This window comes from Halomonas sp. McD50-4, from assembly GCF_022348135.1.
Taxonomy (GTDB): Bacteria; Pseudomonadota; Gammaproteobacteria; order Pseudomonadales; family Halomonadaceae; genus Vreelandella; species Vreelandella piezotolerans.
Map to the genome: position 1 here is coordinate 1 of NZ_JAKRFG010000010.1, position 114366 is coordinate 114366.

Genomic DNA, 114366 nt, shown 5'->3' on the forward strand with positions numbered 1-114366 from the left:
GGCGGGAGCAGCTTCTTGAGGATGGCTTCCCGGCGCTCGTCGGAGTACTTCATCGGAACCTCGTCACGCCCCACATCGTTCAGAGTCTAACAGCCGCTGACACTCCAACTAGCTTGACAGTGGGGGATCGCCACCCGCTCGTATTCTCGTCGTGGACGACGACCAACAGCTGGCGGCTTATTACCAGCTCGTGCTAGAAGCCGCGGGGATGGAAGTGCGCATCCTCGACAATCCCCGCCATATCATCGATCAACTCGCCTCGTTTAGACCCGAACTCTTACTGATGGATGTGCACATGCCGGATTACGATGGCCCTGATTTAGCGTCAGTGGTTCGGCAGTATGACGAGTGGAGTAGTCTGCCCATCGTCTTCTTATCGGCAGAGATGGACTTAGGTAAGCAGGTAGATGCGCTCAGCCACGGAGCCGATGACTTCCTCACCAAGCCCATTCTCGCTGCGCAGCTGGTAGCCTCGATTCGTGTGCGCGTGGCCCGCTCACGCACACTGTCGGCGCTGCTCAATAAAGACAGTCTGACCGGGCTGCTCAAGCATGCCAGCATTAAAAGTGCCGCGATCAACGAGATATGTCGTGGCTTCCGACAACACTATTCGGTGGTGGTCGCCATGGTGGACATCGACCATTTCAAATCGGTGAATGATACCTATGGCCATGCCACAGGGGACGTCGTGATTGCGTCGGTGGCGACGCTGCTGCGTCAGCGCCTACGCCAAACCGATATGATTGGCCGGTATGGGGGCGAGGAGTTTTTAGTGGTGCTGCCACACTGCAGCGCAGAGGACGGTCGGAAGCGCTTGGAAGACATTCGCCAGTACTTTTCTCGCCTGCGCTTTAACCAAGGGGAGCAGGAGTTTGCGTGCACGCTCTCGGCAGGTATGGTCTGTAGCACCGACGTATCAGAGGACAACAAAGACCGTCTCTTGGTTTTAGCAGATGAGGCACTTTATCGAGCCAAGCGCGGCGGCCGCAATCAAGTTAGCCAGTAACGCTAGTTGCTGGTGGCGGTTGAGTGATTCGTTATGAAGCAATGCAGCGAAAAATGCGCGCCGCTGGTGCGCTTTTTCATGTAGTAAAGAGATAACTAACGCTTTTGTCACTCATTGATTTAGTAAGATTATGTTTTTTAATATAAATTATTTTTTTGGCACGCAGCTCGCAATATAAAAGGTAACTCGCAAATGAATAGAGTCATTAAGGTCGCGATGCAACCGGCACTCAATGCTCTCCCTTCTTTGCAACGTTGCCGCGGCGCTGCCCGGCAATACACCGAGTGAGCTGGCGTGCTCCACCTGGGTCCCCTTCGGGGGACTTTTTTTATGCTCGTTTGTCAAGCGCGATAGTTAACAAAAGCTATCAGAGCCAGAAAACCTATAATAAAATTTCACATGAAATTTGGAAACGGTGTTCTTATACTATATATTGTATAGGTTAGCTGGCGTTGACCAGCATCAATCCCAAGCAAGATGCAAGAGGATGACCCTGATGAGCAAAATGAAATTGATCACCGCCGCTATCGTGTCTGCCAGTGCCGTCATGGCGAGCCAAGCCGTTATGGCCTACGAAGCAGGCGATGTGTTTGTTCGCGGCGGTGTTGCCCAAACGGATACGGGCTCAGGTAACGGCAATGTTGGCGGTGCGGACCTCAACGTACAAAGCGCACGTGGGTTCACTTATGGTGCGGGCTACCTGTTCAGCGACAAATTTGGCGTCGAACTCAACAGCTCTGAAAAATTCGAACATGACCTGAACACGACGCCGGGCGGCAGCGCAGGTAGCGTCGACCGTCTGCCGGTGAACCTGCTGGTAAACTACTACCCCATGGGTGGTTTGGACTCGAAAGTTCAGCCTTACGTAGGTCTTGGTTTGAACTACACGAGTTTTTCCAGCGAGCCATCTGGCTTGAGCATCGACGAGAGCTACGGCGCCATCGGCCAAGCGGGTGTGGATTTGGCAGTGACGGATAACGTCATGCTGAACGGCTATGTTAGCTACGCGGACGTAAGCGCCGACATCAATGAGGCTGGCGCCACCGTTGGCGAAGTCGATATCGAGCCAGTGACGATCGGCGGCGGTATTACTTACCGTTTCTAAACCCATCCGATACATATACGCCCGGCTTACATGCGTAAGCCGGGCGTTTTTTGTTGGGCGAGGGAGTGGCTATAACGTCAAGTTCTCAGATCCGCCTTCTGTCACTAGGATATTATCCTCGATGCGTATGCCTCCGCACACGGCGAGCCGGTCGACCAGCGTCCAGTCGATGGGGTGGGGCTTTTTACGCAGTGGTGCCAGCAACATGGGAATGAAATAGAGGCCTGGCTCGATGGTGATGACCATACCGGCTTGCAGCGCACGGGTGAGACGCAGGGCTGGATGGGTGTCAGGTGCTGGCGATGGGCTCCCGTCTGGCTGCCTCAATCCGGCCACATCGTGTACCTGAATCCCTAATGAGTGGCCCAGTCCATGCGGGCAAAAGGCGCGCGTAACACCGGTTTCCACGGCGCTCTCTACGCTGCCCTGATACAGTCCGTGCGAGATCAATATGTCGGCTAGGCCTCGGTGCATCTGCTCATGTAGCGTTAGAAACTCGATGCCAGGAACGATGTGGGTGATGAGTTCATCTTTCAGACCGTGCATGGCGCTGATTAACTCGCCAAATTCGCTGGGTGCATCCGGGCCTGCATAGGTACGGGTAATGTCCGCACAGTAGCCGCGAAAACGACGGCCCGCATCGACTAGCAGGCTATAACGTCGTTTGGGGGCTGACAGGTCATAGCGCTGATAGTGTAAGACCCCGGCATGCTCATTTAGACCGATAATGTTTTGATAGGGAACGTCCGACTCTCGCTGTCGGCTGGCCCCTAAATAGGCGAGCTGCACATCCAGTTCGGCCGACGCACCGATAAAAGCAGCATTAGCCGCTTGATGGCCCGCGATTGCTAGTCGATTGGCTTCGCGCAGGCAAGCCACTTCGTAGGCGGACTTGACCATGCGCAACTCATCGAGTTCGCGTACCAAGCCTTCGGGATGAAGTGTGGCAACATTGGCGAGGGGTGTCGTGCTCGCGAGCTCTTTCAGATCGCCGATCACGGCAGCGCGTCCAGTGAGCGGCGGGGTGATTTTATCGCTACATAAATGTACGTCGAACTTCGCCACCCAGGGTTCTTCAGGCAGCTGAGTCGGTAAGTGCCAAAAATCGGCAGGCGCGTACAGATAAAGCTGGGGGCGCTGATGGGGCTGAATCACCAGCCAGCTGTGCTGAACATCGGCCATCCCCACCCAATGAATGAAATGGCCGTAGGACTGAAAGCTGGTGGCATGGTCATCAGCGAAGTGGTTGTTCGCATGGCCGCTGTATATCGCCACACTATCCAGGTTATGCGCCGCCATGCGCGCTTGATAAGCATGATTCAGTGCTTGGATGTGGTCGCGCTGCAGTTGATAGAGGGTTGCTGACATATAAACGTCCTTTCAAAGTCGGGGCGGTGAGAGCTGGCCCCACAAACTATCGAGTTCGGCATGGTGCTGGCTTTGGTGACGATACAACCGCAGCTCCATGGGTACGTCCCAGCGGCTGTCGCCCGCCCTGACCAAGGTGCCGTCAGCCAGCTCTGCGGCCACATTTCGCTCGGGTAGCCAGCTCATGCCATACCCCAGCAGCACCAGTTCTTTGATACCTGCTGCATAGAGGTTTTCGCTCTGTGCCGTTAAGTACGTGCTTTGCGGCAACCGTGCCAGATGTGCTTTGACAGCCGAGCCGAGTAGCCCACGTTTGGGGTAGGCCAGCCAGGGCACTGGCTGCTGGCGAGCGCCAGGCAGTAGTGCACACGCCGACCCGTCGTTTTTACGCCCGGTCACGGGAATTAGCCGTTCATGCCCAATGACTCGATAGGTGCAGGCGCTAGTGTCGATATCCAGATCGCAGCGTCCAACGGGCCAATAGCAAATCGCTAGATCGCACTCTGCTCGAGCCAGCGCCTGAAAGTAGTCGCTGGCCACCCAGCCCGTCGCGCGAAGGTAGGGCTGAATGCGCTCCTGCCAGCCGCTGCTGGCTAACCATTCCGGTAGAAAATGCGCCAGCAGACTTTGCGGTGCGGCTACCATGATTAGCCGCTGCTGACCGGCGCTAATTTCACGAACGCGGTCGCGCGTCAAACGCACCCGGTCGGTGACCTGTTCGCAGAGAGTCAAGAACTCTTCACCCGCAGGCGTCAACGACAGCGGTAACGTTTGTCGGTTGATCAACGTGACGCCCATTTCCTCTTCGAGCAGTTTGATCCGCCTTGAAAAGGTAGGCTGCGTGACGTGTTGTTCATCGGCGGCGCGGGAGAAGTGTCGCGTTCTGGCCAGGGCAATGAAGTCTTCTAGCCAGCGAATTTCCATGCCTTACCTCGCAAAACGACCAAGCGTATGGCGCTTGAAGGGGCCGCGCTCATAGGCGGCCTTCCTCAACAGCGTGACACGCTACGCGGGTGCCGTCATCCTGGGTTATCAAAGCAGGTATTTCTTGCTTACAGCGGGCGTTAGCATGGGGACAACGACCATGGAAAACGCAGCCGCTGGGTAAGTTGACCGGTGTCGGTACTTCACCCGACAGGCGAATATGCTGAGGGCGGTCGTCCTCCAAGCGGGGAATGGCCGACAGCAATGCCTGGGTATAGGGGTGGCGAGGCTTGGCAAACAGCGTGGCGGTCGTGGCGACTTCACATACGGTGCCCAGATACATCACGGCCACCCGTGTCCCAAAGTGCTCGACCACCGCCAGATCGTGGGTAATGAACAGATAGGTCAGGTTGCGATCCCGCTGGGCATCCATCAGCAGGTTGAGCACCTGTGCTTGGATAGAGACGTCTAGCGCTGAAATGGGCTCATCGGCGACGATGAATTCGGGATCGACGGCCAGCGCACGGGCAATGGCAATTCGCTGACGCTGACCGCCAGAAAACTCGTGGCCAAAGCGCTTGCCCCAATCGGGGTCGATACCCACCGAACGCATCACCTCCTCGACTTTATCGAGGATCTGCTGGCGGTTCCAGTCGGGATGGTGCAGCCGCAGTGGCTCTTCCAGCGTCTGCTGAATGGTCATGCGTGGGTTCAGCGACGCGTAAGGGTTCTGGAAGATCATCTGCATGCGCTTGCGGTAGGGCAGGAGCTGCTTCGAGCTGAGATCGTCGATGCGCTGGCCGTCGTAGCGAATTTCGCCCTCTGAGGGAGAAATCAGCCCCATGACCGTGCGCGCCACTGTGGACTTACCGCAGCCAGATTCACCCACCACGCAGAGCGCTTCGCCGCGCTTGATGTCCAGATTGACGCCGTTAATGGCGTGGACATACTCCTGGTGGCGAATCAGCTTGCCGCCTTTGAAGCGTAGCTGCTCCAGAAAATCACCGGAGAGTGAGAAACGCTTTTTAAGACCGCGAATTTGCAGTAGCGAGTCGTTGCTCGCTTCGTTTTGAGTCGGCATGGTCGCGATCGTTTCCGCCTGGGCATTCATAGGCTCTCCTCCTTCAAGCGGCGATCTTCCAACATTTCCGCCACCATGTGGCAGGCCACGCGACAGTTGCCAGACTCGACGAAATCGGGGACTTGCTGGGTGCAGGCCGGCCGGGGGAGCCCGTCGGCTCGGTTGATAAAGTCACAGCGGGTATGGAACGCACAGCCGCTGGGCAAATTAGAGAGTGACGGCATACTGCCACGAATCTGGTTGAGTTTTTCACCCGGCGTCGCCATTTGCGGCAGCGCATTGATCAAGCCTTGGGTGTAAGGATGTTGCGGGTCGTTGATGATTTCCCGCGTAGGGCCCTGCTCGATGACGCGGCCAGCGTACATCACCAGCATACGCTGGGTCACTTGGCTTACCACCCCCAGATCGTGAGTGATCAAAATCAAGCCCACGTTGTGCTGTTCGCATAGCTCCAGCAGCAGCGCCATGATTTCGGCTTGAATCGTCACGTCCAGTGCCGTGGTGGGTTCGTCGGCAATGATGATGTCAGGGTCGAGTAGCAGGGCAATGGCGATGATGATGCGCTGGCGCATCCCGCCGGAAAGCTCGTGGGGGTACTGATCCAAGCGCTTTTCGGGAGAGGGGATCTGCACCTGGCGTAGTTTGTCCAGGGCGATGGCCCGGGCTTCTTTGGTGGAGATGCGGCGGTGGGCCTTCAAGCACTCCACCATCTGTTCGCCGATGGAGAGCACTGGATTCAATGTCATCATCGGGTCTTGGAAGATCATCGAAATGCGGTTGCCGCGCACTTTGCGCAGGCCTCGCTCCGACATGCTGTTGAGCTCTTTGCCTTCGAACGTGATGCTTCCGCCCGCAATGAAACCGGGTTTGGCGATCAAATTCAGCAACGAGAAGGCGGCGACGGATTTACCCGCGCCAGATTCGCCGACGATACCCAGGCGCTCGCCGCGCTCGAGAGTGAAGTTGACGTCGCGCAGGGCGTGTACTTCGCCCTGGCGCAGGGCAAAGCGGACGTCGAGTTGAGAGACTTCAAGAAGTGCCATGGTGTCCTCAGCCTTTGTAGAGTCGTGGGTTCATGACATCGCGCAGCCAGTCGCCCAGAAGATTGATCGACAGCACCAGCACGACCAGCACCGCACCGGGGATCAGCGTGATCCACCAAGAGCCTGACTGAATGTAGTCAAAGCCTGCTTTGATCAGCGACCCAAGTGAAGGGTGAGTTTCCGGCATACCCAGCCCTAAAAACGACAGCGCTGCTTCAGAAATGATGGCGTTAGCAATTTGCACCGTCGAAATGACGAAGATCGGTGACAGCGTATTGGGCAGCACGTGACGGAACATGATGCGCTTGCTGCGCAGGCCCATGACGCGGGCGGCGTCGACGTACTCTTTGTTTTTCTCGGCGAGTACCGAGGCGCGCACCGTGCGCGCGTACTGGGGCCACTCGGCCAAGCCGATGATCAGAATCAGCATCAGCACGGCGTACTGGCTGTAGAAAGCGCTGCCCAAGGTGGCTTTCACCACGGCCCCTACGACGATGGCTACCATCAGTGTCGAGAACGAGAGCTGGATATCCGCCAGACGCATCAGGAAAGCGTCGACGCGGCCGCCCAAATAGCCTGCCATCAGCCCGAAGGTCACCCCCAAAAGCGCTTGCAGCGCCACGGCGCCAAAGCCGATCAGCAGCGATACCCGCGTGCCGTAAAGGATGATCGAAAGAAGGTCCCGGCCCTGAGCATCGGTGCCTAGGGTGTACATCGGGTCGGCGCCATCGATCCAGAAGGGAGGTAGCTCGGAGGCAAGAATGTCTATCTGTGCCAAGTCATAAGGGTCGGTAGGTGCCAGTAACGGTGCCGAAAACGCCGTCACGACCAAGCAAACGAACACCGCAAGGCAGAGCTGTGCCGTGCGGTCGCGCTTGAAGCTGTACCACAAAAAGGAGTCGCGCAGGCGCTCCCAGCGGTTTGGTGCGGGGGTAGAAGTGGACGTTGTCATGCGGGCTTACCAGTCAGTTTTACGGTGGGGTTCACGAAGCCGTAGATCAGGTCCACGATGGTGTTCGTAACCACGAAAATGACGCCGACAATCATCAGGTAGGTCACGATGAGCGGAATGTCGGCACGGTTGATGGCGTCGAGGAACATCAGCCCCATGCCCGGCCATTGGAAAACGGTTTCGGTCAAAATGGTGTAGGCCACCATGGTGCCGATTTGCACGCCGCCCACGGTAATCACCGGCAGCATGGTGTTTTTCAGCGCATGGACGAAATAGACCCGGCGCATGGAAATGCCTTTGGCGCGGGCGTACTTGACGTACTCGGACTGCAGCACTTCCATCATTTCCGCGCGGATCAAACGAATGAACAGCGGCAGCATGATCGAGGCCAGCGAGACAGCGGGTAGTACCAGGTGCTGTAAGCCGTTCCAGGTTGCCAGGTTGGTATCCCAGTGACCCACCACGTGCACCAAGTCATAGCCACGGCCAAACGACGGCATATTGCCTTCGGTCGAAAGCAAGCCATTTAGCCAAGCCCCCCAAGCCGTGCTCTCCGGGAATAGCGAGACGGTAATACCAATCGAGAAAATTTGAATCAACACGATGGCGGTCAAAAAGACCGGAATCGAAATACCGATAATCGACGCGCCCATAAAGAATCGAGAAACGGGCGAGCGCGGTTTGATCGCGCTATAGACGCCAATGGGCACGGACAGCAGCACGATGATCAGCGTGGCGGCAAAGACCAGCTCTAGGGTGGCGGGCAAGTGCCGAGCGATCACTTCCAACGCCGGTTCGCGGTAAAAATAGGAGACGCCAAAGTCGCCTTGAACGGCATTTTTGGCAAAGCGCACGTACTGAACCAGGAAGGGGTCGTTGAGCCCCAACCGTTCACGAATGGCTTCGCGCTCACTTTCGGGGACCGACTGTCCGACCATCTGCTGTACAGGGTCACCCAGGTTATCCTGGATGGCGAAGGCCAGTACACTGATGACAAACATCACCAATATTGCGTGCATCAGCCGCTTGATTAAAAAAGCAATCATGGCGTACGCCACCTATGTAGGTTAATCAGAAACGCGCCGCATGCGGGCCGTGGCGGCCCAACGAAAACGCTTCGCCCTCCAGCATGACTGGAGAGCGAAGCATCCTTGCGCGGGTGTTCGGTTCAGCGTGGGGCTTAGCGTTCGATCACCAAGTCACCCAGGTAGGGGAAGTCCAGTGCGCTAACGACTGGCTCAACGTCGACGCCTTCCGCTGCCGCGTAGGCCAAGTTTTGCCAGTGCAGCATGACGAAACCAACGTCTTCATACAGCATGGCTTCGGCTTCACGCAGCATATCGTTGCGTTTCTCGAGATCGGTTTCGCCGTCGGCTTCCGTCACCAGCGCGTCGATCTCTTCATTGCAGTAGCTGCCATAGTTGTACTGGCCAGCACCGCTCTCTTCATCGATACAGAACGAGAGATACTGGAAGAAGTTAGCAGTATCTTCGGTATCGGCGTGCCAACCGATCATGGCGATGTCGGACTGGCGGGTGTCGTACTCGGGCCAGTACTGGGCCAGCGGCATGGTACGCAGGTTCACCGTAATGTTGATACGTGCCAACATGTTGGCCACCGCCTGAGCGATTTGTGCATCGTTCACGTAGCGGTTGTTGGGCGCGATCATATCGACGCTGAAACCCTCTTCGTAGCCCGCTTCGGCCATCAACGCTTGGGCGCGTTCTAGATCGTAGCGCGGAACGAGATCCGGATTGTGGCCCGAGTAACCTTCAGGAGAGAACTGGCCAGCCGGTGTGGCGAAGCCGCGCATCAGGCGGTCGGCGATACCTTCCTGATTGATGGCGAGGTCGACGGCTTGGCGAACGCGAGCATCCTGAAAGGCCTCGACACGCTCTTCGTTGAGCTGGAAGCCAATGATACGGGTGCCGGGCACTTCGACCAATTCGACACCGTCGGCTTCACGCACACGATCCAAGTCGTTGGGCGGAACGGCATCGATGAAGTCCACGCCACCGGAGAGGAGGGCCGCTACGCGGGAGGCGTTTTCAGCGATCGGCGTCAAAATGATTTCAGAAACGTTGCCTTCGCTTTCGGTATCCCAGTAATCCTCAAAACGTTTGAAGTCGACGCGGACACCCTGGCGGCGGTCGGTGACGATGAACGGGCCGGTGCCTGATACGTTACGTGAAGCGAAGGAGTTCCCCGCTTTGACGATCTCGCCTTTGTCGTTACCCTCTTCGGTTTCGCCCGTGTAGAACTCGCTATCCATCGGGAAAATGTAGGTAGCAAGGTTCAACAGCAGCGGATAGGGCTCAGACGTGGTGATTTCGACGGTGTAGTCGTCGATGGCTTCTGCGCTAGCCACCGGATCAAATATGGCGCGGTAGTCCGGGCTCTCTTTCAGACGCTCAATGGTCCATACGACGTCTTTCGCTGTGAAAGGGTTACCGGAATGGAAAGTAACGCCTTCGCGCAGGGTCATGCGCATGGTGGTGTCGTCTACCTGCTCCCATTCGGTGGCCAGGCGCGGCTCGAATTGGAAGTCTTTGGTCCAGCGTACCAGCGGGTCGAAAGCGAGGTGCGAAAAACGCAATACGCCTCCGGAGAGCTGCTCGTGCAGGTCCAAGGTTTCAGGGTCGGCAGAGTAACCAATACGCAGGGTTTCTGCGCTTGCCGTCATCGGCAAAATGGCGGTTGCTGCTACGGTTGCACCAATCACAGAGGCCAGTAGTGTCTTCTTGAGCGTCATCTTTGTTCCCATGTATGTTGTTTATTGTTCGCTTTGCTGGACATGTCGCAGACGCATCAATGACCAGCAAAACAGACACGGTCAGCTCGTAAGCTATGCTGACAACATAGAGAGAGGTCATAGCGTCATACAATCGAAATAATGACTGGCCTCATTCATCTGATAAATGATGAGGCTAACGACGCACGTTGTAGACCAGGGTGTTAGACAAAAGTCGATGCGTGCCAGTGCTTTGGCTGGCTAGCCTCGAACAGACCACAGAAGGTGTCGTAGGCGATGTTCAAACAAGGGGTTGGCTGGCTACTCGCCAGTGCATTAACGGGCGGTGCGCTGTTAGCAGGCGCTGACGAGTCGGCGAATATAGTCGGGACATTGGACGGTGACGAGCGTGCTTGGTTCGTATTACGACAAAGTGACGATTCCAATGCGACGTTCATGGATGTCGGCGACCAGCGACAAGTCGAGGTCACTGGTTTCGTCGACCCGCTGGAGTGGGATGCCCAAGAGGCGCTGGTTCTGAGTTTCGTACTGGAGGGGGATGAACTCGTCTCGGCCAAGGTCATGCAGCTCATTGGACCCACGGCCATACCACCCCTTTACACCTCGGAAGGAGGCAATATTGATGTGTCATTGAACCACGTGGAGCAGCAAGGGCGCGAGTTACACCTGCAAGGCGAGATTCACGGCGTTTTAGCGCTTCAACACGACGCTGAGACACCCCCCAGCATATCGGAGGGCATCGATATTCGCGTTAACTTCGAGCTGGCCGCACAAAGGGTAGAGTTCTAAAAGTCGTTAGTGACTCGCAAAGCGCTGATGCAGCCAGCGGTTGATCTCATCCGATTCATAGAGCCACGTCGCTTGCCCGTCATCGTGATCGATTTTAAGGCAGGGGACTTTGACTTTGCCGCCGCCTTCCAGCAGCGCCTGTTTGTGGTCGGGGTCCAGCTGGGCATCCCGCAGCTCGATGTTGAGCCCTAGGCGCGCCATCTCTTTACGCACTTTGATACAAAATGGGCACGTTCGAAACTGATAGAGCGCGAGTTTCTGGCATTCGGCATCGACGCGTGCTTGCTCTTCTGGAGAGCGCTCCACGGCGGAAGGGGTCGATAGCTTCTCTGAAATCAGCATGACCGGCGCCAGCAAGATGCGAACACCTCTAAAAAAGTAGCGAATCAATACACGCATGATGGACTCCTGTTCTGCCCTATGGGTCACGGTGCAGGGCTGTCAATGTAAATGGCCAACAATAGGTGGGCGCATCCTGCAATAAATCGTCTCCATTGTCACTTTCTCGGCCGTCTGTCCCCTCTCTTCTTGCGAACAAGGTGAGCATCATCGCGTGGCGTGCTAATCTCAGCGCTCGCTGATTGGTAGGTTCGGTAAGTTCAATCGTTTGAAATGGTTAGGAAGGGAGCGCTTGGCCCATGCGTCTGCACATTATCGGTATCTGTGGCACCTTTATGGGGAGCCTTGCACTACTCGCGCGGGAATTGGGCCATGAGGTGAGCGGCTCCGATGCCAATGTGTATCCACCGATGAGCACGCAGCTCGCGGAGGCGGGCATCACCCTGATGAAAGGCTATCGTGAGGAGAATCTGTCGGGTGCCATCGACTTGGTGGTGGTGGGTAATGCGCTTTCGCGAGGGAACCCCGAGGTCGAGGCGCTGCTCGATAGTGGCCTGCGCTACACCTCCGGTGCGCAGTGGTTGGCCGAGTATGTGCTCCCGGGGCGACAAGTGATTGCCGTGGCGGGTACCCACGGCAAGACCACCACCGCCAGCCTGCTGGCGTGGCTGCTGGAGAGCGCCGGTTTGTCTCCTGGCTTTTTGATTGGTGGCGTGCCGCGCAACTTTGGTGTTTCCGCTCGTTTGGGCGCCTTTGATGCTCCCTTCGTGGTGGAGGCCGACGAATACGATACGGCCTTTTTCGACAAGCGCTCCAAATTCGTGCACTACCGCCCGCATATCGCAGTGATGAACAATCTCGAGTTCGATCACGCCGACATTTTTCCAGACTTAGCCGCCATCGAGCGACAGTTTCATCATTTAGTCCGCATCGTACCTCGCAAAGGGCAGTTGCTGGTCGCCGATCAACAGCCTGCGTTGGAACGGGTGCTCTCGATGGGCACTTGGTCGCCGGTGTCCCGTTTTGGCACCGACGCCAGCAGCCAATGGCAGCTTCGCTTGGAGCGTCCCGATGCCAGCCGTTTCCAGGTGCTGCATGTCAGCGACCAGGGCGAGGAGGATGGTGTCGTCGAGTGGACGCTCACTGGTGAATACAACGCGCGTAACGCCGTGGCGGCGCTGGCCGCTGCGCGCCTGTGCGGGGTGCAGTTAGCGCGCGCCTGTGCCGCGTTGGCACGTTTTCAAACGCCCCGTCGCCGCCAGGAGCTCCGAGGAGAGGTCAACGGTATTCAGGTCATCGATGATTTTGCTCACCATCCCACGGCGATTGCTGCCACGCTGGAGGGCTTGCGCGCCGCCACGACCAAGGGCCGCCTACTGGCGGTGATCGAGCCGCGTTCCAACACCATGCGCTTAGGCGCGCTGCGTGAGCGATTGATTGATAGCGTTGCCGAGGCAGATGCGGTGTTTTGGTTTCAGCCCAGCAACGTGGCTTGGTCAATGGAGTCGCTCGTCGAGGCCCAGGGGGAGCGCGCCGCACTGTTTGACAATATCGAGGCGCTGGTGGAGGCCGTGGTCACACAAGCGTCACCGCTAGATCGTATCGTGGTGATGTCCAACGGTGGCTTTGAAGGGGTACATGAGCGTTTATTGAACGCATTGACCAAGAAGGAGCTAGAACAGTGACGACGACGTTCAAGCCACCGGTCACCGTTGCCCTTACCGGGGCGTCAGGTGCTCAGTACGGTCTGAGATTGATCGATGTGTTGGTGAAGGCTGGGCACGAAGTATGGGTCATGATTTCCAAAGCAGCCCATATGGTGATCGCCACGGAAACCGATGTGTCCCTTCCGGCTCAGCCGCAGCGTTTGGTCGAGGCGCTGACTGAACGCAGCGGTGCGCAGCCTGGGCAGATCCGTTGTTTCGGTCGCGAGGATTGGATGGCACCGGTGGCGTCTGGGTCGGGCGCACCGTCGGCCATGGTCGTTTGCCCCTGCTCAACGGGCACTTTGTCGGCAGTGGCCACCGGCGCGAGTAACAACTTGATCGAGCGGGCGGCGGACGTCGCCATCAAAGAGCGTCGCACGCTGGTCATGGTGCCGCGCGAAAGCCCTTTTTCGCCGATTCACTTAGAGCACATGCTGGCGCTGAGTCGCCTGGGGGTAGTAATTCTGCCCGCCGCGCCGGGGTTCTATCATCGTCCCCAGCGCCTGGAAGATTTGATCGACTTCATCGTGGCGCGCATTCTCAATCAGTTGGGGATCGCGCATACGCTAATGCCGCGCTGGGGCGAAGAGCAACACGTTGCGGCCACCTCTCGCGATGCGCAAAACAAGGAAGGTTCGTCATGATGTCATGGGCGACGCTCTCGGTCTTCGTACCGACGTTTCTCTTCGTCTCGTTAACACCAGGCATGTGCATGACACTGGCCATGGTGTTGGGCATGACGCAAGGCGTCAAGCGCACTCTGTGGATGATGATCGGGGAGCTTATCGGCGTAGGTTTCGTAGCGGCGGCGGCGGGGGCGGGCGTCGCTGCGTTGATGCTGCGCCAGCCCGAACTATTCATCGCCTTCAAGTGGGTGGGCGGTGCCTATTTGGCTTATTTGGGCATCATGATGTGGCGCTCACGTGGGCGAATGGCCATTCCTAGCGAGCTGGATACGGGGCCCGCGGCGGGGCGTCTTCAGTTAGCGACTCAGGGGCTGGTCACCGCGGTGGCCAATCCCAAGGGGTGGGCATTTTTCATGGTGCTGTTGCCCCCCTTTTTGGACGGCAGCAGGCCTTTGGCTCCGCAGTTGAGCTTGTTGATCGCGGTAATTCTGACCATCGAATTTGCCAGCATGCTGGTGTATGCCACTGGTGGGAAAACGCTACGTAAGGTGCTAGGCAAAAGTGGTAATGTCAGGCTATTAAACCGTATTGCGGGTACGTTGATGATCGGTGTAGGTCTTTGGCTAGCGCTTGGTTGAGCGTAACGCCTCAGACGGGCGGAAAGAACGCTACGCGTACGCTCAATAGCACGAGTGGCCCCAGCAACAGCGCTGCCCAGGGCAGCGCTGGCAGCGGTGGACGATAGCGGCGCTGCCAGTTGATTTGAACCACGGCGCACACGACCAATCCCAGCAATGCACCACCGATGAGATCACTCAGCCAGTGAACGCCCAGCACCAAGCGTGACAGCGCCATCGGCAGCGCCGTTACCATGGCTAGCCAATAAACCCACATGCGCCTTTGTCGAGGCAGTCGCGATGCAGCGAAAGCGGCGAATAGGCCAGCGACGACGACCCAGGTCGATGTATGCGCGCTGGGGTAGGAGAACGACCCGGTCAGATACTCCGGTGTGTCGGGCCTGGGTCTTGCAAAAACGGCCTTACCCAAGGTATTGAGCGCGCCGATGCCTCCCAATGCCAGCGCTCCATGGGTCAGTAAATCCCTCCGTTTGATCCAGACGAGCCAGCCGAACCAAGGGAGCGTCAGCGCGACGATTCCAGCCTTGTCACCTATTTTGGCGAGCACCAGGCTGGTCGCCGTCAGCCAGTCGGTGTCGAGCCAAGCGAAGAGCCGCTGTGCCTGAAGGTCGATCATCAGTGGCTCGGGGTGCTTCAGCACCAGCAGTGTCCACGCGCATGCCAAGGTGAGCGCGAGGAGCGATAAGAACAGCGACGCCAAGGGCACCTCGCCACTACGGCTCATGGCTAGCCAGGGGCGCCGTATGGCGGGTACGCGCCGAGCCAGCCGAGCGATGAAGAAATACACACGGCCATCACGTCCCACCTGAGCCCGCCCCCATGAGAACACGATAGCGAGCCCCACGATGCTGGCGGCCATGACAAAAAGGGCCATCTCCACGTTAGCAGGAAGGTCGAGCCGTTGCTGCCAGGTGTGGCCCAGCAAGTAGCCTGGTAGCAGATAGGCCGGAGCCCAGAGTGCAGCCGACGTAATGTTGGCCAGTAGAAAAGTTCGCGCTGGCATGTGCATCATGCCAGCGACAAGCGGAATGATAGGGCGCACCGGGCCGACGAAACGGCCAATGAACACCGAGTAAACGCCGTAATGCTCGAAGAAGCGCGCTCCTCGGCCCAGCCACTCTGGATGTTGCGATAGCGGCCAGCGTGTCAGCACACGATCGCTGTAACGCGCGCCCAGTAAGTAGCTCAAGCCGTCGCCAAGTACGGCCCCGATGAAAGCCGCGCCGATTAGCCAAGGGAGGGCAATCATCTGATGCCCTGCCATCGACGCGGCCGCCGTGATCAGTACGACGCCTGGCACGAGTAATCCCACCAGCGCAAGAGATTCAATCAGCGCAATGCCCAGTACCAGAAGTAATAGCGCCGTCGGCGAAAGCGAAAGAGAAAGGAGCGTGTCAGCAGTCGGCAAGAGTGAATCCATCCACAAAACAAGAAAACTAGACGTTGGCCATCGCGTCGGCGCGTGCTTCCAGTCGCTGTATGTAGCGCTCGAAGCTCTCTTTGCGTAGCGGCAGGCAGGTGGCGATGCGGACTTCCAGCTGTCCGGTCTCGACCAGTACGCAGTGTGACAGCGACCGCTGCAGCCGTTCACGCACGAGCAGCGCGCCGCTCTCACTGGTATCTGGCAGCACCAGCCAAAACGTAGCGCTGCCTGCGCGGCCCAGAATGTCGTGGTCTCGGCAGCGACTGTTGACCTCCTGACACAGCGCGGCTAACAGTGCCGTTTGGGCCCGCTGGCCAAACTGCTCTCCGGCCATGTCCAATTGCGGGAGGTGGAGCACCAAGACGGCCAAGCGTTTGTTCAACATGGCAGCACGCTGGAATTCGTTGTTCAAGCGCTCTTTTAACGTGTCGACATGGTAGGCATTGCAGTCACTGTCATTGGGGTCCGTCGCGCGAAGCAATGCGCGACGTCGAGCGTGTTCCCAAGGAGGCAGCGCAAGCAGCAGGGCCAAGACGACAACACCTAGCGAAAGTGGTATGACGCCGACCGGCGCCAGCCACCACCAGGCGATCAAACTCGCCGTGTTGACCGCCAGCGCACTCCATAAAGGAAGTAGCAAAAACGTCGCAGCAATCGGTAACCCCCACCACAGGGAGGACGTTTCCACGTTGGCATTCACCGCGCTCAGCACGACGACGTAGGTGCTGATCAGCAGTACCAAGCGAGGCAGCGCTGGCTGAGTGCCCTGGCCCACGTGCATTAACAGGCACGCTAATAGCAAGAGAGACACGAACAGAGGCACCAGCAACTCGCGGTAGCTACCCATGGCATAGAGCCATAGCGTATAGGCGACCATCGCAATAATGCTAGTACCGTAAGCCAAGGTCATGAGACGTTTTGGGGAAAAGAGGGTATTCATGCCACCTCACGTAGGTGGGATGCTGGAAAGCGGCTCAACTCGTCGAGCGTCAACGAGGCAAGCTCGATGTCCATCAGGGGGGTGTGTTGCGTGAGCACGTTATCAGGCAGGGCGGCTACTAATAGCGTCCGGCGGCTGGCAGCTTCTCCTGGGGTTTTGGAGAGCATCAAGGTAGCCAGCGTCGTGCTGTTGAGACGGTAGACGTTCTCGAAATCGTAGGTAAGTTCGCATAGTTTTTGTGCCACCGGCCAAAGCTGGCGTCTTCTTACCCGAACGATGAGTACGTCGGCATGAATGGCTTCACGCTCGGAGCGGGTCTGTTCGCGTATCAAGTCTCGCAACAACTGCTCGCCAGCCCACAGATTCAAACCGGGTATGAGGCGTAACCGCTGACGAATGACGCCATTAATCGTCAGCAGTTGGTGGGTGCGCGACATGGCCAGCAGCAGTAAGATGCTCAAGGAGAGTGTCATCAACAGCCATTCGGGGAGCGGGATATGAGGCATCAGCACGAGGCAACTGACCAGCGCAGCGCTACCGTTGAAAATGGCCGCCCAACGATCCTGGGGTAGCATGAACACGGCCCCCCAAGCCCAAATGAGTAGCGCATGTCGGTCTGGTGCTGAGGCGATGAGTCCCAACAGAAGTGTGCCTGCGAGCATTTGCCAGGGCAAACCTCGGGAGCGGCGATGGCTAAAATCCAGGATCAAGGCGGTGATCAAGAGCCAGCCGATGGAGAGCCACATCATGACGGCCGCTGCAGGTTCCGCGCTGGGTATCCAGAGCGATAAAGCGACGGCCGCGGCAAGTAGATTAGCCCTCAATAGGCTGATTTTGTATTTGCTTTGCATGGTGGCTTACTATTTACCTGATGGCGAATGTCCCTAGCATAACGCATTGCTTGGCCTCGTCCTTCGAATCACTCAGTATTAGGCCATTCGGCGATACGATACGCCGCACTTCATCGGTAACGCTTACGACACAGGGAGATCGCATGCGCGGTTCTGAGACATTCCAACAAGACGCCCAACACCATCTGGCTGCCGGGGATGTGCCCGCGTACATGCAGCAGGTAGGGAAAAGTGCCCGAGCCGCTGCCAGCGTTCTGCGTCGCGCCGATACGCATGTCAAGAACCAAGCGCTGATCGCCATGGCATCGCGTGTCGATGCCGCGCGCAGCGAGATTTTACAGGCCAACGCGCAAGACATGCAGCGAGGGCGAGAAAACGGCCTGGATAGCGCGCTGTTGGATCGTTTGTCGCTCAATGATCAGCGCATTGACGCAATGATCGAGGGACTTCGTCAAGTGGCTACTTTGCCGGACCCCGTCGGCGAGATCGACGGTATGCGCTATCGCCCGAGCGGTATTCAAGTGGGCAAAATGCGTGTGCCGCTGGGCGTGATCGGCATCATTTACGAGTCGCGTCCCAACGTGACCATCGAAGCCGCTAGCCTGTGCCTGAAGTCGGGCAACGCCTGCGTGTTGCGCGGTGGCTCTGAGGCAAGCGCTTCCAACGCGGCCCTGAGCCGCTGTTTACAGGCAGGGCTGTCCGATGTGGGGCTTCCAGCAGGCACCGTGCAAGTCGTGGCGACGACCGACCGTGCCGCCGTAGGGGAGATGATCGCCATGCCAGCGTATATCGACGTGATCATTCCTCGGGGGGGTAAATCGCTGATCGAGCGCATCTCCCGCGATGCCAAAGTGCCCGTCATCAAGCATTTGGACGGCGTGTGTCATGTCTATATCGATGCGACGGCCGATCCTGCCAAAGCGCTGTCCATAGCGGTCAATGCTAAAACTCACCGCTATGGCACCTGCAACACCATGGAAACCTTGTTAGTGGACGCTGCGGTTGCAGATATCTTACTGCCAGAGCTGGCCCGGGCATATGCCGAGCACGACGTCGAGCTGCGTGGCTGCGAGCGTACACGAGCACTATTGCCCCAGGCGCTCGAGGCCAGCGAGGAGGATTGGCAAGCAGAGTACCTGGCTCCCATCCTGGCCATCAAAGTGGTGGACGGCGTGGACGAGGCCATCGAACACATCGAGCGCTATGGCTCCCACCATACCGATGCCATCGTGACACAAGATTACTCATTGGCGAGACGCTTCATGGCAGAGGTGGATTCGAGTTCGGTCGTCGTCAATGCCTCGACTCGCTTTGCCGATGGCTTCGAGTACGGCTTAGGCGCTGAAATCGGTATTTCTACCGATAAGCTGCATGCCCGTGGGCCGGTGGGACTTGAAGGATTGACGACCCAGAAATACATCGTGCTAGGTGACGGTCAGGTTCGCCAATGAGCGAGACATCAAGACGCCCGCCGCCATTGCGGGTGGGCATGATGGGGGGCACTTTCGACCCGGTTCATCATGGTCACCTGCGCAGTGCATTGGAAGTGCGTGAAGCCCTGGGGCTTACGACGCTGCACATGGTGCCTGCGCCAAAGCCGCCCCTGCGCGATACACCCCAAGTATCGGCCGCCCAACGCTTTGCGCTCCTGCAAGCGGGCATTGGCGATGCCTGTGGTCTCGTAGCCGATGATCGTGAGCTTCGACGGGAGGGCCCTTCCTACAGTGTCGATACGCTGGCGGAGCTTCGCCAGCACTACGGCGACGAGGTGTCGCTGGTCATGGTCATCGGCCAGGATGCGTTTTTACGCTTGGCCAACTGGGACCGCGCCGAGCAGGTGTTTGGGCTGGCGCATGTGGTGGTCATTGCGCGTCCAGGCTATCCATCGCCTTGGCCATCCGCACTGAAGGAACTGGTTGGCCATCGCGAAGTCAGTAGTGTCAGCGAACTGATGACGCGCACGCGGGGTGGTGTTTTACAGTTGCAGCTGCCATCACGGATGGCGATATCGGCAACGTACATACGCCAACGGTTGAAAGAGGGGAAAAGCGTGCGGTATCTGGTGCCTGAAGCGGTGGAGCAAGCAATTTTCAGTGAGCGGCTTTATCAAACCGGTGAATAGCGCTGGCAGTCGCGAAAGAAGCCGTTACAATGGCCCGCTTGCAGTTCGGTGCCACCGATCAGGTGGTGCCGTCATCGCATTTTATCAATCGACACGTCATCACCATACGTCACTACCACAAGGGGTTGCCTTCAGGAGTCATGCACATCGATACACTGAAAAACCTAGCGATCGACGCGCTAGAAGAGCTCAAAGCACGTGATATCACGCAACTCGACGTTGCCAAACTCACCGAAGTGACCGACCTGATGCTGATTGCCAGCGGTACCTCGACTCGTCACGTGGCGGCCCTGGCCCAAAATCTCGTCGAGAAAGCCAAAGCATCCGGACTTCATCCCCGCGGTGTAGAAGGCGGCGACAATGCAGACTGGGTACTGGTCGATCTGGGTGACATCGTCGTCCACATCATGCTGCCCGAAGCGCGTGCGCTTTACGATCTCGAGCGGCTATGGGCAGACTTGCCCAGCGATGCTGGCGCGGTGAGTGAATCGCTCAAGCAGTTCGAAGAGCGAGCCACGATGTCATGAGGATTCGGCTGTTGGCGGTGGGAACCAAAATGCCCGCGTGGGTAGAGCAGGGCGTCGAGACCTACCGCAAGCGGCTCCCTCGGGATTTCACGCTCGAAATCGAAGAAATTCCTCTTGGTCAGCGAGGTAAGAATGCCGATATCGCCAAAGCGCGTTCGCAAGAAGCACAGCGCATTCGCGAAAAACTGCGCGGCGATGAGATCGTGGTCGCGCTCGAAGTCAAAGGGAAGCCTTGGACCACCGAGCAGCTCGCCCGAGAAGCAGATGCTTGGCGTATGGAGGGGCGGGACGTCGTTCTGCTCGTCGGCGGTCCGGACGGTTTGGAGCCTTCTCTGTCCGCCACGGCGGACAAAGCGTGGTCTCTCTCGCCGCTGACGCTGCCCCACCCACTCGTCAGAATCATGCTGGCAGAACAGCTCTACCGCGCCTGGACACTGTTGGTGGGTCATCCCTATCACCGCTAGGCGTTAAAGGCCGATCGACGGCTAAATTGTGTTTACTCCCCACTGGGGCCGCCGCTTTTATTGTTTTGTGAGAGTCCTCTGTTGCCATGCCTCAGCGCCGTGACACGCTAAAAATTCCCGAGCAAGAACTGCGTATTTTCCGTGTCAGGGCACTGCTCGCCGTGTTAGTGGTCGTGGTGCTGACTAGCCTGTTGGTTAGTCGACTAGGCTACCTGCAGATCGTGCAGCACGATCTCTACAGCACTCGCTCTGAAAAAAACCGCGTACGGGTCGAGCCTCTGCCGCCTAATCGTGGGTTGATCTACGACCGCAACGGTGTGCTGTTGGCGGAGAACCGGCCTACCTACAATTTGACCCTGGTGCGTGAGCGAGTCGATGATCTCGATGAGACGCTCTCTTTGCTGGTCGATCTTCTGGAGTTGCCTGAGGAGGAGATCGAGGCGTTTCAAGTGCGTTCCCGCCAGCGCCAGCGACCGTTTCAGCCTGCGCTGTTGATGAGCGACCTGAGCGAAGAGCAGATCGCTCGGCTGGCCGTCAATCGCCACCGGTTGCCCGGCGTCGAAGTCGAGGCTCAACTGCTTCGCTACTATCCCGATGCGGACGTCATGGCCCACGCTCTGGGGTACGTCGGGCGTATCAACGCAGAAGAGCTACAGGAGCTCGACCCAGGACGCTATGCGGGTACCCATTTCATTGGCAAAACCGGCGTCGAGCGTTTTTACGAGACTGAACTCCACGGCGAGGCCGGACTACGTAAGGTCGAAACCAACGCACGGGGCCGCGTTCTACGCGAATTGGGCCGAACCGACCCCGTGCCCGGTGCCAACCTCACCTTGACGCTCGACCGCTCCTTGCAAATGCTGGCTTACGAGCTGCTTGATGGGCGACGCGGTTCCATCGTGGCTATCGTGCCCAGCACTGGCGAAATTTTGGCGATGGTGTCGACCCCTGGATTCGATAGTAACCAGTTCGTGACCGGCATTGATGTCGCTTCTTATCGAGCGCTGCAGGAAGATATCGACCTGCCGCTGTTCAACCGTGCCATTCGCGGTCACTACCCGCCGGGGTCGACCATCAAGCCCTTCTTGGCGCTGGCAGGGTTGGTCGAGGGCGTGATCACCCCGGATAGCACCATCAACGATCCCGGTTTCTATCAATTACCCAACGATTCTCGCCGCTATCGTAATTGGCTGCGCTGGGGGCATGGGCGTGTCGATATGGAGCGCTCCATTGCCGTATCGAATAACACCTACTACTACTCTCTTGCCCACGACCTCGGTATCGACAAGCTCCACGAACAGATGACCAACTTCGGCTTTGGCCAACGCGTGGCGCACGACGTTCAGGGAGAAAGCACGGGGCTGATGCCCTCGCGTGACTGGAAGCGGGCGCGGTTCAATCAGCCGTGGTATCCCGGCGAAACGCTCTCGGTAGGCATTGGTCAAGGGTATTGGCAGGTCACACCGCTGCAGCTTGCCAGCGCTACCGCTGCCTTGGCCAATCGTGGCCATTGGGTGAAGCCGCGCTTGGCCCTGCGTATTGGCGAGCAGCCGGTGCCCGAAGAGCTCCCCGATACGCTGCCCGATATCGAACTGGCCAACGATAACTGGTGGGATCGGGTATATAGCGGTATGGAAAAAGTGCTCAGCGGCAGCGAGGGCACGGCACGTCGAACTGGGGTGGGGCTCGAGTATCGCATGGGGGGCAAGTCAGGCACGGCCCAGGTGTTCTCGCTTGGTCAAGATCAGCGCTATAACGCGGAAGAGCTCGAAGAGCGCCTACGTGATCACGCGCTTTTCATGGCGTTTGCGCCCATCGACGACCCACAAATTGCGGTATCGGTCATCGTCGAAAACGCGGGGGGCGGCAGCACTCATGCCGCGCATTTGGCACGGGCGATGACGGATGCTTGGCTGCTCGAAGATGATGCCCCCGAGGTCGAGGAAGTCAAAGAGGTGTTAGAGGAAGATACCGCCAACGTGGAGGGCAACTAGCGATGTCTTGGCAACTGATTACCCGTTCGTTGCGGCGTTATCCAACGCGTCCGCCGGACAGCGGTATCGCCCGGCGCAAAAGTGTGTGGGAACGTATCCACCTCGATCCCTGGCTGCTCGGCATGCTACTGGTGCTGATGAGCGCGGGTCTATTGGTGCTTTACAGCGCTTCGGGGCAGCGGCTCGATACCGTCATCGCCCAGGCCATTCGGTTTGGCGTGGCGCTGGCGGGTATGGTGATCATCGCCCAGTTCTCCCCCTCGACGTTTTTACGCTGGGCACCGCTGGCCTACGGGGTGGGTCTTGCCATGCTGATTGCGGTAGAAATTGCTGGCGATATCGGCATGGGGGCCAAGCGCTGGCTTGAGATTCCTGGCGTCATCCGTTTTCAGCCTTCGGAGATGATGAAATTGGCGGTGCCGCTGATGGTGGCCGCATATTTGAACCGCTGCCAGTTGCCGCCACGTCTTCGCGATATCGTGGTCTGCGCGGTGATCATTGGTGTACCGGTCGTACTAACGGCCATTCAGCCAGATCTTGGTACCTCGCTGTTGGTGGCCAGCGCGGCGGTGATCGTCGTGCTGCTGGCAGGGCTTTCCTGGAAGTTGATCGGTTTGGTCGCAGCGCTGGGCGCGGCGGGCCTACCGGTGCTATGGATGAACATGCACAACTATCAGCGACAGCGGGTGCTGACGTTTCTAGACCCCGATAGCGACCCGCTGGGTTCCGGGTGGAACATCATACAATCCACTACGGCCATCGGCAGCGGTGGTCTATGGGGCAAAGGATGGTTAGAAGGTACCCAGTCCCAACTCGAGTTCTTGCCCGAGCGGCATACCGATTTCATCATCGCCGTGTTGGGTGAGGAGTTTGGCCTGGTGGGTATGATGGTGCTACTGACGCTGTATGTGATGATCGTGGGCCGCGGGCTGTGGCTGGCGGCATCGTCCCAAGATACCTTTGGTCGCCTGTTCGCAGGCAGTATCATTCTGACGTTTTTTATCTATGTATTCGTCAATGTGGGCATGGTGAGTGGCATCTTGCCGGTGGTGGGCGTGCCGCTGCCACTGGTCAGTTATGGCGGTACCTCTAGCGTGACCTTGTTAGCGGGGTTCGGTATTCTCATGTCCATACACGCCCATCGGCGGTTACTGCCACGCTGACGGTCAAGGTCGTAGCAGTATGAATTCACAGGAGTGGTGAGCAAATGAACAGGGCGCGAAGTCAAGCGGGTGGCTATGCCATTGCCATGCTAGTAGCGTGTTCGGCCCCGGCGGTCGTCGCTGAGGAAACGGTCAGTTTCGATCCGCAGCATAATCCGCAAACCCAGCAATTGGCTGACGAGCTGGCCGAGCAGGGCGTGCCAAATACTTGGCTGGAGCAAGCGCTGGCTCAGGCAAGCTATCGACAGGAAGTGTTGGATGCCATGGCAGGCGCGGCCGAGCGTCGGCTGCGCTGGTTCGAGTATCGCGATATTTTTCTAACCGAGCAGCGTATCGACGAAGGGGCCGCGTTCATGAAGGCCCATGCCGATGCGCTGGCGCGTGCCGAGTCGGAATACGGCGTTCCGCCGGAAGTGATTACCGCCATCTTGGGTGTAGAGACCTACTACGGTCGCCACAAAGGGCGTCATAAAGTGTTGGACTCTCTCGCCACGCTGGCATTTCACCACCCGGTACGCGGCGATTTCTTTCGCGGCGAGCTAGCGGCCTTTTTGACCATCGCCTATCAGCAAGAGGTGGCACCCGAATCGCTCTACGGCTCCTATGCAGGGGCCATGGGCTACCCTCAATTCATACCTACCAGCTATCAAGCTTACGCCGTCGATTTTGACGGTGACGCGAAGCGCGATCTGTGGAATAACCCAGTCGATGCGATTGGTAGCGTTGCCAATTACTTCGCCGAGCATGGTTGGCAACGAGGCGGCGCGATTTACCATGAAGCCGAAGGCCCCGAAGAACTCCCTGAAGCGCTGAGCTTCAATCAGACGGTGCGCCCAAGCACGACGGCTGCCGAAGCCGCTGAGCAGGGTGTGGTGACGGAAACTTCCTTAACGCCCGATACGCCAGTGGTGCCACTGCTGCTTGAGGTCGCTGACGGCCAAGAGCGCTATCGGCTGGGGGAGTTCAACTTCTACGTGATTACGCGCTATAACCACAGCCACCTCTACGCCATGGCGGTCGCCGAGTTGGCAGAAGCTATCCAGCAGCAAGCCGAGGCCGAGAATGACTAAACTGCGGATCGATGTGCGCCTGTTAAGCGGCTCGCTGTTACTCGCGGCCTTGATCAGCGGCTGCGCCAGCTCTTCTTCACCGCAAAGAGTGGCGGGAGACGTAGGCGGTGCCAGCCCAGCGCCCAATGCTCCGGCGGCCGCCAGTGGTGAGCGCTACGCCATGTCAGGGGATGCCTACCCGGTGGCGCCGCCGGATGTCAGCACCGTGCCCGATGCCGAGCCGCGAATCGAAGCGCCTTCCCGGGCGGGCAATCGTTCCACCTATGAAGTGTGGGGCGAAACCTATCACGTGCTCCCCGACTCGCGCGGCTATGCGCGCCAGGGTACGGCGTCTTGGTATGGTGAAAAATTCCACGGCTACGCCACGTCCAACGGTGAGATTTACGACATGTACAAAATGTCGGCAGCTCACCGCTCGCTCCCGCTGCCCACCTTTGCCAGGGTCACCAGTTTGAACAACGGACGCTCGGTGATCGTTCGCGTCAATGACCGCGGCCCGTTCCATAGCGATCGTGAAATCGACCTCTCTTATGCGGCGGCAGCACGCTTGGGGATTCTCGATAACGGAACCGGGCCCGTGCGCGTCGAGGCGATCGACCCTGCTCAGTGGTTAGCCGAGCGTGGTCGAGGGGGCAGCGTTTCGTCCCCCCAAGCCACATCGGCGGCCCCCGCCGTTGCGGCTTCCACGCCTGTTTCTGAGACTCGGCCTGTTAGGGCGGCATCAGCCGAGCCGAGCAGTGGTCATGCCGTTTATTTGCAGGTGGCTGCGCTGGGGAGTGCCGAAGGAGCGCAGCAGCTACAACAGCGGCTGTCGGATGAGTTACCCCACGGCGTTCGAGTGCAAAGTGAGGCCGACGTTCACCGCGTTCAGGTCGGCCCCGTCAGTCCCAGCCAAGAGACACAGGCCCGTGAAGAACTTCGTCGCGCAGGCTTTCCTCAAGTATTTGTCGTGAGATAATCGCTCTCAACATGTGCCCAAGTGGCGTATCATGCGCCGCCATTTTTCTTTGTCAGTGAGAAGTATGTGATGAATGTAATGATGTCAATCCGCCGTACCGCCAAGCTCTGCCTCTTCGCAGCGATGACGGCCGTCGTCGCCCCGGCGATGGCTCAGGTGATCCCTCAACCCCAAACGATCATCCCTGCACCACCACAGCTTGCCGCGAGTTCGTGGATTTTGATGGACGCCAACAGTGGGCGGATTCTTGCAGAGCACAACGCCGATGAGCGTTTGCCGCCTGCAAGTTTGACCAAACTGATGACCGCGTACCTGGTCGAACGCGAGCTGGATCGTGGCACCATCAACCTGACCGATATGGTCAATATCAGCGAAAACGCTTGGCGTACCGGCGGCTCGAAGATGTTCATCGAAGTGGGCGATCGTGTTTCGGTGGATAATCTGCTTCATGGCATCATCATCGTCTCGGGTAACGATGCCAGCGTGGCCATGGCAGAACATCTGGCGGGTGGTGAAGCGCCGTTTGCCGACCTAATGAATCAGCACGCCACGCGTTTGGGCATGAACGATACCCACTTCATGAATGCCACTGGCTTGCCCCATGAGAATCACTACTCGACCGCCCATGATATGGCGCGTCTGTCTCGTCACATCATCAACGACTATCCCGAGCACTACGCCATCTATTCACAGCGTAACTTCTCGTTTGCGGGGATCGATCAGCCGAACCGTAACCGCCTGTTGTGGCGCGACCCGACCGTAGACGGCCTGAAAACCGGCTGGACCACCGAAGCAGGTTACTGCCTGGTCTCTTCGGCGCAGCGTGATGGCATGCGTCTGATCTCCGTGGTGATGGGCACGAGTTCCGATGAGGCGCGTGCCCAGGAATCGCAAAAGCTTCTGAGCTATGGCTTCCGTTTCTATGAAACCATGAAGCTCTATGAGCGCGGCGCCGTGCTGGCAACGCCGCGCGTGTGGGGCGGGGACATCAACGAGCTACGTGTGGGGGTGGATGAAGAAGTTTTCATGACGCTGCCCCGCAATCGCAATGAAGAGCTCCGCGCCCGTCTAAATTTGGATGCTGACATTCAAGCACCTGTGGCAGTAGGTGACGACGTAGGTACGCTGGAAGTCTATCTAGGCGAAGAAATGGTGGGAGAACGCCAGCTCGTCGCGCTGGAAAACATCGAAGAGGGTGGGCTGTTCAAGCGCCTGTTCGATCAAGTGCAGCGTTTTTTCAGCAACTTGATCAGTAATTTCACCAGCTAAACGGCCAGTGTTGGGCCCAGCCTCTCACCATACGCCTTGTATTGTGAGAGGCTGGGCCTTATTTATTGGGATTAGCCCAACGATTCACTTAATGTAAAGGCGAGTTATGAAAAAAGGTGCCAAGCAAGGGCTGCGTGATTTACGCCAGCCCGTGGCGAAAGAGCCACCCAAAATTACCTTCCCGTGCGATTACCCGTTAAAGGTCGTGGGCGATGCGGCTGACGATTTTCCGGCCACCGTGTGCCAAGTCATCGTGCGTCACGCGCCTGACTTCGATGAGACCACGTTGGAAGTCGTGGATAGTCGCAATGGTCGTTTCCAGTCCGTTCGAGTCACCATCGTGGCCACAGGGGAACAGCAGTTGAGCCAACTGTTCGACGAGCTGAAGGCCACTGGCCGCGTGCACATGGTGGTATGACCATGAGCGACGACGCCCCGATTGCTCTGCATCGCCTCGGTCATCGCCCCTATCTACCAGTATGGGAAGCCATGCGTGAGCTTACCGACACGCGCGATGAAAACACGGCGGATCAATTTTGGCTGGTCGAGCATGAGCCTGTATTTACCCAAGGGCAGGCGGGCAAGCCAGAGCACCTGTTGATGCCGGGCGATATTCCCGTGGTCAATACCGACCGGGGCGGACAGGTCACCTATCACGGGCCGGGGCAGGTGGTCCTCTATCCGCTGCTGGACGTGCGTCGGGGCAAGATCGGCGTGCGTGACTTGGTCACGGCGCTCGAAAATGCAGTGATCGACGTGCTAGACGCGTATGGAGTGCGCGGCTGGGCCAAGCCCGATGCGCCGGGGGTTTACGTAGAAACGGCCATGGGGGAGGCCAAAATCGCCTCGCTCGGCCTGCGTATTCGTCGTGGGGCCAGCTACCATGGCGTCGCGCTGAACGTCGACGGCGACCTGTCGCCATTTGCGCGTATCAATCCTTGTGGCTACGCGGGTATGCAGGTCACTCGTCTTGCCGATTTGGTCGATCTCTCTCATGGACAAGACGGGGCTAATGTTAAAGACGTTGGCGAACGGCTTGCGCAGGCGTTGGCCGCGCGACTGAAGCGTAGCCTGGTAGTGCCTGCGTAACGAAGACTGCCTGCAGAGCGCTGTATGCAGGCAGTCCGCGGCGAGTTAGCCGACGTTGAAGGCGGGGATGCGGTTGCTGTCCGGCTCTTGACCTGGAATGGCCGCAGGAGCGGCAAGACCCAAGTTGTTCTTTTCGAACACGCGGTCTGCCCGGTAGCTGGAGCGCACCAGTGGGCCAGAAGGCACTTCCATGAAGCCTTTCTCTAGTCCCAGTACGCGATAGCGCTCGAACTCGTCGGGGCTGACCCAGCGCTCCACCGCTAGGTGGTTTTTCGTCGGGCGCAGGTACTGCCCCAGCGTCACGATATCGACACCAATCTCACGCAAATCGTCGAAGGTTTGCAGGATCTCTTCGTCCGTTTCTCCCAGCCCCAGCATCAAGCTAGTTTTGGTGATGATGTCGGGGCGATACTGCTTGGCGTGGGCCAATACGTCGAGCGTTTTGCGGTAGCCAGCGCGAGGGTCGCGCACTTTGCTGGTCAGCCGCTCGACGGTTTCGACGTTTTGGGCAAACACCTCCAATCCCGAGTCCACTACGCGCTCGATGGCAGATTTGTCGCCGTCGAAATCGGGTGTGAGAGCTTCCACGACGACATCGGGCGTGCGCGCTTTGATGGCACGGATGCAGTTGGCGTAGTGAGTGGCACCACCGTCGTCGAGATCGTCACGGTCCACGGAGGTCAGCACGATATAGCGCAGCCCCATCAGCTCGACGGACTTCGCGGTGTTGTCGGGCTCTTCGTGGTCCAGCCAGCCTTTCGGGTTGCCCGTGTCCACCGCGCAGAAGCGGCAGGCACGCGTGCATACGGAACCCATTAGCATGATGGTCGCGGTGCCGTTGCTCCAGCACTCGCCCATGTTAGGGCAGTGGGACTCGGCGCAAACGGTGCTTAGGCGGTGAGTGGCCACGTTCTTCTTCACGGCGTCGAATCGCTCGCCGCCGGGAATTTGCGCGCGCAGCCACTTAGGCTTGCGCTCGAGTGACGGGGCATCCACCTGCGCTTTGCGCTGCTTCATGCCGTCTTTGATCACCGTCATGCCGTGTTCGTTACGGAATTTTTCGCCGCTGGGCACGCGCTGGGAAGGGGTGTTGCTCATAGGAGAGAGCCTCTCTACTGTGCGGCTGGCAAAGGGAACGATCGCACGAGGTACGCTGCAAACCACGTTTGTCTAACGGAGTCGCTCGGCGACTGCCTGCCATGCCCTGAGTAACGCTAACTGATACGTAGGTTGTAGATAATGTAACATATCTGAACATCAACAAGACACCGTGTACCGCTACTCATCGTGTGCCAATGAGAGAGGGGGCAGGCAGGAAACGCCATGACTGGGTAGCGGGCTAGCCGGGGCCTGAAAGTGGCGCTGGAACTCGCTTAGATGCTCACGGACGAAGCGTAAGAAAAGCTCGGCCACTGGCGTCGGGAAGTGGTCGCGGCGATACACCGTGCACCAAGCGCGGCGAATGGGGAAGTTGGGCAGTGCCAGGGTGGCTAGCAACCCCTGTTCGAGCTCGCGCTGTACGGCTAAACGGGGCAACACGGCGACACCCAGGTGAGCCATGACTCCCTGTTTGATAGCTTCGTTGGTGCCCAGCTCGATACGGTGGGCCAGCCCCACTTCCTGATCCACGGCGAGCTGCTCGAAGGCACTGCGCACCCCTGATCCTGGTTCGCGCATCAGCACGAAATGCCGCGCGAAATCGACCAGCGTCGGGCGAGGCATGCTGAGCAGTGGATGCTCTGGCCATACCACCGCTACCAATTCGTTTTCGAGGATCGGCATGACCACTAAGCCATCGTCCTCGGGCACCATGGCCATGATAACGACGTCATCCTGCTGCTCGGCCAGCCTCTCGAGTGCCTGACTGCGATTGCAGACCTTTAGCCGTAGCTGCACGTCTGGATAGCGTGCGCGAAATTTAGCCAGCACATAGGGCACGACATACTGCGCGGAGGAGACGGCAGCGACGTTCAACTTGCCGCTGATTTTTCCGTTAATGTCTGAAAGGCTCATTTGTAGACGAGAGAGCTGCCCAAAAATTTCCCGGGTCGAGAGCGCCAACGTATCGGCAGCAGGGAGAGCGTGAAGTGTTTTTCCCGCGTACTTGAACAGCGGCTGCCCAACGGCTTGCTCTAGCTGACGCATCTGCGCACTCACGGCAGGTTGGGTCAAGCCTAGCTGCTCGGCCGCTCGGGAGTAAGAGCGTTGACGATGTACCGCTTGAAACACCTGTAACTGACGGAACGTTAAGCGGTTGAGCAGCGTGGGGGATGACATAATTACCTCGGGGTAAGCTTCCTCTAGGTGAGATGCGCAGGCGCTTTGCGTGCCACTGCTAGCGATAAGCGCGGCGTCATCGGTGAAATGCTACCACTGATTGAGCGCTACCGCTTTGAAAGCTGTGGGGATACGACTCTGGTGCGGGTGGCTTAAAGAGGGGCAAGTACAAAAGCGGGCGGTAATCATCGACGTTAGGCAGGGAGTGGCCTAAACTATATTGCATTGCAGCATCATTGCTTCGGGACGGGTGCCCAGCATCAACCCAACGGGAGACTCTATGAACTTTCTCGCAAACCCACTACTGGCGTCGACATCGAGCAGTGACGCGCTCGCAAGCATGATGGACCCCTTTGGGTTCGGACGTGCGGCCATGAACTACTGGCGAGACAGCGTCGAGCGTAACATTCTTTACTGGGATGTCATGCGTGAACGCGGTAACCAATATCTAGCGCACATGGAGCAGACCAAGCCCAATGTGTTGGGGTTCGAGACAGAAGTTTTGATGGATGGGCGTACGCTGCCCAACCCGACGAACTATGAGCTGCTGCGCGTTCTTCCGCCTAGTAATGTCCAGGTCGACCCACAAAAACGTCCCTTCGTGGTGGTCGATCCCCGCGCAGGCCATGGTCCTGGGATCGGCGGTTTCAAGCCGGACAGCGAGCTTGGTGTTGCCTTGAAGGCGGGACATCCTTGCTACTTCATTGGCTTCTTGCCTTTCCCAGAGCCGGGCCAAACCGTCGAAGACGTGGTCGAGGCGGAAGTGGCGTTTTTACGACACGTCATCGAGCTGCACCCAGAAACCACCGAAAAACCCATGGTGGTCGGCAACTGTCAGGCAGGCTGGCAGATCATGATGGCGGCCGCTTTGGAGCCCGATGTCTTCGGCCCGATCCTGATTGCCGGAGCACCGCTCTCTTATTGGGCAGGCGAGCACGGTAAAGCGCCCATGCGCTACACCGGTGGCATGACGGGCGGTAGCTGGATCACGGCGCTGACCAGCGATATCGGCAATGGTCTGTTCGACGGCGCTTGGCTGGTACAGAACTTCGAGCGCCTCAATCCGGCCAACACCTACTGGAAGAAGCAGTACCACCTTTACGCCAACGTGGACACCGAAACCAAGCGCTACTTGGAGTTCGAACGTTGGTGGGGAGGCCACGTGGTATTGGGCGGCGACGAAATTCAGTACATTGTCGACAACCTATTCGTGGGCAATCGTCTCTCGACCGCGCAACTGGTCACTCGCGACGGTCGTCGCATCGATTTGCGCAACGTGCGTTCGCCGGTCGTGGTGTTCTGCTCGCGTGGCGATGACATTACGCCGCCGCCCCAAGCGTTGGGCTGGATTCGTGATCTTTACGAAGGCGAGGAAGATATCATCGCCAACGAGCAAACGATCATTTACTGCCTGCACGATACCACCGGCCATTTGGGTATTTTCGTCTCTGGTAGCGTCTCGCGTAAAGAGCACTCCGAATTCACGGCGAACATGGATTATATCGACGTCATGCCGCCGGGGCTCTACGAGACGACCATCTCCCATGCCAGTGAGCGTACGGATGCCGAACTGATCGAGCGGGACTACCTGCTGGAGTTCACGCCGCGTAATTTCGCAGAACTCGACCAAGACGTGATGCACAAGCCCGAGGATGATCGGCGCTTTGCGACGGTCGCGCGTATCTCCGAAATCAATTTGGGACTTTACCGTCTTTACCTGCAGCCCTGGCTACAGGCTGTCATGACACCTGAAGCTGCCCGCTGGATTCGGCGCATGCATCCCATCCGCTTAGGATACAAGCTCCTCTCAGATCGCAATCCGCTGACGGTGCCGCTACCCGTCATGGCAGAGTACGTTCGTCGTCATCGTCAGCCGGTCGAACAGGACAATATGTTCAAAGCATTGGAAAGCATGGCGTCCGATCAGATCGTGGCGAGCTTGGATGCTTGGCGAGATCTGCGCGATAGCAGCACTGAGCGGATGTTCATGGATATTTACGGTCAGCCGCTTCTGCAAGCAGCCGTCGGCTTGTACGGCGATGCCCACGTCCATCGTCGCCGTCCGGGCGCCGAGCCTGAGCACCGTCGTTTTATCGAGCATCGTCAAAACGAGCTGCGCCACAAAATTGCCCAGGGGGGGGCTCATGAGGCCGTGATGCGCTCCGTTATTTACGTGCTTGGCGGTGCACCGGCCACCGACGAGCGCAACTTCAAGCGGTTGCGTGCATCACGCGCAGAACTCGAGCCGAGCACTTCGCTTAGTGAGTTCAAGCGTTTGGTTCGCGAGCAATTCTTCATTCTGAAGCTCGATAGGGAGCAAGCATTAGCATCGCTGCCCACGCTGCTGAAGGGTCAAAGCAACGAGCGCATCGATGGCTATATTACTCACCTCGAACACGTGTTTGCGGCGAGCGGTGAGCTCTCGGAGCACGCGGCCGAACGCTTCGAGCAGGTTAAGGCTCTGTTTGACAAGGCGCGCCCCAAAGCCGTGAGCGCACCTGCAGCCAAGGCGTCCGGCGAGGCTGAGAACGCCTCCGTCGAGAGTGACAAGACAACGGAGGTGGCGCCTGCTAACGCCGCGCAGGATACGGCCAGCGATACGGCTGCTAAAAAGCCCTCGCGTCGAGCGCCAAGCCAGCGAAAAGGAACCCAGCGCAAGCAATAATACGCTTGCCTGACGTCGCTGCGCCCCCACTCACTCGTGGGGGCGTTTTTTATGCAAGGCAACTGTTTGGGTTGCCGAGCGGCAAGCGGCAGTCTAGTGTCTAGCTACCCCTTGATAAAACGGCATCCCCTATCTTTCGAGTGTGACGCACTGACGATGCGAAGCGTCAACCCTGCATTTCCCGGTTAGGTTGCTACTGGCGCTTCATCAAGGGCTGGGGTAGGGTAGGCGCATTTTTTCATGGTCGTCATGCCAAGGTGGTGGCGGCAACGTATTCAGAGCATGGGCGACAGCGCCTGGGCAATAGGAAAGTGGAGCACTATGGGCAAGTCACTGGTCATCGTCGAATCGCCCGCGAAAGCGAAGACGATCAATAAGTATCTCGGCAACGATTTCATCGTCAAGTCGAGCGTGGGCCACATACGTGACCTGCCGACCAGCGGCTCAGGCAAGGCAGCCTCCGACCCGAAGGAGCGCGCTCGCCAAGCCGCGGCAACGCGTAAGATGTCGGCGGAAGAGAAGGCTGAGTATAAAAAGCGCAAGGCCCACGATCAGTTGATTCGGCGTATGGGTATCGACCCCGATAACGGCTGGGAAGCTCACTATGAGGTGCTGCCCGGTAAAGAGAAGGTCGTCGCCGAACTCAAAAAGCTCGCCGAGAAAGCCGATGCCGTCTATCTCGCGACGGATTTGGATCGTGAAGGGGAGGCCATTGCGTGGCATCTTCGCGAGACCATTGGGGGCGACGACAGCCGCTATAAGCGCGTGGTGTTCAACGAAATTACCAAGAACGCCATTCAAGATGCCTTTAAAGCGCCTGGCGCGCTGAACTTGCCGCGCGTCGAAGCCCAGCAGGCACGTCGTTTTCTCGATCGTGTCGTGGGCTTCATGCTGTCGCCTTTGCTGTGGGCAAAAATTGCTCGGGGGCTTTCTGCTGGGCGCGTGCAGTCGGTGGCGGTGCGCCTGATCGTCGAGCGTGAGCGGGAGATCCGTGCGTTCATTCCCGAAGAGTTTTGGGATGTGCATGCGGACCTCGTCTCCCCAGAAGGCGAGCTGGTGCGGTTTGCTCTGGCGAGGCAAGATGGGAAGGCGTTTCGTCCTACTTCCGAACAAGAGACGATGGAGCGCATCGCTCAGCTGCGTAAAGCCAAGCTGTCGATCACCTCTCGCGAGGATAAGCCGACCAGTTCCAAGCCCACTGCACCGTTCATTACCTCGACACTTCAGCAGGCCGCCAGTGGTCGATTAGGGTTTTCGGTCAAGAAAACCATGACCATGGCTCAGCGCCTCTATGAAGCGGGCTACATCACCTATATGCGTACTGACTCCACCAACCTCTCGAAAGATGCGGTTGAGAGCGTTCGTTCGTTTATTGGTGATGAGTATGGGGCGCGCTATTTGCCCGAGTCGCCCAATCGTTACAGCAGCAAAGAGAGCGCCCAGGAGGCCCACGAGGCCATCCGGCCCTCGAGTGTCGAGCGTAAAGCAACGGATCTCTCTGGCATGGAGCGCGACGCCGAGCGTCTCTACGAGCTCATTTGGCGACAATTCGTGGCATGCCAAATGACCCCTGCCGAGTACCTCTCCAGTACGCTGAGTGTGGAAGTGGATGGCTATGAGCTGAGAGCCAAGGGCCGCGTGCTGAAATTCGATGGTTACACACGGGTGATGAAACCCACCGGCAAAAATGAAGATCAAAGCTTGCCGGACCTGCCGACCGGCACGAACATGCGTCTCGAGACGCTCGATCCACAGCAGCATTTCACCAAGCCGCCTGCTCGCTACACCGAAGCCAGCTTGGTCAAAGAGCTAGAGAAGCAGGGCATAGGGCGCCCTTCGACCTACGCGTCGATCATCTCGACCATTCAGGACCGCGGCTATGTGAAGCTGGAGAGCCGCCGTTTCTATGCCGAAAAACTAGGGGATATCGTCACCGAGCGGCTGAAAGAATCCTTCCCGGATCTGATGGACTACTCCTTCACGGCGCGCATGGAAGATAGCCTCGATGAGGTGGCCGAAGGCGAGCGTAATTGGCAGGCGCTGCTCGACGCGTTCTACGATGAATTCCGCATGGAGTTGATGAAGGCCGAAAGCGAGGAGGGCATGCGCCCCAACCAGCCGGTGCCTACCGACATCGACTGCCCGAGCTGCGGCCGGAAAATGCAGATTCGCACGGCCTCGACCGGCGTATTCCTGGGATGCAGTGGCTACAATTTACCGCCCAAAGAGCGCTGCAAGACGACCATCGACCTGATTCCTGGCGAGGAAGCGGTGGCAGAAGATGCCGGTGAAGAGGCGGAAACCGATGCGCTGCGCGCCAAGCGCCGCTGCCCGAAATGCGGCACGGCCATGGATAACTACCTGATCGATGAAACCCGCAAGCTGCACATTTGCGGTAACAGCCCTGACTGCGAAGGCTACGAAGTCGAAAGCGGCAAGTTCAAGATAAAAGGCTATGACGGCCCGCTCATCGAGTGCGATAAGTGCGGCTCGGACATGCAGCTCAAGTCCGGCCGATTCGGCAAGTATTTTGGTTGTACCAACAGTGAGTGTAAAAACACCCGTAAGCTGCTGCGCAGCGGCGAAGTAGCGCCGCCCAAAATGGACCCCATCCCCATGCCAGAACTGGCCTGCCAAAAGGTAGATGACCACTATGTACTGCGCGATGGGGCAAGCGGTCTGTTTTTGGCGGCGAGTAAATTCCCTAAAAACCGGGAAACACGCCCGCCGCTGGTCAAGGAACTCAAAGCGCATGCCGATGAGCTGCCGGAGAAGTACCACTTCATCTTGAAAGCGCCGAGTGAAGACCCGGATGGTCGTCCTGCGCAAATTCGCTACTCACGTAAAAACAAAGAGCAGTACGTGATGACCGACGAAGAGGGTAAAGCGACCGGGTGGAAAGCAACCTTCGAAGGCGGCAAATGGCACGTGGAGGATAAACGCAAGTGAGCCCTCGTTCCCGTACTAACCAGTTATTGTATCAGGCCGAACTGCTGGTAGGCCTACCGGTAGGCGATGACGAGCACAGCCCTGCCCGTCGGATGGCCATCGAGGAGAGCGCGCTGGCGCTGTTCGAGCTAGCACTGGGCTCGCTGCTCAAAGAGGTGACCGAGCACGCACGTTTGACGAACCATGACTGGCGCGCGCTACTCGCCAATGACGGGCCCGATGTGGCCGAGCTTCAGCGTCTGCGTGACGCCATGCATCAACCCGACCACTGGCTTCATTGGCTCGTGGGGCAGCTAGACAAGCTGCACAGTGACGAAGGGGCCGCACGGCGCACCGTGCAGAACCCTGCCATGATCGCCGTTGGCAGCCAGCGCTCGCTGGCAGAGCAGCTGTTGGACAACCTAGCGGCTGCCAAACGAGAGATCGCTTCGCTGAGAGAGACCAGCGAGGAGTGGTAGATAGCACTTTGCTGACATAGGGTCGAGGGAGGCGCGATGAGGAAATCGGCGCTGTGCGTTAGCCTTGAAATGGGCTGATTCGCCCTCAGGTTCTTAATACAACCACAGAGGAGACACGGATGCGCTACAACCAAGTCAAGGATCTCATCGAGTGGGCCACAGGCTATCATGCTCGTATGGCGCGTCAGTATAGCGATGCTGCCAGTCAAGCCGAGCACGAACGTTTGGCCATGGCGCTACGCTATTTAGCGGACAGCGAGTTGAAAATGAAAACGGGGCTAGAAGCGCTGTTTCATGATGGCTCAGACCACCGCGAAGTACTGGAGACCTGGTTCGATGATTCCAGCGATTTCCCGCAGCCCCCTGAGCTGGAAGCGCTTGCCGAGCAGAGTGTGGCGGGCTCCATCGATGAGCTAACTGAGACGGCAGTAGAGGCTCATCGTAAGCTTCAGAGCCTCTATGAGCATCGGGCGTCGCGAGCCAAAATCGAGCCAGAGGAAACGTTTTTCAATGCTCTTGCTCAAGGCCACAACGCAGAGGCTCGCAAGCTCGTCGTCAGCATGCAAGAGTTCGACGACCTCTAGGTGCCGGCTGCTCGATGTAGCGCCATCGATTGCACCGTTTTGCTGGCGCATCGTGTAGAGCGAGCGATGCTTATCAACGCATATTGCTCGCTAATACGCTGACAATGGCGGCATCTTTAAGGTATAACAGCCATCATTAACGCATTGTCGGTCAGCACCGCTGGCCCGTTTTTTTGAGAGCCATAATGATGCCTGTGAACCGCCGCCGATTTTTAGCGATGGCCCTGAGCTGGCCCGCCGTAGCCACCGCTGCGACGACCATCACCGTCGACGACTATGCGCCGCCCGACCTAGTGGCGACGTTGCTTACTCGTGCGCCAGTGCCGCGCCATAGCAATGAGCTATGGGTGCTGATCGACGACAAAGAAGCTACGCTGAGTATTTTCCGTGGCAATGCATTGATCGAACGCTTCGCGCCTATCTCTTTAGGCCGTGGTGGGGCCAAGACCCAGCGTGTTCGCGGTGATAACGTCACGCCGCTGGGCGAGTTTCGGATCAATCGATTTAATTACGAAAGTCAGTGGCATATCTTCATCGGTATCGATTATCCTACGCCACCTCACGCCCGAATGGCGCTCGATGCAGGTATCTATTCCCAAGCGGATTACGAGGCCTACTTCGATCACTACCGGCGTTTTGGCTCTCCCCCGCAAAATACGGCGCTGGGAGGCGCTATTGGCATTCACGGGATCGGCGGCGGTGATCCAGACATTCACGGTAACTTCCACTGGACCCAAGGGTGTGTGGCGGTGACCAACGAAGAGATCGAGCGAGTCGCCCAGCTAGTAGATGTTGGCACTCGCGTGGTGATCCGCTAGGCTTGTGTTGTTGAAGGAAGTTCTAGGTTTTGAACACGTGGCTATAGACAACCGCTGTGGTCTATTATAAAACAGCGTTTGACTTGCGTGCCCTGGTACGTAACCCTGGTACAAGTCGCTGTAACGAACCTGCACCGCAGGTAGACAAATTTAAGCTAACGTTTTAGCCTTATTTTTTGTCATACCCTTAACGTAGTACCCAAGGAAGACTCAAGGAGAACACTATGACTCTGAAGACTGCTCTGAAGATGACTGCCGCTGCCGCTTCTCTGGCAATCCTGGCTGGCTGTGCTTCTACCAGCGCTCTGGAAGAAGTTCGCATGACTGCTGAATCTGCACAAGCTGACGCTGCAGAAGCTCGCAGCATGGCTTCACAAGCTCTGAACACTGCAAACCAAGCTCAGCGCGACGCGCAAGCTGCTCTGCAGATGTCTGAGCAGAACCGTGAAGAAATGAACCGCATGTTCCAGCGTTCCATGCAGAAGTAATTCTGCTTGGGCCACCGGACATGTTGCATGTTCGGTGGCTGCTGTAGATGTGAAAAACCCCGCCTTGGCGGGGTTTTTTGTTGTCTGGCGTTTGCCTTATCAGGCATCGCCTTCCACACGGACGGTAGTGGAGAGCTCGACACCCTCCAAAATCCCTTCCAGTTGTTGTGTGGGCTGCGGTTCGGGTTCCGGCTCAGGAGCAGGTGCCTGTGTGCCGTAAAGCGCCACGAAACGGCCATTTGGCGCTTCTACCGCACGCTTGACCTGTTCGTAGTCTATCTCCGCTTGATCTTCAGCAAGTTCGCTGACGCGCTCGATGGCATTGAGCAACGGCTCGAAGTCACCGACGTTCTCTTCCAGCTGCGGATAAGACTGCACGAACAGCGTACCGTCAGCTGCCCAACCCGCTTTGAACGGTGCATCCATCAGGTTGACTTGAGTGCCGCTAGGCAGACGCTCGTAGAGTGATTCGATATCTTCCGGGTACATGCGAATACAGCCGCGGCTGACACGCATACCCACGCCATCAGGCTTATTGGTTCCATGGATCAAGTAGCTCGGCATGGCCAGCAAGATGGCGTGACGGCCAAGCGGGTTGTCAGGCCCTGGTGGAACGATAGCAGGTGCAGGCTCGCCCCTTGCAGCCGCTTCACGACGCATCGAGGCGGGCGGTGCCCAAGCAGGGTCTTTGACTTTGACCGTGGTCCGCGTGATGCCTACTGGAGTTGCGAACTCCTCGCGGCCAACGCTGACAGGGTAGGTTTCCACAATGCCGGGATTGTCGGCAGGGTAGTAGTAAAGGCGCAGCTCGGAGAGATTGACCACCACGCCCTCACGTGGCGCAGGCGGCAGAATGTAGCGCGCCGGAATCACTACCTCGGTACCTTCACCCGGTACCCATAGACTAACGTCTGGATTCGCCATGCGAATCTCTTCGTAGCCAATATTATGGCGACGTGCGATGTCGATCAGCGTCTCTTCCGGATTATCGACGGTGACGGTGTAGTACTCACCGATGATGTCGCCATGTTCGGGTAAGCGGAAATGGCCACGCGGCAATTCACGGGCGTCGGCAACCTGCTCGGCACTGGCAGCGGCATCGCCGGTGATGGCCACCGTCGTCTCGGCTTGTTCGGCCGACGGTTGTGCATGAGCGGGGCCCGCCAGGCTGGCTGCTAGCAATACGGCTAGGCTAGTGGGGCCCCAACGGGTGATAGTCTTACGAATGGTCATGGTCTATCCTAGTCAATGTATGCACGGCTGGTACGCATGGTAACAGGCAGCGTTGCGTAACCGATGTGTGCTGCTTAAACATAAGTTTGCCCCAAGGTTCACGCTGCCGCTACTTTTTGATTGAGGGTCGTGAGCAGGGTTTCGATCTTTTCGAAACGCTGTTCGGCCGATTCCATTGGAAATTCAAATCGTAAGGTGTCAGAGCCGTCCAGGCGGTAGTGCTGTGGGGATGTCTGGATCAGGGTGACAAGCGTCAGCGGGTCGATCTCGGTGCTGCTATTGAAGATCACTCGCCCGCGCTGTTCGCCCGCTTCAATGCGGGCCACGCCGAGCTGCTCGGCTCGGTGGCGTAGCTTGGTTTGGCGTATCAGGTTTTTCAATGGCTGGGGGAGTAGGCCGAAACGGTCGATTAGCTCCACCTGGAGCTCTTTCAGCTCGGCATCCGACTCAGTGTTGGCAATGCGTTTGTACATGACCAGACGCTGCTGTACATCGTGCACGTAGTCATCTGGGATCAAGGCGGGCAGATTAAGGCTAATCTCGACGCCGGTATTGAAGGGGGCGTCGATATTGGGCGTTTTGCCCGCGCGAATGGCCTTCACCGCTCGGTCCAGCATCTCCATGTAGAGAGTGTAACCGATGGTTTCCATTTGGCCGCTTTGCTCGTCACCCAAAAGCTCTCCGGCGCCGCGAATTTCCATATCGTGGCTGGCCAGTGTGAAGCCTGCGCCGAGATCGTCGGACGCGCTGATGGCTTCGAGGCGTTTGACCGCATCGCGGGTCATGGCTTTGGGGGGCGGCGTCAGTAGATACGCATAAGCCTGATGATGGCTGCGTCCCACGCGGCCACGCAGCTGGTGAAGTTGCGCCAAGCCAAACTTGTCGGCTCGCTCGATCAGAATGGTATTGGCACTGGGGACGTCGATCCCCGTTTCGATGATGGTCGAGCAAACCAGCACGTTGAAACGGCGATGATAGAAGTCTGACATGACACGCTCGAGACTGCGTTCAGGGAGCTGGCCATGGGCCACGGCCACGCGCGCCTCGGGTACCAGTTCGCGAATCTGTTCAGCCGCGTTCTCGATGGTTTTGACTTCATTGTGTAAGAAGTACACCTGGCCACCGCGCAGAATCTCCCGCAGCAGCGCCTCTTTGATGACGCTGTTGTCTCGCTGCTGCACAAAGGTTTTGACCGACAGGCGCCGAGCGGGAGGCGTAGCGATGATGGACAGATCGCGGATGCCGCTCATGGCCATGTTGAGCGTGCGAGGAATCGGCGTGGCCGTTAGCGTGAGAATGTCGATTTCAGCTCGCAGGGTTTTGAGCTTCTCTTTCTGGGCGACGCCGAAGCGGTGCTCCTCGTCGATGATCAACAGGCCCATTTTGGGTAGTTCGACGCTCTTTGAAAGCAACTTGTGGGTGCCGATGACGATATCGGTCTGGCCACTTTTGATGCTCTCCAGCGTTTGGGTCATCTCTTTGCCGCCGGTAAAACGCGAGATCAAGCTGATATTGACGGCGGTATCGGCAAAGCGGTCGCGGAAGTTTTCGAAATGCTGGCGCGCTAGCAGGGTGGTGGGCACCAGTACCACGACTTGTCGGCCGGACTGCACGGCGAGGAATGCCGCCCGCATGGCGACCTCGGTTTTACCGAAGCCCACATCGCCGCACACCACTCGGTCCATCGGCTGGGGCGACACCATATCGCCGATGACGGCCTCGATGGCCGCCTGCTGGTCGGGTGTCTCTTCGAAGGGGAAGCTGGCCGCGAAGCGCACGTACTCCTCCCCAGGCGTTTCGTAGATCACGCCCTGCTGGGCTTCGCGGCGCGCATAGATGTCGAGCAGCTCGGCAGCGGTATCGCGGATTTTCTCGGCGGCTTTGCGACGGGCTTTTTCCCACTGATCGGAGCCCAGTTTGTGCAGTGGGGCGAGCTCGTCATCGGCGCCGCTGTAGCGGGAGATGAGGTGTAAGCTGTCCACCGGCACATACAGCTTGGCGCCGTCGGCGTAGGAGAGGGCAAGAAACTCATTGGCCTGACCGCCTGCCTCTAGGGTTTCCAACCCCAGGTAGCGACCCACGCCGTGGGCCTGATGAACCACCGGCGCGCCCTCGCGCAATTCGGAGAGGTGTCTTACCGCCAACTCATTGTCGTCGGTGGCCTTTTCCCGCCGACGGCTTTGGCGCACCACGTCGCCAAACAGCTCGGTTTCGCTGATCACCGCCACATTCGGCTCGGTGAGCCAGAGGCCGCTGCCGACCAAACTTTCGGTGATCGCCATGCGTTGGGTGCCGGCCAGGAACGCTTGGAAACTGTCGCTATGAGGCAACGACAGTGTCAGCGGAGCGAGGACGTCTTCCAGAGCTTCCCGTCGTCCGCGGGATTCCGCGACGAACAGCACACGGGTGTCGGCGTGCTGTTCCAAAAAATTGGCCAGCTCGCTCAACGGCTGCTTGGCGCGGGCGTTGATCGAGAGGGTAGGTAGGGCTTGTGCCAGTGGGCTCAGCGCGTGGCGCTGGGTGTCGTCCTCGGTGAGCTCCAGGCGCGGCCGCGCTTTGATGGCGGAAAACACCTCGTTGACCGGGAAAAAAGCGCGATGGGGCGGCAAGAGCGGGCGCGTCGGGTCGACGCCAAGATTGACATAACGCGATTCGATGGCCTGCCAGTGCTGCTCGGCAGCTTCAAATACACCTGGCAGAAGGGCGACGCGGGTGTCGTCGGTGACGTGCTCGAACAGGGAGGCGGTTTCGTCGAAGAACAGCGGTAAGTACTGCTCTAGCCCGGGAGAGGGGATCGCTTTCAGCGCGTCGTTGTAGAGTGGGCACTGGCGCGGGTCGACGTCGAAGAGCGTTTCGAACTGTTCGCGGAAGCAGGCAATCGCGCTACGACTCAACGAGTACTCATGTGCGGGCAGCAGCTCGATGGTGTCGACTTTGTCAGTAGAACGCTGACTGCCAGGATCGAAGTGGCGCAGTGTATCGATCTCGTCATCGAAGAGATCGATGCGGATCGGTTCGTCCATGCCCATGGCAAACAGGTCGATGATGGCGCCGCGCATGGCGTACTCACCTGGCTCGTACACCGTTTCGACCGCACGATAGCCTGCCCGGGAGAGCGATTCACGAAACGTCTCGCGGTTTAACGTAGCGCCAGCCTTGAGTGTCATTACGCGGCCAGCGATATAGGAGACCGGCGGCAGGCGCTGCATGAGCGTATTGATCGGCACGAGCACGATGCCGCGCACACCATCTTGCAATTGGCGCAGTGTTCTCAGCCGCGCAGAGATGATGTCCTGGTGCGGCGAAAAGCTGTCGTAGGGCAGCGTTTCCCAATCGGGAAAGGGGAGTACGGGCACGCTGCTGTAAAACGCCAGATCCTGCTCCAGACGCTGCGCGCTGGCTGTGTTGGGGGTGATCACCAGCAGTGGCGCATGGGAGGCTGTCTGAGCGAGCGCCAAGGCAGTCGCACTGCCCGGCGGCGCTTTCAGGTAAAGCGTGTCGCGTATCCCTTGCGGCTGAGGCGGTTCGAGCAGAGAGAAAGAAGACATAATTAAGGTATCGTTTTGCGCAGAAACGGAACCAAGATCATACACGATCCGCCCTTTGGCGCAGAGGCTTTGGCGCTATGGGGCGTTAAGATCGCTTGGTCGCTGCATCATTGGCGTTTGTAGTCAATACCCTTTTTCTGTAATACCCCTACATGTTGTGCGACTATCCATTCATTGCGGCACCTTAATAAGCTCCGGATAATACTCGGGACATCCCCGTTCACAACTCAATGAGGCCGCACGTGAGTCAGCAAGCGCTCGAAAACGTTTTTCAGGAATGGCAAAACAACGAAGCCCTGGCGGAGCAAATGATCCCACTAGTGGGGCAGCTCTATCGCCAGAACAACGTTGTAGCCACGATGTTCGGACGCTCTCTGATCAAGCGGTCGGTCATTCGCATTCTCAAAGATCACCGTTTCGTGCGTAAGATCGAAGGGACCGAGCTGTCCGTGGCGGATACCTTTCCCATCGTCAAGGCGATGAGCGAGATGAACCTGGGGCCTGCCCACGTGGATGTAGGCAAGCTGGCGGTCAGCTTCAAGCGGCAAGGTGGCGGTGACCTGAATGCCTTCTTGAACAAGGAGCTGAACGAGATCATCGACGGCTACCAGCCGGGTGCCAGCACGGGTGAGCCAAAAGATGTAGTGCTTTACGGTTTTGGGCGCATTGGACGCTTGCTGGCCCGGGTCATGGTCGAAAAAGCCGGTGGCGGTAACCTATTGCGTCTACGTGCCATTGTGGTGCGTGGTCGCGGGGACGTTGCTAAAGATCTAGAGAAGCGCGCTAGCCTGCTACGCCGTGATTCTGTGCACGGCCCGTTCGATGGCACCATCACTGTCGATGCCGATGCGCGTACCCTGACCATCAATGGCAACGTGGTCCAAGTGATCTATGCGGATTCTCCGAGTGACATCGACTACACCGCCTATGACATCCACAACGCGGTCATCGTCGACAATACCGGTATCTGGCGCGACGAAGCGGGCCTGGGGCAACATTTGGAGTGTAAAGGAGCAGCAAAAGCGCTGCTGACCGCTCCAGGTAAAGGCGATATCAAAAACATCGTGTTCGGTATCAACCACGAGTCGATCGGCGATAGCGACCGTATCGTCTCGGCGGCATCGTGCACCACCAACGCCATCGTGCCGGTTCTCAAGGTGCTCAACGATGAGTTTGGCGTGGTGACGGGGCACGTGGAAACCGTCCATGCTTACACCAACGATCAGAACCTCATCGATAACTACCACAAGGGCGATCGTCGCGGCCGCAGCGCAGCACTGAACATGGTACTGACCGAAACCGGTGCTGCCAAAGCCGTTGCCAAGGCGCTGCCGGAGCTGGAAGGCAAGCTGACCGGTAACGCCATCCGCGTGCCCACGCCGAACGTCTCCATGGCGATTCTAAATTTGACCCTGGAGAAAGGCACCGACGCCGAAGCGCTCAACGACTATCTGCGTCGTATGTCCATCGATTCCGCTTATCAAAAACAGATCGATTTCGTCGACTCGGCCGAGGTGGTCTCGTCGGATTTCGTCGGCAACCGCCATGCGGGCATCGTCGATGCCAAAGCGACCATTGCCAACGGCAACCACGCGGTCGTGTACGTTTGGTACGACAATGAGTTTGGCTATAGCTGCCAGGTCATTCGCATTCTGCAGCACATGTCCAACGTGCAATTTTTGAAGCTGCCACACTAAGCCGATGCGGCTATAGACGCGGTAAGCGCTAAATTAGCGTATCAGCGACATCGGTTTGACCAACGCCACCCTCGGGTGGCGTTTTTTTGTTCCAGAAACAAATGGCCTAGAACGGCACATAGCACTTTTGGAGGCCATCAGGGATGTGGTCATTGGCCGCGCTTATCTTTATAATGCGATAGATTTTTCGGGGTGGTTCAAGCGTGCTTGAGCCTGACTGGTAACGATCTGAACAGCAAAACAAGAATTCACTGAACAGAAAATAAGCATTCGAACCCCTTACCTTCGTATATCCGATCCATCAACTGGGCGAGACTATGATCGAAGTCAAAAAAGGCCTGGATCTCCCCATCACGGGAGCGCCCGAGCAGCGTATTGACAATGCGCAGCCTGTGCGTCACGTGGCAATCCTGGGCACTGACTATGTTGGCATGAAGCCAACCATGGAAGTTCAGGAAGGGGATAAGGTCAAATTAGGCCAGCTTCTCTTCACCGACAAGAAAATCGACGGCGTTCGTTTTACGGCGCCTGCCGGTGGTGAAGTGGTCGCTATTAACCGTGGCGAAAAACGACGTCTACTGTCTGTGGTCATTAAAGTCGATGAAAATGAAGAAGCGATGACATTTGCTTCTCATGATCGTGGCGCTTTAGCACAGCTCGATCGTCAAACCGTTGTCGACCAGCTCGTCGAATCTGGCATGTGGACCGCTCTACGTACGCGTCCTTTCTCACGCACGCCAGCTATCGACAGTGTGCCTGCCGATATCTTCGTCACCGCCGTGGATACCCATCCGCTGAGCGCTGACCCCGCCTTTATCATCAACGAAAATGCTCAAGCATTCGAAGACGGCCTCAAGGTGCTAACCCGCCTGACCGAGGGCAACGTTTTTCTGTGCACCGGAGCAAACGCTTCCGTACCCGGCGGCGATATTAGCGGCGTCAAGACAGAAAGTTTCGCTGGGCCGCACCCGGCAGGCTTGGTAGGCACGCATATTCATTACCTTTCGCCCGTCGCGCTGCACAAAAAAGTGTGGCACATCGGTTATCAGGACGTGATTGCGTTCGGTAAGCTGTTTACCGAAGGTAAGCTGGACATGAGCCGCATCGTTGCGGTGGGTGGCCCGCGTGCTGAAAAGCCTCGTCTGCTGCGCACCCGTATCGGGGCGAGCACCGAGGAACTCTTGGCAGGTGAAATCATCCAACCAGAAGACACCCGTGTGATTTCTGGCTCGGTCTTCTCTGGCGCTGCCGCAGAAGGCAAGGTGACTTACTTGGGTCGTTTCCACAACCAAGTCAGCTTGCTGGAAGAGGGTAACAAGCGCACGTTCATGGGTTGGCTCTCTCCCGGTGTCAATCGCCACTCGGTGATGGGCATCTATCTTTCGAAAATCAAAGGCCTGAGCAATTACGCGCCGACCACTTCGACGAATGGTTCCGAGCGTGCCATGGTGCCGGTGGGTAACTACGAACGCGTCATGCCGTTGGATGTCATGCCAACGCAACTGCTGCGTTCGCTGATTGTGGGCGACATTGAGGTTGCCATGCAGCTTGGGTGTCTTGAGCTGGACGAAGAGGATCTGGCGCTATGTACCTACGTTTGCCCCGGCAAATACGAGTACGGCCCAATCCTGCGTGACAATCTCACCATGATCGAGAAAGAGGCCTGATGATGGGTATTCGACAAACACTCGATAATCTCGAGCCGCACTTCCACAAAGGTGGTAAGTACGAAAAGTTCTACCCGCTCTATGAAGCGGTAGATACGATTTTCTACTCGCCCCCCAGCGTTGCAAAAACCACCGCTCACGTGCGTGATGGCGTCGACCTGAAACGCATCATGATCACGGTATGGATGTGTACCTTCCCGGCCATGTTCTTCGGTATGTGGAACGCAGGCTGGCAGGCGAACACTGCCATCGAAGCGGGTTATGCCTCCATGAACGGCTGGCGCGAAGCCATCATGATGACCCTCGCGGGCGGTCATGATCCCAGCAGCCTGTGGGCTAACTTCGTTCTTGGCGCGACTTATTTCCTGCCCATTTACCTCGTGACGTTCGTCGTGGGTGGTTTCTGGGAAGTGCTGTTTGCCATCAAGCGTGGCCATGAAGTCAACGAAGGTTTCTTCGTGACCTCCGTGCTGTTTGCGCTGATTCTGCCGGCCACCATCCCGCTTTGGCAGGTCGCTTTGGGGATTACCTTTGGCGTCGTGATCGGCAAAGAGATCTTTGGCGGCACGGGTAAGAACTTCCTGAACCCCGCGTTGACGGGTCGCGCGTTCCTGTACTTCGCTTACCCGGCGCAAATTTCCGGTGATGCAGTGTGGGTCGCCGCCGATGGCTACACGGGTGCGACAGCGCTCTCCATGGCGTTTCAAGACGGTATGTCTGCGCTGACCAACACCTATAGCTGGTGGGATGCGTTCCTGGGCTTCGTGCCAGGTTCCGTGGGTGAAGTCTCGACCCTGGCTATCCTGATCGGTGCCGCCGTACTGCTTTGGACCAAGATCGCCAACTGGCGCATCATGCTGGGCGTCTTCCTGGGCATGGTGATCACCAGCACGCTGTTCAACCTGATCGGCTCCGAGACCAACGCCATGTTCGCGATGCCGTGGTACTGGCACCTCGTCATTGGTGGTTTTGCCTTTGGTATGGTGTTCATGGCGACCGACCCAGTGTCTGCCGCGATGACCAACCAAGGTCGCTTGGTGTTCGGTGCCCTGATCGGTGTGATGACGGTCTTGATCCGCGTAGTCAACCCGGCTTTCCCGGAAGGCATCATGCTGGCCATTCTGTTCGCCAACCTGTTTGCGCCGCTGATCGATCACTACTTCGTCCAGGCCAATGTTAAGCGCCGTCTCAAGCGTACTGGCGTACCGGCCGAGGAGACTGCCTAATGGCACAAGGTAACAACTCCATCAAGAAAGTTCTGATTGTCGCTTTCTCGCTGTGCATCGTGTGCTCGGTCATCGTCTCGACGGCGGCCGTGGCACTGCGCCCAGCGCAGCAGCTCAATCAGGAGCTGGACCGTAAAACCAACATCCTCAACGTGGCGCGTCTTTACGAGCCAGGAATGGATGTGGAAGAGACGTTCAGCAATCAGATCACTGCCCGCGTCGTCGAGCTGGAAACCGGTGACTACACCGAACAGTTCGACCCCAGTACCTTCGATGGTTTCGAAGCTGCACGCGATCCGGCCACTGGCCGTACGCTGTCTGGCGATCGTGACATCGCGGGACTCTCGCGCGTAGAAAATTTCGCGACTGTGTACCTAGTAGGCGATCCTGAGAATCCTGACCAGATCGTTCTGCCTATTCGTGGGCAGGGCCTGTGGGGCCGTATGATGGGATTTCTGTCGGTAGAAGGTGACGGCAACACCATCGTTAGTATCACTTACTACGACCACAGTGAAACGCCGGGCCTGGGTGCCGAAGTCAACAATCCGCGTTGGCAAGCCCAGTGGGAAGGTAAAGAGATCTACAGCGAAGAGGGCGACCTCTCTCCTGAAATCCACCTGACCAAAGGCGGTGCGAGTAACGAGCACGAAGTCGATGCGCTCTCCGGTGCTACGCTGACCAGTAATGGCGTGACCAACATGCTGCAGTTTTGGCTGAGTGAAGAGGGCTTTGCTCCTTACTTGGCTAAATTCCGCAGCGGAACCGAGCCATCAGACGCCGAAGACACCGAGACTGACTTCGACGACGTTGAGGGGGCCTGATCATGGCGGATGTAAATGCAAAAGGCGTTTTAACGGCGCCTATTTTCAAGAACAACCCCATTGCGCTTCAGATTCTGGGGATCTGTTCTGCACTGGCGGTGACCACCAGCATGAGCGTGTCGCTGGTCATGTCGCTGGCGGTTATTTTCGTAACCTCTTTTTCGAACCTGTTCGTATCGCTGATTCGGAATCACATTCCGTCTTCGATTCGTATCATCGTTCAGATGACCATCATTGCCTCGTTGGTCATCGTGGTCGACCAGATCCTCAAAGCCTATGCTTACGAAATGTCCAAGCAGCTGTCGGTGTTCGTCGGTCTGATCATCACCAACTGTATCGTAATGGGCCGCGCGGAAGGTTTCGCGATGTCCAATACGCCGGGCATGTCGTTCCTGGATGGTATCGGTAACGGCCTGGGCTACGGTTTCGTCCTGATGGTGGTAGGTTTCTTCCGCGAACTGCTGGGTGCTGGCAGCGTCTTCGGCTTCACCGTGCTGCCGACCATTCAGAATGGTGGCTGGTACGTGCCGAACGGTCTGCTGCTGCTGCCGCCGTCTGCTTTCTTCATCATTGGTCTGTTGATCTGGGTACTGCGCTCTGTCAACCCGGAGCAAGTCGAAGAGAACGAGTTCAAGATGAAGCACAACACCAAGCCGAAGGAGGCCGTGTAACATGGAACACTATCTGAGCCTTTTCGTCGCTTCGGTATTCGTCGAGAACATGGCACTTGCCTTCTTCCTGGGCATGTGTACGTTCCTCGCGGTATCCAAGAAGGTGTCTTCTGCCATCGGTCTCGGTATTGCGGTTATCGTCGTACTGACGATCACGGTGCCGGTCAATAACCTGGTATTCACGTACCTGCTGCAAGAAGGCGCGCTGACCTGGACCGGCATTAGCGGTGCTGAAAACATCGACCTGTCATTCCTGGGTCTGCTCTCATACATCGGTGTTATCGCGGCCCTAGTACAGATCATGGAAATGTTCCTTGATAAGTACGTACCGTCGCTTTACAACGCCCTGGGTGTCTTCCTGCCGCTGATTACCGTTAACTGCGCCATCCTCGGTGGCGTACTGTTCATGGTGGAGCGTAGCTACAACTTTGGCGAGGCCGTGGTGTATGGCTTCGGCGCGGGTACCGGTTGGGCGCTAGCGATCGCTGCACTGGCAGGCATTCGTGAAAAGCTGAAGTACAGCGACGTGCCGGGCGGTTTGCAGGGTCTTGGCATTACGTTTATCACCGTTGGCTTGATGTCGCTGGGCTTCATGTCCTTCTCTGGCATTCAGCTTTAATCGGAGCCGGTTTTCTCGGCAGCCCAGGCTGCCGAGGTACAGAAAACCTACAGCAATAGGAAACCGACATGGTTGATACATCTGTCATCTTGCTCGGTGTTGTCATGTTCACGGTCATCGTTATTAGCTTAACGGCGATCATTCTGGCAGCGCGCAGCAAGCTAGTGAGTAGCGGGGACGTGACGATCGAAGTCAACGGCGACCCCGAGCACACCCTGAAGACCCAAGCCGGCGGCAAGCTACTGAATACCCTGGCGGCCAACGGTATCTTCCTTTCCTCTGCGTGTGGCGGCGGCGGTTCCTGCGCCCAGTGCAAGTGCCGCGTTGAAGAGGGCGGCGGTTCTATCCTGCCGACGGAAGAGTCGCACTTCACCATGCGCGAGAAGAAAGAAGGCTGGCGCCTCTCTTGTCAGGTTCCTGTGAAGCAGGACATGAAAGTAGAAGTGCCGGAAGAAGTCTTCGGCGTGAAGAAGTGGGAAACCGAAGTAACGGCCAACCCGAACGTCGCGACCTTCATCAAAGAGCTCAACTTGAAGCTGCCCGAAGGCGAAGAAGTCGCTTTCCGTGCAGGTGGTTACGTTCAGCTCGTGGCTCCGCCTTACGACATCAAGTTCTCGGACTTCGATATCGAAGAAGAGTACCGTGGCGACTGGGAAAAGTTTGGTCTGTTCGACATTTCCCACAAGAACAACGAGGAAATCATCCGCGCCTACTCCATGGCGAACTACCCGGAAGAGAAAGGTCTCCTCAAGTTCAACATTCGTATCGCGACGCCGCCTCCTGGCACCAGCCATCCCCCGGGTCTCATGTCGACCTACGTCTTCAGCCTGAAGCCGGGTGACAAGGTGACCGTCATGGGGCCGTTTGGTGAGTTCTTCGCCAAAGACACCGATGCCGAGATGATCTTCGTCGGTGGTGGTGCGGGCATGGCGCCGATGCGTAGCCATATCTTCGACCAGCTCAAGCGTTTGAAGTCGGATCGTAAGATCTCGTTCTGGTACGGTGCGCGCTCCTGGCGTGAAACCTTCTACAACGAAGAGTACGATCAGCTGGCAGAAGAGTTCCCCAACTTCGAGTGGCATCTGGCGCTCTCCGATCCGCAGCCGGAAGACAACTGGGAAGGCCCGACGGGCTTCATCCACAACGTGCTGTACGAAAACTATCTGAAGGACCACCCGGCGCCTGAAGATTGTGAGTACTACATGTGTGGGCCGCCCATGATGAACGCTTCCGTTATCAAGCTGCTGCTGGATATGGGGGTCGAGCCGGAAAACATCCTGTTGGATGACTTCGGCGGCTAATGTCTCATCCGCAGACGTTAGACACGGGGCTAGCCTTAGGGCTAGCCCCGTTCGTTTATGGAGTGATCGACATGCACATCGTTGGGAATTTACCCGGAATGCCTGATCATTTTGCATTGGCTGGGGTACAATAGAGGATAATTTTTAAGGCACTTATCGGCGCGATGGCTGTCGGCAGGTAAGGCACTCAACGCAATGTCGGGAGGACCACATGGCAATTTGGCTACTGGTATTCGGTTTTATGGCGCTGATCATGGGGGCCATGGCCGTCGGTGTTTTGATGGGCCGTAAACCCATTGCAGGCTCCTGCGGCGGCTTGAATCAAATCGGCATGAAAGAGGGTTGCGATATTTGCGGTGGCAAAGACGAGGTTTGCGAAGAAGAGAACCGCAAACGTGGCAGCGTGCGCCGTCGTAGCGACGAAAGTCGCGGAGCAGACCTAGGCTATGATGCGACACGCCGTTGAGCCGCATCACGGCTAGTGAATCATGATATACACGCACACACGTTCAACGCTCGCTTAATCGCGGGCGTTTACGTATGTGTTGGCGAAAATATAAAGGAATGAGGAGATCCAAACCGTATGGCGGTTCACAATTACGATGTCGTGGTTATCGGGACCGGTCCCGCCGGGGAAAGCGCTGCCATCAATGCTGCCAAACACGGTATGCGGGTGGCGATCATCGAGAAACAGACCCAGGTCGGTGGTAATTGCACCCACTGGGGCACCATTCCTTCCAAAGCGCTGCGCCACCAGGTCAAGCAGATCATGGCGTTCAATACCAATCGGATGTTCCGCGATATCGGTGAACCGCGCTGGTTCTCTTTTCCCAAAGTCATGGAGCGCTCGCGCGGCACGATCGACAAACAGGTCGAAATGCGTACGACATTCTACGCGCGCAATCGAATCGACCTCTTTCACGGCGTCGCGCGTTTCAAAGACGAACATACTGTTGTCGTTCGCGACCGCCAAGAGGGGATGGAAGAGTTAGTGGCCAAGAAAATCGTCATCGCCACCGGCTCACGCCCTTATCGCCCGGCGGATATCAACTTCCGTCATCCGCGCATCTACTGTTCCGATACCATCCTAAGCCTTTCCCATACCCCGCGTACGCTGGTGATTTTTGGCGCCGGTGTCATTGGCTGTGAGTACGCCTCCATCTTCTCGGGGTTGGGCGTCAAAGTCGATCTGATCAACAACCGCGATAGTCTGCTGTCGTTCTTGGACGACGAGATCAGCGATGCGCTCTCGTACCACCTACGCAAACATGGCGTACTAATTCGTCATAAGGAAGAGTACGAGAGCGTCGAGGGTGACGAGGCGGGCGTGGTGGTCCGCTTGAAATCCGGCAAGAAAATCCGCGCCGATGCGTTTCTTTGGGCCAACGGCCGCACGGGTAACACCGACAGTTTGGGGCTCGAGAACATCGGCCTAGAGGCCAACGGTCGTGGCCAGCTCAGCGTCGATGAACACTATCGAACGTCGATCCCGCATATTTATGCGGCAGGGGACGTGATCGGTTGGCCAAGCCTGGCCAGTGCCGCCTACGATCAGGGCTTGAACTCCTGTAACGAGCTCTTGGAGAAAGAGTACCGCTTCGTTAGCGATGTGCCGACCGGTATTTATACGATTCCTGAGATCAGCTCCTTTGGCCTCAACGAGCGTGAGTTGACCGAAGCCAAAGTGCCCTACGAAGTGGGCAAGGCCTTCTTCAAGGATACCGCCCGTGCTCAGATCACCGGCGATACCGTGGGTATGCTCAAAATCTTGTTCCACCAGGACACGCTAGAAATTTTGGGTATCCATTGCTTTGGTGACCAAGCCTCCGAGATTTTGCATATCGGCCAGGCGATCATGCAGCAAGAGGGCGAGGCGAATACGCTCAAGTACTTCGTTAACACTACCTTCAACTACCCGACCATGGCCGAAGCTTACCGGGTCGCCGCGCAAAACGGTTTGAATCGCGTTTTTTAAGCGCCCATAAAAAGGGGGCTGATGCCCCCTTTCTGTTGCCACACCACTTTCCCACGGTTATGCCTTTACAGCGACTCCAGCAGCTGCCGTGCACGGGGCTGCCATTCGCCTTCGAGCGCAGCGGCACGCTCAAGCGATGCTCGTGCGTCGTCGATGCGCGCTTGTTGGTATTGCAAAATAGCGAGGTTCAGCCACGCTGCGCCCATCGTGGGGTCTAGCTCCGTGGCAGACTTGAACGCGCTCAGTGACGCGCTCGCCTGCTGGTCGGCATACAGCGCATTCCCTAGCGCAAACTGCCCCATCGGGTTTTGCGGGAAGCGCTCGACAAACGCCTGCCAGCTACCTAGTGCCTTCTCGGTGCCATGCTGCTCTTCATAGGCGCTAATCGCTTCCAGAGCATTACGTGCGGTTACGCCCTCGGGTAGGCTGCCCGGCTCGCTGACCACAAAGCCCCAGCGCTCAGAGCGAGCCCAGGTCGCATCGAATCGGCTAAACGATAGGGTATGCCGCTCGATCTCACCGCTACGCAAAACCAGCGTTTCGTTCGGCAAATCAAAACCAATCGCCACCGCATAGTGCCACATGGGAAAGGCGGGCAGGGCGAGGTTCTGCATCACGACGACCGGGTCGCCGGCTTCCAGATGCGTCAGCAGGGCATCCATAGTGCCGCGAATGGGAATCGCCAGCCGTTCGTAGCGGCGTACCGTGGCCAACATCTCTGGCTGCACGCTGCCATCTCGGCCCGGTAAAAAGACCTGAGGAATCAGCTCGTCCAAGCCGACGTCCACGCCTTCGTGATTAAGTACCATCGCCAGGGTTGCCGGGCCGCACTGATACTCGGTTTGGGCGTAAAACGGCACGTCGGTAAGCTCGGTTTGCGGAGTAAGGCTTGCTTTGGTGCTTTCCAGCAGCACGGGGCTGCGAGCACAGCCGGTTAGCAGCAGGATCAGCAGGCTAAACGCCAAAACGCCCGCAGAGCGGGCGTTAACGGTACGGTCCATGGTCACCAATACGTTAGCGAGTGAACGGATAAACATCGGTCAACCCTAGGATGTCCGTTACCAGCAGAATGACGAATACCGCGAACAGCGCGCCGATCACACCGGCACCGGCAGGCAGTTGTTCGAGCTGCTGTGCCATTTGCTGAGCTTCGGCATCGCTAAGGGCTGCAACACGCGCCTCGACATCGGCGGGATTGACGCCCTGTTTGAGCAGTTGATCTTGCACATCGGCACGGGCGAGGATTTCGTTGATACGCTCGCGGTCAGCGCCAGCACGGTCGCCTGCCAAAACAGACTGCGTCGATACCAGATCCATACCTTGTGGAGCGGTAGGGGCCGCCACGACGGGCAGGCTGGTAAGCACTAACGCAGCAATCAAAAGGGTCGAGAGGTAAGCACGCACTGTTTTCATCGTCTTCATCCTTAGACTGATCGGGGAGCAGGCCATCGAGGGCCCGTTAAATAGTATAGAAACAAACAGATGCGGTTTTAAGGTAAAAATGCAAAGTACTAATTATTTGCACTAATGCGATAGGTCCAAGGCGTTTCCGCTAAAATGCCCTTGGCGCCCGCCATGGTCATGGCCAGATCGTGCAGCCCCGGCCACAGCGGTACGACAGAAGCCCCTTTGACCGCCAAATCCAAGCGCTGCGCCATGAGCAGCAGCTTGTGCAAGCGCTTCATAGAGAGTCGGCCAATGGCTTTTTGATAGGCCGGGCGGCGTTTATCGAAAATCATCGGCTTTTGGGTTTTGCAGGCGTGTTCGAAACTCTGTCCCTGGTCGAGATGCTGATGCAGGGACAGCAGGGTGCGCAGCTCGCGGGTCAGCGCCCATAGGACGATGGGCGCTTCCACGCCTTCGCTCTTCAGGCCGTGGACGATCCGCGAGGCGCGGCTGGGTTCGCCCTTCAAGCAGGCGTCTGCCAGATTGAAGACGTCGAAGCGGGTGCTGTCTTCGACGCCTTGAGCAATGTGTTCGACGTTGAGCCGAGTGTTGGCCGGGTAGATCAGCGCCAGCTTCTGTAGTTCCTGATCCGCTGCCAGCAGATTGCCCTCGGTGCGCTCCCCCAAAAGCCGCGCCGCTTCGAGATCGATCTGCAGGCCGTGATACGAGGCCCTATCGCGCAGCCAGTAGCCAAGGCGCGAGGCATCGACCGGCCATACAGGGACAAACAGGCCGTGTTTATCCAGGGCTTTGAACCAGGCGCTTTTCTGCTGCTTGGCATCGACTTTGCCCATACTGACCAGCAGCAGGTCGTCGCTGCCATCCATCATGTCTGCGTACTGCGCCAGCGCTTTGGTGCCTTCCTGCCCCAACTTTTGATTGCCCAAACGCAGCTCCAACAGTTTATTGGAGGCAAACAGCGAGAGGTTGCTCGCGGTTTCCAGTAGCCGTCCCCAGGCAAAGTTGGGCTCCACGTCCAGCACTTCGCGCTCTTCGATACCCGCTTGGCGGGCGGCGGCGCGCACGGCATCGCAGGCGTCACGATGCTGAAGCGGCTCGTCACCCGCCACGATCACCGCTTTCGGCAGCTTCTTGGCCAGAGCGGCAGGCAATTGATCGGCAAATACCTTCACCGCAGCGCCTCGAGATTGGCCAACCGTTCGATGATGCGCTGGGCAAGCTGGCGGGTCAGCGTTTGCTGGGCTTCCTGGAAGAGCGTCTCCCGGTTCAGCAGGTCGTCATCGCTGACGCGGATGCGCGTGCTGGTCGCCACCGTAGCATCGTTCAACGCGTACGCGCCGGTGTCGCGCTGCTGCACCGAGAGCGTGGTGCTCAGCGTTAGTTCATGCTCTCGGCTTGCGCGACCCTCGGTGCCGATGGGCCGCTGCTGTAGCGAGGGCGTGCCCAGCGTCACGCGCCAGGGCGCCCCGCTTGTCACCTCGGTGCCCAGTTGCTGCAGACGTGTGCGAAGCTGCTGAGCGAGAGCGCTATTGTCATCGCCCTCTAACGATAGCGCAGGAAGACGTGGCATGGATTCCGAACCGCGCAGGCGGAACCCACAGCCGCTGAGCAGCACCGCCACCGAGGCGGCAGTGCTTAGGGTCAAGAAGCGACGGCGATTCATCCACTCACCACAATGTTAACCAGCTTGCCGGGCACCACGATCACTTTACGTACCGTTTTGCCTTCCAAATGGCGCTGGACGTTATCGTTTTCCATCGCCAGTTGCTCGATGGCGGCTTTATCAGCGCTGGCCGGAGCTTCCAGGCGGGCGCGAAGCTTACCGTTCACCTGTACCACCAGCTCGATGCTGTCGCGGGTCAGGGCGGCTTCGTCGACGTCCGGCCACTGGGCTTCGATGGCCGGCTGTTCGTGGCCGAACTGCTGCCACAGCGTGTGGCACAGGTGCGGCGTGATTGGGGCCAGCAGCAGGACGCAGGCCTCTAGCGCTTCGCGGCTGACCGCTAATCCCAACTCGGAGGTATCCTCGAACTTGGCCACCGCGTTGGAAAGCTCCATCACGGCCGCAATGGCGGTGTTGAAGGTGGTGCGGCGGCCAATGTCGTCGCTGGCTTTCTTGATGGTTTCGTGGGTCTTGCGGCGCAGCGCTTTTTGGTCGTCGTCGAGTGCGTCGACGTTCAGCGTGCCCGGCGTGCCTGCTTCCAAGTGCTCGCTGACTTGACGCCAGATGCGCTTCAAGAAGCGATGCGCGCCTTCCACACCGGAGTCCGACCACTCCAGCGACTGCTCGGGCGGTGCCGCGAACATCATGAACAGGCGTACGGTGTCGGCACCGAACTTGTCGATCATCGATTGCGGATCGACGCCGTTGTTCTTCGACTTGGACATCTTCTCGATGCCGCCCATCTCCACCGGCTGGCCGTCGCTCATCAGTATGGCGCTCAGCGGGCGGCCTTTCTCGTCGCGCTTCACTTCCACATCGGCGGGATTAAACCACTCTTTACCGCCGTTCTCTTTGATGCGGTAGAAGGTTTCGGCGATCACCATGCCTTGGGTGAGCAGCTGCTGGAACGGCTCGTCGGAATCGACCATGCCGAAATCGCGCAGCAGCTTGTGGAAGAAGCGGGCGTAGAGCAGGTGCAGAATGGCATGCTCGATACCGCCAATGTAGAGATCCACCGGCAGCCAGTAGTTGGCGCGCTCGTCCAGCATGGCTTCGTGGTTATCCGCACAGCAGAAGCGGGCGAAGTACCAGGAGGACTCCATGAAGGTATCGAAGGTGTCGGTTTCACGCACCCAGCCGTCGCCCAGCTCGGAGAACTCCGGCATCTTCTTCAGCGGCGAGCCGGAGGCATCCACGGTGACTTCCATGGGCAGGGCAACCGGCAGCTCGTCATCGGAAAGCGGTACGGTTTGGCCTTCCGGGCCGTACTTCACCGGAATCGGCGCGCCCCAGTAGCGCTGGCGGGCAATGCCCCAGTCGCGCAGGCGGTAGTTGGTTTTCACCTCGCCACGGCCTAGCTCGGCCAGTTTGGCGGCAATGGCATCGAACGCTGCCTGGAACTCCAGGCCGTCGAACTCGCCGGAATTGATCAGCGTGCCGTGTTCGACATACGCACCTTCGGAGATATCCGGCGTGTTGCCGTGCTCGTCGGCGACCACCGGCTTCAGCTCGACACCGTACTTGGTGGCGAACTCCCAGTCGCGCTGGTCGTGGGCAGGCACGGCCATGACCGCGCCGGTGCCGAACTCCATGAGCACGAAGTTGGCGACGAATACCGGCACTTCTTCACCACTCAACGGGTGAATGGCTTTATGGCCCGTGGCCATGCCCAGCTTCTCTTTGGTGGCCATTTCCGCTTCAGAGGTGCCGCCTTTGGCGCACTCTTCACAGAACGCCGCGATCTCGCTGCTCTGCTCGGCGGCCTGTTTGGCCAGCGGGTGCCCGGCGGCCACGGCCACGTAGGTCACGCCCATCAGCGTGTCCGGGCGGGTGGTGTATACCGCCAGCGGCTCGCAGGCGCTGCCATCGGCGGCTTTGATATCGAAGCTCAGCTCGACGCCACGGGATTTACCAATCCAGTTGCGCTGCATGGTCTTGACCTGCTCGGGCCACTCGACGTTATCCAAATCCGCCAGCAGTTCATCGGCGTAGTCGGTGATCTTCAGGAACCACAGCGGGATCTCTTTGCGCTCCACCGGCGCACCGGAACGCCATCCGCAGCCGTCGATGACCTGTTCGTTGGCCAGCACGGTTTGGTCGACCGGGTCCCAGTTCACCGTGGACATCTTCTTGTAGACCAGCCCCTTCTCCACCAGCTTGGTGAAGAACCACTGCTCCCAGCGGTAGTAGCTGGTGTCGCAGGTGGCGAACTCGCGGCTCCAGTCGTAGGCAAACCCCAGTGCCTTCAACTGGTTGCGCATATAATCGATGTTTTGATAGGTCCACTTGGCAGGCGGCACCTGATTTTGGATCGCGGCATTTTCCGCCGGCATCCCGAACGCGTCCCAGCCCATGGGCTGCATGACATTTTTACCCTGCATGCGCTGGAAACGTGAGACAACGTCGCCGATAGTGTAATTACGCACGTGGCCCATGTGCAGCTTGCCGCTGGGGTAGGGGAACATGGATAGGCAGTAGAACTTCTCGCGGTTGGCGTCTTCTACGGCTTTGAAGCACTGGTGTTTGTCCCAGTACTGCTGAGCATCACGTTCGATATCACGGGGGCTGTAATGTGCGTCCATCGGTGTTTTCAATGCCTTGGGGTCATTCGCCCAGCTAAGGGCGCAAAGTGAATAATAGATGACGACTGTCAGATAAGTAGCGTCGATTGTATCCTATGCGGGTGTATCCTTGAACGGCTAGCCGATGATAGGCATCACCTGTGGCAACAAAAGGAGAGGACCCATGGAAAAACAGAACGATCACCGCCTTCGCGAAGGCTACGAGCGCCTGTTGGAGCGCATGCAAGATGGCGCCAACGAGCTCACTTGGGACAACCTGCAAAAGGATTTGGACGACGCCGTTGCCTTCGAAGCCGAGCTGGAAGAGTACACCAAAGACGAGCTGGCCCTGCTACGCGCCTGGGTAGAGCGCGACCTTAAAGACATGCGCTACTACATGGCCGATACCGGCAAGCAGGTGGCAAGCTGGCTAGGAATCGATATCGACCAGCTCTCCCGCCGCGTGGCAGAGTCGCTGCTCTCGATTGCCGACCGCAGCATCGTCGAGCGCGAACGCTTCGAAGACGACCTGGAAGCCGCCCGCGCCGACTACTGCGAAGGCGAAATGGCCGCCCCTGGCTTGATGGCTTGCACCCACTGCGATGCCCAAGTGATGCTCAACGAGGTGGCCCGGCTGGAACCCTGTCACCAGTGCGGCCACCGCTACTTCTACCGCTTCCCCAATAAAATCATCGAAACCTGATTGTTAACCCAGCCAAGCGCCCAAGCCTGCGATCGCCCCCAGCGAGAGCAGGCTCATCATCGCCGCGTAGGGCAGGTTGTCTTTCATCATTCGATAACCGCTCACCCCATAGCGCCCCTGCAGTGAAAGGTTGATACCTGAGAGCGGCCCCACGCTGGTGCCCACCGCCCAGGCGCTCAGCGCCACAAAGGCAAACAGCGTTTGCTCGCCCCCGCTCAAATCCAATATGGAGGCCAGCACTGAAACGCCAATGATCGGGTGCAGCCCCGCCAGCGCGCTCAGCGTAATGGCGGCAAAGCTGGCCATGGCCTGCCAGGTGCCAAAGCGGGCAAACAGCGTCCACTCATCGCCCGCAGCGGCGGCCACCAGCGTCGACAGCCCCAAAGTAAGTAACCCCGCCGCTAGAAACAGCGAGATTTCCCCACGCATGGCGGGCAGGCGGGTCACGGTATGCTGGCGAATGCGCCGCAGGGTAAAGCGCGGCCCTTCCCGCAGGTTGCTTAAAAGCGCCACCCCCGGCAGTAAAAAGGTAATGATGCTGACGATGGTCAGCGACGGCGTGATCCAGAAGTTTAACAGCATCACCAGCGCCGCCATGCCCGCTGGCATCAGCAGGCTACGCGGCGATAGCGAAAAACCATCCACCTCGGCCAAATCGAACCGCCGCCGCAGCTCCAGTGTGGTCAACAGCCCCGAGAGCATGGCCATCGGAAAACCCACCACGGCAATCTGGGCGTACTGCACCGATGGCACCAGGGCAATTACCACCGCCATAGAGGCAAAGAAGGGCGACCAAAGGGCTGCGCTGGAAAGCCCCCGATTCAGCGCCAAGAGCTGCGGTGTGCTCAACGGCGCACGGCGGGCCAAGCGGTCGCCCACCATGAACACCGTCGATAGATTCAAAATCGTGCCGAGGAAATGAACCCCCAGCCAGGTGCGCAGCACGCCGTCCGCCCCCGTTACCCGCTTACCCGGCGCACGCTTGTTGCCCTGGGTGCCAATCAGCGAGATAAAACTCACGCCCACCAGCATGGAAGCCACGAACACGTTCCCCTGCAGCATGGCAGGCCAGTTCACCGCCGCGCCATACACCGTTTGCGCCACCACCAGCATCACCACACCCAGGGCAATCAACACTCCAGCCTGAATGCGTGAACGCTTGGGAATATCCCGCCACAGCAGCGCCACCGCCGCCCACAGCAAATAGCTCACCGCCTGCGCAGTCGCCACCGCCCCGGTAAAGCCCACTATCTGCATCAAAAGCCCCAGCAGCACCAACACCCCCGCCAAGCGCTGCCGCCTCGTCGTCTCTTGCATCTCGATCCCTTACTGGTTGAGTTAGCAGGCTAAGCTGGTTTGCAAGAGAAGGCTAGTCGCAACAGGTGATGGGAGACGAAGATAACTGAGGTGTGGGGCTGCCATAGGTGAGAGATGACCGGATTGATGAATGGCCGTTGTGGGAGGGCGCTTTAGCGCGTGACGATCAAACCACTAAACCAACGATAACGCCACCGATCCCGTAGCGCGACGTAACGAACGAAGTGAGGCACCCGCGAAGCACCGCAACGAGGTGCCGATTGAGCCACCCAAGGCACGCAAAAATTTTCGCAAGATAGGTGACCTAAGCAGATTTTATGAATAGAGTATGACTCAACGAGAAAAACGAGCAGGTACGATAATAGGGAATATGTAGCCTAAGCTAAGATAGTATGTTTTAAAATCAATAGATTAGGTGTTTTTAGGGCTTTGTAGCATCAATGTCTGTGACGGCCCTTTAGTAGGGTTATGTGATGAGCCATATAATTACACTGTTAACAGTCTTTATTTGTCTAGAGTGATTTCTCTTTTAAATTTATCAGGTAGTGTAAAGAATGATTGATTCAGTTTCGCATCTTCTTCCCAATTTTCATGCCATGACTATTTCCCGATATCAGGAGCTTGTGGTTAGCGATTGGTTCTGGCTGGGGATGATGGCGATCATGATTATCGCTATTATTTCACTTTCTCACTATTATATTAAGTATCGTAGAAATGTCAGGCTGGTTGAGAGTTTGATAAAAGGCCAGACGCGGGAAGAGCTGGCCTGGAAGCGGCAGGAAATCCTGGAGAAGGCGCAAAGCTCACGCGTCAAGGCTGGAAAGCTGTGGGAAGAGTTTGACGAAAGCCTGGTGTACTCTCCTGATAGGGATAAGCTTTATAATACTCTTGACGCCGACCATTTCTTCAATGGAAGAACATTAGCCTACGGCTTGACGTCAAGTCGTCTGCTGGCAGCCACACCGACCTTTCTGACTGCGATCGGTGTGCTGGGTACCTTTATTGGCCTGACAATTGGTTTGAGAGGCCTTCAGGTCGATGCTGATGATGTCGATACCCTCAGGGTGGGTATCGCGAGCATGATAAATGGCGCCGCTATTGCCTTTTTGACATCAGTATGGGGTATTGGGCTGAGCCTGCTACTTAATGTTATCGAAAAGCTTGTGGAAAGAAGTGCGCTGAGGCGTATCAACAAGCTTCAGCATACTATTGATTTTCTCTATCAAAGAATGCCAGCTGAGCACTCTCTGATGCATATTGCTGAGTCCAGTCAGGCAAGCAAGGAAGCACTTCAGGAGCTTCACGAGCGCATTGGAGACAGGCTTCAGGAAACCGTGTCAGGAATGAGCGAGGCCATGCAGCAGGCTATCTCAGACTCTCTTAACAATGTCATGGCACCAGCCATACAGGCTCTGGTTGATAATGCAAGCAATCAATCAAACGAGGTCCTTGAAAAGCTTGTTTCGAACTTCATGGAGGGTATGAAGACAGCAGGGAGTGAGCAAACCAAGGCACTTGGAACTGCTGCTGAAGAGGTGAATCAGGCAGTAAGCTCAATGAGTACAAGGATGGATGAACTCTTCACGAAGCTAACTGAGCAGCAACAGAAAAGCGGTGAGCACGTCGAGACCACATCTCGCGAGCTGTCCGAGCAGCTTGACAGGCAACGCGAGACAGCCATGGAGCAACAGTCTGCGCTGGCGGAGAAGTTTGAATCCTTCATGGAACGCATGACAGAGTCGATGGATACCCAGTTCCATCAGGCATCTGAGCGGGATGAGCAACGGAAGCGAGCACATGAAGAAAGTCTTCAGAAGATTTCTGAAGATCAGGCTGCGGCGATTGAGCGCCAGGTTGCCTTGGCAGAGGAACGGGATCAGGTGCGCGCAGCTCAGTTTGATGAGCAGCAAAAGGCTATCGAAGAACGGTTCGGTGGTCTGGTAGAAAAGCTTGTCAATGCGCAGCAAGAGTTGATGAGACAGGTTGGAGAGGCATCCAGAACTGCAAATCAGCACTTGACAGGTATATCGTCCCAATACGAAAAGCTATCTTCCGCGCTAAGCGAGGTGGCAAGTTCTGCTGAACGTAGTAGTCAGAACATGACAAATAGCTCTGCCCAGCTAGGCACCTTGTCGGCTAATCTTCAAAAGGCCACAGTGCTTCTTGATGAAAGGGTCAGTGCCGTCACAGAAAGCCTGGAGAAAGTGTCAACCAGAAATAGTGAAGTGCTTTCTGGCATCTCCGAGCACGCGCGTACACTTGCGAGCATGCAGGAAGCCATCAGCGATGCTGCCCGTCAGCTTGATTCTGCTGCGAAATTCGCCAATGAAGGTTTCAGCGAGCTTGGCAGCCGTAATGACGAGTTTATCCGTAAGCTGCGTGATGAGTTTACGCAGCTTGGTGATTCACTGAGTGAGCAGGTGGAAAACATTGAGAAGCAAGCCGAAGAGTGGCTTAAGACATATAGCCAGGAGGTTCGCGAGCAAGTTTCCGAGAGGATGGAAGCCTGGAATACCAATACGCTGTCGTTTGCCGATCAGATGAAGAGAACTGTCACGGCAATCAGCGGTATTGTGGATGATCTGGAGCGTCGCTGATGAGTTTTAATAGACGTGGGAAGTCTCCAGTAGACGAAGAGAATCCATACTGGATGTCTTTTTCGGACATCATGTCGGTACTGCTGATAATATTTATTCTGGCGTCGGTCGTTCTTATTGTCCAGCTGATGGAAATCAGAGAGCAGTTGGAGGAGCAGCAGCAGGAGTTTACCGAAGAAATTCAGATGCTGCGCCAGGCTGAAGAAGTTCGAAGAACGATATTGCATGAAGCAGCCGAGGAGCTGCAGCGGAGAGGCATACGCGTTTCGGTCAGCGAGAACGATACGGTATTGAGTATACCGAACGACATTCTCGGCTTTGAAACAGCTCAATTTGATCTCGGCCCTCAGTATCAGGATACCGCAACTCAGATTGGTAATGTTCTTGCTGATGTAATCCTTCAAGATGACCGGGTGGATTATCTAGACACTGTGTTCGTTGAAGGTCATACAGATAATCGGCCCTACCAAGGAATGATGGGCAAGGGCAATTGGGGGCTCTCGGCTTTTCGTGCCATTTCCCTCTGGCAGCACTGGCTGGAGGTTCTTCCGGATGGGCGAAGGCTGGATACTTTGATAAACAAGGATGGCCATCCGATATTTTCTGTTAGTGGCTATGCTGATACTCGGCCTGTTACAGAGTTTCAAGAGACAGAAGAAGAGCTCAGGGCTAATCGGCGAATTGATATACGATTTACCATCCGTCGCCCCACCGTGGAAGATTATAGAGCGGTGCAGGATGCATTTGTAGGTGATTCGCAGTGATTTTGCCACCTCTCGAGCTTGTCAAGATAACTTGGGAGTCCTCGTCTCTTGAACCGTGGATTGAGCTTGTCGAATCGACAAGGAAGATTGAAGATGACGTCGGCCGCGGTGATGCCTACCTCAAGGCTGAAGAGAAGCTACTGGATGTGGTAAGGAGCCGAAACTTCGGGGTGTTACCAGCTCTGCTCAAGAAAAGGGTAGCCGTTCGGGCCCTCACCCAGCTGTGGCTCGATGATTCTGACGTGCTCAAGAGATTGATGAGCCCCAGGCTGCTTGAAATCATGGTTGACGCTCAGCAACCCCGGCTAGGTAGAGTGCCGCTTCTCAATATGCTTCAGCTATACTTTCAGGAATTTGACAGACTAGATCGCTATTCCTCGGAAAATGATGATTCCTTGAGGGAAGTATTTGAGGATCTCCTTGTTGACCAGATACAAAAGGTTGAAAATCTGGGCGAAGAGCTGACAGCAGACAATCTGATCTCGGTTGTGAAGCAACAAGGTGACTGGATTCTAAAAATTGATGGGCCGGCGCAGCTTGTCAAGCTGGCCATCAAGAATGGTATTACACTGGAGGATGCGTTCTCGAAGTTTGGATTGAAAGGGTTTGACAGCGGTCGATATGCCGATGTCTGCCGCGCCCATTACTATATAGAAAAGCTTCGTGAGATAGATGAACAAGAATGGTCTCCTGTCTTCGATGAGCTATTGCATCACGACGTCTCCAAAGCGCCATATGGAAGAGAAGGGAAGCGTATAGGGCACGCCGCCCTGGAGGTTCTGATTGACCGTGTTACCGAGGCCAGTGAAGCCTGGCAGGATTTCATGCTGAGCCTTGCCGGCGATCCGCGTGTCTCGAGCAGGGTCAAGAGCTATCGGGAGTGGTGGGCTCCCCTTGGTGAACAAAGGGTAGAAAAGGTGCGTGGCTGGTTTTCCAAACAGGATCTCCGTCTCTTTCTTCAGGCCCTTGAGCAATATGGTGAATCCACTGGTAATTCTGAGCTTAAGAGGATGTTTCCCGCCCGAAGAACCTTTCTGGAAGGGTTGTTTCGACTCAGGATGATCAAGAGTACCAGGTTGATGCTTGGCAGCAAGGCTGAGTATTCAGTCAGGAAGATTTTGAAGAATGAGTTGAAGGTAAACTACATAAAGTTAGACGGGCCGCTTTCCGACAAGGCAATTATTTATCTGGATTGTGGTGATTTTCACTTGATTGAAGGCTCGCATAGCTTCAAGCTTTGGGTGTATCTGGCTCCGCCAAGCCGTAAGTATGTGGGCTATGAAGTGACGAGTCTTTCCCACTTTGAATTAACACAAATGGTGCCTAAGACCTACAAGAAAGACTATCCCAGCCTCGAGTATACCGCCGTTGTTCATAGCCCTTCGACTTGGCAGAACAAGGTGTTTGAGTTTCTGTCAGAAAACGGTATTAGCCTGGATGTTGAAGCCCTCCTCAGCAAGCAGGATTATAGAAGGTATGTGGAGAGGTTTGGGCTTCCCGTTGTGAGGCCGGCGAAAAGGTTTGTATCTAGAGTATCTAGTGAATCTGCCAATAATGTTGGTGCTGATCATAAAGAAAGCCAATCAAATGCTGATCGTGATCAGAGTGTTCTCTCACCTCTGGCCATTCAGATATTGCTTTATCTCCACAGGCACCCTGACAGCAAGGCAAGGGATATCTCCAGGCATTTGGGTCTTCCATTAAAAGCTATCAATCATGTGCTGCATTTGGACCTGAAGGGGTACTGCATACAAGTCTCAAACTTCAACTGGATCAACTCGGGCGAAGGCGAGAGAGTGCTGAAAAGCAGCGGGGTGCTGGGTGATGAAGAATAAGCTTGCTCAAGTCATCAGGAGGATTCTTCCTGACACTACGGATCGCCAAGACGGGCCGGAAAGCTTTGAGATTAGGTTTGATGCTGATGGTGTCAAGCTGTACCTTGAGAAAGTCGAGTTTGAAAGGTTTCTTTCCGGTGGGGGTGCGCCCAACATTAATCTTCAGGGCGTTGTCCTCCGTATGCTTGAGGAGCAGGGTCTCGCCTCGCGATTTCCTAATGGATTCAGTCTCGACGCTAGTGTTGCCGCCTCTCTGGATAATGAGCAGGCAGAAATTCTGGGGCTCCCGCCACGTTTTTCTGGTGAGTTCAAGGTTTCCATTGATGGGCACTCAAGCAGCAAGGCTTTCTCTGTAAAGATACTTCCAGAGCTTGGTGGAAGTAAGGCGCCTTGTCGTATCAAGGGTGCTCTGATGGAAGTAGGGTCTGGTCACCGCTATCTTCTCAACCAGCCGCAGATGCAAGCCTTTCAGGCCCTTGACAGGCATTCACTGCTTCCCGAAAATTTAAAGACGAGCAGTGAGAATCTGTTGCTTCTGGCAACATTGCAATTAGCCAAGCGCAGTGGCATGAATATTGATCTTAGCCACTTTGCACGAATCAATGTGGAAACGGCTGAAGATGTTGGCGTTATTGCAAAGCAGTTGCCCGATGGCAGCCTGGAGCTTTTTCCCAGTATAGGTGAGGGGTATGGCCTTGATGAGATAGAGGGGAGGTTAGGTCAGCTTGATCTGGATGAGCGTGGCGGCGTAATTAGAATAAAAAACAATGTTGTTATACTTGACGAGGAGAAGATGGGTGGTATCAGGGAGGTGATGAGTAATCGCCGAATTCCTGCAGAGAGTGTTGCCGATTTTATCAAATCTCCTTCTGCGTTTCTTGATGCCTCTCTGGTTAATCTGGACATTGGATTCTCGGTGCGGGTGCTTGGTGTAGGTAAGATCAAGCACATGGACTTCGGAGGTCTGGGGCAAGGTGAAAGCGACTGGTTCGGTGTCGAAAGCTCGGCTTCATCTCCTGAGATTATCAATAAACTTGTCAAAAGCCATGAGGAGCTTTCGGAACTTCAGGATAAGATTGATGCAGCATACTCTCAGGGAGCACAGACGATTGACTTCCAAGGAGAGAGTATTGATGTATCTGACCATGAAAAAGTGGAAAGTATTCTTGGCAAGGTGGCGGCTTCACTTGATAAGCCTGAGGAGTCAGCAGCTGCCCCAGAAGACTCTGCCGAGAAAAGTGAAACCCAGGTCGGTGTCATTGTAAAAGATGCCGAAGATGTCGGCGAGAAACTATTAGAAAAGCTCAAGCATCATAGCCATCAGCATCAGGCTGACTGGGAGGCTTATGCTAGACAACCCTTCCCTCATCAGGAAGAGGGTGTTAACTGGATGTTGCGGTTGATTGAGCTAAGTGCTCTCGACGACTCTGAAAGCTTTGAGCGCATTCAAGGCGGACTTCTGGCCGACGACATGGGATTGGGTAAGACATACATGTCACTTGTTGCCATCAATGAGTATCTGTCTCACAGGAAACTGCAAGGTCTTCCGGAGAAACCTGTCCTGATCGTTGCTCCTCTAAGCCTACTCGAGAATTGGGAGCAGGAGGTTTCGCTGACTTACAAGAGCATTCCCTTTAAAGATGTGAAGATATTGCAATCCGGAAGAGATCTTTCTGAATTCAAGAGGAAAGGGGAGAGGCGAGAGTCCGTTCAGGCATCTGAGCTCCTGGACGAGGAGGGTCAGATGGAGCCCGACAAGATACGCTTTGCTCTTCACGTAGGCCCTGATGCAGGTGTGAAGAGGCTTGATGTCAACAGGCGTCTCGTTATTACCACCTATCAAACGCTTCGTGACTACCAGTTCTCTCTCTGCCTCGTTGACTGGGGGATGGTGATCTTTGATGAGGCGCAAAACCTCAAGAACCCCAACACCCTGCAGACCCATGCGGCAAAAGGGCTTAATAGTGATATCAAGATATTAGCGACGGGCACACCTGTTGAAAATTCGCTGGGTGACTTCTGGTGCCTGATGGATACCGCTCAGCCAGGGCTTCTGGGGGATTGGACCTATTTCAGGGATCGCTGGGTAACCCCGATACTTCGTGCCCAAGAGGACGAAAAGGATTTCGTTCGTGGTTCGGTTGGGAGCGACCTGCGCAAGGCTGCCGGTGATTTCATGTTGCGTCGTATCAAGGAGGATCAGCTATCAGCCCTGCCTTCGAAGAGCATTCTTAGTGGCGTGCCTACTGCCTCCCATGGGGCTTCCTATAATCCTAAGCTGTCTTGCTCCATGAATGGTTCCCAGCTCTCGGCCTACAATGAGACGATTGAGTCGTATCGAAAGCGTCGCGCAGAAGAAGACGATGTTCGTGGCTTTGCTCTTTCGACGCTTCAGAAGCTGAGGGCAATATCTCTTCATCCGCGAGCTAATGAACCGTTGCAATCTCTTGTTTCCAAGCCTGGCTCATATCGTATGATCATGTCAGAGTCGGCAAAGATGAAAGTGACCCTTGATGTCCTTGATGAGATAAGATCAGCGCAAGAGAAAGTTATTATATTTATACTTTCTAAAAATGTGCAGCGCTTCATGAAGGTGTGGCTAGACAAGATTTACGGCCTTGATGTCAGTATTATCAATGGGGATACATCTGCGGTAGAAAGAAAAGGTGACAGCCTGACAAGGAAGGGGCTGATAGAGCAGTTCGAATCCGTTGATGGCTTTAACATCATCATCATGTCTCCGGTAGCGGCTGGTGTTGGCCTGACAGTCGTGGGTGCCAACCATGTCATTCATCTGGAGCGTCATTGGAACCCTGCCAAGGAGGCACAGGCTACTGACAGGGTTTACCGTATTGGGCAGAAGAGAGACGTCTACATCCATATTCCAACCGCCTTGCATCCTGAATTTGATTCATTCGACGTCCACCTCGACAGGCTGCTCAGTGGAAAACTGCTGTTGAAGGATGCAGTTGTCACTACAGACGTGGTCAGTGAGAGTGAGGTGATGAAATCTCTTGGCCTTGATTGGTAATCTCTCCATTTTTAGAGGACTTTAAAAGTAGGTTTCAGGTCATCATGGCCAACTTCTGTCGAGGAGTGACTCCTCCGATTCCGGTTTTGGGTCACTCATGATTGTAGTGCCAGAGCCATTGGGTAGCATATTCTTGGTCTTCTTCGGTGATGTCGAACAGAGCGTGTGCAGGGTTATTGGGAAGTGCGGGAGCAGGACTGTTGTTGTTCTTCCGTGAGTGAAGGGATCGAAATGACTTCCGATTGGTGGTGGATGAGTAAACTCTCGACAGCTTTGTGATTTGAACGAATCAGTATCTTCCCTAGGGAGCCTATGGATAAACGGCATATCGTCATATTCGATGGTGTGTGCAACTTCTGCAGCGGTGCTGTGAAGTTCATCATACAGCGAGATCCACAGGGCATTTTTGCCTTCACCCCGATGCAGAGTGAGTTGGCCCAGGAGCTGACGGAGCGCTTCAACGTCCCCGATGTGGGCACGGACACCCTGGTGCTGATCAAGGAGGGTGAGCGTTATGTGCTCTCGGATGCTGCCCTTGAGATCGCCAGAGACCTGAAAGGGCCGTGGCGGTTCTGTCATGTATTCAAGGTTGTGCCAAGGCCGATCAGGGATGCGGCTTACAAACTATTCGCTCGGCATCGCTATCGGCTCTTTGGTAAGAAAAATGCCTGTATGGTGCCGTCAGCAGAAGTGAAGTCGCGGTTTTTGGGTGTCGATACCTGATCCGTGAGGCGGGTTTATTCATTCTAGTGCTGGTGGGGGCGTGGTTGGTGGCTTACCTTCTATCTTGGTGACGCGGCCTCGCGGGTGCCTCGCTAATCGCTCGTTACCACGCGCTACCATTTCATTCGTTGCCTACTCGCGTCATTAAGGGGCTGAGTCTGTGGCACTCACACCATAAGGAAACGGTCACCCATGTCTACCGCTATCGTTCTTGGTGCCACCGGCGCCATTGGTCAGCACCTCGTGACTCAGCTTTCCCGGCGCAATGAGGTAAAGAGCGTCATCGTCATTACCCGCCGAGAGCTGGATGTTGCCCGTGAATTTCCCCACGCGATCGCCTCCAAGCTTCAGCCTGCGCTGCTGGATTTCGAACGGTTGGAAGCTGAGGTTGCCGAGCTGTTGCCCGCCGGTGCCGTGGCGTTCGTAGCGCTGGGCACCACGAAAAAGCAGGCAGGGAGTAAAGAGGCGTTTCGCCGAGTGGATCATGGATTGGTGCTGGCGTTTGCGCGGGCGTGTAAAACGGCTGGGGTGAGTAAGTTAGGCGTGGTGACGGCGCACGGGGCCAATGCGCGCTCTTCGGTGTTTTATAACCGTGTGAAAGGCGAGGTGGAGCGGGATATTCAGGCGCTGGGGTTGCCCTGCGTGTTCTTTGCTCGGCCTTCGCTGTTATTGGGGCGGCCAGAGGATGGGCGGTTGGCGGAGACGTGGGCGAGCGCGCTGTTAGCGCCAGCGTCACGTTGGTTGCCGCGCTCGGTACGGCCGATCGAGGTGCGCGTGGTGGCGGCGGCGATGGTGGACGCGGCGTTGGGCTCAACCGACGGCCGCGCGTCGTTCGTGCTCTCGAATGCGGCCATGCACCAGGGTGAAAGCGCCCAGCGTTAATGCGTGTGGGCGGGTTGGCGGCTGTGCTCCAGCTCTTCGATCATCTTACGCGCGGCGTTGGAAAGAGTGCGGTTGGTGTGCACCAAATAGCCGAGCGGGCGATGAATGGGCGCGGTGTCTACCGGTAGCGCCACCAGCTCGCTGTCGATCATGTTTTCCGGCAGCAGGCTCCAGCCAAGCCCGACGCTGCACATCATCTTGAGCGTTTCCAAATAGTTGGTGGACATGCTCACCGGCAGGGTCAGGCCTGCTTCTTCGAAGCGCCGTTCGATCAGCGTGCGGGTAAAGGTTTTAGCCCCCGGCAAAACGCAGTTCACCTCACATAGCTCGGCCAGGCTCAGTGGTTTACCGTTCACGCGACTGCGCTGGGCAAGCGGATGGTCGCTGGCGCACACGACGCACAGGCGGTCGCGCCATAGCTCCACGACGTGAAGCTGTTCGACAGGATGGGGGGCGAGGGTGACGATGGCCATTTCCAGCGTGCCGTCCAGCACGCCCTGATAGGCCAGTTCGGAGTCCACGAAGTGTAAATCGAGCGCCACTTCCGGGTGATGCTGCGTGTACTGCTTCAACAACGGCGGCAGGCGGTGCAGGCCAATGTGGTGGCTGGTGGCAAGCGTCAGTTTGCCGCCCACTTGGCCAGAGAGATTCGCCAGCGCGCGGCGGCTATCTTCCACGGTAAACAGAATGCGCTGGGCCTTGGGCAGCAGCACGTTGCCCGCTTCGGTGAGCGCGATGCGCCGTCCAATGCGGTCGAAAAGCCGAGTGCCGAGCAGGTCTTCCAGCGTGGCGATGCGCTTGCTGACCGCAGGCTGTGTGAGATGAAGCTGTTCGGCAGCGCGGGAGAAGCTCTGGGTCTCCGCCACGGCGAGAAAGGCTTGCAGGCTTTGGGTATCCACGGCGGCTCCCTGGTTACTATTCCTATTTGGAATCTAAAGTATGAATAACATGAATTGCTTTTATGTGCGAGTCGCGTAACACTCCTGGCATGCCACAGAAGCAGCCCGCAGAGGCTGCCAACACGAACTAGCAGGGCACCGCCCAGGAGAGCCACATGTCAGGCCAAACGCTTTACGACAAACTCTGGAACCAGCATTTGGTGAAGCAGCGCGACGACGGTACGGCGCTGATCTACATCGACCGCCAACTGCTCCACGAAGTGACTTCGCCGCAAGCGTTCGAAGGCCTACGTTTGGCCAACCGTAAGCCCTGGCGTCTGGATGCCAACCTGGCCACGCCGGACCACAACGTGCCCACCACGGTGAAAGAGCGGGCCGAAGGTAACAGCGGTATCAAAGATCCGGTCTCGCTCATTCAGGTGCAAACCCTGGACGATAACTGCGTCGAGTACGGCATCGAAGAGTTCAAGATCAACGACCCGCGCCAGGGCATCGTCCACGTAGTGGGCCCTGAACAGGGGGCCACACTGCCGGGTATGACCGTGGTATGCGGTGACTCCCACACCGCCACCCACGGCGCGTTTGGCGCGTTGGCCCACGGTATCGGCACGTCGGAAGTCGAGCACGTATTGGCGACTCAGTGCCTGCTGGCGCAGAAAATGAAGAACATGCAGGTGCGCGTCGAAGGCGAGCTGGGCTTGGGTGTGACCGCAAAAGACGTGGTGTTGGCGATCATCGGTAAGATCGGCACCGCTGGTGGCACAGGCTACGCTATCGAGTTTGCGGGCAGCGCCATCGAGTCGCTCTCCATGGAAGGCCGCATGACGGTGTGCAACATGGCCATCGAAGCGGGTGCTCGCGTGGGCCTGATCGCCGTGGACGATACCACCATCGACTATCTCGCCAAACGCCCCTTCGCGCCCACTGCCGAGCAGTGGGAAGCCGCCGTGGCCGATTGGCGCAACCTGGTGTCGGATGCCGATGCCCATTTCGATAAAGTGGTGACGCTGAAAGCCGAAGAGATCGAACCGCAGGTGAGCTGGGGCACCAGCCCGGAAATGGTCACCGGAATCTCAGGCCAGGTACCCGATCCGCAAGCCGCTCTGGATGAAACCGTTCAGCGCAGTCACGCACGCGCGTTGGAGTACATGGGCCTGCAGGCGAACCAGAAGATCACCGATATCAAACTGGATAAAGTCTTCATCGGCTCCTGCACCAACTCGCGCATCGAAGACCTGCGCGAAGCCGCCAAAGTGGCGAAGGGCAACAAGGTGGCCGATTCCATCAAGCTGGCCATGGTGGTGCCGGGCTCTGGCTTGGTGAAGCGCCAAGCGGAAGCGGAAGGACTGGACAAGATCTTCATCGACGCAGGCTTCGAGTGGCGCGAGCCGGGCTGCTCCATGTGTTTGGCGATGAACGCGGACAAGCTGGGCGCAGGCGAGCACTGTGCGTCTACTTCCAACCGTAACTTCGAGGGTCGTCAGGGGTACGGCGGTCGTACTCACTTGGTGAGCCCTGCCATGGCCGCCGCCGCCGCCATTGCCGGCCACTTCGTCGACGTACGCACCTTGCCCGCCAACGATGCCACCCACGCGCAGGAGGCCTAAGCCATGAAAAAGTTCGAACGTTTTGAAGGCGTGGTCGCGCCGCTGGATCGCGCTAATGTCGATACCGACCTGATCATTCCCAAGCAGTTTTTGAAGTCCATCAAGCGCACCGGCTTTGGCGTCAACCTGTTTGACGAGCTGCGTTACTTGGATGAAGGCCAGCCGGGCCAGGATTGCTCCAAGCGCCCGCTGAACCCGGATTTCGTTTTGAACCAGCCGCGTTACCAGGGCGCTGAGGTACTGCTTGCGCGGCGTAACTTCGGTTGCGGTAGTTCCCGCGAACACGCCCCTTGGGCGCTGGAAGATTTCGGTTTCAAGGTAGTGATTGCCCCCAGCTTCGCCGACATTTTCTACAACAACGCCTTCAAGAACGGCATTTTGCTGATCACCCTGGCGGAAGAAGAAGTGGATCGCCTGTTTGCTGAAGTGGAGGCCAACGAAGGCTATCAGTTAGATATCGACCTTGAGCATCAGCGGGTGATCACGCCCAGCGGCGAAATTCTGGAGTTTGAGGTAGACGCGTTCCGCAAGCACTGTTTGCTCAACGGCTTGGACGATATCGGCATCACTCTGCAAGACGAAGACGCCATTCGCAGCTTCGAAGAGCAGCACCGCCAGCAGCGCCCGTGGTTGTTCCGCCAGCCAGCCTAGCGTCCACTCACCGAGTAATGGCAAGGGCAAGTCTATGCGAGGGTCTTTTGCCATGGATGGCAAAAGTAGCGCCCAGGGAGGGGTTCACAGCGCCCTCGCAGAGAGTTGCCATGGGCTATGAATATCTAAATTATAAGTGCTAAGGATAGAGCATGACTCATAAAGTGTTACTGCTGCCCGGTGACGGCATCGGCCCGGAAATCGCGGCTCAGGCGGCGCGGTTGTTGAAAGCCTGCCAAGAGGCGGGCTTGGATATCGAGGTAGAAGAGGGCTTGGTGGGCGGTTCCGCTTACGATGTCCACGGCGAGCCGCTGCCCGCTGAAACACTGGAAAAAGCCAAAGCCGCCAGCGCCATTCTGCTGGGTGCGGTGGGTGGCCCCAAGTGGGATAAACTCGAAGACCTTTCCAAACGCCCTGAAAAAGGCCTGCTGGGGCTGCGTAAGAATCTCGGCCTGTTCGGCAACCTTCGCCCGGCCATGCTCTACCCGCAGCTAGCCAGCGCTTCCAGCCTGAAGCCGGAGCTGGTGGCGGGCTTGGATATCATGATCGTGCGGGAACTGACCGGCGGCATATACTTCGGGCAGCCGCGCGGTATCGAAGAGCGCAACGGTGAGCGCGTGGGCTTCAACACCTATGTCTACTCCGAAAGCGAAATCGAGCGCATTGGCCGCGTCGCGTTCGAGATGGCCCAGAAGCGCGGCAAGAAGCTCTGCTCGGTAGATAAAGCCAACGTACTAGAAGTCACCATTCTGTGGCGTGAGGTCATGGAGCGGCTGGCGCCGGAGTATCCGGACGTCGAGCTGTCCCACATGTACGTGGACAACGCTGCCATGCAGCTGGTGCGCGCGCCGAAGCAGTTCGATGTGGTGGTGACCGGCAACATGTTCGGCGACATTCTCTCCGATGCCGCCGCCATGCTGACAGGCTCCATTGGCATGTTGCCATCTGCCTCGCTCAACGAGAGCGGGCAGGGCATGTACGAACCGTGCCATGGCAGCGCGCCGGATATCGCGGGCCAAAACATCGCCAACCCGCTGGCCATGATGCTCTCCGTGGCGATGATGCTGCGTTACTCGCTCAATGAAACGGCGATGGCCGAGCGGATCGAAGCCGCCGTCGGTAGCGTGTTGGACGACGGCTTGCGCACTGCCGATATCGCCTCTGAAGGCATGAAGCGCGTCTCGACGATCGAGATGGGGGACGCAGTACTCGCGGCGTTCGAGCGTTAACAAGCATAAAGCGAGCTTGCTAACTAATTGATTCACCTCGTTGCTTTGTAAACAGACCGCGTCGGCCGCCCTTAGGGGTGGCCGACGTCGTGTCTGATATGTGTGTATAATATAGGTCTCATTCTTTGTTGGAGGACTTCACATGTTGAAAGTCGGTTTCGTGGGATGGCGTGGCATGGTTGGCTCGGTGCTGATGCAGCGCATGCAGGAAGAGGGTGATTTCAACGGCATCGAGCCGATCTTTTTCACCACTTCTCAAGTCGGCCAGCCGGGTCCCGATATCGGCGTGGACGTGCCTCCGCTGAAAGATGCGTTTGCGCTGGACGACTTGAAAGCTCTGGACGTCATCGTGACCTGCCAAGGCGGTGACTACACCAAGAAAGTCTACGGCGACCTGCGTAACGACGGCTGGAAAGGCTACTGGATCGATGCCGCCAGCACCCTGCGGATGGACGATGACGCTACTATCGTTCTCGATCCGGTGAACCGCAACGTCATCAACGACCAGCTTGCCAAAGGTGCGAAAACCTTCGTTGGTGGTAACTGCACCGTGAGCCTGATGCTCATGGGCTTGGGCGGTCTGTTCGAAGCCGATATGGTCGAGTGGATGACCTCCATGACCTATCAGGCGGCGTCAGGCTCCGGCGCCAAGCACATGCGTGAGCTGCTCAACCAGATGGGCCAACTGCGTGACAGCGTTTCCAGCGAGCTGGCCGACCCGGCGAGCGCGATTCTGGACATCGACCGCAAAGTGACCGCTGCCATGCGCGGTGGCGACTTCCCCACCGACAACTTTGCTGCGCCGCTGGCGGGCAGCCTGCTGCCGTGGATCGATACCAAGTTGGATAGCGGCCAAAGCCGCGAAGAGTGGAAGGGTAGCGTCGAGACCAACAAGATCCTGGGTCTCGACAATAACCCGATCCCCATCGATGGTCTTTGCGTGCGTATCGGTGCCATGCGCTCCCACAGCCAGGCGTTCACCATCAAGCTGAAGCAGGACGTTCCGCTGGATGAGATCGAAGAGCGCATCGCCAAGCATAACGAGTGGGTCAAGCTCATCCCCAACGAGAAAGACGCCACCATTGCGGGCCTGACGCCTGCGGCGGCGACGGGTACGCTGCAAGTGCCGGTTGGTCGCCTACGCAAGCTGAAAATGGGCGGTGAATACCTCTCTGCCTTCAGTGTGGGTGACCAGCTGCTGTGGGGCGCTGCAGAACCGCTCAAGCGCATGCTGAAAATTTTGCGCGAGCAGTAAGTGTCCGCGCGTGGGCGCTGCACTTGCATCGCTACAAAGCGCTAGACCATAAGAGGGAAGCTGTTCGCAGCTTCCCTTTTTTTGTCGTATGCCGCGTTCTCACTCCTGGGCTCATAAAAACGGCTTATGCAAAAAGGTGCGTTGAACCTAGCGTCATGGTAAATACGTTATGATAAGAACGAACTAACATAGCTCGTGGCGAACAGGCATGACGCTTGCCAGGAGCCAGGGAATGGAAGGCAGTAGGGGCCGAGATGAACAAAAAGCTGGCATGGTTGTTGTGGCTGCCGCTGAGCGCCGTGAGTCCGTTGGCTTTGGCCGTAGGGCTGGGGCAAGCCACCGTAAACTCAACGCTGCAGGCGCCGTTAGATGCCAGCGTGCCGCTCGTGAACGCCAGCGATGTGGTATTGGACGACGTACGCGTCGAGATAGCCGATGCTTCCGCTTTCCGCGCGCTAGGTTTGGAGTGGTCCCCGCTTGCGGCCAGCGTGCGCACCGAGCTTCAGCGCCTGCCTTCAGGCGCTCGGCTGGTACTGCGTTCCGATCAAGCGGTGAATGAGCCGTGGTTGGATCTGCTGGTCACCCTCATTACGCCCGAAGGGCGACGCACGGAAGCCCTGACGCTTCTCTTCGATCCGCCTAACTATGCTGCCAGCACCGCGTCCGCTGCGGGGGCTACGCCGACGGTCTCATCGGCACCTTCGTCTGCGCCGCCATCCGTAGCCGCTTCTCGACCCAGCAGCGCCGCCCGTGACATCGCCTATGTGGCCAGCGGTGACACGCTTTGGGGCGTGGCGGCCCGTATCAAGCCTGCAGACGTTAGCGTCCAACAGATGATGGTGGCGCTGGTGGATGCGAATCCGACGGCATTCCCCACCGGCAACGTCGACGACATGCGTGCAGGCCAGACACTCAACGTGCCGAGTCGAGAGCAATTGATGGCTCGCTCGCCTGCCCAGGCCGCGCAAGCGATTCAATCGATGCGTCAGTCGTCTTCCGAGCCCTCTACCGTGCCGCCCTCAAACAATGCCCCGGCCTCCCAGCCGTCGGCTGAGACGGCAAGTGAGGTGGCGGCCTCCTCCGCTCCCAACACTGGCTCGCCCGACAGCGCACCTGTGGCGACCGTGCAAGAGGGCGAGCTGGCGGGCTTGACCCTTAACGATCTAGCCGAACAACTGCTAGAAAGCCAGGCCATGTTGCAAACTCTGCTCGATGAGCGTGAAGCCATGCGTGCTGAGATGGCCGCGCTGCGCCAGGAGGTTGCCTCGTTGACGGAGGCGCTGAGTGCCTCTCAACAAGAGACTCGTCGAGCGCTGGCGGCGGCCGAAGCACGTGGAGCGGAGCCTAGCTCGCCCGATATTCAAGCGGTCTCGTCTCCCGTTGCTGCGGATACGCCCGCGGGCGCTTCTGCCAGCCCCAGCATCATCGAGCGGATGGAGCAATATCAGTGGCCACTCGCCAGCGTGGCCTTGGCCCTGCTGCTGGGCGCGCTGATTTGGTCACGTAAGCGCCGTGAGCGGCAGTGGGAGGATGCGCCCGCTCCCATGGGTATCAACGCCGATGTCACGCCCTCCAAGCGTACCGAGCCAGGGATGGCTTCTTCGGCCAACGCGGCCCCGATGGCGTCGTCAGTGCCGCCCGAGGCTTCCCTCTATACGCCGCCGCGCACCGACTCCGCCGTGCCGTCGAGCCACGCTGGATCAGCAGCGTCGGAGGAAACGGGCGGGCCTGACGAGCGCGTCGCAACCGATGACGATGGCCCCGGCCATCACACTGGCAAACGGGCGCCTGACCATTTGGAGCATGGGGATTTTGAGCCTCAGCCTCGTGAGCCGAGCGATCATGAGCCGTTATACCGTGAACCGTCCTACCCTGAGACAACTGATGACGAGACTATCACGGGCGATGAGCGCGACGAATTACGATATGCGGCTGATCAGTATGATGACGCTCCTCTCACGGCGGTGTCCGAGGAGGATGAGGCCGCGCTGGAAGCCGCTTTCCTAGACACCCCAGAGCCTGTCGATCAGATGGCGTCTGATGCGTCCATGCAAGCGTCCATGCAAGAGACCGGTGAGCCACCGTTACAGGACGAGGATCGTGCGCACTACATCGATTACCATCCGCCATCACTGACCCGCGAGGCATCAGGCGGCGAGGAAGGGGCAGACGACCAAGCAGGCGCGAGGTCGTCGCAAGAGAGCCGCGTGGCGCAGCCCCCCCGTGTGCCGGAAGAGGAGTGGGACATCGAAGAGGTGGCATTCGAGCCGCGACGTCGGGATAATAGCTAGTCTTCAATACTCTCCAAATGACGTGGCTCGATGACGCTGTTCTACCACTTTGATGAGACACAACCGCTAGCGGGCCGCTTGGCGATGGGCGTCGAGTACGATGGCTCTCGCTTTTGCGGCTTTCAGCGGCTCAAGCACGCGGCCTCCGTTCAGCAGGCCATCGAGGATGCGCTGGCCAAAGTGGCCGGTGCACCGGTGCATATTTACGCCAGTGGGCGTACCGACTCCGGCGTTCATGCCACCCGGCAAGTCATCCACTTCGATCCCCCGGCCCAGCGCACTGAGAAAGCGTGGATTTTTGGCGCCAACACCAATTTGCCCAGGGATGTGGCAGTACGCTGGGTGAAGCCGGTATCCGATGACTTCCACTCCCGTCTGGGCGCGCTGGCGCGTCGCTATCGCTATATTTTCTTGAACCAAATCAGTCGCCCCGTGCTAGAGCGCGCCAACGTGACCTGGTGCCGTGACCCGTTGGATGCCGATGCCATGCACCGTGCGGCCCAAGCGCTGGTAGGTGAACACGACTTCAGCAGCTTTCGCGCCGCCGGGTGTCAATCGAAAACCCCTTGGCGGCAGATGCACTTTGTGGAAGTGAAGCGCTACGGCCCGCTGGTGGTGATCGACATTCAAGGCAATGCCTTTTTGCATCATATGATTCGCAACATTGCCGGTGCCCTGGCAAGCGTAGGCCGTGGCGCCCAGGACGAAGGCCATATTGCGCGCCTACTGGCGCTGAAAAACCGCCGCCAGGGCGATGTCACGGCGCCTGCTTGCGGCCTGCATTTCGTCGACTCCATCTATGACGAGCGTTTCGAGCTGCCCAAAGAGCCGGTTGGGCCGAACCTGTTGGCCTTCACCGGCGAGTGGACCGGCGAGCGGGTGCTGCCCGACAGCCCTCGTGTTGCCGCACGTCGGCGGCTCACGTTCTCCAAACAGGCCCATCCGCAGCATCAGGAGACATCCTTATGACGCTGAGCGTAACGCGCACGCGCATCAAGTTCTGTGGGTTGACGCGTCCGGCGGATATCGACCGGGCGGTGGCGCTTGGCGTCGATGCGCTGGGCTTCGTCATGTGGCCGCAAAGCCGCCGGAGCATCACGCCAGAAACGCTGGCGACGCTGGCGGCGCAGGTGCCTGCCTTCGTAACGCGGGTCGGGCTTTTTGTCGATCAGTCCGCAGAGTTCATCGAGCAGTGCCTGCCGCACTTGGATTTGATCCAGTTCCATGGGGAGGAGTCGGCGGCGTTCTGCGAGCAGTTTGGTCGGCCTTGGATCAAAGCGTTACGCATGCGCGACGGGCTTGATTTACACGACGCCGCGACGATCTATGGCGGTGCCCAAGCGCTGCTGTTGGATGCCTATCGACCCGGTGTACCAGGTGGAACTGGTGAGACCTTCGATTGGTCTAGAATCCCCGCAACCCTGGCAAAACCTGTTATTCTCGCCGGTGGACTGACCGCCGATAACATTGCCAGGGCGGTCAACGACGTGGCGCCGTATGCGGTCGATGTGTCGGGCGGTATCGAGGCATCTCCCGGCGTGAAAGAGGCCGACTCGATGGCCGCTTTCGTTCGCCACGTGGCGCAGGCTGACATCCGCTAAACGTGCTTGCGCGCACGCACTTTTCGATGCGCTTCCCACCGGTCGTGGGCGAGCCAGACACTATTCATTCATTTGCCTTTTCTGGCGATCTCGTGAGGTATGCCTGTGACTGTCTCAGCAACAGAAACCAAGTTCAGCGACCTGACCCGAATGCCGGATGCCCGCGGTCATTTTGGCCCCTACGGCGGCCGGTTCGTGTCAGAAACCCTTAGCTTTGCTCTTGAAGAACTGGAGCAAATCTACCTCAGCCTGCGCGACGACCCGGATTTCCAAGCCGAATTCGATCGTGACTTAGCTTACTACGTGGGCCGTCCGTCGCCGCTGTATCATGCCAAGCGCTGGTCTGACTCGCTGGGCGGGGCACAAATTTGGTTGAAACGTGAAGACCTCAATCACACCGGTGCTCACAAGGTGAACAACACCATCGGTCAGGCGCTGCTGGCGAAAAAAACCGGCAAGCCTCGGGTGATTGCCGAAACCGGCGCTGGCCAGCACGGCGTGGCGACCGCCACCGTCGCCGCCCGACTCGGGTTGGAGTGTGACGTGTACATGGGGGCGGAAGACGTGCAGCGTCAAAAGCTCAATGTTTACCGCATGCGCTTGCTGGGTGCCCGGGTCATTCCGGTGGAGTCGGGCACGCGGACGCTGAAAGACGCCATGAACGAAGCCCTGCGCGACTGGGTCACCAACGTCGATAACACCTTCTACATCATCGGCACCGTGGCGGGCCCGCACCCATACCCGCAGCTGGTGCGCGACTTCAATGCCGTGGTAGGTCGCGAAGCTCGCCGTCAGTCGCTGGAACAGATTGGCTGTTTGCCGGATGCGCTGATCGCCTGTGTCGGGGGTGGTTCCAACGCGCTGGGGCTGTTCTACCCGTTCGTCGAGGATGACGCCGTGGCGATGTATGGCGTGGAGGCCGGAGGCGATGGGGTCGAGACGGGCCGTCACGCTGCACCGCTATCCTCGAATGCGCCACGCGGCGTGCTGCACGGTAACCGAACCTATCTGATGTCCGACGAGGGCGGGCAAGTGTCGGACACGCACTCCATTTCGGCGGGCCTGGATTATCCCGGCGTTGGCCCCGAGCACTCGCTGTGGAAAGACGTCGGCCGGGTCAACTACGTGGCTGCGAACGACAAAGAAGTGCTGGAAGCGTTCCGCGAGCTGACCCACATGGAGGGCATCATGCCCGCGCTGGAATCGGCCCATGCGTTGGCCCATGCCAAGGTGCTGGCGCCCACCATGCGCCCAGACCAGCATATCGTGGTGAATCTCTCGGGTCGCGGTGATAAAGACATCATGACCGTGGCGAAAATCGACGGCATCGAGTTTTAAGGGCGAGCATGAATCGTATTGACCAGCGTTTTGCAGAGTTGAAACAGCAGGGCCGTAAAGCCCTCATTCCCTACATCACCGCAGGCGACCCTGCACCGCAGTATACCGTGGGCTTCATGCATGCCCTGGTGGAAGCAGGGGCCGATGTGATCGAGCTGGGCGTGCCGTTTTCCGACCCCATGGCCGATGGCCCGGTGATTCAGAAAGCCTGCGAGCGGGCGCTCAAACAGGGCACTCGTTTGGTGGACCTGCTGGAAATGGTGGCCGAGTTTCGTCAAACCGATACCACCACCCCCATCGTCTTGATGGGGTATCTGAATCCCATCGAGCGCATCGGTTATGACGTGTTTGCTGACAAAGCGGCAAGCGTCGGTGTGGATGGCGTCCTGGTGGTGGATATGCCGCCCGAAGAGGCCGACGAGTTCGGCCCGCTGTTGAAAGCACGTGACTTGGCGGCGATTTTCTTGGTTGCGCCTACCACTTCCCATGCCCGTGCCGCTACAATATGCGCCCACGGTGAGGGCTACCTTTATTATGTTTCGCTGAAAGGCGTCACCGGTGCGGCTACGTTGAACGCTGAAGACGTGGCCGAGCACCTTGCACCATTGCGCGATATGACCGATCTACCGCTTTGCGTCGGGTTTGGTATTCGCGATGGTGTGACGGCTGCCGAAGTGGCAAAAGTCGCCGACGGCGTCATCGTAGGCAGTGCATTGGTGAACCGTATTGCCGATAGCGTCGATGCGCCTGAAACGATTGCCGGGCAATTGAAAAGCGTGCTAGCAGACATGCGCACCGCCATGGACGCCTAAGCGCGTTCCTCATCGTCTACACTGAATCGATTGACGACACTCATCAGGCTTGGCGTGGCCAAGCCTTGACGTACACGGAAGCCTTTTTGATATGAGCTGGTTAGACAAGATCGTGCCCTCCATGGGGCGTATCCAGCGTAAAGACCGTCGTGCCAGCGTGCCCGACGGCCTCTGGCGTAAATGTCCCAAGTGTGAAGCGGTTCTCTACCTACCTGAGCTAGAGAAGCATCACAGCGTCTGCCCCAAGTGTGAGCACCACCTACGCTTGACGGCACGCAAACGCTTGGACTGGTTCCTGGATAAACAGGGGCGCGAAGAGATCGCGGCAGAGATCGAGCCGAACGACCGCCTGAAATTCCGCGATTCCAAGAAGTACAAAGACCGTCTGACCGCTGCGCAAAAAGAGACCGGCGAGAAAGATGCGCTGGTCGCGATGCGCGGCGAGCTGGAAGGTTTGCCGATCGTTGCCGTGGCATTCGAGTTCACTTTCATGGGCGGCTCCATGGGTGCCGTAGTGGGCGAGAAATTCGTTCGCGCGGCGACCATCGCCCTCGAAGAGGGCATTCCACTGGTCTGCTTTGCCGCATCGGGCGGTGCACGGATGCAAGAAGCGTTGTTCTCGCTGATGCAGATGGCAAAAACGTCGGCAGCCCTCGAGAAGCTCAAGCAGGCGGGCGTTCCCTATATTTCGGTATTGACCGATCCTGTATTTGGCGGCGTATCGGCCTCTTTGGCGATGCTGGGCGACTTGAACATCGCCGAGCCGAATGCACTGATCGGTTTTGCGGGCCCCCGAGTGATCGAACAGACCGTACGAGAGACGTTGCCGGAAGGCTTCCAGCGCAGCGAATTCTTGCTGGAGCACGGTACGGTCGACATGATCGTTCACCGCCACGACATGCGCGCACGGGTAGGCGGCGTACTGCGTAAGCTCACGCATCAAAGCGCTCGCCCGGTAAACGATGAATCGTCAGACGCCGAGGTGGTAGAGCCGGTCGTGAATGAAGAGCAGTTGGCCGATGCCGCTGAAGCACCTGCCAAAAGCACGGGTAATGCAGAGGCGCGTCCTGCATCGAGCGATGACGCGTCACGCAATGCCTAATACGTTAGCGGAGTGGCTTGATTACCTGGAATCCCTGCATCCCGTTGGGATCGATATGGGGCTTGAGCGGGTGTCGCTGGTCGCCGAACGTATGGGGCTGTTGGATCGCCCCATCGCCAAGCGAACCATCACCGTGGCAGGCACCAACGGCAAGGGATCGACGCTTGCCATGATCGATGCGTTGGCACGTGGCCACGGCTTGCGTACGGGGACTTATACCTCTCCCCATCTATTACGTTACAACGAGCGCGTGACCGTCGACGGTCGTGAAGCCAGCGATAAACGCTTGGTCGAAGGTTTTCAGCAGGTTGAAGTCGCGCGTCTTCAAGCGCCTGCCGTCAGCCTGACCTATTTCGAAGCTGGCACGCTTTGCGCGCTATGGTGTTTGGCACAGGCCGATTTGGACTTGGCCGTGCTGGAAGTTGGCTTGGGTGGACGTTTGGATGCGGTGAACATCATCGATGCAGACGTGGCAATCGTTACGACCATTGCGCTGGATCACGCCAACTTTCTCGGCACGGATATCGAGCAAATTGGCCGCGAAAAGGCCGGGATCTTTCGGCCGCTCAAACCCGCAGTGCTGGGTAGTCAGTCTCTGCCCGCAAGCGTGCTCGACTCGGCGATTGCCATCGCTGCTCAAAGCTACGTATTAGGGGCGGCGTTTAGCCATAGCGCAGGTGACGTTGCTGGGGCGCCCTGGTGTTGGCACGGTTTGGCCACCGATGGTGGGACGCTTTCGTTGGACGGTCTGCCGGATCCTGGGCTTCCGATCGACAATGCAGCCACGGCACTGCAGGCGTTGACACTGGCGGGGGTCACGCTGCACGTCGATACCGTACGCAAAGCGCTCCGGACGGTCACGCTGTCTGGGCGGATGCAGTGGGTAGGGCAGTGGTGTTTGGATGTGGGCCATAATCCTCACGCCGCTCAGTACGTTGCTCGCCGCTTACCGTCACCCCCTAAGCGCGGCCGCCAGTGGGCCCTGATTGGCATGCTGAACGATAAGGATGCCGACGGGGTCATCCAAGCGCTGTTACCCCGAGTGACCGATTGGGTGTGTGTGACTCTTGCCGGGGAGCGTGGCCGCACGGCGGCGGAGTTAGCCGAACGTATTACGTCGCTGGGCGGACACGTGTATGATTGCGCCGACTCCCCCGCGGCGGGAGCTGCCAAGCTTGCCAAGCAGCTCGCCCCAGAAGACCGCGTGCTAGCCACTGGCTCTTTCTTCACGGTGGCTGAGTTATTGGCCATGCCGCTGCCGCAAGCCATGCTGTCAGCGCGTTAAGCTCGATGGAGAGGGATATGAAATACGGTAAAACGGAACGCATTAGTGGCATCGTGATACTGCTGGCGCTACTGGCGATTGTCGTCCCTTGGTTGATGAGTGACCCTGCCCCTCGGGAAGAGCGCCCTCAGCCGACCTTCGTCATCGAGCAGCCCGTGGACGTCGCTCGCCAAGAGGTACCCGCACCACAAATGCCCGAATCCATCGCGACGCCCGCTCCCTCCGAACCCGTTGAAACGGATGAAGCGCTCGAAGAGCCCATTGACGAGATGCCTCGTGCACCGCAAACCGATCAAGTCGTTCGCGCCGAAACCTCGTCGACGAATCCGGGGACGTCCGAACCGGCGTCCTCTTCATCAGCGCCAGAACCAGCCTCTCCACCGCAAGAGGATCCGATCGCCGCTTTGGTGGCTGCCAACGAGAGCCGAAATAGCAGCAACGGTAACACCCGTAGCGCTTCTTCGGGCCCGGCTGCCCAGCAGCAGGGTGAGTGGGCCGTTCAGGTGGGTAGTTTTGGTGATACCGCGAACGCGCAACGTATTAGTGATCAGCTCAGTGGGGAAGGCTTTCGTGTCTTTCAGCGCGCGCGTGACAATAACCTGACCACGGTTCTCGTTGGTCCTTACGCCACCTCCGAAGATGGTGAAGAAGCCATGGCGCTCATCAAGCAGCGAATCAATGTTCAAGGTTTGCTCGTGCGAGTAAGAGATTGACCATGGCTTTGACTTGGATCGATGCTCTGTTTCTAGCGGTTCTTGCGCTATCCATGCTGGCGGGGTTCGTGCGTGGCTTCGTACGTGAATCGTTGGGTTTGGCGGCCTGGGTAGTGGCGCTGATGGTGGCGCGCGTGCTGGCTGAGCCGGTGGCCGAGCTAATGAGCGGCTTTATCGATAGTTTCGATGCCCGTTTAGTGTTGGCGTTCGTGCTGGTGATTTTTGCCGTCATCCTATTATGTGGCATCGTCATCCGCGTGGTGCACGCGGCCGTCGAGTGGGTAGGCATGGGCCTACTGAATCGTTTTGCAGGGGCCGCGTTCGGTGTCGCCCGAGGGGCAGTGATTCTGCTGGTGGCCACCGTGTTGATCACGTTGACGCCCCTGGCAGAGTTACAAGCGTGGCAGCAGGCTTCGTTGAGGCCCACGTTCGTCGAGCTGCGCGATTGGGCGGTCAGTCAGCTCGACCAGTGGGAGCGCGAACTGCCCACGCCTCCCGAGTCGCTGCGCGATATTTCGCTACCCGAGCTGCGTCGCCCGCAGCCAACGCTCCCGTCAACCGGATCGGCGGACGAAGACTCGGGCGCGCTATAAAGGGTGTTTGAATTCTCTTCACTGGCGCCCTGGGCGGTGCCAGTGTTTATCCGTTAGATGAACGTCGGGCTTGCGTCCGTAAGCCATGGTATCAAAGCGAGGTAACAGGAATGTGCGGTATAGTGGGCCTTCTGGCCAAGCAGGCGGTAAATCAGGGAATCTACGATGCCCTGACCGTACTTCAGCATCGGGGCCAGGACGCTGCCGGCATGATGACTTGGAGCGAGGGACGCTTCTTACTGCGCAAGAGTAACGGCTTAGTTCGTGACGTTTTCCATACCCGCCACATGGCACGCCTGAAGGGTAATCTGGGCATTGGGCACGTCCGTTATCCCACGGCTGGCTCTTCTAGCGAGGCCGAATCGCAGCCTTTCTACGTTAACTCCCCCTACGGTATCGCGCTTGCGCACAACGGTAACCTGACCAACTCCGAGCAGTTGAAGCAGGAGCTGTTTTCGACCGATCTTCGCCACATCAACACCAGCTCCGACTCCGAGGTGCTGCTGAACGTGTTTGCCCATGAGCTGGGCAAACAGGGCCTGCATCTTGAAGCAGAAGACATTTTCGATGCCGTTCGTAGAGTGCACCGGCGCTGCAAAGGCGGCTACGCGGCGGTCGCGATCATCAATGGCTTTGGCATGGTGGCGTTTCGCGACCCCCACGGCATCCGTCCGGTCGTCTTCGGTACCCGTCAAAATGCCGATGGCCAGGAGGTGATGATTGCCTCTGAATCCGTGGCGTTGGACGTTGGCGGCTTCGAGCTCGAGCGCGATCTGGCTCCTGGTGAGGCGATTTTCGTCGATATGCAAGGCCAGGTGCACACTCAGGTTTGCGCGGATCGCCCTCAGCTTCGCTCGTGCATTTTCGAACACGTCTACCTCGCGCGCCCCGACTCGATTCTGGACGGCGCCTACGTGTATGGCACACGCATGCAGATGGGGCGCAAGCTGGGCGACCGCATTCTGAACGAATGGCCGGACCACGATATCGACGTGGTCATCCCGATTCCCGATACCTCGCGGACCTCGGCACTCGAAATGGCGCAGCATCTCGGCGTGACCTACCGCGAAGGTTTCATGAAAAACCGCTATATTGGCCGTACCTTCATCATGCCGGGGCAGACCCAGCGCAAGAAGTCGGTGCGCCAAAAATTGAACGCGATCGATGTAGAGTTCAAAGGCAAGAACGTACTGCTGGTTGACGACTCCATCGTTCGGGGCACCACCTGTAAACAGATCATTCAGATGGCTCGCGATGCCGGGGCCCGCAAGGTCTACTTTGCCTCGGCAGCGCCGCCCGTGCGCTACCCCAACGTCTATGGGATCGATATGCCGGCGGCCACCGAGCTCATCGCCCACGGGCGTACCGAGGACGAAGTCGGCCAGTTGATTGGTGCGGACCGCATTTTCTATCAAGATCTGGAAGATTTGAAAGACGCCTGCCGTGAAGTGAATCCTGATATGGAAGCCTTCGACTGCTCGGTGTTCGATGGTAACTACGTGACCGGCGACATCGACGATGCCTATCTGGCCGTTTTGGAGGCGAGCCGGAATGATGCGGCGAAAGATCAGAGCGCGGGTGACCACGCGCTGGTCGATATGCATAATCAAGACGATGATCTGGACGATTGAGCGTGATGCTCTGCGGTGACGAGGTCATCGTAGGCATTCGGTTTGGTTGATGTGCACACGATGTGTGCAGCGTTACGATACAGCGGTTGGAATAAGGGGCTCTGCCATGCACGACGATAGCCACCAAGATGAGTGGTCGCTCGAAACGCTCGCTATTCGCGCGGGGCATCACCGTACGTTCGAGCAAGAACACGCTGAGCCGATATTCCCGACGTCGAGCTTCGTGTATGAGAGCGCGGCCGAGGCAGCACGCAAGTTTGGTGGCAAAGAGCCCGGTAATGTGTATTCGCGCTTCACCAATCCGACCGTTCACACCTTCGAGCGCCGGTTAGCGGCGCTCGAGGGCGGCGAGCGCTGTGTGGCCACCAGCTCGGGAATGTCGGCGATTCTCTCGACGGCGTTGGCGCTGCTATCGGCGGGGGATGAAATCGTTGCATCCCGCTCGCTGTTTGGCTCAACGGTCAGTCTGTTCGATAAATATTTGGGCAAGTTCGGTATCACCACCCGCTATGTCGAGCTGTCCAATTTGGCCGCTTGGGAAGCGGCGATCAGCCCCGCGACCAAGCTGATGTTTGCCGAAACGCCCTCCAATCCACTTTCCGAAGTGGCCGATATTCCGGCCCTGGCAGCGCTTGCCAAGCGCAGCGGTGCGCTGTTGGCGATCGATAACTGCTTTTTGACGCCCGCGTTGCAAAAGCCCATCGCGCTAGGCGCCGATTTGGTCATTCACTCCGCGACCAAGTACTTGGACGGACAAGGCCGCGCAGTCGGTGGTGCGGTCGTGGGGAAGCATGACGTATTGGAAGAGGTCTTTGGCGTCGTGCGCACCTGCGGGCCGTGCATGAGCCCGTTCAACGCGTGGATATTCACAAAGGGATTGGAAACACTCTCGCTGCGCATGAAGGCACACTGCGACAATGCCCTGACGCTGGCGCGTTGGCTCGACCAGCACCCGGCGGTGAATCGCGTTTATTACAGCGGTTTGGAAGCCCACCCGCAGCATGCGCTGGCGAAACAGCAGCAGCAAGGTTTTGGTGCAGTGCTCGGCTTTGAAGTGAAGGGAGGGCAAGAGGGGGCGTGGCAGGTCATCGATGCCACGCGTATGCTCTCCATCACGGGTAATCTGGGGGATGTGAAAACCACTATCACTCACCCAGCGACCACGACCCATGGCCGTCTCTCCGAGGCACAAAAAGAGGCCGCTGGCATCGCGCCTGGGCTGATTCGTGTCGCGGTGGGGCTCGAAAGCCAAGAGGACATACAGCGCGATTTGGCGCGTGGCTTGGATGCGCTATTAGCTCGCTAAGTCCATTACCTCGGAAGCTCACAAAAAAACCCACCGTAAGGTGGGTTTTTTGTTGCTCTAACGATCGTTGCGCGCAGGCTTATGAGGCATTGCGGTGCGGCAAGTCAGATTGCGCGATTTGGCTGTCGCGGTCGTTAGAGGCATGCGCTTCCGAGCTGGGCTCAGCCACGCGATTCTTGGCAGCGTCACCGTTCACGAGCGTCAAGTCTGCAGGCGTCATGTTAACGCTCTCGACACTGTAATTAGCCGAAGAGCTGGCGTGGACGATTTCGTTAAGCTCTGCGGAGCCTTGCTCGGCGAACGCGGCGGTGGACGACAATGCAACGGCGATGGCGGAAATAAGGGTCAATTTTTTCATCTGTCATACTCTCTATGGATAATAAAGTCGTTTTGGTCGCTGTGACGTTGTGCGTCAGGACGTGCACTAATAATAAGCGCACTAAACAAATAGTAAAATTGATTAAAATTGCAGGATTTGTTCGAATTTTTAAACTTTTGTCTAACGTGTTCGGTTGGGGTATGTCGCTGGCTGCGCATGACTAGAGGGCGAGATCCTTAGCGGCGTAAGCAATGGTTTTTACGAACGAAGTATTCTGCTTTTTTCAGCAGAGTTTTTAGCGGTGAAACGGTATGCTCTTAACACATAAGATAAGAGCGACATGCGAGCAGTTTTACACGGGGAATCAAGGATGTTGCGGAACACGCGCAGCGGTTGGGGTGTCATTAGTATTCTTTTTCACTGGTTGAGCGCCCTGGCGATCGTAGGGTTGTTCATTTTAGGGTGGTGGATGACGGGATTGGGTTACTACGATCCCTGGTATAACCAAGCTCCCTGGATTCATCGTTCGATAGGTATTTTGCTACTTCTGGCTACCGCTGGACGGCTGGTATGGCGCTGTATACAGCCGACCCCTGCAGCAGAAGGGAATCGCCTCGAGCGAATGGCTGCGCACCTTGGCCATATAGCGCTCTACGTGCTGTTATTACTGGTGTTGACTAGCGGCTATTTGATTTCCACCGCTAACGGCCGTGGAATCAGTGTGTTTGGTTGGTTTGAAGTACCTGCGGTGCTGTATGACTTGCCCAACCAAGCAAGTCTGGCGGGAGACGTACATTGGTACAGCGCGCTGGCATTAATGGTGTTGGCTGGCGGCCACGCCCTGATAGCGTTGATACATCACTACCGCTATCGCCATGCAACGCTAAAACGAATGATGAGCCCGCGCTACAGCAAGACGAATTTGTGATGGGATGACCATTTTTTGAACGCTGTTGGAGTTCTCGAACGTGGCTCCGATAGTGCCCATAAGGAAAGAGAGGAGATGGACGTTATGATGAAGAAAAGCGTAATGGCAGCAGCGGTAGCGGCAGCAGCACTGGTTCCACTGAGCCAAGTGCAGGCCGCCGATTATCAAATTGACACCGAAGGCCAGCACGCCTTTGTACAATTTAAAATCAACCACCTGGGTTTCTCCTACATTCTGGGTAGTTTTGAAGAGTTCGATGGTCAGTTCTCCTACGACGCCGACGATCTAGCATCCTCCTCCGTCGAGATGGAAGTGCAGGTAAACAGCCTGAACAGTAACCATGCCGAACGCGACCGCCATATTCTGAGCGGTGACTTCCTCAACGCCAGCGAATACCCCACGGCGACCTTCACATCGACCGGCTTCGAACCCACCGGTGACAACGAGGGTGTCGTCACCGGTGAGCTGACACTGCACGGCGAGACGCAAGAGATCGAAATGCCGGTCACGCTGATGGGAGAAGGTGAAGACCCCTGGGGTAACTACCGCGCAGGCTTCGAGGGTAGCACCATGCTGACCCTGGGCGATTTCGGCATCGACATGAGCGATTTCCCGGAAGCCATGCATGACGTCGAACTTTATGTAACGTTCGAAGGTATTCGCCAGTAAGCGATACCGTTCAAGAACGCTGCCACCCTTGCGGGTGGTGGCGTTTTTTGCGTTTAGCCTTTCCATTTTCTGACATTTAGGAGTCCGTTTTTGGCAGCAGTGATGCAACAACGCGAGTTGGCGATAACCCTATGGCGGCAGACCTGGCCAATGGCCATTGGGGTGCTGGCGCTATTGGGTTTTCAGCTTGTGGACAGTGCGTTCATCGCACGCCTGGGCACTGCGCCGCTGGCGGCGCAATCGTTTACCTTTCCGCTTTCGTTTCTGATCATTGGTATTCAGGTGGGCATGGGCATTGCCATTGCCGCGCTGATCTCTAGAGCATTGGGTGCTGAGCAACAGGCGAGAGCCAAGCGGCTCTCCTGCCTAGTGCTGATGGCTGGAGGGGGCGTGATTGCGCTACTTGCTCTGATACTGTGGTGGCTGGAAGTGCCGCTGTTTCGAATGCTGGGGGCAGATGACACGGCATTGGTCTACATTCGGGCCTACTGGGGACCTCAGCTTTTGGCGGCTTGGTTAGGAGCCGTGCTTTACTTCATGTACAGCGTCTTTCGCGCCCATGGCGATACCCGAATGCCTGGGAAAATGATGGTCATCAGTAGTCTCATCAATCTAGCACTGGACCCACTGTTCATTTTTGGGGTGGGCCGTTGGGAAGGCTGGGTACTACCAGGAGCAGCGTGGGCGACCGCCGTGGCGTTTTCGGTTGGGCTGCTGCTGACGGGACGCAAATTGCATCGACGCCAGTGGGCCACGACCGACGCCATTGGCACGGAGGCGGCACACTCCTGGCGGCCTTTCATTGGCATTGCGGCACCGGCCATGGTCAGCCAGTTGATGCCACCTTTGGCCGCCATGCTGGCCATTGCCGCGGTAGCGGGCCTAGGGGATACCCAAGTGGCGGCATGGGGGCTGGCGAGCCGTCTGGAAACGCTGTCGCTGATGGTCATACTGGCCATGACGATGTCGCTGCCTCCTTGGTTGGGGCGCTGCTACGGTGCAGGCGACTGGGGGCAAATCCAGCGGCTGCTGCGTTTGGCGTTGAAAGTGGCCGTAGTGTGGCAATTGAGCCTGGGCACACTGCTCGCGCTGGCATCGCCATGGGTAGCGATGGCCCTAGCGGGAACGCCCGAGGTACAAAACGAACTGGCGCTACTGATTCGTTTTCTTCTGCCCAGCTACGCGGCACTGGGAGTGTGCATGCTGGTGGTGTCGGCGGGTAACGCGCTGGGTTGGCCGCTACGGGCCATGCTGCTGTCGAGCGCGCGGCTGTTCATCTGCTACTTGCCCTGTTTATGGTTGGGGGCACAGCTATTTGGCTGGACGGGCCTAGCCGCGGGGGCAGCCATCGGCAATTTGCTGGCTGGATTGACGGCATGGGTGGTGTTGAAACGTATTCTCTCCCGCCCGCACCGGCAGGCGGGAGCCTCGCAATGAATCAACGCTTATCAGAGGCTTCTTGGAACGAGAAGTAGACGAACAGTAAGGCCATCGCCAAATAGCCCATGACGAACTCCGGTGCGGCGTTGAAGGCGAGCTTCGGCGCATGCATCAAACCGACGAACGAGAAGCCTGCGGCAATGACGGCAAAGGCTGCTGCTCGGCGAAACTGATGGTCGATCACCGAGACGGTCATGGCACCTAGGAAGATGGCCATGAACATGGCACCTTGGCCCATGACGACGATGGCACTGGAAATGTCGCTTACCACCTCGCCCGCCCCTCGGTTGAAACGGGTCATGACGTAGTTGGCAAAGTAGGGCAGCATGGCCAGCGCAATGGCCGGGTAGTAGCGCGTGTCGTTGGCTTGGAACGCCGTTGCGATCATCGACATGCCGACGAACACTAAAATCGGCGCAACGACAGAGACGGGAATGATCGCAGCCAGCGCGGCGATGAGGCCGAACATGGTCGCCAGCGCGTAAACCGCCCCGTTGAGCAGGCTGTAGCCTCGCCCTGCGCCCATCCATTTCGCACCTACCGTGGCAATATAAACCGTCGTTGGGAACACGCCACCAAATAGTGCCCCGATCATGGTACCTGCACCATCCACTGCCTGGCACTCGCGCACGTCATACTTGTCGCCAGCGGCCTCCATGGCTTCGACATTGTTCATCGTCTCTATGGCGTTATAGAGCGTGATGGGCAGTACCACGGTCAGCACGGCCAGCATGCCGGTGAACAGAAGGCCCAGCCCCTCGAACCAAGCGAGGTTGGGGAGTAGCGGGTAAAAGCCGAGATGCGTGAACGCATCGCTGAAGCGCTCGCTACCCGCATCGCCAATCAGGTAGGCCATGACGGTGCCCACCACGATAGCGAACAGCGATGTCGGTAGTTTGAAGGGCATGCTAACGCGGGCCACCAAGCCAACGATGATGATCCCCAGCACCAGCAGGCCAATGACCGGCATCTCCAAGGTTTTGAACAGCATTTCACCGGCGATGAAGGTCAGCGCTACGCCCGCTACGGCCCCCAGCATGGCGGCTCGGGGTAGGTGGTACTGCGCCCAACGGCCAATGATACTAATCACCGCTTCTATCGCGCCGCTGATGAAGCACGCGGCAACCGCTACTTTCCAGGCCAGTTCGGCATCGCCGGTGAGCTGTTTGGCAGGCAATAGAACGCCAAACAGGAAGACGAACATGACGGGGGTCGAAATGCCGTAGGAGAGGGCAGTAACGTCGCTACGGTTCTCTTTTCGTGCGAGCCTGGCGGCGCTCCAGGCGTAGTAAAAGTTACCGACCATGACTGCGACGGCGGCGCCGGGTAGCACCTGGCCATACACGATCGACGTGGGAAACCCCATGCCTAACATCGTAATCGCGATGATGACGAAGTTAGCGATATTGTTCTGAAAGAGCGCAAAGAATGCGTCGGTATCTTCCTTTTTGTACCACGGGTAATGAGTGCCAGCAGCCGCCATGTGATGCCTCTTGGTTATGGTGTGTTGTATACAAGGCTACGCTGAGTGTGCCGAAAGTTTGACTGATCGGTCAAGCGCTGCGTTGTATCGGACGCCGCGCGGGCGCCCCAGGCTCTGGCGGCGAAGGCGCAATTGTACACAATCTTGGCCAAGGGGTTGATAACCTTATGGCTTTTCTTGTGAGTGACCAACGAAAACGCCCAGGCGATGGCCTGGGCGTTGTGGTGGTATGCGGTGGATTAGTCGTTGACTGCCGCGATCGCTTTGGCGAGGTAGGGTAGATTCTCGTGTGAGAATCCCGCGACGTTGGCACGACCAGAGCGAACCATGTAAATGCCGAACTCGTCACGCAAACGGTCGACCTGTTCCGGTGTCAGGCCAGTGTAAGAGAACATGCCGCGCTGCTCGGCCACACAGGCGTACTTTTCATCTAAGCCGTAAGGCTTCAAAGCCTCGACGAAGTCGCGGCGCAGTGTGTTGATGCGGTCGCGCATTTCGGTCAGCTCTTCACGCCACAGGGCGGAAAGCTCGGTATCGTGCAAAATCTCGCTGACGATCGCGCCACCGTGAGCGGGCGGGTTGGAGTAGTTCTCACGCGCCACGATAGCCACCTGGGAACGCACGTTTTCCATTTGCTCGGCGTCTTTAGCGATTAGAATCAAGCAGCCGGTACGCTCGCAGTAAATACCGAAGTTTTTGGAGCAGGAACTGGTGATGATCACCTCATCCAGATGCTCGGCCAACAGACGAACGCCGTAAGCGTCTTCGTCCAAGCCTTCCCCGAAACCTTGGTAAGCGAAGTCGATCAACGGCAGCAGCTGGCGCTCCTTCAGTACGGTCAGAACCTCTTGCCACTGCGACTGGGAAAGGTCGAAGCCGGTGGGGTTGTGGCAGCAGGCGTGCAGTACGACGACATCACCCTCAGGGATTTTCTTAAGCGCGGCTAGCATGCCGTTGAAATCCAGCCGGTTATCCGCGTCGACATAAGGGTATTTGTGCAGCTCGATCCCCGCTGACGTAAAAATGCCGTGGTGATTCGGCCAAGTCGGATCGCTTACCCAGATGCCTTTGCCCGGCAGTTGACTGGCGACGAAGTCGGCCGCGAGACGCAGCGCACCGGTACCACCTGGCGACTGAGTAGCGCTGGCACGGTTGGCTTTGAGTACCGGTGAGTCCGAGCCCAGCACCAACGGCAGCACGGCTTCACCATAAGCGGGAGCGCCGTGCGAGCCAATGTAGGTCTTGGTGGATTCATTCTTGAGCAGGCGAGCTTCCGCTTCCTTGACGGCGCGCATGACTGGCGTGTTGCCAGCGGCGTCACGATATACGCCAACACCCAGATCGACTTTCTGCGGGTTGGTATCTTTTTTGAAAGCTTCGATCAGCCCGAGAATGGCGTCTCCAGGGACTCGCTCAATTTGCTCAAACATTTATTCGGCTACCTCGTCGGTTCTGGCGGCAAGAATGAAGTCGTTAAGATGCAGGCCGTTTATTTCATGGGACCACCAAGTGACAGTGGTTTTGCCCCATTCGGTGATCAAAACAGGGTGGTGACCCGCCTGCTCTGCGACATCGCCAACACGTTGGCTAAACGCTAGCGCGTCGGCAAAGTTACGAAACGTGAATTGTCTCGATAGCTTCATGATGCCATCGTGTTCGATAATCTGCCACTCTGGAAGTGCCTTGAGATGCGCTTGGCATGCCTCATGAGAGAGTGGCATGGCGTTGCCGCTGCAAGGTTCGCACTGTGTTTGTGCTAGCGATGTCATGGGAATGCCTCCTGTTGAAGTCGTCTCTTCAGGGTAGAAGGCATACGCAGTCGCGACCAACCTCTTTGGCGCTGTAAAGAGCCCGGTCGGCCCGATCGATCAAAGTGACCAAAGGCTCCCCGCAGTGATACTCCGCCACGCCAATACTCAATGTGACGCTGCCCTGCCCGATACCAAAATCGTGATCGGCGATGGTTTGGCGTAAGCGGTCCGCAAGCTTATGGCATTGCTGCAGCGAGGTGAGCGGCAGCACTACCATAAACTCTTCTCCTCCTAGCCGGGCGAGCATGTCTTCGCAGCGCAGTAGTGACTGGGCCATCATCGCCAACTGTTTCAGGACGTTGTCGCCCTGCAGATGCCCCCAGCGGTCATTGAGCTGTTTGAAATGGTCGATATCGATCATCATGATCGATAGCGGCGTGCCGTGACGGGCGCTCATCGAAGCTAAGTGGGTGAGCTGTCCCATCAATTTACGCCGATTGGGCAGGTTGGTGACTGGGTCGGTATCGCAGAGCTTACGTAGCCGCTGCTCTTCGACGACTTGGTCGGTGATGTCCATCATTAGCCCATTCCATCGCACTCCTGATGCGATGGGCTCAGGGTTGGCACTTACCGCAATCCAGTGTGGCTTCTCTTCAGGGAAGGGAAGCCGAAAACGCGTATTGAGCGGGAGCATCCAGCGCGCGGAGCGCTCGATGGCCGACATCACTTTGGGATGGTCGTGGCCGGTGAGTTGCTCCAGCAGCAGGCTGGCATCTTCGGCGAGCTGCTGTTTGTCGACATAGGCTAACGCCATCCCACCCCCCTCAAGATAGGGAAAGTTCATATGGCCGCTATGGGAGCGGTAGAACTGAAAAATGACCCCAGGAATACGGGATACGAGACTATCGGCACTGGCGGGTATGTCGATAGACGATGTGGCTAGGTCATTCACGGGCATGCGTGAATCTCCGGTTTTTATGCCTGTTGTAAGTTAGCCGTGAAGGTTAGCGGTAAAAACGTAAACAATATGTAAGCCATTGCTGACAATTTAGCGGTTTTTAATACTTTTTGGTCATTAAAACTGAGATTTATATTCCATTTGTATGGATGTGACGCGAAAATAAGGGTTCTGCGTAAGCGTGGTCTTGTTCATTCTTTTCTAAAATATCATTAGATTCAAAATTTCACGGGTGATGGCTTTGAATACGCAACGATCAAATGGGGTTCTTCCCGAGGCTGACGTGCTTGAGTCCGCGCAACGGCAGGTTGGGCGCGTCAGTCTGATTGGCGCAGGGCCCGGCGACCCAGATTTATTGACGTTGAAAGCCTACAAGCGGCTACTGAGCGCCCAAGTAGTGCTGTATGACCGTTTGGTGAGCGATGAAATTTTGGCGCTATTACCCGCCGAGGCGGAGCGTTATTACGTGGGTAAGGCTCGCTCCTCCCACAGCGTACCGCAGGGAGAGATCAACCAATCGTTGGTGACTTGGGCTCGGCAGGGCAATCAGGTGATTCGCCTAAAAGGGGGGGATCCGTTCATTTTTGGGCGTGGGGGCGAGGAGCTTGAAACACTGGTGGCAGCGGGTATCCCTGTGGAAGTGGTTCCAGGTATCACGGCGGCGTCCGGCTGCGCTGCGTATGCAGGTATTCCGCTGACCCACCGAGATCATGCGCAGTCTGTCCGCTTCGTGACGGGGCATTTACAGGAAGGAGAGTTTTCGTTGGATTGGGCGACCCTGGCGCAGCCGGGCCAGACGCTGGTGTTTTACATGGGGTTAAGCAACCTAGCTTCCATTTGCAACGCTCTGACGGCTCACGGCTTGCCCCCAACCACGCCCCTGGCGCTGATCGAACAAGGCACGACCCAGCAGCAGCGAACCCATGTGGGAACATTGACGTCTTTGCCAGATAGCTTTCAGCGTGGGGAGATCCAACCGCCGGCGTTGCTGATCATTGGTAGCGTCGTCTCTCTTCATCAGACGCTTTCGTGGTTTGAGCGCCACCATGGTGTATCGGCTGGGTTTTCCCAGGGGAAGCATCGCCGTTTGACGAGGGGATAGACGATTGAGCGCTTCGTCGGGTGGCGTTATGACCTGCGCTGTGTATGCTAGTAACGAATAGATTCATAAAGCCACGACCTGATCACCATCTTGCTACCTGTCACTAACGCTGCTGATATCAGCAGCCAAGCGAAAAGAGGGACGCAGCATGTCAGAAGCCAATCACTCCGATTCGAACACGCCTGCTCACAAGCCGGATATGAAAACGCTTTTCCAGGATAACCGTGTGAAGGGTATCGCTGGGATTGCTGCCATTGCCGTGATTTGGGCCATCATGGCGCAATCCAATTCAGGCACCCATCAAGAGCGCGTCGAGACCTTGGAAGGTCAACTGGCGAGTGTCGAGCAAGAAAATACGGAGCTAAGCCAGCGCCTATCGGAAGTCGAACAGGCGGAAGCTGACTTGACCGCTATGCGCGATGAAATGGCGTCGTTGGAGCAGCAGCAGGCAGACGCAGCGGCTAGTCTTGAGTCGGCTCAAGAAGATGTCAGCGGTGTCGAGACCCGTTTGCAAGAGTTAGAGAGCCAGCGCGAGACGCTACAACAGGAAGTCTCGGCACTGGAGGAGCAGCTTGCTAGCGCCGAGAGCGAGCTGCAGAGCTTACGAGAAGAGCGTGATCAAGTTGTTAGTGAGCGTGACGAAGCACAGTCTTCTCTGCAGCAGGTAGAAGAAGCGCGACAAAGTGCGGAAGAGGCGCGTCAGCAGGCAGAGTCTGCCCGTCAGCAAGCAGAAGAGCAGCGCCAACAAGCCGTGGAGGACTTGAGTGCCGCGGAGAGCGAACTCAGTGAACTCGACAGCCAGGTAAGCGATGCCAACGACCGTTTGGCTACGCTCGAAGAGGAAATAGCCACCCAGGAGAGCGAGCTGCAATCCCTCCAAGAAGAGCGCGATAGCGTGATGCGCGAGCGGGATTCGCTGCAGTCTGATGTGGATTCACTTTCTCAACTGCGTGAAGAAGAGCAACAAAGCCTCGAACAGGTGCGCACCGAAATGGATGATCTCATGGTGGCCCTGGACATCGGCCGCGATGAAGTCGCGAAGGTCGAAAACGATATCGAAGCCCGTCAAGAGCAGCTCGCGCGTCTGGAAACGCAGCTCAGCGAGTGGCGAGACGAGCTGTCGACGCTCGATGAGCGTCTCCATGTCGATGATCCAGCCTCGGGGGACGTGCCAAACCTCACGGGCGAGCAGCAAACCCAGCAAGATGGGGAAGATGGCGCTAGTGGGGCAGAAGGGGAAAACGTTCAGGCGGATGAAGCAGAGAGCCAGCAGAGCGGAAGCTAAGTCGTTTAAAACAAAAATCATGCCTCCAACGCAAGCGGATGCGGGGTTTCCCCGCATCCGCTTCTGTTTGTTGGTTTAGAAATAGGGCGCTGAGGAGTATCATTCACGCCATGTTCACAATCAACAACCCTTGGGAGTGCCATTGATGGATGGTGTAAAGCATATTGTGGCAGTGGCATCCGGCAAAGGTGGCGTTGGTAAGTCCACCGTAACGGTCAACTTAGCGCTGGCGCTATCTGCCCAGGGCTACCGCGTTGGCGTATTGGATGCCGATATTTATGGCCCTAGCCAAGCGCAAATGTTGGGCGTGGAAGAGGGGGTACGTCCCCAGGCGGCGGCAGACAATAAGTTTCTGCCCTTGGAGGCTCACGGCATACAAGCGATGTCGATGGCGTTCATGGTCAACACCCGCGACGCGATGGTATGGCGCGGGCCGATGGTGGTGGGGGCGTTTCAGCAAATGCTCACCCAAACCCAGTGGGATAACCTGGATTTCCTGTTGATCGATATGCCGCCCGGCACGGGAGACATCCAACTGACATTGGCGCAGAAAGTGCCGGTATCCGGCGCCGTCATCGTCACGACGCCTCAGGACATCGCGCTGCTGGATGCCCGTAAAGGCATCGAGATGTTCCGCAAAGTCAACGTGCCGGTGCTGGGCGTGGTGGAGAATATGAGCCTCTACCACTGCGAGAAGTGTGGCCATGAAGCGGCGATTTTCGGCACTGGAGGCGGTGACCGTATCGCTGACGAATACGACACGACCGTGTTGGGCCGTTTGCCGCTGACGCTATCGATTCGCGAATTGGCAGATTCCGGGCGGCCCAGCGTGGTGTCCGAGCCCGATGGCGCTGTGAGTCGCATCTTTGCCGAGATTGCCAGCCAAGTGGCGCAGTCCGTCAGCGCTAGCCAAAGCGACGGCCCTACGATTTCTTTTAGCGAGTGATGAAGTAACCGATGAGCATTAAATCAGACAAATGGATTCGCCGAATGGCGCAAAGCGATGCCATGATCGAGCCGTTCGAGGCAGAGCAGGTGCGCTATGTGAACGACCAGCGGGTGATCTCCTATGGTACCTCCAGCTACGGTTACGACGTGCGCTGTGCCGATGAGTTCAAGGTGTTTACCAATATCCATTCGGCCATCGTCGACCCCAAAGCGTTCGATGACAAAAGCTTTGTCGACGTGAAGGGCGACGTTTGCATCATCCCGCCGAACTCGTTCGCCCTAGCGCGGACGGTTGAGTACTTTCGCATTCCGCGCAATGTGCTGACCATTTGTCTGGGTAAATCCACCTATGCACGTTGCGGCATCATCGTCAATGTGACGCCGCTGGAGCCCGAGTGGGAGGGGCACGTGACGCTGGAGTTCTCCAACACCACGAACCTACCCGCAAAAATCTATGCCCATGAAGGGGTCGCTCAGATGCTGTTCCTGGAGTCTGATGAGGTGTGCGACATCTCTTATAAAGATCGGGGGGGTAAGTACATGGGGCAGCGTGGCGTGACACTACCGCGTACCTGACACACCATTTTTCTTCTGCTACAAAAAAGCCTTGCCGCATCCCTGTGGCAAGGCTTTTTTTACACTGACAATGGAAACTTAGGCGTTGCCGCTTTCTTCGTCCAGCTCTTCGGCAGCATCGGCATGGGAGAGGCGCATGCCATACGGCGGAAGCGGGTGGCCGTCCATCGTGGCCCCGTCGGCAGCGTACTGTAGGCGTCCCTCAAGAAACCACTGCACCGCAATGGGGAAGATCAGATGCTCCCGGGCGTGCACCTTCTCCTTAAGGGTCTCGACGGTGTCGTCGGCGCTTACCTGTAGCTCGGCTTGTAGAACGACCGGCCCCCCATCCAGCTCTTCGGTAACGAAGTGGACGCTACAGCCATGATGAGAAACGCCGTCAGCCAGTGCGCGCGCGTGGGTATTCAAACCCTGATACGCGGGCAGTAGGGAGGGATGGATGTTGAGCATCCGTCCGAGAAAACGCTGTACGAAACGTGGCGTGAGAATGCGCATGAAGCCAGCAAGGACGATGACATCCGGCTCATGGCGTTCGATCACTTTGATCAGTGCGCCATCGTAAGCATCACGACTATCGTACTCGCGATGCGGTAGCGCGACTGCTTCGATACCGGCTTCATGGGCGCGTTTCAACCCGTAGGCATCGGGTTCATTGGAAATGACGGCGACAATTTCACCGCCCAACCTGTCGTGCTGCTGGGCCTCGATGAGTGCCTGAAGATTGCTGCCACTGCCAGAAATCAGTACTACCACTCGGCTAGCGCCCATGGGCTCAGGCGTCATGCCGTTGAGGGTGTCGCTGCTGTCGTCCGTACTATTCATTCCTGCGAACCTGCTTGACCGCGCTCGAGCACTACCGCCTCTTTCTGGCGCTGAACGATCTGGCCGATCGTGTAGACAGTCTCGCCCTGTGCTTCCAGATGCGCTTTGGCGTTGGCAGCTTGTTCGGCGGGAACGACCACGACCATACCAATTCCGCAGTTCAGGACACGGTGCATTTCAGTCTCGTTGACGTTGCCCTTGGCCTGAAGCCAGTTGAATACCTCTGGCCGCTGCCAGCTAGTGAGATCGATGCGTGCGGCCAGGGTGTCTGGCAATACACGGGGAATGTTCTCCAGCAGGCCGCCGCCAGTGATATGAGAAAGCGCATGAACCGGGATGTCGGTGCCCCGCATCATCGATAGCAGTGACTTCACGTAGATACGCGTGGGTGCCATCAGTGCATCGCCCAGCGGCTGGCCATCGATGCTCTCCTCCAAGGAAGCATTGCTGACTTCTAGGATTTTGCGGATCAACGAATAGCCGTTGGAGTGTGGACCAGAAGACGCCAAGCCAAGCAGCACATCACCTTCAGCCACGTTGCTGCCGTCGAGAATCTCGGACTTCTCCACGACGCCCACGCAGAAACCGGCCAAATCGTAATCGCTGCCTTCGTACATGCCCGGCATTTCAGCCGTTTCACCGCCGACCAGTGCGCAGCCGGCCAGCTCGCAGCCAGCGCCGATACCGGTCACGACATCGGCAGCGATGTCGACATCCAATTTGCCTGTGGCATAGTAATCGAGGAATAGCAGCGGCTCGGCACCGGCGACGATCAGGTCATTGACACACATGGCTACCAGGTCGATGCCAATGGTGTCATGCTTGCCAAGATCCATGGCCAGGCGCAGCTTGGTGCCGACACCGTCGGTGCCGGAGACGAGCACCGGCTGCCGATAGCCAGCAGGTAGCTCGCACAGGGCACCAAAACCGCCAAGACCACCCATCACTTCAGGGCGTGACGTGCGCTTGGCAACGTGCTTGATGCGATCGACAAGAGCGTTGCCGGCATCGATATCGACACCTGCGTCTTTGTAGCTCAGAGAGGGCGTAGCCTGGGAGGAAGAAGTCTCGGTCATGACAGGTCCTGTGAAGCCTATGCAATGCTGCAGTGCGATTGTGCTGGCAAATAGCCAGTGCCGGAGCAATAACGGTGGGCGATTGTATCACCCAGCGACGTAAGTCGCATCGATGTGGCGCGTTATCAGGTGCGTCGCGAGCAACTTTTGTTACTATTCGAGCACTACCGCTGACCGTATATCCAGGAAGGAGCAGGGAATGAGGCATTCATGGTGGGGGATCGCGCTGGTCGTTGCGCTGGTGGGAACGGTGTATTTTCTCGATGCCGTTCTGATGCCCTTTATCGCAGGGTTGATTTTGGCCTACTTGGCTGACCCGTTGACGGATTTCTTTCAGCGTTTGGGCATGCGGCGAGTCTGGGCAGTGAGCAGCGTTTTTTTGGTGCTGATGCTCGTACTGGCGGTGAGCCTGCTGGTCCTCATTCCACTCGTCGTTCAGCAGATCAAGCAGTTAGGGGAAGCGTTGCCGGGCGTACTCAGTTGGGTAGAGGGCGTGCTGGCGCCTCAAGTTCAGGAGTGGACAGGGTACGATCTTGCCACCGAGCTTAGCAATGTGCGCGAGACTCTCATCGACAACTGGCGGGATGCGGGTAGTTACGTGGCTCAAGCATTGGGCCATATCGGTCGTTCGGGCATGGCGTTCGTCTCTTGGGTGACGTATGTCGCGCTCATTCCGGTGGTGACGTTTTACCTGCTGCTGGATTGGGACCGAATGCTCGACAACCTGGGAAATTTGGTGCCTAGGCAGTGGGCAGACGATACGTTTCGTTTAGCGCGCCGCTGCGATGAGGTGTTGGCTTCGTTTTTGCGCGGCCAGCTGCTCGTCATGCTGTGCTTGGGCATTATTTACGCTGCTGGATTGACGCTGTTAGGGCTGAATTTCGGGTTGCTGATTGGCGCGCTTTCTGGGCTCGTTAGCATCGTTCCCTTTTTGGGCTTCATCGTCGGTCTAGCGATCGCGTTGGTAGTGGCGCTGTTTCAGTTCGATACCTGGTGGGCGGTGCTCGGCGTCATCGTTGTCTTTGGTTTGGGTCAAGTCGCCGAAAGCGTCGTGCTGCAACCGAAGCTATTAGGCGATAAGATTGGTTTGCACCCGGTGGCGGTCATTTTTGCGGTGCTCGCGGGCGGGCATTTGTTCGGACTCACGGGCGTGCTATTGGCGCTACCCGCAGCGGCGGTGATCATGGTGCTGCTGCGCGAGGTGAAAGATCGCTATAAAAACAGTGCACTCTATGACGCACAGCTAGACGCTCCAGAACAGCACAAACAGCATGAAGCGCTGCAGGGCGACGACAATAGGGAGTCATCATGAGCCGATTACCGGCACAGCTGCCGCTTGGGGTGGGGCTGCGCGACGATGCGACGTTCGATAACTATTATGCTTCTCGCGCCAATGCGTCGTTGGTCGACCACCTTGCTCATCAGCTAACGCCTGGCTCAGAGCCGTTTCTCTATGTGTGGGGTGCCCCAGGCAGCGGCCGTAGTCACTTACTGCAAGCCGCCTGCCATGCGGCTTCCGACCAAGACAAGCGTGCCCTCTATTTGCCACTTGCGGACCTAGGCCATTTTCCACCGCTCATGTTGGAGGATATCGAGCGGCTCGATCTGGTAGCCATCGATGATTTGGAATACGTCATTGGGCGCAAACGCTGGGAAGAGGCGTTATTTCACGCGTTCAATCGTTTGCGGGACGCGGGCAAAGCGCTGTTGATCGCGGCCAACAAGCCGCCGCGCCATTTGGAGGTAGTGCTGCCGGATTTGGCGTCTCGACTGGCTTGGGGAGTCACCTTCCATCTTCACCCGTTGGACGATAATGACCGTTTGGCGGCGCTAAAGCTACGTGCCCAGGTCCGTGGCATGCAGTTGCCCGATGACGTAGGGCGCTACATCATGCACCGTGGGCCGAGGGAGTTGGGCGAGCTCTGTCGAGCTTTGGACACCTTGGATCAGGCATCATTATCAGCAAAGCGGAAATTAACGATCCCTTTCGTAAAGTCGGCGCTCGATTGGTAAAACGCCCCTGCCAGTGGGCTGGCAGGGGCGTGACGAGACTGATCAAATGATCAACGCTGAATGCGTTAGGCGGTCTTGCTCATTTTAGTCGCGGCCGCTTGTGCCTGCTTCACATTCTCTTCTGTCAATTTCTGACTCTTCTGCAAGAAATCCTGCTGTAATGATACGACCTTGTCGGTATCGCCTTTGACACGCTCGGCCAGTTCTTTAGCCACTTTCTGCTGACCTTCCATGTAGCTACGCAGGCCGTCGACATCTTTGACACTCAGCAGCTGACGCATCTGCGCGACGCCGGTGTCGACATACGCTTTGTTAGCGTCTAGCTGAGCGTTTATCAGCTTTTCAGAGTAGTCGATGCTCAGATTCATGTAGGCACGTGCCGGTGCCATGAACAGGTTGTCGAACTGCTGGGTCATTTCGTTGGTATTGAACGTACGCATCATTAACTCTCCTATGCCATTACGAGCGTCTGGGGCTGCTAAGCTGAGCCCAGGACGATTCATTGATCAGCGTCGGCGGGTTAGATCGCGCACCGTCACTGATGGGTTATCTTGCATTGCAGCATAGCAAGTGTTTTTGTGCAGTGCAACATCAGAGGCGCAATGAATTTTTGACCGCGCGTGCCGCGCTGATATGGGCAAACGGTTGAACGAACAGTGGGTTTACCAAGAGGGGCTCGAACACTAGTCTAAAAGCTACAGAGAATCGTTATCACATGGCGGTGTGGATAGTCCGTGTCGCCGATGACTCACAAGGAGTGCAACATGGAAACACGTATCGAGCGGGATAGTATGGGCGAGTTGAAGGTTCCAGCCACGGCGCTTTATGGGGCACAAACGCAGCGTGCTATCAATAATTTTCCCGTGTCGGGCACGCCGATGCCGGAGGCCTTCGTTCATGCGGTTGCTCGTATTAAGCTGGCAGCGGCGCGCAGTAATCATCAGTTAGGGTTATTGGATGCCGAGCGTGCCCAGGCGATCGAAAAAGCCGCACAAGCGGTGATCGATGGCCAGCATGATGAGCATTTTCCTATCGACGTTTTCCAAACGGGGTCGGGTACGTCGACCAATATGAATGTGAACGAGGTGTTAGCGACGCTGGCCAGCCGAGAGGGCGTTGACGTCACACCTAACGATCACGTCAATATGGGGCAATCCAGTAACGATGTCATTCCCACGGCGATCCACCTGTCAGCGGCTATCGCGGTGAACGAGTCACTGCGCCCTGCGTTAACCGAACTCAAGGCAACGATCGACCGCCGTGCCAATGAGTTGAGTCATATCGTCAAAACCGGCCGTACCCACTTGATGGACGCCATGCCGCTTCGCATGGATCAAGAGCTAGGCGCGTGGTCTAGCCAAGTGGGTCAAGCCATCGAGCGGTTCGATAGTGCCATGACGCGACTATGCCGCCTTGCCCAGGGTGGCACCGCTGTGGGCACGGGGATCAATGCGCCGGAGGGATTTGCTGACTTGATGGCCAAAGACCTAAGCCAGCAAACAGGTCTCTCATTTGTACCTAACGATAGTTTCTTTGCCAGCTTGGCATCGCAAGATGCCGCGGTAGAGCTTTCCGGTCAGTTGAAGGGGTTGGCATGCGTCGTAATGAAGATCGCCAACGATCTGCGCTGGATGAACTCTGGGCCGCTAGCGGGGCTGGGTGAAATCGAATTGGAAGCATTGCAGCCGGGAAGTTCGATCATGCCCGGCAAGGTCAATCCCGTCATCCCTGAGTCGGCGGCGCAAGCGGCCGCTCAAGTGATTGGATTGGATGCTGCTATTACGGTGGCCGGACAAAGCGGCAATTTTCAGCTCAACGTCATGTTGCCACTCGTGGCCTCGAACCTGTTGACCTCGATTACATTGATGAGCAGTACCGCCACCTTGCTGGGTGAGCGCGCCATCGCCACCTTCACAGTCCGTGAAGACAATCTCCAAGGCCCGCTGGCGCGTAACCCCATCCTCGTCACCGCGCTCAACAGTGTGATTGGCTACAACGCGGCCGCTGCGATTGCCAAAAAGGCTTACCAAGCGGGGAGGCCCATCATCGATGTGGCGGAAGAAGAGACGGAGTTGGATCGAGCTACGTTGGAGCGGCTGCTCGATCCTACGGTACTGACGAAGGGCGGGGTGCCAGAGTAGCGAAGCGCCTTGACGCAGGGCAAGGCGGCTACGTCTTTTGGCGTTCCGTTTTGCCCTTTTGAATGGTCTCGCTGGCTTCTTGGCGCTCCTCTTGACTCGCTTCTGGATTGTCATGCTCATCTTGCCGTGAGGGGCGATAACAGAGCGTCGCGAGGATCGGGAAGTGGTCGGATCCGAAGGCGTCCAAGCGCTGCATACTGTCTAGCGTGAAGTGCTCACTGACGAATACGTGATCTAGTGGCCAGCGCAGAAACGGATAGTTTGCATGAAACGTGCTAAACATTCCTCGCCCGCGGCGCGGGTCGAGCATGCCACTGATCCGGCAAAACCGACGTGTCGTGCGTGACCAAGCGACGTCGTTGAGATCGCCCGCAACGAGCGTAGGCGATGGGTTCTGGTGAATTTCCTTGCCTACCAAGAGTAGCTCGGCGTCTCGCCAAAGCGATTTTTCACTCTCGCTGGGGGCGGGAGGGCGTGGATGCAGCGCATAGAAACGGATCTGATCGCCGCTCGCTAGGGTGACATAGGTATGGATAGAGGGGATGTCATCCTGAATCAACCATTTTACTTCCGTCTCGCTGAGCGTCAGTCGAGAGTACAAGTGCATGCCGTAAAGGTTGTCGAGGGGAATTTTTACGCTGTTTGGCCAGGCTTTTGAGAGAGCAGTATCCAACTGACGCTGCCACCACTGGTCGGATTCCAGCGTCAACACCATATCGGGCTGGTGCTGCTCTATCATGCTGATCAGCTTATCCGCTTGACGGTTTGGTGTGAGCACGTTAGCGATCAGTAACGTGATTTTCTGCTCATCCGGCGCCTTGCGGGTCGATTGAACCTGTACGGGCCAAAGTCGTGTCCAGGGAAAGATGTAGCGCAGTTGGAGCATGCAGGTGAGTAGCGACAACCCTATCGTGGCAGTCTGCCATCGGCTGGGGGGCAAGAGGAGTGCGCCAACGGCGGCGCAGAGCCCAGCGAGCACCGCGATTTGTAGTCGTGGAAACTCGAAACTTCGCACCCACCACCAACGTAGCCTTATTCGCGCGATGAGGGTGGATAATAGTAGTAAACCGGCGATGCATCCTAGCAAAGGCCCTAACAAAACCTATCTCCTTATCCGTAAGCGATCATGATTAATCTATGTGCAGCTTAGCCGGTAGGTTTGATAAGTGTCGATGTAATTTGCGGGAGCGGGTAGGGTAAGGCACTAAAGTAGGCAAAGGCGCAAAAATGACTTGCAATTCAGCCATGAAGCCGTAGAATACGCATCCGTTGCACAGCAGGACCATAGCTCAGTTGGTTAGAGCGCCACGTTGACATCGTGGAGGTCGGCGGTTCAAATCCGCCTGGTCCTACCAAATCTATCCGTGCACTTTTTTTCTAGGACCATAGCTCAGTTGGTTAGAGCGCCACGTTGACATCGTGGAGGTCGGCGGTTCAAATCCGCCTGGTCCTACCAGACAGTCACAAAAAAGCCCTGCTCATCGAGCGGGGCTTTTTTGTGTGCGCCTGTTTTATCGTTTGGCGTCTTGCATCATACGAAGCGAGGAAGGTCTGTTTGCCGTACGAAAGTCGCCACCAGCGCCTCGATGCCCGCCTGATCTTCTTGGCTAAAGCGCGCGTGCTGCGGGCTGTCGATATCCAGTACACCCCATACGACACCATCGCTCACGATAGGAACGACCAGCTCGGAACGTGAATCGGCGTCGCAGGCGATGTGGTCGGCCACCGCGTGTACGTCATCGACACGTTGCGTTGCCTGTTCACGGGCCGCTGCTCCACAAACACCTTTGCTAAATGGAATGGGGTGGCAGGCGGGTTTGCCCTGAAACGGCCCGAGGCACAGCAGTTGCGGTTCGCGCTGCAGATAAAAGCCAACCCAGTTTAGCGTCTCTAGCGCTTGCTGAATGAAAGCGCAGGTTTGGGCGCTGTTGGTCAGCCAGTCGCGAGTGTCTAACAAAGCTTCTAGCTGACGGTTGAGTAGGGTGTAATCGGTGGTCGACATACCATTTCCTTGATGAAAAACGCATCAGGCCAGCCTTTCGGCTGGCCTGATAATGAATCATGAACGGGTGAGAGTTACTCGTCAGTCCAGCCTGGTACCGCCGCACCTTTGAACAGCTCGTCGGCTTTCTCGATCACTTCCTCACGCTGATAGGCGTCGACCAACTGGCGAATTTCTTCGCGATCTTCATCGCCACCGCGAACCGCAATCAGGTTGACGTAGGGAGACTCAGGGCCTTCCTTGATCAGCGCATCGTCCAGGCTCAGGCCAGCCGGCTGGGCGAAGGTGTTGTTGATGAAAGCCATGTCGACATCCGGCAGGACACGGGGCAACTGCGCTGCTTCGATTTCACGGAAGCGGAAGCCGCGCGGATTTTCTGCGATATCGATCGGCGTGGCTTCCAGGAAGGTCGGATCGTTGAGCGTGATCAAACCTTCGTTATGCATCAAAATGAGCGCACGCCCTTCGTTGGAAGGGTCGTTGGGTAGCGCGATTTGGGCACCGTCCGGCAGCTCATCGATGCTGTCGTACTTTTCAGAATACGCGCCGATGGGGTACACGAAGGTGTAACCAGCAATGGCAAAATCGTAGCCACGGTCATTGACCATCGCCTGCATGTAGGGCTCGTGCTGGTAGGCGTTGGCATCCAGGCTGCCATCGGCCAGCGCCGCGTTCGGTGTGACGTAGTCGGTGAACTCGATGATTTCGACGTTCAGGTCGTACTCTTCTTTGGCAATGCGCGCGGCCACTTCCATGACTTCGGTTTCGGGGCCGGCGACGGTGCCCATTTTGATGGTACGGGTTTCCGCATTGGCCACGTTGATGGCCAGAGCCAGTGCGGTCAGGCTGCCGATAATGACTTTTTGCATGGCATTACTCCAGTGTCGTTGTGCATCGTGTTGCAATGATGCGGGAATAAGAAACGCAAGTCTAATGCGTTTTTGTTATATTTAGCTATGCCAATGAAAGAGGCTGGCTATGACTATTTACGGTCGCTTTTGCGCACCAAGTAGTCGCCCAGGCTTTGAAACCCTTGTACCAGTACGACTAGGATCATCACGGTGATCAGCATGATCGTGGGGTTGAAGCGGTTGTAGCCGTAGCGAATGCCTAGGTCGCCCAGTCCGCCGCCGCCCACGGCGCCCGCCATGGCCGAGTAACTCACTAAGGTGACCAGTGTGATGGTGAGGCCCGTGATGATGCCGCCGCGCGCTTCAGGGATCAGTACCTTGGTAATGATTTGCCAAGGTGTCGCCCCCATGGATTGCGCAGACTCGATCAGTCCCGGAGAGATCTCATTCAGCGCGCCCTCGATAAGGCGGGCCACGAAGGGAATAGCGGCAATCGTCAGCGGTACCGACGCGGCATTGATGCCGATGGAAGTGCCCACCAACATGCGAGTGAAGGGAATGATGGCGACCATCAAAATGATGAACGGAATCGAACGCCCGATGTTGGTGATGATGCCCAGTACCTGGTTGAGAATAGGCATCGCCATGATTTGCCGCGGGCGGGTCACGTAAAGCATGACGCCCAACGGCAGGCCCAATAGGGTGGCAATCACACCCGATACGGCCACCATGTAAAGGGTATCCAGCGTGGCCTGTAAAATGAGATCAAACATTGCGCTGGACATGACCAAGTACCTCCACCTGTAGTTGATGCGCTTCTAAATAGGACATGGCTTGCTGGGTTTGCTCATGGCTGCCCAGTAGCTCGGCAATCATTAGGCCCAGCGTGCGGTCTTGTATGGACTCGACTTTGGCCTGCAGGATGCTGACGTCCACGCTGCACTCCCGCGCCAGACGAGAAATGAGCGGTGTGGAAACGGCGTCACCCGAGAACGTTAGCCGCACCACCGGGTGCGTGTGTTCATTAGGGCGCTCTTCCAGGCGCTCCAGTAGCTCTTTCGGGGGGCTGAGTTGTAAGAAGTCGTTCAAAAAGTCGCGACCAAGCTGCGTTGCGGGCGCGGTAAAGAAGTCGCCCACTTCCGCGTCCTCTACCAGCTTGCCATCAGAGATCAGGCTGACCCGGTGGCAGATCGATTTCACCACTTCCATTTCGTGGGTAATGAGCAGGATGGTGATGCCCAGTTGGTGATTGATGTCGCGCAGCAGCTCGAGAATCGAGCTAGTGGTCTGTGGGTCCAGCGCCGAGGTCGCTTCATCGCACAGCAGCACATGCGGTTTGCTGGCAAGGGCGCGGGCAATGGCAACACGCTGTTTCTGGCCGCCGGAGAGCTGGGCGGGGTACTGCTTCGCTTTATCGGCAAGGCCGACCATCTCGAGCAGTGGAAGAACGCGGTTTTTGATCGCGCTGCGCTTTTCACCCATCAGTTCCAAGGGGAGGGCGACATTATCAAAAACGGTGCGTGTGGTGAGTAGGTTGAAGTGTTGAAAAATCATGCCGATACGATGACGAGCATGATTGAGTTCGCTACGGCTCAGCCCGGTCATCTCTTGCCCATCCACGACCACGCTGCCGCTCGTGGGGCGCTCGAGCAGATTGACGCAGCGGATGAGGGTGGATTTGCCAGCGCCGGAAAGGCCAATGACACCGTGAATCGTGCCTTTGGGGATCGTTAAATCGACGTTTTGAAGGGCATGCACGGCACTATCGCCGCTGCCATAAGTTTTACTAACGTTGCTAAGTTCAATCATAGCGTCTGCCTTAATGGTAGGCCGAAGACGGAGTGCGAGGGGGCAAGCGTAGGGCGGGGAACAAAAAAAGGCCACCCTTGCGGGTGGCCATCAACGCTGGACACACCCTTTTAGCTGCACTTCACCCCGCCAAAGGCCAGGTGGACGCCCGCAATCTGGGTACAAATCGGCGTCATTACATTTGCGGCGAAAGTCTAAAGAGCGATGGGGGCGTTGTCAACGGAAAGCGTTCTATTTCATGTTTTTAAGTTTTTAAACAGATCTATTTTCTTTTTTTGGTTGTTTTTTGGGTTTTTATTGCTGTTGAGTAAAGGTATGGCGGGGTGTTAGCAGCAAAAAAAACATGATCGATCAAGCGTGGGTGCTGCCTGGCTGCACAAGGTTGGGTCATTAGTAGTAAGCTTGCGCAAGTTTTTATGGCCTATGCCACCCTGCTCACCTGTAAAGAAAGGAAGGGATCATGTTCACGGGTATCGTTCAAGGTACTGCTGAGATTGTCGAAGTGCGCGAGCTAGAGGAGTTCCGCACCCATGTGGTTGCCTTGCCAGAAGAGCTTAGGAGCGGTTTGGAAATTGGCGCGTCCGTCGCGCATAACGGTGTGTGCCTGACGGTGACGGCCATCGAGGGCGAGCGTGTCAGTTTCGACCTGATGCGAGAAACGCTGCGACTGACCAATCTTGGTGCAATTACCCCGGGGCAATGCGTCAACATAGAGCGTGCGGCCCGCTTCGGTGATGAGATTGGCGGTCACTCCATGTCCGGACACATCATTTGTATGGCGCAGATCGTCGCCATCGAAGAGGCGCCCAATAATCGCCGTATCTGGTTCGCACTACCGGAAAAGGCCGCTAAATTCGTTTTTGAGAAAGGCTACATTGGCGTTGACGGCATCAGCCTCACCGTGGGTGCCGTGCGGCCATCGGCGGATGGGGCGGGGGTCGAGTTCAGTGTTAATCTCATCCCCGAGACACTATCCCGTACGGTATTGGGCAGCCGCTCGATGGGCGATTGGGTCAATATCGAGATCGATCCGCAAACACAGGTCATCGTGGAAACGGTGGAGCGGGTATTGGCGAGCCGGTCCTTTTAGCAATTTGAGGGTATTGCTTTGGGCTTTTGTTGACCGATCGGTTAGCTGATGGCCTAAAGTTTGCTAAACAGTAAGTGAGGGAACGTGCCCTCGATCAACGGCTGCATGTACGGCACTCGCATCACGCGGTGCCTTTCGGTAGTATGTGCGGCTTTTCTCGCACCAAGGGACGCATTCGGCGTAAGCGCGAAGGATAAAAACTACATGAAACTTCTGGACAACTACTTCAAGCTCACAGAGCAGAAGACCAACCTCAAGACGGAAGTGATCGCAGGGGTCACGACGTTCTTAACCATGGCCTACATCATTTTCGTCAACCCGAGCATTCTGTCGGAAGCGGGGATGGATTACGGCGCTGTCTTTGTAGCAACCTGTCTAGCGGCGGCCATCGGCTGTTTCGTGATGGGCCTGTGGGCTAACTACCCCATTGCTCAAGCGCCGGGCATGGGGTTGAACGCCTTCTTCACCTACGGTGTGGTGCTGGGCATGGGGTATGCCTGGGAAGCGGCGCTAGGGGCCGTCTTCTTCTCGGGTTTGACGTTCTTCCTGCTGAGTATTTTCAAAATTCGCGAGTGGATCATCAACTCCATTCCGCTCTCGTTGCGCCTGGGGATTGCCGCCGGTATCGGTCTGTTCCTTGCGATGATTGCCCTCAAGAATGCGGGTATCGTGGTCGCTAATCCGGCTACGTTCGTGTCGCTCGGCGACTTGTCAGAGCCAGCGCCGCTGTATGCCTTGCTGGGCTTTTTCGTGATTACTGCCTTGGCCTATTTGCGCGTCACGGGCGCGGTCATGATCGGGATCATCGGGGTGACCGTGCTGGCCATGGTGCTGGGGCATAACCAGTATGGTGGCATCATGTCCATGCCGCCTTCCATTGCGCCGACGTTCATGGCCATGGACCTGATGGGAGCGCTGGATGTCGCCATGCTCAGCGTCATTTTTGCGTTCCTATTCGTCGATTTGTTCGATACGTCCGGCACGCTGGTGGGGGTTGCTCACCGTGGCAAGCTACTGGATGAAAACGGTAAGCTGCCACGTATCGGGCGTGCCATGATGGCCGATAGTACTGCGTCGATGGCCGGTGCCGCGCTGGGTACCTCCACCACCACCAGCTACATCGAATCCACGGCGGGCATCGTCTCCGGTGGGCGTACTGGGTTGACGGCGGTCGTGGTCGGCCTACTGTTTTTGATCAGCCTGTTTTTCGCGCCGCTGGCTGGCTCTATTCCCGCCTATGCGACAGCCGGTGCGCTTCTTTATGTCGCTGTGCTGATGGCGGGAAGCTTGGCGCATGCGAATTGGGAAGATCCCACCGACGCGGCCCCGGTCCTGATCGCGGCGATTGCCATGCCGCTGACCTTCTCCATTGCGGAAGGTATTGCCCTGGGTTTCATCAGCTACGTGGCGATCAAAACGCTGTCGGGCCGCTTCGCGGATCTCAACCCGGCGGTGGTGGTGTTAGCGCTGCTATTTGCAGCAAAGTTTCTATTCATGGGCTAACTGCCCAATCTTTGACTAATCAATGAGAGACGCGATGAGCATCTACGGCGATTACATTAAGTCCGTTATTCGCACGGTTCCTGACTGGCCAGAGCAGGGGGTGAATTTTCGTGATATTACCCCCTTGCTGCAAAACAGCGCTGCTTTTCGTAAGCTGATCGACAGTTTCGTGCACCGCTACCAGGAAATGAATCTGGATGCCATCGCGGCCATCGACGCCCGTGGCTTCATTATTGGTGCACCGCTGGCGTACGAGCTGGGCTGCAGCTTCGTTCCCGTGCGTAAGAAGGGCAAACTGCCGTTCAAAACCATTAGTGAAACCTACACGCTGGAGTATGGCCATTCGGAAGTCGAGCTTCATGCCGATGCGTTTCAGGAAGGGGATCGGATTTTGCTCATGGATGATCTGATCGCGACGGGGGGAACGATGCTGGCAGCGGCTAACTTGATTCAGCGCTGCGGTGGCCACGTCGTGGAGACGGCAACGATTATCGATCTACCCGAATTGGGTGGTTCTCAGAAGATTCGCGATGCGGGCTACAGCGTCTTCGCGGTCTGTTCCTTCAACGAAGACGAGTAACGTCCCATGAGCAGCGAACGCTATCATC

103 protein-coding genes and 2 tRNA genes (1 of these 105 only partly in view) are annotated in these 114366 nt (G+C 57.4%); 70 read left to right on the forward strand and 35 right to left on the reverse strand.

The window, feature by feature from the left end; genetic code table 11:
* The first annotated feature begins 151 nt into the window (after window positions 1–151).
* Both MHM85_RS18510 and MHM85_RS12545 read left to right on the forward strand, forming a co-directional pair.
* Complete coding sequence (locus tag MHM85_RS18510; RefSeq protein WP_239286238.1) at window positions 152–1006, forward strand: diguanylate cyclase; 855 nt, start codon at window positions 152–154, stop codon at window positions 1004–1006.
* Between the two features lie 496 nt (window positions 1007–1502).
* Window positions 1503–2111 (forward strand): OmpW family outer membrane protein, encoded by a 609-nt coding sequence (locus tag MHM85_RS12545; protein ID WP_239286236.1) that lies wholly within the window; start codon window positions 1503–1505, stop codon window positions 2109–2111.
* A 69-nt stretch (window positions 2112–2180) separates the two neighbouring features.
* Here the strand turns inward: MHM85_RS12545 and pepQ are convergent, their stop codons facing one another.
* The 7 genes from pepQ to MHM85_RS12580 all read right to left on the reverse strand — a co-directional run bounded on the left by pepQ (window position 2181) and on the right by MHM85_RS12580 (window position 10231).
* A complete protein-coding gene (gene pepQ, locus MHM85_RS12550) occupies window positions 2181–3479 on the reverse strand; it encodes a Xaa-Pro dipeptidase (RefSeq protein ID WP_239286234.1) in 1299 nt (432 codons plus the stop codon).
* 12 nt (window positions 3480–3491) lie between these two features.
* Window positions 3492–4403: a LysR family transcriptional regulator gene (locus MHM85_RS12555; RefSeq protein WP_239286232.1), complete on the reverse strand. Its 912-nt coding sequence runs from the start codon at window positions 4401–4403 to the stop codon at window positions 3492–3494.
* A gap of 49 nt (window positions 4404–4452) precedes the next feature.
* Complete coding sequence (locus tag MHM85_RS12560) at window positions 4453–5514, reverse strand: oligopeptide/dipeptide ABC transporter ATP-binding protein (RefSeq protein WP_139528145.1); 1062 nt, start codon at window positions 5512–5514, stop codon at window positions 4453–4455.
* Complete coding sequence (locus MHM85_RS12565; RefSeq protein ID WP_239286230.1) at window positions 5511–6527, reverse strand: ABC transporter ATP-binding protein; 1017 nt, start codon at window positions 6525–6527, stop codon at window positions 5511–5513. Before MHM85_RS12565 ends, MHM85_RS12560 begins: the two co-directional genes overlap by 4 nt.
* Window positions 6528–6534: 7 nt before the next feature.
* The gene (locus MHM85_RS12570; RefSeq protein ID WP_239286228.1) at window positions 6535–7479 is read right to left on the reverse strand and encodes an ABC transporter permease; all 945 of its coding nucleotides are present in this window, start codon (window positions 7477–7479) and stop codon (window positions 6535–6537) included.
* On the reverse strand, window positions 7476–8525 hold the full coding sequence (locus MHM85_RS12575; protein WP_239286226.1) for an ABC transporter permease: 1050 nt from the start codon (window positions 8523–8525) through the stop codon (window positions 7476–7478). Before MHM85_RS12575 ends, MHM85_RS12570 begins: the two co-directional genes overlap by 4 nt.
* Window positions 8526–8659: 134 nt before the next feature.
* Window positions 8660–10231, reverse strand: a complete 1572-nt coding sequence (locus MHM85_RS12580) for an ABC transporter substrate-binding protein (RefSeq protein ID WP_239286224.1) — start codon at window positions 10229–10231, stop codon at window positions 8660–8662.
* 276 nt (window positions 10232–10507) lie between these two features.
* On the opposite strand from MHM85_RS12580, the gene MHM85_RS12585 reads away from it, so the two are divergent.
* Window positions 10508–11020, forward strand: a complete 513-nt coding sequence (locus MHM85_RS12585; protein ID WP_239286222.1) for a hypothetical protein — start codon at window positions 10508–10510, stop codon at window positions 11018–11020.
* A 6-nt stretch (window positions 11021–11026) separates the two neighbouring features.
* Here the strand turns inward: MHM85_RS12585 and MHM85_RS12590 are convergent, their stop codons facing one another.
* Entirely contained in the window at window positions 11027–11419 is a 393-nt protein-coding gene (locus MHM85_RS12590; protein WP_239286220.1) for a glutaredoxin, read from the reverse strand.
* A gap of 239 nt (window positions 11420–11658) precedes the next feature.
* On the opposite strand from MHM85_RS12590, the gene mpl reads away from it, so the two are divergent.
* Genes mpl through MHM85_RS12605 form a run of 3 tightly spaced genes read left to right on the forward strand, consistent with a single transcriptional unit; the run spans window position 11659 to window position 14329 of the window.
* On the forward strand, window positions 11659–13044 hold the full coding sequence (gene mpl, locus MHM85_RS12595) for a UDP-N-acetylmuramate:L-alanyl-gamma-D-glutamyl-meso-diaminopimelate ligase (RefSeq protein ID WP_239286218.1): 1386 nt from the start codon (window positions 11659–11661) through the stop codon (window positions 13042–13044).
* The gene (locus MHM85_RS12600) at window positions 13041–13709 is read left to right on the forward strand and encodes a flavin prenyltransferase UbiX (RefSeq protein ID WP_239286216.1); all 669 of its coding nucleotides are present in this window, start codon (window positions 13041–13043) and stop codon (window positions 13707–13709) included. The genes mpl and MHM85_RS12600 overlap by 4 nt, the downstream gene beginning before the upstream one ends.
* Window positions 13706–14329 (forward strand): LysE family translocator, encoded by a 624-nt coding sequence (locus tag MHM85_RS12605; RefSeq protein ID WP_174788519.1) that lies wholly within the window; start codon window positions 13706–13708, stop codon window positions 14327–14329. The genes MHM85_RS12600 and MHM85_RS12605 overlap by 4 nt, the downstream gene beginning before the upstream one ends.
* Before the next feature lie 10 nt (window positions 14330–14339).
* Here the strand turns inward: MHM85_RS12605 and MHM85_RS12610 are convergent, their stop codons facing one another.
* The 3 genes from MHM85_RS12610 to MHM85_RS12620 are packed head-to-tail and all read right to left on the reverse strand — an operon-like array spanning window position 14340 to window position 17543.
* On the reverse strand, window positions 14340–15737 hold the full coding sequence (locus MHM85_RS12610; RefSeq protein WP_239286214.1) for a bifunctional DedA family/phosphatase PAP2 family protein: 1398 nt from the start codon (window positions 15735–15737) through the stop codon (window positions 14340–14342).
* 28 nt (window positions 15738–15765) lie between these two features.
* Window positions 15766–16692, reverse strand: a complete 927-nt coding sequence (locus MHM85_RS12615; RefSeq protein ID WP_239286212.1) for a diguanylate cyclase — start codon at window positions 16690–16692, stop codon at window positions 15766–15768.
* The gene (locus MHM85_RS12620) at window positions 16689–17543 is read right to left on the reverse strand and encodes a hypothetical protein (RefSeq protein WP_239286210.1); all 855 of its coding nucleotides are present in this window, start codon (window positions 17541–17543) and stop codon (window positions 16689–16691) included. The genes MHM85_RS12615 and MHM85_RS12620 overlap by 4 nt, the downstream gene beginning before the upstream one ends.
* Window positions 17544–17686: 143 nt before the next feature.
* Between MHM85_RS12620 and MHM85_RS12625 the strand changes: the two genes are divergently transcribed.
* The 11 genes from MHM85_RS12625 (at window position 17687) to lipB (ending at window position 28199) form a co-directional block, all read left to right on the forward strand.
* Window positions 17687–18994, forward strand: a complete 1308-nt coding sequence (locus tag MHM85_RS12625) for a glutamate-5-semialdehyde dehydrogenase (protein ID WP_139528134.1) — start codon at window positions 17687–17689, stop codon at window positions 18992–18994.
* Window positions 18991–19665 carry a nicotinate-nucleotide adenylyltransferase gene (nadD, locus tag MHM85_RS12630; RefSeq protein WP_239286208.1) on the forward strand — a complete coding sequence of 225 codons (675 nt, stop codon included), beginning with the start codon at window positions 18991–18993 and terminating at the stop codon, window positions 19663–19665. The genes MHM85_RS12625 and nadD overlap by 4 nt, the downstream gene beginning before the upstream one ends.
* 140 nt (window positions 19666–19805) lie before the next feature.
* On the forward strand, window positions 19806–20192 hold the full coding sequence (gene rsfS, locus MHM85_RS12635) for a ribosome silencing factor (RefSeq protein ID WP_153843855.1): 387 nt from the start codon (window positions 19806–19808) through the stop codon (window positions 20190–20192).
* Entirely contained in the window at window positions 20189–20656 is a 468-nt protein-coding gene (gene rlmH, locus MHM85_RS12640; protein ID WP_239286206.1) for a 23S rRNA (pseudouridine(1915)-N(3))-methyltransferase RlmH, read from the forward strand. The genes rsfS and rlmH overlap by 4 nt, the downstream gene beginning before the upstream one ends.
* Window positions 20657–20742: 86 nt before the next feature.
* Entirely contained in the window at window positions 20743–22650 is a 1908-nt protein-coding gene (mrdA, locus tag MHM85_RS12645; protein ID WP_139528131.1) for a penicillin-binding protein 2, read from the forward strand.
* A 2-nt stretch (window positions 22651–22652) separates the two neighbouring features.
* On the forward strand, window positions 22653–23813 hold the full coding sequence (gene rodA, locus MHM85_RS12650) for a rod shape-determining protein RodA (protein WP_239286204.1): 1161 nt from the start codon (window positions 22653–22655) through the stop codon (window positions 23811–23813).
* Window positions 23814–23857: 44 nt separating this feature from the next.
* Window positions 23858–24883 carry a lytic murein transglycosylase B gene (mltB, locus tag MHM85_RS12655; RefSeq protein WP_239286202.1) on the forward strand — a complete coding sequence of 342 codons (1026 nt, stop codon included), beginning with the start codon at window positions 23858–23860 and terminating at the stop codon, window positions 24881–24883.
* Window positions 24876–25841: a septal ring lytic transglycosylase RlpA family protein gene (locus MHM85_RS12660; RefSeq protein WP_139528128.1), complete on the forward strand. Its 966-nt coding sequence runs from the start codon at window positions 24876–24878 to the stop codon at window positions 25839–25841. The genes mltB and MHM85_RS12660 overlap by 8 nt, the downstream gene beginning before the upstream one ends.
* A 69-nt stretch (window positions 25842–25910) precedes the next feature.
* The gene (locus MHM85_RS12665) at window positions 25911–27110 is read left to right on the forward strand and encodes a D-alanyl-D-alanine carboxypeptidase family protein (protein ID WP_139528127.1); all 1200 of its coding nucleotides are present in this window, start codon (window positions 25911–25913) and stop codon (window positions 27108–27110) included.
* 106 nt (window positions 27111–27216) lie between these two features.
* Window positions 27217–27528: a DUF493 domain-containing protein gene (locus MHM85_RS12670; protein WP_139528126.1), complete on the forward strand. Its 312-nt coding sequence runs from the start codon at window positions 27217–27219 to the stop codon at window positions 27526–27528.
* 2 nt (window positions 27529–27530) lie between these two features.
* Entirely contained in the window at window positions 27531–28199 is a 669-nt protein-coding gene (gene lipB / locus MHM85_RS12675) for a lipoyl(octanoyl) transferase LipB (RefSeq protein ID WP_239286200.1), read from the forward strand.
* Between the two features lie 45 nt (window positions 28200–28244).
* On the opposite strand, the gene lipA is transcribed toward lipB, so the two are convergent.
* Together lipA and MHM85_RS12685 are read right to left on the reverse strand one after the other, a co-directional pair.
* Window positions 28245–29297, reverse strand: a complete 1053-nt coding sequence (gene lipA, locus MHM85_RS12680) for a lipoyl synthase (protein ID WP_139528124.1) — start codon at window positions 29295–29297, stop codon at window positions 28245–28247.
* A 180-nt stretch (window positions 29298–29477) separates the two neighbouring features.
* Window positions 29478–30476 carry a LysR family transcriptional regulator gene (locus MHM85_RS12685; protein ID WP_239286198.1) on the reverse strand — a complete coding sequence of 333 codons (999 nt, stop codon included), beginning with the start codon at window positions 30474–30476 and terminating at the stop codon, window positions 29478–29480.
* A 280-nt stretch (window positions 30477–30756) separates the two neighbouring features.
* On the opposite strand from MHM85_RS12685, the gene MHM85_RS12690 reads away from it, so the two are divergent.
* The 6 genes from MHM85_RS12690 to MHM85_RS12715 all read left to right on the forward strand — a co-directional run bounded on the left by MHM85_RS12690 (window position 30757) and on the right by MHM85_RS12715 (window position 38438).
* Window positions 30757–33141, forward strand: coding sequence for a DUF3141 domain-containing protein (locus tag MHM85_RS12690; RefSeq protein WP_239286196.1), 2385 nt, complete (start codon window positions 30757–30759; stop codon window positions 33139–33141).
* A gap of 321 nt (window positions 33142–33462) precedes the next feature.
* Window positions 33463–36090 (forward strand): type I DNA topoisomerase, encoded by a 2628-nt coding sequence (topA, locus tag MHM85_RS12695; RefSeq protein ID WP_153843810.1) that lies wholly within the window; start codon window positions 33463–33465, stop codon window positions 36088–36090.
* On the forward strand, window positions 36087–36548 hold the full coding sequence (locus MHM85_RS12700; protein ID WP_153843809.1) for a DUF6586 family protein: 462 nt from the start codon (window positions 36087–36089) through the stop codon (window positions 36546–36548). The genes topA and MHM85_RS12700 overlap by 4 nt, the downstream gene beginning before the upstream one ends.
* 119 nt (window positions 36549–36667) lie before the next feature.
* The gene (locus MHM85_RS12705; protein ID WP_153843808.1) at window positions 36668–37132 is read left to right on the forward strand and encodes a 2-hydroxyacyl-CoA dehydratase; all 465 of its coding nucleotides are present in this window, start codon (window positions 36668–36670) and stop codon (window positions 37130–37132) included.
* A gap of 185 nt (window positions 37133–37317) precedes the next feature.
* The gene (locus MHM85_RS12710; RefSeq protein WP_239286194.1) at window positions 37318–37950 is read left to right on the forward strand and encodes a L,D-transpeptidase; all 633 of its coding nucleotides are present in this window, start codon (window positions 37318–37320) and stop codon (window positions 37948–37950) included.
* A gap of 224 nt (window positions 37951–38174) precedes the next feature.
* Window positions 38175–38438 carry an Lpp/OprI family alanine-zipper lipoprotein gene (locus MHM85_RS12715; RefSeq protein ID WP_016914087.1) on the forward strand — a complete coding sequence of 88 codons (264 nt, stop codon included), beginning with the start codon at window positions 38175–38177 and terminating at the stop codon, window positions 38436–38438.
* A gap of 99 nt (window positions 38439–38537) precedes the next feature.
* Here the strand turns inward: MHM85_RS12715 and MHM85_RS12720 are convergent, their stop codons facing one another.
* A complete protein-coding gene (locus MHM85_RS12720; protein ID WP_239286192.1) occupies window positions 38538–39671 on the reverse strand; it encodes a L,D-transpeptidase family protein in 1134 nt (377 codons plus the stop codon).
* A 98-nt stretch (window positions 39672–39769) separates the two neighbouring features.
* Window positions 39770–43219: a transcription-repair coupling factor gene (gene mfd, locus MHM85_RS12725; RefSeq protein ID WP_239286190.1), complete on the reverse strand. Its 3450-nt coding sequence runs from the start codon at window positions 43217–43219 to the stop codon at window positions 39770–39772.
* Between the two features lie 242 nt (window positions 43220–43461).
* On the opposite strand from mfd, the gene MHM85_RS12730 reads away from it, so the two are divergent.
* The 9 genes from MHM85_RS12730 (at window position 43462) to sthA (ending at window position 53196) form a co-directional block, all read left to right on the forward strand.
* The gene (locus MHM85_RS12730) at window positions 43462–44916 is read left to right on the forward strand and encodes a glyceraldehyde-3-phosphate dehydrogenase (protein ID WP_139528115.1); all 1455 of its coding nucleotides are present in this window, start codon (window positions 43462–43464) and stop codon (window positions 44914–44916) included.
* Between the two features lie 317 nt (window positions 44917–45233).
* Complete coding sequence (locus MHM85_RS12735) at window positions 45234–46583, forward strand: Na(+)-translocating NADH-quinone reductase subunit A (protein WP_239286188.1); 1350 nt, start codon at window positions 45234–45236, stop codon at window positions 46581–46583.
* Window positions 46583–47809, forward strand: coding sequence for an NADH:ubiquinone reductase (Na(+)-transporting) subunit B (locus MHM85_RS12740; RefSeq protein WP_139528113.1), 1227 nt, complete (start codon window positions 46583–46585; stop codon window positions 47807–47809). Before MHM85_RS12735 ends, MHM85_RS12740 begins: the two co-directional genes overlap by 1 nt.
* A complete protein-coding gene (locus MHM85_RS12745) occupies window positions 47809–48630 on the forward strand; it encodes a Na(+)-translocating NADH-quinone reductase subunit C (RefSeq protein ID WP_139528112.1) in 822 nt (273 codons plus the stop codon). The genes MHM85_RS12740 and MHM85_RS12745 overlap by 1 nt, the downstream gene beginning before the upstream one ends.
* 2 nt (window positions 48631–48632) lie before the next feature.
* A complete protein-coding gene (locus MHM85_RS12750; protein ID WP_139528111.1) occupies window positions 48633–49301 on the forward strand; it encodes an NADH:ubiquinone reductase (Na(+)-transporting) subunit D in 669 nt (222 codons plus the stop codon).
* A 1-nt stretch (window position 49302) separates the two neighbouring features.
* Window positions 49303–49920: an NADH:ubiquinone reductase (Na(+)-transporting) subunit E gene (nqrE, locus tag MHM85_RS12755; RefSeq protein WP_044628064.1), complete on the forward strand. Its 618-nt coding sequence runs from the start codon at window positions 49303–49305 to the stop codon at window positions 49918–49920.
* Window positions 49921–49988: 68 nt separating this feature from the next.
* Complete coding sequence (gene nqrF, locus MHM85_RS12760) at window positions 49989–51221, forward strand: NADH:ubiquinone reductase (Na(+)-transporting) subunit F (RefSeq protein WP_139528110.1); 1233 nt, start codon at window positions 49989–49991, stop codon at window positions 51219–51221.
* A 211-nt stretch (window positions 51222–51432) separates the two neighbouring features.
* Window positions 51433–51687: a (Na+)-NQR maturation NqrM gene (nqrM, locus tag MHM85_RS12765; RefSeq protein WP_139528109.1), complete on the forward strand. Its 255-nt coding sequence runs from the start codon at window positions 51433–51435 to the stop codon at window positions 51685–51687.
* Window positions 51688–51804: 117 nt separating this feature from the next.
* On the forward strand, window positions 51805–53196 hold the full coding sequence (gene sthA / locus MHM85_RS12770; protein ID WP_239286186.1) for a Si-specific NAD(P)(+) transhydrogenase: 1392 nt from the start codon (window positions 51805–51807) through the stop codon (window positions 53194–53196).
* 65 nt (window positions 53197–53261) lie between these two features.
* Here the strand turns inward: sthA and MHM85_RS12775 are convergent, their stop codons facing one another.
* From MHM85_RS12775 to leuS, 5 genes are all read right to left on the reverse strand, one after another.
* Window positions 53262–54233: a PA2778 family cysteine peptidase gene (locus MHM85_RS12775; protein WP_239286184.1), complete on the reverse strand. Its 972-nt coding sequence runs from the start codon at window positions 54231–54233 to the stop codon at window positions 53262–53264.
* Window positions 54211–54609: a PA2779 family protein gene (locus MHM85_RS12780; RefSeq protein ID WP_139528106.1), complete on the reverse strand. Its 399-nt coding sequence runs from the start codon at window positions 54607–54609 to the stop codon at window positions 54211–54213. The genes MHM85_RS12775 and MHM85_RS12780 overlap by 23 nt, the downstream gene beginning before the upstream one ends.
* Before the next feature lie 98 nt (window positions 54610–54707).
* A complete protein-coding gene (gene holA / locus MHM85_RS12785; protein WP_239286182.1) occupies window positions 54708–55775 on the reverse strand; it encodes a DNA polymerase III subunit delta in 1068 nt (355 codons plus the stop codon).
* Entirely contained in the window at window positions 55772–56266 is a 495-nt protein-coding gene (lptE, locus tag MHM85_RS12790) for an LPS assembly lipoprotein LptE (protein ID WP_239286180.1), read from the reverse strand. The genes holA and lptE overlap by 4 nt, the downstream gene beginning before the upstream one ends.
* Window positions 56263–58848, reverse strand: coding sequence for a leucine--tRNA ligase (gene leuS / locus MHM85_RS12795; protein WP_239286178.1), 2586 nt, complete (start codon window positions 58846–58848; stop codon window positions 56263–56265). The genes lptE and leuS overlap by 4 nt, the downstream gene beginning before the upstream one ends.
* Window positions 58849–59011: 163 nt before the next feature.
* On the opposite strand from leuS, the gene MHM85_RS12800 reads away from it, so the two are divergent.
* Entirely contained in the window at window positions 59012–59530 is a 519-nt protein-coding gene (locus MHM85_RS12800) for a zinc ribbon-containing protein (RefSeq protein WP_139528102.1), read from the forward strand.
* 3 nt (window positions 59531–59533) lie between these two features.
* On the opposite strand, the gene MHM85_RS12805 is transcribed toward MHM85_RS12800, so the two are convergent.
* Window positions 59534–60847 (reverse strand): hypothetical protein, encoded by a 1314-nt coding sequence (locus tag MHM85_RS12805; protein WP_239286176.1) that lies wholly within the window; start codon window positions 60845–60847, stop codon window positions 59534–59536.
* Window positions 60848–61401: 554 nt separating this feature from the next.
* Here MHM85_RS12805 and zorA point away from each other — a divergent pair.
* The 6 genes from zorA (at window position 61402) to MHM85_RS12835 (ending at window position 70679) form a co-directional block, all read left to right on the forward strand.
* The gene (gene zorA, locus MHM85_RS12810) at window positions 61402–63444 is read left to right on the forward strand and encodes an anti-phage ZorAB system protein ZorA (RefSeq protein ID WP_239286174.1); all 2043 of its coding nucleotides are present in this window, start codon (window positions 61402–61404) and stop codon (window positions 63442–63444) included.
* The gene (locus MHM85_RS12815) at window positions 63444–64208 is read left to right on the forward strand and encodes an OmpA family protein (protein ID WP_239286172.1); all 765 of its coding nucleotides are present in this window, start codon (window positions 63444–63446) and stop codon (window positions 64206–64208) included. The genes zorA and MHM85_RS12815 overlap by 1 nt, the downstream gene beginning before the upstream one ends.
* The gene (locus MHM85_RS12820; protein ID WP_239286170.1) at window positions 64205–66043 is read left to right on the forward strand and encodes an EH signature domain-containing protein; all 1839 of its coding nucleotides are present in this window, start codon (window positions 64205–64207) and stop codon (window positions 66041–66043) included. Before MHM85_RS12815 ends, MHM85_RS12820 begins: the two co-directional genes overlap by 4 nt.
* Window positions 66033–69074, forward strand: a complete 3042-nt coding sequence (locus MHM85_RS12825; protein WP_239286168.1) for a DEAD/DEAH box helicase — start codon at window positions 66033–66035, stop codon at window positions 69072–69074. Before MHM85_RS12820 ends, MHM85_RS12825 begins: the two co-directional genes overlap by 11 nt.
* A 312-nt stretch (window positions 69075–69386) precedes the next feature.
* Entirely contained in the window at window positions 69387–69797 is a 411-nt protein-coding gene (locus MHM85_RS12830) for a thiol-disulfide oxidoreductase DCC family protein (protein ID WP_239286166.1), read from the forward strand.
* Window positions 69798–69989: 192 nt separating this feature from the next.
* Window positions 69990–70679 carry an NAD(P)H-binding protein gene (locus MHM85_RS12835; RefSeq protein WP_239286164.1) on the forward strand — a complete coding sequence of 230 codons (690 nt, stop codon included), beginning with the start codon at window positions 69990–69992 and terminating at the stop codon, window positions 70677–70679.
* Here MHM85_RS12835 and MHM85_RS12840 read toward each other — a convergent pair.
* Window positions 70676–71578, reverse strand: a complete 903-nt coding sequence (locus tag MHM85_RS12840; protein ID WP_139528092.1) for a LysR family transcriptional regulator — start codon at window positions 71576–71578, stop codon at window positions 70676–70678. The two genes, MHM85_RS12835 and MHM85_RS12840, sit on opposite strands and share 4 nt — an antisense overlap.
* Before the next feature lie 155 nt (window positions 71579–71733).
* Here MHM85_RS12840 and leuC point away from each other — a divergent pair, with 155 nt between their 5' ends.
* From leuC to MHM85_RS12915, 15 genes are all read left to right on the forward strand, one after another.
* Window positions 71734–73185: a 3-isopropylmalate dehydratase large subunit gene (gene leuC, locus MHM85_RS12845; protein WP_139528091.1), complete on the forward strand. Its 1452-nt coding sequence runs from the start codon at window positions 71734–71736 to the stop codon at window positions 73183–73185.
* A gap of 3 nt (window positions 73186–73188) precedes the next feature.
* On the forward strand, window positions 73189–73836 hold the full coding sequence (gene leuD, locus MHM85_RS12850; RefSeq protein WP_239286162.1) for a 3-isopropylmalate dehydratase small subunit: 648 nt from the start codon (window positions 73189–73191) through the stop codon (window positions 73834–73836).
* A 152-nt stretch (window positions 73837–73988) separates the two neighbouring features.
* Window positions 73989–75065, forward strand: a complete 1077-nt coding sequence (gene leuB / locus MHM85_RS12855) for a 3-isopropylmalate dehydrogenase (RefSeq protein ID WP_239286160.1) — start codon at window positions 73989–73991, stop codon at window positions 75063–75065.
* Window positions 75066–75207: 142 nt separating this feature from the next.
* Window positions 75208–76320 (forward strand): aspartate-semialdehyde dehydrogenase, encoded by a 1113-nt coding sequence (gene asd, locus MHM85_RS12860; protein WP_139528088.1) that lies wholly within the window; start codon window positions 75208–75210, stop codon window positions 76318–76320.
* Window positions 76321–76574: 254 nt separating this feature from the next.
* Complete coding sequence (locus MHM85_RS12865) at window positions 76575–78611, forward strand: FimV/HubP family polar landmark protein (protein WP_239286158.1); 2037 nt, start codon at window positions 76575–76577, stop codon at window positions 78609–78611.
* A gap of 30 nt (window positions 78612–78641) precedes the next feature.
* Entirely contained in the window at window positions 78642–79580 is a 939-nt protein-coding gene (gene truA, locus MHM85_RS12870) for a tRNA pseudouridine(38-40) synthase TruA (RefSeq protein WP_139528086.1), read from the forward strand.
* Window positions 79577–80212 (forward strand): phosphoribosylanthranilate isomerase, encoded by a 636-nt coding sequence (locus tag MHM85_RS12875; protein ID WP_139528085.1) that lies wholly within the window; start codon window positions 79577–79579, stop codon window positions 80210–80212. The genes truA and MHM85_RS12875 overlap by 4 nt, the downstream gene beginning before the upstream one ends.
* 99 nt (window positions 80213–80311) lie before the next feature.
* Window positions 80312–81550 (forward strand): tryptophan synthase subunit beta, encoded by a 1239-nt coding sequence (gene trpB, locus MHM85_RS12880; protein ID WP_139528084.1) that lies wholly within the window; start codon window positions 80312–80314, stop codon window positions 81548–81550.
* An 8-nt stretch (window positions 81551–81558) separates the two neighbouring features.
* The gene (trpA, locus tag MHM85_RS12885; protein WP_139528083.1) at window positions 81559–82362 is read left to right on the forward strand and encodes a tryptophan synthase subunit alpha; all 804 of its coding nucleotides are present in this window, start codon (window positions 81559–81561) and stop codon (window positions 82360–82362) included.
* 91 nt (window positions 82363–82453) lie between these two features.
* Complete coding sequence (gene accD, locus MHM85_RS12890) at window positions 82454–83464, forward strand: acetyl-CoA carboxylase, carboxyltransferase subunit beta (RefSeq protein WP_139528082.1); 1011 nt, start codon at window positions 82454–82456, stop codon at window positions 83462–83464.
* On the forward strand, window positions 83457–84749 hold the full coding sequence (folC, locus tag MHM85_RS12895) for a bifunctional tetrahydrofolate synthase/dihydrofolate synthase (RefSeq protein WP_139528081.1): 1293 nt from the start codon (window positions 83457–83459) through the stop codon (window positions 84747–84749). The genes accD and folC overlap by 8 nt, the downstream gene beginning before the upstream one ends.
* A 17-nt stretch (window positions 84750–84766) precedes the next feature.
* On the forward strand, window positions 84767–85462 hold the full coding sequence (locus tag MHM85_RS12900; RefSeq protein WP_139528080.1) for an SPOR domain-containing protein: 696 nt from the start codon (window positions 84767–84769) through the stop codon (window positions 85460–85462).
* Window positions 85463–85464: 2 nt separating this feature from the next.
* On the forward strand, window positions 85465–86055 hold the full coding sequence (locus MHM85_RS12905; RefSeq protein ID WP_139528079.1) for a CvpA family protein: 591 nt from the start codon (window positions 85465–85467) through the stop codon (window positions 86053–86055).
* A gap of 110 nt (window positions 86056–86165) precedes the next feature.
* Entirely contained in the window at window positions 86166–87686 is a 1521-nt protein-coding gene (gene purF / locus MHM85_RS12910) for an amidophosphoribosyltransferase (protein ID WP_139528078.1), read from the forward strand.
* A gap of 106 nt (window positions 87687–87792) precedes the next feature.
* Window positions 87793–88992 (forward strand): O-succinylhomoserine sulfhydrylase, encoded by a 1200-nt coding sequence (locus tag MHM85_RS12915; protein WP_139528077.1) that lies wholly within the window; start codon window positions 87793–87795, stop codon window positions 88990–88992.
* A 79-nt stretch (window positions 88993–89071) separates the two neighbouring features.
* Here the strand turns inward: MHM85_RS12915 and MHM85_RS12920 are convergent, their stop codons facing one another.
* A complete protein-coding gene (locus tag MHM85_RS12920; protein ID WP_139528076.1) occupies window positions 89072–89350 on the reverse strand; it encodes a hypothetical protein in 279 nt (92 codons plus the stop codon).
* A gap of 331 nt (window positions 89351–89681) precedes the next feature.
* Here MHM85_RS12920 and MHM85_RS12925 point away from each other — a divergent pair, with 331 nt between their 5' ends.
* From MHM85_RS12925 to MHM85_RS12935, 3 genes are all read left to right on the forward strand, one after another.
* Window positions 89682–90239 (forward strand): cytochrome b, encoded by a 558-nt coding sequence (locus MHM85_RS12925; RefSeq protein WP_139528075.1) that lies wholly within the window; start codon window positions 89682–89684, stop codon window positions 90237–90239.
* An 84-nt stretch (window positions 90240–90323) separates the two neighbouring features.
* Window positions 90324–90908 (forward strand): YceI family protein, encoded by a 585-nt coding sequence (locus MHM85_RS12930; RefSeq protein ID WP_139528074.1) that lies wholly within the window; start codon window positions 90324–90326, stop codon window positions 90906–90908.
* 90 nt (window positions 90909–90998) lie between these two features.
* Entirely contained in the window at window positions 90999–92345 is a 1347-nt protein-coding gene (locus MHM85_RS12935; RefSeq protein WP_239286156.1) for an MATE family efflux transporter, read from the forward strand.
* A gap of 1 nt (window position 92346) precedes the next feature.
* Here the strand turns inward: MHM85_RS12935 and MHM85_RS12940 are convergent, their stop codons facing one another.
* The 4 genes from MHM85_RS12940 to MHM85_RS12955 all read right to left on the reverse strand — a co-directional run bounded on the left by MHM85_RS12940 (window position 92347) and on the right by MHM85_RS12955 (window position 96540).
* Window positions 92347–93831, reverse strand: coding sequence for an NCS2 family permease (locus MHM85_RS12940; protein ID WP_139528072.1), 1485 nt, complete (start codon window positions 93829–93831; stop codon window positions 92347–92349).
* 239 nt (window positions 93832–94070) lie between these two features.
* Entirely contained in the window at window positions 94071–95261 is a 1191-nt protein-coding gene (locus MHM85_RS12945) for an amino acid aminotransferase (RefSeq protein ID WP_139528071.1), read from the reverse strand.
* Window positions 95262–95600 (reverse strand): 4a-hydroxytetrahydrobiopterin dehydratase, encoded by a 339-nt coding sequence (locus tag MHM85_RS12950; protein ID WP_139528070.1) that lies wholly within the window; start codon window positions 95598–95600, stop codon window positions 95262–95264.
* A 28-nt stretch (window positions 95601–95628) separates the two neighbouring features.
* Window positions 95629–96540 (reverse strand): GGDEF domain-containing protein, encoded by a 912-nt coding sequence (locus tag MHM85_RS12955; RefSeq protein WP_239286154.1) that lies wholly within the window; start codon window positions 96538–96540, stop codon window positions 95629–95631.
* A 283-nt stretch (window positions 96541–96823) separates the two neighbouring features.
* Between MHM85_RS12955 and cobA the strand changes: the two genes are divergently transcribed.
* The 4 genes from cobA to dcd all read left to right on the forward strand — a co-directional run bounded on the left by cobA (window position 96824) and on the right by dcd (window position 100451).
* Window positions 96824–97642 (forward strand): uroporphyrinogen-III C-methyltransferase, encoded by an 819-nt coding sequence (gene cobA, locus MHM85_RS12960; RefSeq protein WP_239286152.1) that lies wholly within the window; start codon window positions 96824–96826, stop codon window positions 97640–97642.
* Window positions 97643–97790: 148 nt separating this feature from the next.
* Window positions 97791–98927 carry a kinesin gene (locus tag MHM85_RS12965; RefSeq protein WP_176558253.1) on the forward strand — a complete coding sequence of 379 codons (1137 nt, stop codon included), beginning with the start codon at window positions 97791–97793 and terminating at the stop codon, window positions 98925–98927.
* A gap of 145 nt (window positions 98928–99072) precedes the next feature.
* The gene (apbC, locus tag MHM85_RS12970) at window positions 99073–99873 is read left to right on the forward strand and encodes an iron-sulfur cluster carrier protein ApbC (RefSeq protein WP_139528067.1); all 801 of its coding nucleotides are present in this window, start codon (window positions 99073–99075) and stop codon (window positions 99871–99873) included.
* Between the two features lie 11 nt (window positions 99874–99884).
* Window positions 99885–100451, forward strand: a complete 567-nt coding sequence (dcd, locus tag MHM85_RS12975; RefSeq protein ID WP_139528066.1) for a dCTP deaminase — start codon at window positions 99885–99887, stop codon at window positions 100449–100451.
* 78 nt (window positions 100452–100529) lie between these two features.
* On the opposite strand, the gene purN is transcribed toward dcd, so the two are convergent.
* A complete protein-coding gene (gene purN, locus MHM85_RS12980; protein WP_239286150.1) occupies window positions 100530–101273 on the reverse strand; it encodes a phosphoribosylglycinamide formyltransferase in 744 nt (247 codons plus the stop codon).
* On the reverse strand, window positions 101270–102349 hold the full coding sequence (purM, locus tag MHM85_RS12985; RefSeq protein WP_139528064.1) for a phosphoribosylformylglycinamidine cyclo-ligase: 1080 nt from the start codon (window positions 102347–102349) through the stop codon (window positions 101270–101272). The genes purN and purM overlap by 4 nt, the downstream gene beginning before the upstream one ends.
* Before the next feature lie 199 nt (window positions 102350–102548).
* Here purM and MHM85_RS12990 point away from each other — a divergent pair, with 199 nt between their 5' ends.
* Together MHM85_RS12990 and hda are read left to right on the forward strand one after the other, a co-directional pair.
* Entirely contained in the window at window positions 102549–103661 is a 1113-nt protein-coding gene (locus MHM85_RS12990) for an AI-2E family transporter (protein ID WP_139528063.1), read from the forward strand.
* A complete protein-coding gene (hda, locus tag MHM85_RS12995; protein ID WP_139528062.1) occupies window positions 103658–104362 on the forward strand; it encodes a DnaA regulatory inactivator Hda in 705 nt (234 codons plus the stop codon). Before MHM85_RS12990 ends, hda begins: the two co-directional genes overlap by 4 nt.
* 65 nt (window positions 104363–104427) lie before the next feature.
* Here the strand turns inward: hda and MHM85_RS13000 are convergent, their stop codons facing one another.
* Complete coding sequence (locus MHM85_RS13000) at window positions 104428–104802, reverse strand: phasin family protein (RefSeq protein WP_139528218.1); 375 nt, start codon at window positions 104800–104802, stop codon at window positions 104428–104430.
* A gap of 324 nt (window positions 104803–105126) precedes the next feature.
* On the opposite strand from MHM85_RS13000, the gene MHM85_RS13005 reads away from it, so the two are divergent.
* Complete coding sequence (locus MHM85_RS13005) at window positions 105127–106503, forward strand: class II fumarate hydratase (RefSeq protein WP_139528061.1); 1377 nt, start codon at window positions 105127–105129, stop codon at window positions 106501–106503.
* 28 nt (window positions 106504–106531) lie between these two features.
* On the opposite strand, the gene MHM85_RS13010 is transcribed toward MHM85_RS13005, so the two are convergent.
* Window positions 106532–107602: an endonuclease/exonuclease/phosphatase family protein gene (locus MHM85_RS13010; protein ID WP_139528060.1), complete on the reverse strand. Its 1071-nt coding sequence runs from the start codon at window positions 107600–107602 to the stop codon at window positions 106532–106534.
* A 179-nt stretch (window positions 107603–107781) separates the two neighbouring features.
* Between MHM85_RS13010 and MHM85_RS13015 the strand changes: the two genes are divergently transcribed.
* Together MHM85_RS13015 and MHM85_RS13020 are read left to right on the forward strand one after the other, a co-directional pair.
* A tRNA-Val gene (locus MHM85_RS13015) sits at window positions 107782–107858 on the forward strand.
* Window positions 107859–107882: 24 nt separating this feature from the next.
* A tRNA-Val gene (locus MHM85_RS13020) sits at window positions 107883–107959 on the forward strand.
* A 75-nt stretch (window positions 107960–108034) separates the two neighbouring features.
* On the opposite strand, the gene MHM85_RS13025 is transcribed toward MHM85_RS13020, so the two are convergent.
* The 4 genes from MHM85_RS13025 to MHM85_RS13040 form a co-directional block, all read right to left on the reverse strand.
* Entirely contained in the window at window positions 108035–108505 is a 471-nt protein-coding gene (locus tag MHM85_RS13025; protein ID WP_139528059.1) for a GAF domain-containing protein, read from the reverse strand.
* Between the two features lie 74 nt (window positions 108506–108579).
* Window positions 108580–109374: a MetQ/NlpA family ABC transporter substrate-binding protein gene (locus MHM85_RS13030; RefSeq protein WP_139528058.1), complete on the reverse strand. Its 795-nt coding sequence runs from the start codon at window positions 109372–109374 to the stop codon at window positions 108580–108582.
* Between the two features lie 113 nt (window positions 109375–109487).
* Window positions 109488–110141 carry a methionine ABC transporter permease gene (locus MHM85_RS13035; RefSeq protein ID WP_139528057.1) on the reverse strand — a complete coding sequence of 218 codons (654 nt, stop codon included), beginning with the start codon at window positions 110139–110141 and terminating at the stop codon, window positions 109488–109490.
* The gene (locus MHM85_RS13040; RefSeq protein ID WP_139528056.1) at window positions 110122–111165 is read right to left on the reverse strand and encodes a methionine ABC transporter ATP-binding protein; all 1044 of its coding nucleotides are present in this window, start codon (window positions 111163–111165) and stop codon (window positions 110122–110124) included. Before MHM85_RS13040 ends, MHM85_RS13035 begins: the two co-directional genes overlap by 20 nt.
* A gap of 460 nt (window positions 111166–111625) precedes the next feature.
* Here MHM85_RS13040 and MHM85_RS13045 point away from each other — a divergent pair, with 460 nt between their 5' ends.
* From MHM85_RS13045 to gpt, 4 genes are all read left to right on the forward strand, one after another.
* Window positions 111626–112255, forward strand: coding sequence for a riboflavin synthase subunit alpha (locus MHM85_RS13045; protein ID WP_139528055.1), 630 nt, complete (start codon window positions 111626–111628; stop codon window positions 112253–112255).
* A gap of 204 nt (window positions 112256–112459) precedes the next feature.
* Window positions 112460–113758, forward strand: a complete 1299-nt coding sequence (locus tag MHM85_RS13050; RefSeq protein WP_239286148.1) for an NCS2 family permease — start codon at window positions 112460–112462, stop codon at window positions 113756–113758.
* Between the two features lie 34 nt (window positions 113759–113792).
* Window positions 113793–114338 carry an adenine phosphoribosyltransferase gene (locus tag MHM85_RS13055; protein WP_139528053.1) on the forward strand — a complete coding sequence of 182 codons (546 nt, stop codon included), beginning with the start codon at window positions 113793–113795 and terminating at the stop codon, window positions 114336–114338.
* Between the two features lie 6 nt (window positions 114339–114344).
* Window positions 114345–114366, forward strand: the start of a protein-coding gene (gene gpt / locus MHM85_RS13060; protein ID WP_139528052.1) for a xanthine phosphoribosyltransferase. 458 nt of this gene lie beyond the right edge of the window; the window shows 22 of its 480 coding nt (coding positions 1–22); it begins with the start codon at window positions 114345–114347; its stop codon lies beyond the right edge, outside the window.

Bases quoted from the DNA above. Each gene is read 5' to 3' on its own strand.
- MHM85_RS12950 (WP_139528070.1), bottom strand. From the start codon at position 95,600: ATGACATCGCTAGCACAAACACAGTGCGAACCTTGCAGCGGCAACGCC.
- pepQ (WP_239286234.1), bottom strand. From the start codon at position 3,479: ATGTCAGCAACCCTCTATCAACTGCAGCGCGACCACATCCAAGCACTG.
- MHM85_RS12590 (WP_239286220.1), bottom strand. From the start codon at position 11,419: ATGCGTGTATTGATTCGCTACTTTTTTAGAGGTGTTCGCATCTTGCTG.
- mpl (WP_239286218.1), top strand. From the start codon at position 11,659: ATGCGTCTGCACATTATCGGTATCTGTGGCACCTTTATGGGGAGCCTT.
- MHM85_RS12670 (WP_139528126.1), top strand. From the start codon at position 27,217: ATGAAAAAAGGTGCCAAGCAAGGGCTGCGTGATTTACGCCAGCCCGTG.
- MHM85_RS12990 (WP_139528063.1), top strand. From the start codon at position 102,549: ATGAGGCATTCATGGTGGGGGATCGCGCTGGTCGTTGCGCTGGTGGGA.
- MHM85_RS13050 (WP_239286148.1), top strand. From the start codon at position 112,460: ATGAAACTTCTGGACAACTACTTCAAGCTCACAGAGCAGAAGACCAAC.
- MHM85_RS12545 (WP_239286236.1), top strand. From the start codon at position 1,503: ATGAGCAAAATGAAATTGATCACCGCCGCTATCGTGTCTGCCAGTGCC.
- MHM85_RS12775 (WP_239286184.1), bottom strand. From the start codon at position 54,233: ATGTTTATCCGTTCACTCGCTAACGTATTGGTGACCATGGACCGTACC.
- MHM85_RS12740 (WP_139528113.1), top strand. From the start codon at position 46,583: ATGATGGGTATTCGACAAACACTCGATAATCTCGAGCCGCACTTCCAC.
- rlmH (WP_239286206.1), top strand. From the start codon at position 20,189: ATGAGGATTCGGCTGTTGGCGGTGGGAACCAAAATGCCCGCGTGGGTA.
- MHM85_RS12705 (WP_153843808.1), top strand. From the start codon at position 36,668: ATGCGCTACAACCAAGTCAAGGATCTCATCGAGTGGGCCACAGGCTAT.
- apbC (WP_139528067.1), top strand. From the start codon at position 99,073: ATGGATGGTGTAAAGCATATTGTGGCAGTGGCATCCGGCAAAGGTGGC.
- MHM85_RS12710 (WP_239286194.1), top strand. From the start codon at position 37,318: ATGATGCCTGTGAACCGCCGCCGATTTTTAGCGATGGCCCTGAGCTGG.
- MHM85_RS13025 (WP_139528059.1), bottom strand. From the start codon at position 108,505: ATGTCGACCACCGATTACACCCTACTCAACCGTCAGCTAGAAGCTTTG.
- zorA (WP_239286174.1), top strand. From the start codon at position 61,402: ATGATTGATTCAGTTTCGCATCTTCTTCCCAATTTTCATGCCATGACT.
- MHM85_RS12915 (WP_139528077.1), top strand. From the start codon at position 87,793: ATGCACGACGATAGCCACCAAGATGAGTGGTCGCTCGAAACGCTCGCT.
- MHM85_RS12920 (WP_139528076.1), bottom strand. From the start codon at position 89,350: ATGAAAAAATTGACCCTTATTTCCGCCATCGCCGTTGCATTGTCGTCC.
- MHM85_RS12690 (WP_239286196.1), top strand. From the start codon at position 30,757: ATGAACTTTCTCGCAAACCCACTACTGGCGTCGACATCGAGCAGTGAC.
- MHM85_RS12570 (WP_239286228.1), bottom strand. From the start codon at position 7,479: ATGACAACGTCCACTTCTACCCCCGCACCAAACCGCTGGGAGCGCCTG.
- leuD (WP_239286162.1), top strand. From the start codon at position 73,189: ATGAAAAAGTTCGAACGTTTTGAAGGCGTGGTCGCGCCGCTGGATCGC.
- topA (WP_153843810.1), top strand. From the start codon at position 33,463: ATGGGCAAGTCACTGGTCATCGTCGAATCGCCCGCGAAAGCGAAGACG.
- accD (WP_139528082.1), top strand. From the start codon at position 82,454: ATGAGCTGGTTAGACAAGATCGTGCCCTCCATGGGGCGTATCCAGCGT.
- mfd (WP_239286190.1), bottom strand. From the start codon at position 43,219: ATGTCTTCTTTCTCTCTGCTCGAACCGCCTCAGCCGCAAGGGATACGC.
- MHM85_RS12945 (WP_139528071.1), bottom strand. From the start codon at position 95,261: ATGTTTGAGCAAATTGAGCGAGTCCCTGGAGACGCCATTCTCGGGCTG.
- MHM85_RS12745 (WP_139528112.1), top strand. From the start codon at position 47,809: ATGGCACAAGGTAACAACTCCATCAAGAAAGTTCTGATTGTCGCTTTC.
- MHM85_RS12580 (WP_239286224.1), bottom strand. From the start codon at position 10,231: ATGACGCTCAAGAAGACACTACTGGCCTCTGTGATTGGTGCAACCGTA.
- rodA (WP_239286204.1), top strand. From the start codon at position 22,653: ATGTCTTGGCAACTGATTACCCGTTCGTTGCGGCGTTATCCAACGCGT.
- truA (WP_139528086.1), top strand. From the start codon at position 78,642: ATGACGCTGTTCTACCACTTTGATGAGACACAACCGCTAGCGGGCCGC.
- MHM85_RS13045 (WP_139528055.1), top strand. From the start codon at position 111,626: ATGTTCACGGGTATCGTTCAAGGTACTGCTGAGATTGTCGAAGTGCGC.
- MHM85_RS12735 (WP_239286188.1), top strand. From the start codon at position 45,234: ATGATCGAAGTCAAAAAAGGCCTGGATCTCCCCATCACGGGAGCGCCC.
- leuC (WP_139528091.1), top strand. From the start codon at position 71,734: ATGTCAGGCCAAACGCTTTACGACAAACTCTGGAACCAGCATTTGGTG.
- MHM85_RS12685 (WP_239286198.1), bottom strand. From the start codon at position 30,476: ATGTCATCCCCCACGCTGCTCAACCGCTTAACGTTCCGTCAGTTACAG.
- MHM85_RS12930 (WP_139528074.1), top strand. From the start codon at position 90,324: ATGATGAAGAAAAGCGTAATGGCAGCAGCGGTAGCGGCAGCAGCACTG.
- purF (WP_139528078.1), top strand. From the start codon at position 86,166: ATGTGCGGTATAGTGGGCCTTCTGGCCAAGCAGGCGGTAAATCAGGGA.
- sthA (WP_239286186.1), top strand. From the start codon at position 51,805: ATGGCGGTTCACAATTACGATGTCGTGGTTATCGGGACCGGTCCCGCC.
- purN (WP_239286150.1), bottom strand. From the start codon at position 101,273: ATGAATAGTACGGACGACAGCAGCGACACCCTCAACGGCATGACGCCT.
- MHM85_RS12660 (WP_139528128.1), top strand. From the start codon at position 24,876: ATGACTAAACTGCGGATCGATGTGCGCCTGTTAAGCGGCTCGCTGTTA.
- MHM85_RS12565 (WP_239286230.1), bottom strand. From the start codon at position 6,527: ATGGCACTTCTTGAAGTCTCTCAACTCGACGTCCGCTTTGCCCTGCGC.
- MHM85_RS13005 (WP_139528061.1), top strand. From the start codon at position 105,127: ATGGAAACACGTATCGAGCGGGATAGTATGGGCGAGTTGAAGGTTCCA.
- MHM85_RS12800 (WP_139528102.1), top strand. From the start codon at position 59,012: ATGGAAAAACAGAACGATCACCGCCTTCGCGAAGGCTACGAGCGCCTG.
- leuB (WP_239286160.1), top strand. From the start codon at position 73,989: ATGACTCATAAAGTGTTACTGCTGCCCGGTGACGGCATCGGCCCGGAA.
- MHM85_RS12615 (WP_239286212.1), bottom strand. From the start codon at position 16,692: ATGAATACCCTCTTTTCCCCAAAACGTCTCATGACCTTGGCTTACGGT.
- MHM85_RS12875 (WP_139528085.1), top strand. From the start codon at position 79,577: ATGACGCTGAGCGTAACGCGCACGCGCATCAAGTTCTGTGGGTTGACG.
- purM (WP_139528064.1), bottom strand. From the start codon at position 102,349: ATGACCGAGACTTCTTCCTCCCAGGCTACGCCCTCTCTGAGCTACAAA.
- MHM85_RS12560 (WP_139528145.1), bottom strand. From the start codon at position 5,514: ATGAATGCCCAGGCGGAAACGATCGCGACCATGCCGACTCAAAACGAA.
- rsfS (WP_153843855.1), top strand. From the start codon at position 19,806: ATGCACATCGATACACTGAAAAACCTAGCGATCGACGCGCTAGAAGAG.
- MHM85_RS12955 (WP_239286154.1), bottom strand. From the start codon at position 96,540: ATGCCCGTGAATGACCTAGCCACATCGTCTATCGACATACCCGCCAGT.
- MHM85_RS12905 (WP_139528079.1), top strand. From the start codon at position 85,465: ATGGCTTTGACTTGGATCGATGCTCTGTTTCTAGCGGTTCTTGCGCTA.
- nqrM (WP_139528109.1), top strand. From the start codon at position 51,433: ATGGCAATTTGGCTACTGGTATTCGGTTTTATGGCGCTGATCATGGGG.
- nadD (WP_239286208.1), top strand. From the start codon at position 18,991: ATGAGCGAGACATCAAGACGCCCGCCGCCATTGCGGGTGGGCATGATG.
- mrdA (WP_139528131.1), top strand. From the start codon at position 20,743: ATGCCTCAGCGCCGTGACACGCTAAAAATTCCCGAGCAAGAACTGCGT.
- MHM85_RS12585 (WP_239286222.1), top strand. From the start codon at position 10,508: ATGTTCAAACAAGGGGTTGGCTGGCTACTCGCCAGTGCATTAACGGGC.
- MHM85_RS12605 (WP_174788519.1), top strand. From the start codon at position 13,706: ATGATGTCATGGGCGACGCTCTCGGTCTTCGTACCGACGTTTCTCTTC.
- MHM85_RS12830 (WP_239286166.1), top strand. From the start codon at position 69,387: ATGGATAAACGGCATATCGTCATATTCGATGGTGTGTGCAACTTCTGC.
- lipB (WP_239286200.1), top strand. From the start codon at position 27,531: ATGAGCGACGACGCCCCGATTGCTCTGCATCGCCTCGGTCATCGCCCC.
- lptE (WP_239286180.1), bottom strand. From the start codon at position 56,266: ATGAATCGCCGTCGCTTCTTGACCCTAAGCACTGCCGCCTCGGTGGCG.
- MHM85_RS12900 (WP_139528080.1), top strand. From the start codon at position 84,767: ATGAAATACGGTAAAACGGAACGCATTAGTGGCATCGTGATACTGCTG.
- MHM85_RS13000 (WP_139528218.1), bottom strand. From the start codon at position 104,802: ATGCGTACGTTCAATACCAACGAAATGACCCAGCAGTTCGACAACCTG.
- MHM85_RS12925 (WP_139528075.1), top strand. From the start codon at position 89,682: ATGTTGCGGAACACGCGCAGCGGTTGGGGTGTCATTAGTATTCTTTTT.
- MHM85_RS12720 (WP_239286192.1), bottom strand. From the start codon at position 39,671: ATGACCATTCGTAAGACTATCACCCGTTGGGGCCCCACTAGCCTAGCC.
- MHM85_RS12715 (WP_016914087.1), top strand. From the start codon at position 38,175: ATGACTCTGAAGACTGCTCTGAAGATGACTGCCGCTGCCGCTTCTCTG.
- lipA (WP_139528124.1), bottom strand. From the start codon at position 29,297: ATGAGCAACACCCCTTCCCAGCGCGTGCCCAGCGGCGAAAAATTCCGT.
- mltB (WP_239286202.1), top strand. From the start codon at position 23,858: ATGAACAGGGCGCGAAGTCAAGCGGGTGGCTATGCCATTGCCATGCTA.
- folC (WP_139528081.1), top strand. From the start codon at position 83,457: ATGCCTAATACGTTAGCGGAGTGGCTTGATTACCTGGAATCCCTGCAT.
- MHM85_RS12865 (WP_239286158.1), top strand. From the start codon at position 76,575: ATGAACAAAAAGCTGGCATGGTTGTTGTGGCTGCCGCTGAGCGCCGTG.
- MHM85_RS12620 (WP_239286210.1), bottom strand. From the start codon at position 17,543: ATGCAAAGCAAATACAAAATCAGCCTATTGAGGGCTAATCTACTTGCC.
- MHM85_RS12780 (WP_139528106.1), bottom strand. From the start codon at position 54,609: ATGAAAACAGTGCGTGCTTACCTCTCGACCCTTTTGATTGCTGCGTTA.
- MHM85_RS12575 (WP_239286226.1), bottom strand. From the start codon at position 8,525: ATGATTGCTTTTTTAATCAAGCGGCTGATGCACGCAATATTGGTGATG.
- MHM85_RS13030 (WP_139528058.1), bottom strand. From the start codon at position 109,374: ATGCAAAAAGTCATTATCGGCAGCCTGACCGCACTGGCTCTGGCCATC.
- asd (WP_139528088.1), top strand. From the start codon at position 75,208: ATGTTGAAAGTCGGTTTCGTGGGATGGCGTGGCATGGTTGGCTCGGTG.
- leuS (WP_239286178.1), bottom strand. From the start codon at position 58,848: ATGGACGCACATTACAGCCCCCGTGATATCGAACGTGATGCTCAGCAG.
- trpA (WP_139528083.1), top strand. From the start codon at position 81,559: ATGAATCGTATTGACCAGCGTTTTGCAGAGTTGAAACAGCAGGGCCGT.
- MHM85_RS13040 (WP_139528056.1), bottom strand. From the start codon at position 111,165: ATGATTGAACTTAGCAACGTTAGTAAAACTTATGGCAGCGGCGATAGT.
- MHM85_RS12965 (WP_176558253.1), top strand. From the start codon at position 97,791: ATGTCAGAAGCCAATCACTCCGATTCGAACACGCCTGCTCACAAGCCG.
- MHM85_RS12825 (WP_239286168.1), top strand. From the start codon at position 66,033: ATGAAGAATAAGCTTGCTCAAGTCATCAGGAGGATTCTTCCTGACACT.
- MHM85_RS12555 (WP_239286232.1), bottom strand. From the start codon at position 4,403: ATGGAAATTCGCTGGCTAGAAGACTTCATTGCCCTGGCCAGAACGCGA.
- MHM85_RS12750 (WP_139528111.1), top strand. From the start codon at position 48,633: ATGGCGGATGTAAATGCAAAAGGCGTTTTAACGGCGCCTATTTTCAAG.
- MHM85_RS12665 (WP_139528127.1), top strand. From the start codon at position 25,911: ATGAATGTAATGATGTCAATCCGCCGTACCGCCAAGCTCTGCCTCTTC.
- MHM85_RS12940 (WP_139528072.1), bottom strand. From the start codon at position 93,831: ATGGCGGCTGCTGGCACTCATTACCCGTGGTACAAAAAGGAAGATACC.
- nqrE (WP_044628064.1), top strand. From the start codon at position 49,303: ATGGAACACTATCTGAGCCTTTTCGTCGCTTCGGTATTCGTCGAGAAC.
- MHM85_RS13035 (WP_139528057.1), bottom strand. From the start codon at position 110,141: ATGTCCAGCGCAATGTTTGATCTCATTTTACAGGCCACGCTGGATACC.
- nqrF (WP_139528110.1), top strand. From the start codon at position 49,989: ATGGTTGATACATCTGTCATCTTGCTCGGTGTTGTCATGTTCACGGTC.
- MHM85_RS12815 (WP_239286172.1), top strand. From the start codon at position 63,444: ATGAGTTTTAATAGACGTGGGAAGTCTCCAGTAGACGAAGAGAATCCA.
- MHM85_RS12805 (WP_239286176.1), bottom strand. From the start codon at position 60,847: ATGCAAGAGACGACGAGGCGGCAGCGCTTGGCGGGGGTGTTGGTGCTG.
- MHM85_RS13055 (WP_139528053.1), top strand. From the start codon at position 113,793: ATGAGCATCTACGGCGATTACATTAAGTCCGTTATTCGCACGGTTCCT.
- MHM85_RS12835 (WP_239286164.1), top strand. From the start codon at position 69,990: ATGTCTACCGCTATCGTTCTTGGTGCCACCGGCGCCATTGGTCAGCAC.
- dcd (WP_139528066.1), top strand. From the start codon at position 99,885: ATGAGCATTAAATCAGACAAATGGATTCGCCGAATGGCGCAAAGCGAT.
- hda (WP_139528062.1), top strand. From the start codon at position 103,658: ATGAGCCGATTACCGGCACAGCTGCCGCTTGGGGTGGGGCTGCGCGAC.
- trpB (WP_139528084.1), top strand. From the start codon at position 80,312: ATGCCTGTGACTGTCTCAGCAACAGAAACCAAGTTCAGCGACCTGACC.
- MHM85_RS12625 (WP_139528134.1), top strand. From the start codon at position 17,687: ATGCGCGGTTCTGAGACATTCCAACAAGACGCCCAACACCATCTGGCT.